Genomic DNA, 115,343 nt, shown 5'->3' on the forward strand with positions numbered 1-115,343 from the left:
CATTGGTACATCAGAGACAGTTATTTGGCCTGCTACTACCTCACCGTTGTCACCGACTTCTCCAATGTAAAGATATAATGGACTAGCTGTAGAAACAGGGCTTGTGAGGTTAAAACCAACTTTACCGCCATCACCTAAACTAACAAATCCAGAAACACTAGAGTCAGTTGTAGAATTACCATCGAAACTTTGCAGTGTAGCAACTAAATTATCAATATTGCTACCAGTAGTACCAAATAAAAGTGGATCGATAGGAGGGCGTTGATTTCCTCCCATCAACATAGTTCCCGCTGGACTAAAGTCAAACACATTTAATTCTGTAATACTGTTGACGTTGGCAGCATTATTAATCAAAGTGTTACTGAGTTTGATGGCATCTAAATCAAAGCCACTAAATTTGCCAAAGAAACCACCTGTACCGCTATTGCTATCCGTAATATTGATAGAACTAATATCAAAGCCAATATTAGATAAATCGGCACGGTAAACAGCTGTTCCTTCAGGATTACCACCAGTCAAGCCAGATAACTTAGTAAAAGAAAGATCAAATGTTCCAGCTGTAGCACTTTGAGCAGACATCAAGCTGATTGCTACAGTAGCCGAACCAAGAGTTAGAAACTTAGAACTAAGTAACACACTGAGTATTTTCATGAGTTCTAGATACCATGTTGTAATGTGCGCGGATTCTACATACCTTTGAATAGGAGCTTAAGGGCTACTTGAGGTTATTGACTAGATAGTTTCTCAATTTTTACAAAAAGTTCGTTAATATTATATAAGTTTTTTATTTAAAACTTATATTTAGTTATAATTACTGCATCTGTGCAAAAATCAGGAAACCCTCTTTACCCTCTGCTCCCGGTCACTGAGCGTCTTGTACTGAGTTTAGCCTGAGCGAAGCCGAAGTAAGCCGAAGTGCTGCCCCCTGCGGTTTTAATAATAAGTCTTTGACCAGACACGATATGAGTCGTAGTGCCAATGCCACCTTGATGCGCGATCGCACAGACGCGAAGAAAGATCTGAGAAAGTGTTAGGGGGCTAGCTGTAACAATCTGATAAAGTCTTTCTGCTCAAAGTAATTGCATCGCTTCTTGATGCTGTAACTCATTTTGATGGACATAACATAACAATCCTAACGTATCTATAAGCACAAACTGACCTTACCTCTCATACTCACTTGCATAGACTCTTGCAAGACTGTTAGATATGCTCCATGTACCGTCACCAGAAGTTCAAGCCACCTAACGTTCCCATTATGCCGCTTCAATCTTCGTTTTCATCTGCAATATCAACCTGCCTGTTATTGATGTGCCTCCATATACGCTCGTAACAATTGATTGATCTGTGTCTGATAGCCTCGCCCTTGAGACTTAAACCACTCCAACACATCGCTATCAACGCGGAGTGTAACTTGAGCCTTGGCTTTTGTAGCAGGTAAACCTCGTCGCACTACTGCCTTAGCAAACATTTCGGGTGTAATCTCTGGAGAGTCTGACAAATCAATATCCTCATCACTCATTGCATCTAATCGTTGCCAATCAGTTTGAGAGTTGCTCGAAGTAGGTTTGTTGTTCATATTTCGTTGCTTTCCTTGCAGAAATAATACGAGTGCAATCCTCACGTTCTGTAATGTTGATTGTGATTAACCTAGCAAGTAACTTCAAACTACTGTCCCAATCAAGGACTTGCGGCATAACGTTTTTGAGTACAAGAAAGTATTTTATCAGGACTTACGTAAAAATAACGTAACTCCGTCATTACGAGCGAAGCCGAAGCCGCGAGCCGAAGGCGTGGCGGGAAGTAATCTACCCTAACGCTGGGATTGCTTCCCTACACTCCGTTCCGGTCGCAATGACAATATCGGCGTTGCGTAAGTCCTATTTATGAATGATACGTTTTTGAGTACAAGAAAGTATTTTATGAACGATTAAAAAAATGTAAAATTCTTGTTTGGTAAGGTGCATTAGCAAAGTATGCACCTTACTAAAGTTGCAAGTTATGCGATCGCCTGTCCTACTACCTTACGGGGTTTTTTGCAGATCGGGTCTTTCTTCTGGGACGATCGCATCTGCTACAGGGCAAACTTGGATACATATACCACAATCAATACAGGTGGCAAAATCAATCCAGTACCAGTCGGTTCCCTTAGTATTTTTGCCTGGGCCTTCATGAATACAAGCTACTGGACAAGCATCTACGCAGTCAGCAACACCTTCGCAAATGTCAGTAACAATTGTGTGCGGCATTTATCGATTCCCTCTCTTTTGAATCAGCTGTTTCTAGCCTAGCAGGAGCAGGGGGGAGGCAGGGAGTAAGATCTGCTCTCTAGATTTGGGCATTGCTCACTTCATTAGCAACAATTCCAATTAAATTCAACTGGCTCAAAATTCCTGTTGCTTGAATTATTTCAGCTTGGCTTACCTGACCAATACGCCCCACCATGATGATTCCATTAGAAAGAGCTGCTAAAATTCTGGCATCTACCGTGCCTAAAATTGACGGAGCATCTATCAATACTAAATCATAAATTTGCTCAAAGAACTTGATTAGTTCTGTCATTCGCTGAGAACTAAGCAACTTGACGGTATCTTCTGGTGTCGGGCCAGCAGTCAAAATATCAATAGCAGGATGAATTGGCTGGATGTAATCTTGAGCGTCAGAATTTGCCTCATCGACTAATAACAAAGATAATCCCCAGTCATTAGATAGATTAAGAATTTTGTGCAGATGAGGATGCCTGAGATTGCCGTCAATTAATAGTACCCGTCGATGCATGTGGGCAGCACTAGCAGCCAGCCCTAAAGCCAAGGTTGTCTTACCTTCCCCAGTTTGGGCTGAAGTCAACATCAAAGACTTGCAGGGAAAGGGATAATTTAATATTTGAATGTTTTGGTAGACCATATCCAAGGTTTCGTGACAAGGCAACCAAGTGTTAGCTTCTACCAAAGAAGGAGCTAAGTTTCGCCGCTTGTTCATAGACAGACTGGGAAGGCGCTTTCTAGGACTACGTGATGCTAGTTTTGGTATTAATCCGAGCAATCGCAGATTTGTTAACTGTTGTAATTCTTGTACAGAACCAATGGTGCGACTAAAAATTCCCCAAGTTAAGGCTACTGCAACGCCTAACAGTGGCCCAATTACTAGACCTCCAACTAAAATCAATAATCTGTTGTCATTTGTGGAGGGTTGCAAATGCGGTTCTTCTAACACCTGCCAATCAAACCCTCCTTGAGCAATTTTCAATCCCAAAGACTGCTGTGTTTGTAGCAGTTGCTCAAGAGTTTTACGCTGAGTTTCTACTTCTGGTAATAAACGGTTATACTCTGCTATCAGGCTGGGGTATTTGCTCAGTTCTGAACGGATTCGCTGTTCGGATGCCGCTAAACTTTTTTCATTAGCAATTAGTCCTAAAGAAGTTGTCTGCAATTGAATCAACTCTTGCAGTAGTTGCGGGTCAACTCCTACTATTTGCCCAGCTGTAATTGGTGATTCTATATTACTACTAGTTTTATCACCTAGCGATCGCTCTACTTCAAGCCGTAATAACTTTAGTTGACTCTGGCGTTGCTGTTCTAGTACTTCTATTTTTGGAGATGCTTCTGTATAGCGCAACCGTTCTTTAGCCAGAGCCAGTTCAGTCTTTTGCATCTCATTTAATAACGACTGGTAGCGAACTGACTTATTTAAACGTGCAGAAATTGCTGCGTTTTTGGATGAAACTGCCATTTTTTGCTCTAGGCTAGAATAGCGGGCTTGTACATCTTGCAGCTGGGCGCGAGTACTTTGTAGCTGCTTTTGAATATCACCTAGAGATTCTAAGAGGATTTTACTTTGAACTTCTGGATCTAGTAAATTATGCTTTTTGCGAAACTTTTCTAGATTTATTTCTGCTTGATTTAAATCTTTTTTAACTTTAGGTAAACGCGCATTAAAAAAAGCAAGTCCTTTTTTTAGACGCTCTTTTTGCTGCTTAATGTTATATTCCTGATAGACTTTCTGGAGAGCTTGAAGTACCCTTTGGGCTTTAACTGGATCTGCGTCATTAAAAGAAACTTCAAATACTTGACTAGAAAATTGATTAACTTCTTTACTATCTTCTAATTTAGTCACTTTTAGAGGTGTTTTTTTCCCATCCTCTGTTTTTCCTTTTATCTTTTCTGACGTAATATTGGGATAGTCAGGACGCAGCAAATTTATAGCTTGATCTATTAACTTAGAACTCAGCATCAATTTCATCTGAGCATTATAGTCAACTTCTTGAAGATTGGAATCTGTTAATCCAATATTTGCATCTTTTTGGATATCGTTTAACTGTGGCTCTTCATATAAGTTGGATTGTACCAGTATTTGCATGTTGCTCTGGTAATTCGTTTTTTTATTAACAGCTAAGAAGCTAGCAATTGACATGACTAAACAAGAAACACCCAAAATCAGAAAGCGCTGGCGAAGTAAAGTTGCAGATATTTTTTTGATACGACTCGCCTTTGGTGAAGAGTTAGTAACTAGTCGCTCTTGACTTAGATTCGTGTTAGCCACCATTAAAACCCTCGAATGTCGAAACAATATGTATGAGAAATTATGAGAAATATTTGGAAGATGAATTTTGATAATCCTATAGACACAACAGCATACTAAATGTTTCCCTAGTTAGCTATGAAGATTTTTTACAATGATTATTTAAGAAGCAATTGATACATATTGTTTTTGTTTATATTAAAAAGCTCTAGCAAAATGGTAATGTTGTTATTTAAATTTTGAGCATTAAATCAAAGATTGCCAACTTTATTTTCTCATCTTTAACATATCATCACTAGTCAGAAAAACCCTAATTTAACAATAATTGTTTATTATTTATACAATTATGTTTAATTGCTATACCAGTATTAAATAATGCTGCGATCGCAAAATCATTCATTTGATACTTTTGACAAAATATAGTATATAAACATACTCCCATATAAATTATCAATGTTACTTAAAATTATAATATTGAAACTCAAGCTGGGGTTTTACAAGGCAAATAACAGGAAATTGAAAATATTTCTAATTGTTTATTCTTAAGTTACTTAAGTAAAAAATAACATATAAACGATTGCATATTTTCTTAAATAACAATTAAATAATTGCAAGAGTTTTGTATTATAGATGTATAAATAATCATGATTGAATATAAAACTGTGTAATAAAATCAAACGGCTGTAGTATTTTTTGATATCTATAAAAAATAAATAATAGTATGTTTTTCAGTTTATATTTGAACTTTTAAATGAAGATTTGGTAAACTTATTTAATCGTTTCCGGTTCAATAGTAGCAGCGATCGCGGTCTTAGTTAGTCGGAGTAATCTATTCCCAGTTCAAACCCTGACATCAGTTAACTCTACTTGCCGTCGTCTGGGAACCTCATAAGTCATGAAATCATAAGCCATGTCTGTATTAGGAAAAATTGCCCGAGCTTCCAAAAGCAGATCCTTCAAGTCCAGGGTATTGCCAGGAGCATAGCGAGGACTAAAATGAGTCATAAGTAATCGCTTTGCTTTAGCAACTAAAGCTGTTTGTGCTGCCATCGTAGTTGTAGAATGTAAACGCTGAAAAGCTAAATCTGCATCTTGATGAGCAAAAGTAGCCTCATGAATTAACACATCTGCATCCTGAGCTAGTTCAATAGCACCCTCACAGTAAACTGTATCTGTACAATAGGCAATCTTGCGACCGATTTCTGTAGGACCACATAGATTTTTGCCATTAATCACTCGCCCATCGGCAAGTGTCACCGTTTCACCGCGCTTGAGTTGACCATAAATGCGACCAGGAGGAATTTGTAAAGCCTTGGCTTTTTCCACATCAAAGCGTCCTGGTCGGTCTTTTTCTGCTATGCGATAACCGAAAGCTGGAATGCGGTGATGCAAAAGACCACAGCTAACGGTGAACTCATGATCTTCAAAAATGACACCGGGGCGGACAGTATGAACTTTGACGGGATAAGAAAAATGGGTATGAGAATACCGTAAAGCAGCTTGGATATATTCATTTAATCCAGGTGGGCCATACATATCAACTCGTTCCACATTACCAGCCAAACCGCAACTAGCAAGAAGTCCCATCAAGCCAAAAATATGGTCGCCGTGCATGTGGGTAACAAAAATTCGGGATAGCTGACTACTTTTAAGGTCACTCCGCAGAATTTGATGCTGAGTACCTTCGCCACAGTCGAATAACCACAGTTCTGCCCGTTGGGGTAGTCTTAAAGCAACGCTAGAAACATTGCGCGCTCTTGTGGGTACACCAGAACTTGTCCCTAAAAATGTTATCTGCACAGCGTTTTTTAGCCTTACCTCTTGCTCAATTTGACGCTTTGTCTTTTATAATCATGCAATTTTTTGGCGTGCAAAGCTGGAAGCTAACACTAGACTGAACCAGACAATTAATTCAGCTTATTGCCTATATATTCTAGATTGTCTGCCATCTATAAGCTAGTACCGCTGCGCGTAAGTCATATCGTGTTCGGGTAAAGACTGATCATTATAGCTGCGCTTAGAGCGCAAGCGGTAGCGACGTAGGAGCGTCATTACTAATTAGTAATTATTTGGTCAACCACCTCAAAACTCAAGCACTTAACACTAATTTGTATCCAGCAATATTAAAAATTAATGCGACGATAGATTTCTGTTAAGGCAATTTCTACATTTAAACTGTGCAAAAAGATCGCTCTCTCAAGGTGAGAGTGAACTTGCCATAGCCAACGATCATTACTGTTACTATCAAGGTTGTGATACTGCTCAATGTAGGGTTCAGTTTGGCTGACAAGTAAATATTCACAAAAGCCGCCAATAGAGCGATATTTTCTGAACTTGTCGCCTCGGTCATAAGCTTCGGTAGAGGGCGATAGAACTTCGATAATGAGCAAAGGATTGAGGATTTCATCATTGCGATCGTCATTAAATTCTGGTTTACCATTAAATCGGTATAAGTACCGCACTGATATTCAGGAATCCAAACTCGCAAGTCGCTGTTATACAGACGAAAATCGGTGTCTCTCAGCAAAAATCCCAAGTAAATTAATAAGTTGCTAGCGATGTCTCACGACAAGCCGCTTCGCGTCTACGCACTGTGGACTTCTGAACCTCCTGACATAGTAATAATCTCCCCGTCCCGGTATTCATGACGTTCTGGATTAGTTTTCTCCATAGCCCGATATTCGTCTAATGTCAGGCGAGTTGTTATTACATCTGAGGAACTGGTATCAGCAAAGACCACAATCAAACCTCTGGAATAATTAGCTCTAAAACTATTATCAGCAAAGGCAGGAAGAATTACCAATACGATCAATTCCTAAAAACAAACGATGCTTTTGTAAGTGCAATATCTCAGTATTGAAATAATTCTCCTGTAAAACGGGAAACCTATTGTTATGCCAGTTAACAGTTATGAGTTATCAGTCAAAAGATATTTGATAACTGATAACTGGTTTTAATGTAAGTCCCGAATAGGAAAATGCTCAAAAAATCTCTGCTGAAGTTTTTGGTTTTGCCCTTTTCTCTAGTTCCCTGGCTATGCGTGGGAATGCTGTTCGATTCTCAGGCTAATGCTTTACCAGGGCAAAGTACTGAAGAAGTAACTACTTGGATGAAAGCCCATCCCACATTACGCTCCCGTAGTGGGGAACAACTGTATGTGCAGAAAAGTGATACAGCTGCCCAGCGATTTACATTTCAAGCATCGGTGTTGCCCCCTGGTAAAGTGGTATTTACCAAAGACCGGGGTAGAATCCGCAGTGAGCGTTTGGCTATGTATGATGCCATTAATGGTATGTCATTTCAACGTCTCCAGGAATCCTTACGGGTGATTTATGGCTTAAATATCTATCAAGATTTTGATCGCGCTCAGGTGCTGTACGAATATCCTAGCCAGAGTACTGTTAACTCTGCTCGTCATGCCAAAACTCCGATTCGGGAAGCTTTACGGGGAGAATTGCGTGTAGGCGATCGCTATGCCTATTGGATGGAAATTGCCCAACCTAAAACAGGCAAAGCCTTCACGGGTCAAATGACAGTTTTACTCAAAACTGATTTAGATAAATTAGAAACTGAATTACGAACTCGTTAATTAAACAAGGAAAGGATGAAATTTTTAAATTTGTCATCCTTCTCTTCCCCATGTCTAATGCCCCATGCCCACTTGCCCTGAGCGAAGCCGTTCGACGGAGTCGTTCCCGAAGGGTAGGGATGCCCCATGCCCAATGCCCCATATTAAAATTTTCCTAACACCCCAGAAGGTGGAGTTTGCCATACACCAGAAAAAATACTTTCAGTCGCTAGAGAAATTCTTAACAAATCTTCCTTTAACAGTGGCGGCCAATCAACTCCAGCTTTGCGCCCTGCAACAAATATCTGTTGGGCTTTAACACCTAACTGATAAAGAGCAAAAGCCAATTCTCTATCAAGACTAGAATCTTCTTTAAGACCTTCAAACACCACTTTTAACGCTAATAAAATTGAGGTAATCTGACCGGGTATTGGCGCTTTTCCCTGCTTCATACGCATTAACAGGGCATCTGGGTTTTCCTCAGTTGTTAGCGTTTGAGCAATTAGGAGTTTGTGAGCTGTTTCGTAATTCATTTATTCAGCTTAAGCTTAGGGTAAATTTTAGCACAATAAGTATATTTAGTTACCCACTATTTCATGCCATAGCATAGAACACAGAATACACTAATCTAGCCCCATGCCCCATGACGGCAGTTGCTCCACTTGGGGGAAACACGCCAGTTCCTTCAAGTCGGGAAACCGCAAGGGCGGACTGGCTCCCCAAGACCGCACTACCTCCCCCATGCCCCATGCCCCTAACCCCTATCAATTTGTCTAACCACTGTTAACGCCGAATAACTTACCCCAGCAGTACCTTCCCCTGGATGCGTGGAGTCACCAACTAACCACAGATGATTGATAGGTGTACGATTGGCAAAACCAAAGGGGCCGAAGGTAGGTATTCTTTGGCCAATACCGCCAACTATACCGCGATCGCGGGCTGTAAAATGGGCAAAGGTGCGGGGTGTAGCAGCTTCTTGATGAATAATTGTTTCTGGTTTCAAATAGAAGTATTGGTTAAGACGAGCGATCGCCTCTTGAGTATACTTTTGTTTGAGTCCTTGATAATCTTGGGTTTGCCACCACGGCGTAGGATCGACAAAGGAAGAAGCGATAATTGTAGCTTTACCCTCAGGGGCGCGACCATCTCCAGGATGACTGACGGAGACAAACAAGGAATTGTTCTCGCCAATGGGGCCGTTGGCATCGTACATAAATTGTAGATGGGGCGGACAATCAAGAGGAATGGCACTCGCATCTACACCCAAATACACTACAAACGCGCCTGATGCTGGGGGCAATTTTTCTACCCGATGTTTATAGCCAGAGGTCGCTTGTGCTTTTAATAGTTGCGTTAAATTCTGCACAGTGACGTTAGCAACTATATAGTCAGCGGCTTCTGTCCACACTTCACCAGTTTTCTGATTTCTAATGACTACAGCATTAGCTTTGCCATTTTCTACTTGAATTTCCTCGACTGTATGGCGCATCAACAATTTACCATTGTCTCTTTCTAAAGCTTGCACCAGGCGATCGCTTAATACTTGCATACTACCTTGGAGGTGAAATAACCCTTGGGGTAATTGGGATACACTCAAAGCGGTTGCGGCATACAGCAATGCAGTTTCATTTGCATTTACCTGAGAATACAACTTTAGTTGCAAGTCCAAAAATGTTCTCAGTCGTTGGTCATTTCCTAAACCAAATAACCGTAAAGCATCTCCTACCGTCAAGAGAGTGAAGGGTGCGGTAATTAATGTACTAGGACGCACTGCTTGAATTAGCTGCCCCAAATCCCACAAATTACGCGGCGGTAATATAGGGTCGCGTCCTTGAAATTCCCAACTGGCATTAAATAATGTTGCCATTAACTGCCAAAAGGGTTCGCTACCAGGAAACTGTCTTTGCCGTTCCTCTTGCCATTTTTCTGGGTCGCGCCAAACGTTAATAGGGATACTTTCCCCAGGTAAATACACCGCACAAGCCGGATCACAAGGCGTTGCTGCTGGTAAATCTATTGCCAATTCTGAGAAAATCCGGTGATGAATCCCTCCTGGCTCTAATCCTGCTACCTGAGTTGCTCCCACATCAAAGGTAAATCCCTGGCGTTTAAATGTGGAAGCACAGCCGCCCGGTACAATAGCTTGGTCTAGGATTAAGACACTGTAACCTCTACGAGCTAATAATGCCCCAGCAGTCAGTCCGCCGATTCCTGCACCAATGACGATGACGTGAGGTTGATTTTTGTCAATAAAGACGTTAGACATTGATATTTATATTTACAAATTTTAATATTACTATTCATAATTTTATCGGGTAATGGCTGTAGAAAGCTAGTATGCGTCCTAGCTGCACATTTTTTAGTCAAAATTGTCATTACAGCTAATGTTCAACTATCCTTTTGCTGAAACTGGCTGAATAACCAAGTTCCAACTTCAGATTGACTCGTTTCACGGCTACGGCGTAAGGCTGCTTCTACAATTGCAATTACCAATCCTGGTAAAACCTGCGATTCTTGAATACGTTTACTACCTTGGTCTGCCATAGTGTATGCAATGATTTGGACATTTTGCACATCTACTACCCAGTACTCAGTAACGCCTAATTCTTCGTAGAGGCTTCGTTTTGTACCCAAGTCATCCAGTAGAGATGTTTTTGCAATCTCAATCACTAAATCTGGTGCAGGGTAGCGATCAAGGTTGACAATTCCTGTATTAGTTGGGATAGTTTGGGCGTATTCTCTGAGGTAATACGCTACATCAGGCTGACAGTCCTGAACTTTAGTTTTCCGAAAAGTAGTTGTGTCTAAACCTGTGGCTAAAATTCCTTTAAGTGTGGCAAATAGACTCACAGCAAATATAATTACTACGTGGTCATGACCATGATCAAAACTAACTGGTGGCATTTCCAGCCTTATATGTCCTTTGTAGTAATAACTTTTCGCCTTATCGGTCTGTAGTTGAGTAAGTACCTGCAAATATTCTTGCCAAGAAGCAGGAATCCATACATCTGTAGGTAACTGGGTTTGAGGTTCACTCATTGTCTAACCCTTTTGCCAGTAAGCTATATCTCTTGTAACTCACATTCCGAGTTTTTTGCTCGGTACTTTGACATCTGAAGTCCGATGTTCGAGTTTGGAGGGTGAAGTTTCAGGCTTTGAAGTCAAAGTTTCGAGTTCAAAAGTGCAACGTTGGTGTTCTGAAGGTGAAACTTGGAGTTTAGAAGGTGAAGTTTCGAGCTTTTTGCTCGGATGTTGGTGTTCTGTAGTGGAATTTCCAAGTTCTGAGGTTGAATGATGGTGATTGGAAGGCGATCGCTGATAATAATCAAATCTTCTAGCTAGATCTGTAGGTAGTTTTTGCCATTCTTCATCAGGGACTTCAGCAGAAATTTGCGCTACCAGTTCCCAAATAGGAAGAGCATCGGGGTCAAAAGAAAGTTTGTTTAATGTTGATATTTCGCTGAACTGGATGATAGTTGATAGGTTTTCAAAAGCATCTGACGGAGATACTGGCGTATATTCTGGTTGAAAATTTTGTTTTACCATTTTATTGATTTTACTTGCTTGTTCTATATCTGAGTTTGGATGATAAGGGTTGGGGTACGATCACTTGTTAGCACAAAAGATATCAAGCTATTGTTTCTTCTTCAATTTTGGAGTTAGATGTTCTGGAATATTTTCTAGCTCAATTGCATTACATCCAAATTTATAAGCAGTTTCAATAGACTTTCCAGCCCCTAGAGCGTCATAAAATCCCATAGCAAACTTAATTGCAGCAGTGTCTCCAACTGCATTATTCATTCCAATTACATGGTCAATATGCTGAAAAATAGCCTCTGCTTGCACTTCAGAATAGCAAGCATTAAGGAGAACACATTCGACGTGTTCATTACATAATTTAAATAAATTTGCTAGAGCCTCGTTACTCACTAGTTTTGATTGTCCATTCTCATCTTCTATCACTAGTCCTTGACTACCTGATCCATGTCCGCAGAAATGAACAATTTGTGGTTCGGTATCTAGTAAGGCTCGACGTAAATCATCAGTCTGAACAGCCCATCTTTGCTCTAATTTAAATTGATCGCGTTTTTGAGCTCGACGTAACCCCTCATCAATTTCGCGCACTTCTTTATCAAGACGTAATCTTGCCTCATCAACTGGGCTTGATGCCAGGATAAGAATTGTCTTCATAGTGGGTGATTCCTTTATATTTATAATCTGGAGAATTTGCTCTGGTCTAAATGATTGTCGTTCCCAATTTTCGCGTCGCATAATATTTTTGGCATGAAACAAAGTTCTTGTCAGCCATGTTAATTCAGGAAACTGATTATAAATACGCTCAATTTCAGTACAAGCCTGAGATGTGCCAGTGTCTCTCAGTTGTGTGAGAACACCATCTCTCAATTCAGCAACGCTTTCTCTAACACCAATATTATGAGCAAGAACTTCATTACTGTGATCGGGATCTTCAAAATGAGGATACTGCCAAACTAGCCAGATGTACAAATCAGCTAGTTGTTTTTCAGTCAGATTTAAATCAATACCACGCACATAGCGGTTAGTGACTGCTTCAAATACTTCTCTTCCAAAATCTGTATCTTGTTCAATAACTGACCAAAGAACTGCCCAACTAATAGGTTCTGCATACTCGACTAATACCTTAGCTGCAACTAAAGCTTTTTGATGTGCTTCTTCTTCTAAAGGTAAGGGAATAGAAACCAGGGATTGAGCAAACTGTCGAGCTTCAGTTGATTTTTTATTTAAAAGTTCTTCAAGTAATTGCTCTAGACATTCAGACTTAATTGCAGTATCTCTAGCCTTTTTTATAAGAACTGCTTGGAAACGCTCATCCCAGCATTTTTCAAATTTATGAAGAATAAGTATAGGATTATCTTTCTTATTTTCTTTATCAATAATTGATACTAGCGTATTCAGAGTTTCGCTAGGAGCTTTCAGATATGACCACTTTATTAGCTCTTTATAAAATTCTTCTTTTTGGCTGTTGTAAGGATAGCCAACGATAATAGATGCCCATCTTTGCCATATATGAGATGATAAAGTCTCTAAAGTTTCTGGGCGTTCCTGCAAAAGTAACAATAAAGCTTTAAATCCTGCTGATTCTGGTTCGTAAAACGTGTTTGTCTCTATCCAGTCAGAAGCTAATTGACTATATTCTTCAATGTATTTTTTAGCAGCATTAATGATTCTCTCACGAGTTTTGACATCGGCTTCTTGCCATCCAGGGAGTTTTGTTAAATCTAATTCAAATTTATGTTTATAAAATTCACTGTCTGGCTCAAGCATCATCTCCATATTTAGTTGCCACCAAGCTGATAAATTTCCTGACTCTAGCTGCTCCAGAAATATAATAATTTGCTCTTTGGGCGATGGATATAAAAGAGGTTTTTGTCTAATATTTTTCTCTTCTTGTCTTCTTTGATATTCAGACCTCAAATTCTCAGCTTTGTAAAACTCTTCACGCAATATATTATTAGTCTGTGTAGCTGTGAGGATAGCATCTCTCTGCTTTAAATCTTGATGATTGAATTTCCACTGTATTAATTCTACCCAGATTCGTTCTTCTGGAGTATCAATATTTTTGAGTTTTTCAAGCATCCAATAAATATCTTCTGTTAAAAGGATATCTCTTGTTAAGGAATCTAATAAAAAATATATATCTTCTCCTGATTGTGCAACTTTTATAACTGATTCTTCAATAAATTTGTGTCGTTTATCAATATCATTAATGACTAATGATTCAAATTCTTTTTGAAGTTCATTGCCAGAAGTTATAATTTTCTGGTATTCTCTCCACTGTATTAAAGCCACTTTAGTAAAACTTTCTGCAATATCAGGAAAATCAAAATTTTGCCATGCTTTTAGGAGTATTGCATCTGCAAGTCTTTCAAATGGGTGTCTAAAACTTCTAAGACTCTGCTTTTCAAGCCAGTTAAGAGCCACTAGTAAGTCAGTTGGCTGGAGTTTTTCTGCAAGTTTAAAGTCAAGAAAGTCTCGATACGCTCCCATAAAATTTCTCCGTTTATGCGGAGTTAGAACCTTAAACAATTCTTCTGCGGTCAGATTATCTGGCCAAACTGCTCTTAAAGTATATCCTTTCAGTTGGTCATTCTCATCTTCTGGTAATTGATTAACAGCTAGTAGTTTTAACCTCATTTTTGTACTGGTATTCCCAACTTTACATATTGCTTTTGCAGCACTAACTCTGAGATTTATTAATTGGGATGAATCAAGTGCTACATTTACTAACTCTTCTTGAAGTTCATTTACTTCACAAACTTCAGCAATATCTATTGCTGCATCTCGCGCCTGAAGTGGTTTGCTAGAATCTTGAATATATGGACTTAATTGCACAGTCAATCCAGAATGTTTAAGTTTTCCGTATCGAAAATAATTATCTCTATTTAAATCAAATAACTTTCCTTGCTCGTAATGTTTTAATAAGCTATCAACTATCGCTGCTCGAACATCTGCATCTGTTGGTATATCGCTTTGCAACAATACATCAGGATCTGTTTTCATAATTTCCTGAAGTACATCATTTCTCATACTAGCTAACCACGCTGATGTCTCATGAAGTTGAGGTATTAACTTACGTTCAGGATCTTCAGGTGAAACAAACAGTTGCATTATCCTATTCAAAGGTGTTTTATGGTGATATAAGTACCATGCAGCAAGAAATTCAGCATAAGTCTGGTGGGCGAACCCGATTCGATGCTGTCCACGCGAAGAAAATAACTCTGTAATCGATAAAATTTCTTTTTTAATGCACTTTTCGTCAAAGGAAAACTCTTGCTGATCAATATGTTCTTTACCTATACACAAATTACCAATAGCAATATCAGTCTTAGGCATATCCCCGTATTCTGGATTGATCCAGATAGCAGACTTATTGGAAAATAAAAGCAATGCAGCAATTCTACCTGCTATAATTAATCGCTTTTTGGCACTTAAACTGCCAATATTGTCTGAATCACGGCGATCTGGGTTAACTTCTTCACACATTTGTAAACAGCCTTCTTCGTACAAATCTTTCTGAGAAGAAGGAAATCGTCCGTTTTGGTAAATACCCAAAAGAAATTTTAATGTTATTGGCTTGATAGCAAGAGGAATAGCATTTTTGTTGAAAACTTCCTGTAAAAAATCGTCAGAGTTTATCCTACTCTTATTTGCTTCTTCAATTACATTTTCTCGAAGTAGAGGAGCTAGCTGGTAGACTCCTACATTAGTTTCTTCCCACTTATCTTTTAGCTTTTGCTCCAAGTTGCTTGACCAGTCAGCCGTTCTGCAAGTGATCCGAAAATATAGACGATCACAAGGTAGCTTTTCTATTTCACGCTTGAGAATAATGACAATTTTACGGATGCAAAGTAATCCTTCATCTAGGCTATCTAAAAAAAGATATAGTTTATGTTTTCCTCTAAGCCAAGCCTGAAACTTTTCGTCGCGGAAGATTGCATCACACAGATCCCTATCTGATTCATAGTTAATAAGTTTGAACCACAAACAACTATCTTCTGAACCACTAAGCCTCTGACTGATTTGAAAATATGCGTGTTCGGCTGCTGTAGTTTTGCCCATACCAGCTTCCCCTAGCAGCACCAAACATGGCTTTTCTAAGATGGTATCAAAAGCAAGTAATTCAGGATTAGATATATGTCCCCACTTTTCTTCAGGATTGCATAAATAATTGCCGCAAGCGTAATTGAGATTTACTGATAAGGGATACCAGAACCGTTTAAATTTGTAATCTTGACTTGGCATTGTTACTGGCAAAAAGCTGAGAACATTTTTACTATATTAACTTCACTAAATTTTAAGTGTTTACGTTTTAGTAATGAGCATTTTTGTATAAAATACTGCTGCGATCGCCTTGTTCACTTCACTCTTCAACCTTTGAACTCGAAACGTTGAGCAATTTACTTAAAACGTCAACTCCAGAACACGAAACGCCGAGCAATTTACTCAAAAAATCAAGCTCAGAACACGAAACGCCGAGCAATTTACTCCAACATCCGAGTTCTGAGCTTTAACGTTGCACCTTTTAAGTGCAACTGTCGAGTTATTTTCTACAACGTTGCTGCTTGAGGCTTGGATTTCCGAGATTTACGGGCGAATCTTTGCCCCATTTCCTCAACTACTGCTACCGTAATCTCTGATTTGGTGTAGGTACGTCACTCAAGAGATTAGATGGTATGTGGAAGCTAATTATTACAAAAAAGGCTTTCCTTGAATCTGTAAACGACCCTTCCATATCCATAGAAGCGACCTAACATGCTTCTTGAAGCAGATGAAGATCCGCTATTATTAAGGCAAAGAATTTAAAGGCACTCATGACACTGAGGATCGTGGCTGAATCTGCTCCTTTAAACACCAATGAAGATGGTGCAATTCTTGTTGGAAACACTCGCGTTACATTGGATACTTTGGTAGCTGTCTTTAAGCAAGGCACAACGGCAGAGGAGATTGTTTATCGGTATCCGTCGCTGAATCTAGCTGACGTTTATGCCACGATCGCCTTTTATCTCAAGCATCAATTGGAAGTAGAAGACTACTTGCAACAGCGGCGGCAGCTATCACAAGAGGTTCGCGCCATGAATCAAACAAGATTTGACCCACAAGGTTTACGCGATCGCTTGCTTGCCCGCAAAACACAACAAGAAGCATGTTGAAGCTGCTTGCTGATGAGAACTTCGATAATACGATCATTCAGGGAGAGATGGAAGGTCAAATTCAGTATCTCTCCTGGTGAAGCGTTCTAACAACCTTGGAACTCGAAACGTCGAGCAATTTACTCGAAAGTTCAACTTCAGAACTCGAAACGCCGAGCTTTTTACTCAAAAAATCAAGCTCAGAACACGAAATGCCGAGCAATTTACTCCAACATCCGAGTTCTGAGCTTTAACGTTGCACCTTTTAAGTGCAACTTTTGAGTTATTTTCTACAACGTTGCTGCTTGAGGCTTGGATTTCCGAGATTTACGGGCGAATCTTTGCCCCATTTCTTCAACTACTGCATCTAATCCTGCGGTTTGTCCACTGGCTTTTGCATAGTTATATACTTGTAACGCGGCTGCATAAGCTTCGCTACCCACCGCCAAAGAAGTATCATCGACTAATTCTTGTAATTGGGTCAAAGCCAGCAATAATGGATATAGCGCTTCAAATAATTGTACATCCTTTCGCATTTCTTCCAAGTTAAAAGAACGTGGCAAAAACTCTGGGTTCTGTGTTGCCACCTCTAATGCTTTGCTGACAAAGGCGCGGCTCTTATCTCCCATCTTGGGTAAAGCTTTACGCTCTTCGTTACTCAAATCAATTAAAAACGGTAGCTTTTCTTTAATGGTGGTGATGGCTTGCAACAACTCATCTTTATCTGTTGCAGTTAGCGTTGCACTCACAGGGCTTCTAGACATAGGAATTATCCTTGTGTATATATCTTTAATTTAGGGTTCCCAAATATACAAATAAAATGACAATACCGCCTAGTTAGAGTGTTCCAAAAAATAAATGATCCGAAACCCGTCATTGCGTTCGCTTTTAGCGTTCCCGCGGGGGTACAAAGCGTAGACGCGTTAGAGAGTAGCAATCCCAGTCATTGCGATTGCTTCGCTTTGCTCGCAATGACAATTGGGCATTTTTTTGCTTGTAGTACTCTTAATATCAATGCAAAAAAAAGCGATCGCGGTGTTTATTTGAAGTCATGGATAAGATAAAGAAGTAAATTAGCTCCCTCACTCACCACTAATGACTTCAACTCTGCTGCCGTTTTCTCGTCTCAATTCCCCAACAGTGCATAAATTGCCTAATGGTTTAACAATCATTGCCGAGCAAATGCCAGTTGAGGCTATAAATCTCAACTTATGGATTAAAGTTGGTTCCGCTGTAGAATCTGATGCCATTAACGGTATGGCTCATTTTTTAGAACACATGATTTTTAAGGGAACCGAGCAACTAGCTAGCGGCGAGTTTGAACGGCGAATTGAAGAGCGAGGTGCAGTCACGAATGCCGCAACTAGTCAAGATTATACTCACTACTATATAACTACTGCTCCTAAAGACTTTGCTGAACTTGCCCCGCTGCAAATAGATGTTGTATTTAATGCTAATATTCCTGACGATGCCTTTGAACGCGAACGCTTGGTAGTTTTAGAAGAAATCAGGCGTTCTGATGATAATCCCCACCGCCGCACATTTCGACGAGCGATGGAAACAGCATTTGAAAAGCTACCTTATCGCCGTCCAGTATTAGGGCCAGAAGCAGTGATTGCTCAACTCCAACCTCAACAAATGCGAGATTTTCATGCTAGCTGGTATCAACCCCAATCAATTACGGCTGTGGCTGTAGGCAATTTACCTGTGGAAGAATTAATTGCTACAGTTGCTGAGGGATTTCAAAACTCTCAAACATCAAATGTAGAGATGCATCATAGCGCGTCTGGACAAGAAACTGCGTTTACAGAAATTGTTCGGCGGGAATTTATCGATGAAAGTCTCCAGCAAGCACGGCTAGTCATGGTTTGGCGAGTTCCAGGTTTAAACCAGCTAGAACAAACTTATGGGTTGGATGTTTTAGCAGCAATTTTAGGACACGGACGGACATCAAGACTAGTGCGAGATTTACGAGAAGAACGAGGATTGGTGTCTGCAATTTCTGTAAGCAATATGAGTAATCAGTTACAAGGAGCGTTTTATATATCGGCTAAATGTGCAGTCGAAAATTTACCAGCTGTCGAAGATGCGATCGCCCAACACATCCGTATTTTACAAACAGAATTAGTATCAGAAAAAGAAATTGCCCGTGTAAGGCGGCGAGTAGCGAATAGATTTATATTTGGTAACGAAACACCAAGCGATCGCGCTGGTTTATATGGTTACTATCACTCTTTAATCGGAGATTTAGAACCAGCGTTTAACTATCCAAATCATATTCAAAGCCAAGAAGCACCGGATTTACTCTTGGCTGCTAATCAGTATCTTTGTCCTGATGCTTATGGTGTAGTTGTCCTTAAACCGTACTAAGTTAGTTCAAAAATGCTATGAATAACGAGTTTTATCAGAGAGGATTAGAAAAAGCGAAACAAAAAGACTACGCTGGAGCTATTGAAGAATTTAGCCATGCTTTGCAACTGATACCTTACTCTGCACAAGCTTACATACAAAGAGGTTTGGCATATTACGATTCAGGAGCAATTCATCAAGCTGTTTCCGATTACACTCAAGCTCTTAACTATTATCCTGATAGTGTAGAGGCTAGTTATTGTCGGGCATTGGCTAGGGTAGCCCTGAAAAATTTGCCAGGGGCGCTTGAAGATGTTGATCGCGCAATTCGGCTGAATCCCTATCATGCCGCAGCTTATAATTTGCGGGGAATAGTGCGGCGCAAACAAGGAGATATTCAAGATGCGATCGCCAGTTTTAAAAAAGCCGCAGAATTATATTTAGCACAACAAGATAAAGAAAATTGTCGCCTGTGTTTGTCAAAAATTAAACAGTTACAACCGCCAGAAAAACCAGAAGTTCCACAACAAACTTTCACGAGTGCGCCCATCGTTTCTACAAACGCATATTTCACGCAATTATTAGAAAAAGCAGAAAAGGGAGACACCCGCGAAGCAATTGCAGATTTAAACTGGGTATTGCAAGCCGATCCGCAAGATGCCCAAGCTTATTGCTGTCGTGGTGTGGTACGTTGCAAAATGGGGAATTATCAAGAAGCGATCGCCGATTTTAACCAAGCATTATTACTAAACTTTAAAGATGCCGTTGTTTATCGCAATCGCGGTAAAGCCCGTTGCCTTTTGGGAGATAATCAAGGAGCGATCGCCGATTTTAACCAAGCACTCCAGATTCAGCCCGAAGATGCTTTAGTCTATGTTGCCAGAGGTAATGCTTACCGGGCAGCAGGCGATTATCTCGGTGCAATTGCTGACTACACCCAAGCGCTACAAATCAATGCCGACGATGCCCAAGCTTACTACAATCGCGGCATCGCCTATACTTTTTTAGAAGAAATGCAAAATGCGATCGCAGATTATCAACGAGCAGCTAGTATTTATTGTGAGAAAGAAGACTGGGAAAACTATCACCAAGTTTTAAACAGTCTCCAAAAAATTCAGAAACATAGTCCTGAATCAAAACAACAAAAGTATAACCTGCTACATCAGCGACTTTTACGGTTAGTGGGGGGATATTGGGAAATTGCCCAGCGATTAATTGAACAGCAGCAAGATTATCATCCTGGAATGTCGCAAGAGTGGTATTTGCAAAAAGTGATTGATGATCTAGAGCGCGATCGCGGGAGATAATATTCTAAAGTATGATCTGTTTCCCAACTTAGCAGCTTATTCAATGGAGTTATGTAATGTCTAATATCCGAGAAGAAATGCCTGTGCTTGCCCGTCACGAAGGAGATTGGGCAGGTACATACACATTAGTTGATATAGCAGGAAAAATTCTCGATCAATATGAGTCTCACTTAACTTGCCAATTTCCCGAAAATAGTCCCTATCCCTATTATCAAATCAATCGTTACAAGTGGTCTGATGGGAAAAAAGAGGAATATGAATTTCCAGGAATGTATAGTGATAAAAAGCTTTTATTTGATACTGAGCGCATTCAAGGTAAAGCTTGGGAAGCAGATGATTCTGTGGTAATTTTATGGTTTTCATATAAAACAAGCCCAGAAATGAATTTATATGAAATGATTTATATCAGTCCAGATAATAACTATCGCGCTCGTACTTGGCACTGGTTTAAAAATCATCAAATCTTTCAGCGCACCCTAATTCAAGAAGAACGACTACGATAGTAATTTAAAAGTTGAGAAATTAGTTTTTCTTAGTGTCTTAGTGTCTTTTTGTTACTACAAAGACACTAAGACACGAAAATTAAACATATTGGCAACAGTAAAAGCATGGCAAAAGCAGACAAAATAAATTTCTCTACTCCTAGTGGTTTTCCAGAATTTCTTCCTAGCGAAAAACGTTTAGAATTATCTTTACTAGATACTATTCGTAGGGTTTTTGAAAGTTACGGATTTACACCCATCGAAACTCCGGCAGTCGAGAGATTAGAAGTATTACAAGCTAAAGGCAATCAAGGCGACAATATTATTTATGGTATTGACCCAATCTTACCACCAAATCGTCAAGCCGAAAAAGAGAAAGCGGGTGAAACTGGTTCAGAAGCCAGAGCTTTAAAGTTTGACCAAACAGTTCCATTAGCAGCTTATATTGCCCGTCACCTCAATGAATTAACTTTTCCCTTTGCTCGTTATCAAATGGATGTTGTGTTTCGTGGCGAACGGGCAAAAGATGGACGTTTTCGCCAGTTTCGTCAGTGTGATATTGATGTAGTCGCACGTCGTGAACTCAGCTTATTATATGATGCTCAAATGCCAGCAATTATCACTGAAATATTTGAAGCAGTAAATATTGGTGATTTTCTCATCTGCATCAATAATCGTAAAATTCTCACAGGTTTCTTTCAGTCATTAGGAATTGCAGAAACCAAAATTAAAACCTGTGTTGGGATTATTGATAATTTGGAGAAAATCGGTGAATTTAAAGTTAAACAAGAGTTAGAAAAAGAAGGTATTTCCAGAGAACAGACACAAAAAATTATTGATTTTATTAAAATTGATGGCAATATTGACGAAGTATTAGATAAGCTCAAGCACCTTGCTCAAAATCTGCCAGATGCAGAGCAATTCAGCTTGGGAGTTTCCGAATTAGAAACAGTAATTATAGGTGTACGTAATTTGGGAGTTTCCGAAAATCGCTTTTGTATTGATTTAGCGATCGCTCGTGGTCTTGATTATTATACAGGTACAGTTTACGAAACCACTTTATTAGGACATGAAGCTTTAGGTAGTATTTGTTCTGGTGGCAGATATGAAGAATTAGTCGGCACATTTTTAGGTGAAAAAATGCCCGGTGTCGGCATTTCTATCGGTTTAACTCGCTTAATTAGTCGCTTACTAAAAGCTGGTATTCTCAACACATTATCTGCCACACCTGCACAAGTGATGGTAGTAAATATGCAAGAAGATTTGATGCCCATTTATCTACAAGTTTCTCAACAACTGCGAAAAGCTGGGATTAATGTTGTAACCAGCTTTGATAAAAAAGGATTGGGTAAACAATTCCAGTTAGCTGATAAACAAGGGATTCAATTTTGTGTAATTATTGGTTCGGAAGAAGCAGCAGCGCAAAAGTCCTCGCTGAAAGATTTGAAATCAGGCGAACAAGTAGAAGTAGAATTGGCTAATTTGACCGAAGAAGTAAAACGTAGGCTGCAATAATGAAGCTAATTTGTAGTATGAGTAATGATGTTTATACCTAAGGATTGTTATGCGGCGACTCTACACTACGCCAAAATCAGAAGACTTTCCGTTTCGCTACGTTCAAACTGAATTATCGTATCCAGATTATCTCTCATAATTTGAGTAATCTTCGATGTTGGGCAATTTCCAACTCGAAGATAAATAAACTTGGGAGGATGCCCATAGAGTAAACTGCGCTGATGAAAATCAGAATCTTTGGAAACAATCACAAAACCATTCGCCTTTGCATATTCCCAGATCATTGCATCGTCTGTATTGATCATTCCTAGCGTCTTGACGTGTTCAGAGTCCGGATACAAATCGACAATCTTGTGAATTATCCGGTCGGATAAATTTTCATCCAAAAGCAGTTTCACAATGATGCTACGAATAACTTTCTCTCACGATCGGCAGCAAAAGCAAGACACGCTTTGATATCCTCCGGAGTAAGTTCAGAAAAATCTTCTAAAATCTCCGCTTCGGTCATCCCACCTGCCAAATATTCTAAGATGTCATATACAGTGATTCTCATTCCCCGAATACACGGCTTGCCACTACGCTTTCCAGGCTCAATTGTGATGATGTTTTGGTAGTCCATAAAAGTGGCATGAGAGAAAATTCTGTTTACATTATATCGGGAACTTTTGCTGCTACAGAACAATGATACAAAGTTAACACCCTAGTTTGGCAGAACTAGAGTATCCTGCTAATTATTGGGAGAACCTACCTGTAGCCATTATTGTTGAAACCCGTCGTGGTTTCGAGAATGTTAGGGAAATTACCGCGTTACTGTGTGATGCTGCGCGATCGCTTATCACTGCAATGAGGAGTTAAAAATCTTGAATACTCGTGAAGTTATAATTCCCCAAGGGATGGAAATTTTATACGAAAAGTATCACTATTGCCCTGGCATTAAAGTAGGCAATACATTATATATCTCAGGACAAGTGGGACGCGATGAAAATTTACAGGTGGTAGAGGGAGTAGAAGCCCAATTCGTCCAGGCTTTCGAGAATGTAAAAAAAGTGCTGACAGCAGCAGGAGCCACTTTTGATCATGTGGTAGAGATGATTACTTACCATGTGACAGATGCTTCACAACAACAATTTACTATTCCACATCTGCCGCTATTTATCAAAGTAAAAGATCAGTATTTTACTAATAATTTCCCGACTTGGACAGGTGTTGGTATAACTGCTTTATCTACACCAGGGCTAATTGTAGAGATTAAGTGTACAGCAATCTTAGAAAATTAATTGTTCAGAAATTCGATTACTGCCTGCGCTACTTCTTCTGGTATTTGATTCATCATACAAATTGTTCCTTGATCAAATTCAACGACTTTGCCATGAGGAATTGCTTGCGAAAGAAAATAGCGATCGCCAGCTTTGGCTAAACTCAGTTTTTCAAATTCCTTGACATCATCTATTCCCCAAATAATCAGAGTTGGACACTTAATAGCACGAAATCTTTCTGGTGCATCTAAACAGTAATTGCCAACAGCCCAAACTGCATACAAAGGATGACCAAAACATTTTAAATCGTCTAAAACCCAACGGTGATTTAATTCGGCAGAGCCTACATATCGAGAACGGGCTAACCATCTTTCCATCAGATGCCCACCATCTTCTTTAATGTTAAAACCTTCCTCAAATCTCCTAAATAACTCTGCTTGTCCTCCTTCACCAAAACCAGCTACGTTACCTAAGATTAGTTTATCAATGCGATCGCCATAACTAGCGGCAATTTCCCCAGAGACAAAAGCCCCCGTATGGTTGCCCATAATGCTGGTTTTTTCTATCCCTAATTCATCTAAAAGTGCGATCGCTGTTTTTGCGTAGTCGGCAACTGTGTACATTCTCGGTGGTTTATCCGAATCGCCAAACCCCATTAAATCCATTGCGATGACTCGTCTGTGTTCAGCCAGGATAGGCATGAGTTCCCGATATTCATCACTACTGCGGGGGTTCATGTGCAGCAATAACAAAGGTTCGCCTTCGCCGCCGATGCGATAAAGAATTTGTCCGTCTTCTGTGTCTAAAAAAGCTCGTTTAATTTTTTGTTTCATGTTTTTGTACTGAATACCCGTAACTTTTTTGGCAGCGATATTCACGGCGGCATCAAAGTCTTAGAGCGTGTTTGAAAAGTTTTTTGCTGTGACTTTAGGCACTTTAAGATCCCCCCTAACCCCCCTTAAAAAGGGTGGAACCGGAATCAAAGTCTCCCTTTTTAAGGAAGATTTAGAGGGATCTAAAACTTTTGATACCGATAGGAGGACTTTTCAAACATCCTCTTACTTGCCTGTGATTGCATTACCACTTATATACCATTCGTGACAAGTTAAGAGAAAATTCTTTTTGTCAATTTCAATTTAAGAGAAAATTCTAATAGTCGTAATCAAAGTAAATTTAAATGCACGTTATTAGCCGCAGGATTTTGCGGGAGTTTTGTAAAGCACACGCAGATGCCTGTGATGCACTCTATGATTGGTATAGGGTGACAACCAAAGCCGAATGGAAAAATCTGGTTGAAGTCCAGGCTATTTATCCAAAAGCAGAAGCTGTCGGTAACTTCACTGTATTTAATATTAAAGGAAATAAATACCGTTTAATTGTGAGCCACTGCGTTGCGGTGAGTCCAGCACTGCGGGAGGGTTTCCCTCCGCAGGTGACTGGCGAACCCGGAGGGGGGTTCCCCCCGTTGTAGCAAGTGGCGAACCCGCAAGGGTTGATATTATTTACGAAGCTCAAAGAATCTATATTAAATATGTCCTAACTCACGCCGAATATGATAAAGACAAATGGAAAAATGACCCGTACTTTTAATCCTGAATCTTACGGTAAATTGCTAGCCGAGTATCGACCAAAAATAATTACTACAGAAGAAGAAAACGAACAAGCGATCGCACTTGCCCAAAATTTAGAGCATCGCCCCAATCGTACACCAGAAGAAGAGAGGCTGTTAGAACTGTTAGTGACATTAATTGAGAAGTTTGAAGACACTCATTACCCAATTCCTCAAGGTACGCCCCATTCAATGTTGATACATCTAATGGACGCACGCGATATTACGACCGAAGCATTAGCTGAGGTAATTGGTTCATTGGAAGTTGCTTTGCAAATTGTCAATGGCGATCGCACCATTAGTAAAACTCAAGCAGAAGTGCTTGCGGACTATTTTCATGTAGATGCCAGTTTATTTACCTAGCTGATTTACAAAAGGTTTATTAATTAAGCTCCAAGACTCATTAAACAAGCTCCGAAGCTCATTAATGAAGTTGCAAGGCTTATTAAACAAGCTCCGAGGCTTATTAATTAAGTTCCAAGGCTCATTAAACAAGCTCCGAGGTTCATTAAACAAGCTCCGAGCCTCATTAAACAAGCTCCAAGCCTCATTAATCACGCTCTAAGACTCATTAAACAAGCTCCAAAGCTCATTAATGAAGTTCCCAACCTCATTAATGAAGATCAATTACTCAAGAACCAGATGCAGCTTTAGTCGGTCTACCTTTGATAGCTTTAAAACGTTCCCCTAATTGTTCAGCGACAGTTTTTAAACCCGGAGTCTTCTTCGCCGCCGTCTTCACATAGTCATAAACAGTTAAACTACTAGTCATAGCTTCACTACCAACCGCCAACAGAGTATCATCCACCTGTTCAGCAAGCTGGTACATAGAAATCAAAACTTCATTCAATGCAGTAGCTAACTGATAATCTCCCACCAGTTCCTCAACATCAAAGCTAGCTGGTAAAATCTCTGGGTTAGACTTAGCCGCCGAAACACTATTGTTGACAAAAGCCAGACTTTTATCACCCATTTTTAACATCTTGCGCCGTTCGTCAGGGCTGAGGGTTACTAAAAATGGTAACTTATCTTGAATTGTCTGGAGTGCTGTCTTAATTTCTTTGATATCTGTTGGCGAAAGGGAGGCTGTAATATTTTGATAGGGCATAGTAAAACTACCAAGGTAATTTTATAGTTTAAGTAGCAATATTTGCTGAGTATAGAATGCCCATCGATGAGAATAAATGAACAACTTTAGCTTACTGAACATGAGTTTGACAGACCTCACCCTCCCAACCCTCTCAAGGGTAGGTATTTTGGATTTGACAATTTTTTGGCGATTTCAGTCGATGCTTAAATCCTGAAACGACCAAACCACGTTAAACAATTGAGAATTTTCTCAACTATTTTCGAGATTATGAAAAACCTACCCTTGAAAGCCCTCCCAACCTCCCTCTCCTAAAAGGCGAGGGAGGAGCAAGAAAAATTGGGGTTTTACTCCCCTCTCCTCGCAGGAGAGGGGTAGGGGGTGAGGTCAAAACGACTCATCAAACTCACATCACGATTAGTCCCGCATTTCTCACCAGCACAGTAGCAACTGTCTTAAAAGTCAAGCGGAGCGCACCACTCAACAAAGTCTTAAAGCCAGAAAGCTTACAAATCATCATTCTTTCTTTTGCCTTTTTACTTTTGCCTTCTTAACCAATCCCCAACTGTTGCTTTAACTTTGCTGGTACATTAACCGCCATATCCAGTCCTCGCACACCCTCCCATTTTGTATTTTCATCCCAACGTATATCTCCCCATCTTTGATCGCTGAGGTCTGCGTAACTGAGGTCTGCATAACTGAGGTCTGTGCCACTGAGGTCTGTGCCACTGAGGTCTGCGTAACTGAGGTCTGCATAACTGAGGTCTGTGCCACTGAGGTTTGCGTCACTGAGGTTTGCGCTTATGAGGTTTGCGCCACTGAGGTTTGCGCCACTGAGGTTTGCGCCACTGAGGTTTGCGCCACTGAGGTTTGCGCCACTGAGGTCTGCGTCACTGAGGTCTGCGTCATTGAGGTTTGCGCTTATGAGGTTTGCGCCACTGAGGTTTGCGCGACTGAGGTCTGCGCCATTGAGGTCTGCGCCACTGAGGTCTGCGTCACTGAGGTCTGTGCTTATGAGGTTTGCGCCTCCGAGGTCTGCGCCATTGAGGTTTGCGCGAATGAGGTGTGCGCCACTGAGGTCTGCGCCATTGAGGTTTGCGCCACTGAGGTCTGCGTCTCTGAGGTCTGCGCCAATGAGGTTTGCGCCACTAAGGAATGCGCCACTGAGGTTTGCGCCACTGAGGAATTGCCCAACTACATTAATAAAATTCCATAACTTTAAGCCATCACTGTAATTGATGATGCGGAGTAGTCGCACTGTCAGAGTATCTGCTTGTGGTTGACCAGATGGATAAAAGATGATTTGTGTTTTCAGGTCATCTTTTGCTTGTGCATAGCGATGTAACTCCAAAAGCAGAATCATCACATTCAACCCTGCATAAACATCTACCTGACGCTGACCTAATCCTGTAATTTTCTCATTTTGCAATTGTCGTAACTTCTTCTGGGGTAAAGTCTCCGCAGCTGAATCAATAAATTTACCTTCACACCATTTGCTATAAAACTTGTCTAACCGTTTAAATAACTCCACCCAGGGGAAATTTTGATTTTCAATTAACAACCCCATCAAATAATCAACAATTTCTGGTGTTAACCCACCGTAACCAAGTAAATCATAGATTTCCCAATTCATTGAGGATTCAAGAACAATCGGCTGTCTCCCTTCCTCTGCGTCGTAATATTGTGTCCAAGTTTTGAGTCGTGCTTTTAGACGTTCAGCAAACAGAAACTCACTAAAACTTTTATGGAAAAACTCAGCACCTCCCGCTTGTTTTTCCGTAGGACGAATATAAAATGCAGCCAAAGCAGTTTTGAGAGCATCATCACCAAGTTTTTGTTTGGCTTTATCAAGAAAAGCCTTAGCTGTTTCATCTGCTTGCAAACGTGCTTCTAACATTGACATTGCCGCAAATGCACCACCAGACTGCACTACACAAACAGCCGCTTCTATGAGAATGCGTTTTAAATCTTCTGGTTTTTGTTGGGTTAACTCAAGATTTATATTAGTGCCATCACGTTCAGCACGCTGCTTAGTAAGCACCCAAATTAAGGCCTCTTGATAAACAATAATTTTAGCAGTGCGGTCATCGCTAGCTTGTTCTAATTTATCAATATCTAATTTTCCATCTCGATACATTGCCGCTAACAAGTAAAGTAATAGCGGTTCTTGAGCTAGTTGCTTAACTTCATCAGGACATTTATTGCTGTGTAAAAATTGTTGAAATGCAGCAGATTCACCTTGATTAACCTGTACCGCTTCCCATTTCTCAAACCATTGGGCTTGGAGTTGTTCATTCATTGCGACAATCTCCACGCGTTCTAAATTTGGTGGTAAATACGGGATACCTTGTAAAGCCATTGCTCTACCAGTGATAATCACACGATGCCCCATTTCCCGATAATCTTTACATTCCTTCTGAAATCCTGCTACTTGTTTAATAAATGCTTCTAAATTGAGATTATTTCTGGCTTCAATATGTAATTCATCAAACCCATCCAGGATAAATAAAAACCGTGTATTAGGATTAGTCAGCCAGTTTTTATGGTCTTGAATAAAGCCAAGTTTTAATTCTGCCTCTAGAGTGTTTTCTAAGCGAACTGCAAAATTATCAATATCCCGCAAGCGAATTAATATAGGTATCCAGACGGGATAAAAATGTTGCCGGACTAAATTCGCAAACATCCGACAAAATACACTTTTACCTCTTCCTGGTCCCCCTTGGATAAACATCACCTTATCTAAGTTATCTAGATTCAGCAGATTTGTTCTCGCCCAGACTTCTAAAGAAAAAGAATCAGCTTTTTCATCTACATTGCCATTTTTTTCTACTGGTTTAGCCTTGAGAGGTACATAAATATCTTGAAAACTAAAGCTTTCATCAAAAACTGTATCTAATGGTTTTTTAGCAATATGATTTTTTAAATAATCGTCTATATCGTGAAACCTTTTCTGTTCTCGCTGCCAATCCTCAAAAGAAGGCTGCATGATATTTCTAACAACATCCCCAGCTTCTACCCAGGCTTTAAGAATGTAGCGGTGAGTATTATTAGCAATACGTTGTACTAAAAGCTGAGATGAACTTGATGGAACTGCTGTTAATCTAGCGAGTAATACTTGATTAAATGCCTCTGCTAATGGTGATTGATGGAAACAATTAATTACTTGACTGGCACTCTCATAATCTAATTCCACATCCTTGAGTTTTTTTAATTGTTTCTCAACTGCTTGAGCATCTAACTTAGCATCCCAATCAATATCCGGGTATTGCCGTAAAATTTCTTTAGCACTTTCTAAATAAGCAGCCTGACTAACTATTAAAACACAGTCTTCTAAAGTTAGATTTTGCTTAGTTACATCACGAGTCAACTTGAGTAAAGCGATACCCATTGGCACAAACGGCAAACCTGCACCAATTACCTGCGCCATCGGCGAACACAACACATCTAAAAAAGAAGATGAATTTTGTAGCACAGGCTTTAACACCGCTAAACTAGCACCCTGTTCTTGCAGAGTTTTTGCAGCTTCTAAAATTGCCTGACTACCTTCAATAGCCGTATTTACACTCTCCTCTACAGAGAATGATTGCCGAATATTCTGCCAAATTTGCGATAGGCGTTTACGCATTCGCCGCTACTCGTGTAATTACTGCTGATTTAGAGTCTAGTATAAAAAGGCAAAAGGTGAGTCAGCGTGGTGTTGGGGAGCTAGTGGTTTGTCAAGGGACTTCCAAGGAATAAAATGACCAATTATAATAATGATAATCATTCTAAGGGGGGAAGGAGAAGCAGCCGCAGGCTGCTTCTCCTTCCCCCCTATTCGTAGTAAATTCAATTTGGAGGGAATTTTGTGGGTGGACAGGAGTGTTGCTCGAATTAACTGATTCAGTCAAAAAAGTATTCAAGGAAACAGCAAACCAACTCAAAGGTGCAGCAAGGCGGCGTTTTCAAGCACAAATTGTCATGGAATTAGGTTACGGAGGACAATTACTGGCTCAAAAAGAATTGGGCTGGGATAGAAATACTATTCGTAAAGGAATTAAAGAACTAACCAGTGGGATTAGTTGTATAGATAATTATTCAGCTAGGGGTAGATGGAAAGTAGAAGAGCATTTACCAAACCTGTTAGAAGATATCAAAAAATTAGTTGATTTCCAAAGCCAAACAGATCCAAGTTTTAAAAGCCAAAGGCTGTATACACGCCTAACTGCTAGTCAGGTCAGAAAGCTATTAATTGATAAATTTGGTTATACGGATGAACAGTTACCTACTGAAGAAACAATGAGAGTTAAATTGAATGATTTAGGTTATAGACTCAAGCGAGTAGCAAAAGTTTTACCTCAAAAAAAATTCCAGAAACAGACGCAATCTTTGAACAATTAGCAATAGTTAATCAATCCGCCCTGGATGATCCAAGTATCTTACGTCTCAGTCTGGATGCCAAAGCCCGTGTAGATATTGGCTACTTTGACAGAGGAGGTAAAAACCGAGTTGTCACAGAAACAGAAGACCATAATTTTCATCCAAAAACTACCGTAACTCCTTACGGCATCTTCCTTCCAGAATTAGACGAACTATTTTTATACTTTACAGAGTCTAATGTAACGAGTGATTTTATTGTAGACGTTCTAGAAGATTTTTGGAAGAGTGAGAGTTGGCGATTTTCCTCAATAAAAACCCTGATTATTAACCAGGATAATGGGACAGATAATAATTCTAGACGTACCCAGTTTATGAAACGTATCGTTGAGTTTGTTCATGAATATCAACTGAATATACGTTTAGCCTACTATCCACCCTATCACAGCAAATATAATCCCATCGAGCGAGTATGGGGGATATTAGAAAATTCTTGGAATGGCAGTATTTTAGATGAAGTTGCAACCGCTTTAAAATTTGCTCAAAACATGACGTGGAAAGGTAAGAATCCTGTGGTTAAGTTAGTGACTCAAACTTATGAAACTGGGGTTACTCTTACTAAGGAGGCTATGTCTGCTGTTGAAAAACAAATAGAAAGACTCACTAACTCGGAACATGAAAAATTTCCCGATTTAGGCAAATGGTTTGTTGATATTTGTTGTGGCAGCACTTAATTTTCACTCTTCAGTTTTTAAATCTAAAAACATGAATATTAATTATGATATTGCACTGAAATTATTTACAGAGTGCAGATGCAGACTTTTCCTTCTGTGTTTGAGGGGGTAAGAGGTGGTTGCCGACGGCAACCACCTCTTACCCTTTCAGAATGATTATCATTATCTCTTAAAGATTAACTTATGATTTTTGCTGATTAATTTATTTCTTGGAAGTCCCAAATCTCAATCACCGCTATGACATCAAGACTGCGGTGAATATCAGTTTTTGGTGGGATGCTCCCACCGACACAAAAGCACGTTAAACATTAGAGCAAGTAATGATTCAAAAGTGGTGCAGTCCATTTAATAAAGAGAGATGGGAAATTTGGATAAACCCATTTAATTGATACTTTAAGGAGAAAATTCTCTTGGCGATCGCCAATTATCTCAACTACAAGAAAATCCTAGAGCAGACTGATAGTCATATCAAGCAGTTTTTTGGGTTTCATCGTCCAGATGCATTTTTAACGTGTAGGGACAATCAGGACTTTTAACAGTGCTGGCATAGGGCAATCGATAGGATGCCCAAAGTTGCCACCGCAAGACATCAACCCCAATTGTTGAACTTCCAAATTGTACTCGACAGTCTTTGTTTGGGGTTCGTATAACATTCTTGATTATGGTGTTTACCGCTTCGACCTTTAAATCATTCGGTATTCCCATCAATAGTTTAGTTAGCCACTGCTTTATTTGTGGAGATTGCAGCCAAGTTGTTATTTGTTCATTTGTGGGATTTAGACGATTGGCTAATAGTGCAGTTTTTTCGTTATCTTGATTGGGCTTAAATAGTTGGTGAAAGTGAGCGTCTATGTTTAACATATTTTTAACTGATTACAAGAGAGTATTCCTATTGTAGAGAAGTCAATGAGCAAGTCAACTGATTGCAGATTGCCAATTGTAGATTGCAGATTGACTGTACCCACAAGGGATGCATCTTGAGGATTTGAGATTGTAGATTTGAGATTTATTCCGCCCACGCTCTTGCTGGGCTTGTACCAAAAAACGATGGGCTGCTTTTCTTTAATCTCCAATCTTCTCTGTCAAAAAAGCTAGTTAATAATGTTTAACTTTTCCATTTATAACGATGATTGAATAAAAGTCAAGAGACTAAAGTACGGATTATTTTAGTGCTTTTATCGATTCCTTTAAATTTGTCAGATATGAGATAGTAAGTCAGAAATTAGAAGTCAGGAGTCAGAAATCAGAATAGTTAAAGAATCAAGAGAAAGGTTTATAGAGGAATATGCTACTTATCCTGAATTAGTTCATTCTGACTTCTGGGTACTGAGTGCTGATAAATATCGCTTTCTACAAGAAAAAGATGGTAGAAGTTTGGCAGTTTTGGGAATTTGAACATTACTCGAACAATATTGTGCGAGTGATAGATGCTCCAAATGGATTGGAGTTATTTGCTGTTGATGTATTTGAAATAGTTGCTCCAGCATTTAACGATGGGAAAGTAACATTAATAGATGCTAAGTCAAGTCAGCGATTTGTGATTATTAATTATCAAGTAGTTGGAGTCAGCACAATGAACGCTCTTGCTATCCATTCATTAATAGATATAGTGGGTAATGATATAGTTAGGCAATTCATGCAATGGGTGAGAAGTAACATAATACCTGTATTTAAAAAAGAGATAGTTCTGGCAATAAAACCTAATACAGAATACCTATCTCAACAAATTAATTTTCAACAAAAAAAATCATTAGCAAATCATCTCTACTTAAAAGGACAGAAAATCTGGCAAGTAGAACTAGAAACTATAGAGCTATATTTACAACTGCTTTATAAAAGGATTACCTTGTCTACTAAATGTCCCTATCCTACAAATCATCAAGCATTTTTATTAAGAAGTTATTATTTAGAGTTAGTCAAACCAGTTTTGTATAAAGCTCAAAGTTATGAACAACTATATAATCATCTAATTGTATTATCTTCAGATTTATTAATAGCACAAGAATTAGATTTTTATATATGTAGTTCTTTAAAAAAAGTCAATAATTATGAGTGGGTGAAGATTGTCAAACAAGGTTTAATCCTTCAAGCCTTAAAATCAACTGCTAATAGTTTAGCCAATTTTGGCAAGGCGAGAGATTTAGAAATTCTTTACTTTCAAATACTTGAATGTTTTTCAAAAAAGTAGCAATCATTTTTATGATTCATCAGCTAAAGGAATTTTGGAGGAAGTACGCTTCTGGTGCGTCTGCTACGCACTAAACGTAGTTAATTCTTGTCTCTGTTCCCCGTTCCCTGTTCCCTCTTAACAATAATCAATCATGAGAAGGAGAAAAAAAGTGACAGATACCATAGATACCATTGAAAACGACGAATCTAAAAAGCAAAAAGAATTAAGCCAGCCAATAATTAAGAAATATTCGCGGAGATTAGTGATCGTAACAGGCGACAAAGGCGGTGTGGGCAAGTCTACTTTTGCAAGAGGGCTAGTACAAACATATTTAGATGCACAGCAAAGATTCATAGGGTTTGATGCTGATAGCTCCAATTCTCAGTTATCAAGATTCTATGGACAATATTGCCGTATAGAACCGATTGATATTTTCAAAAATGGCACGATAGATCAGTTCTTCGATAGGATGAAAACAATGGTCAATCCAGAGCCAGATGAAGATGGTAATACACCGCATCCAGAATCATTATTTTTACTGGAATTACCACCGCAATCTAGAAGAATATTGCAAAAATTTGTACAGCAGATGAATTTCCTGGAAACAGCCGAAAACGATTATGATATACGCGTAACGATGGTAGTAGTTATTAGCCGTGTTAGTGATTCTATCAATCAGTTAATAGATTTATATACTGGAGTTTGGACTAAAAAGCTAGAGAAAAGCAGTCAGCAGTAACACTGACTGCCGTAAAGTCAATGAAAGTAATCAATAAATCATTGACGTGATGATCCTGACACAACTAGAAAAATTCCGCCAAGGTATCTACGATAGTTTGGGGAAGGCCAAAGATGCAGTATTTGAATTGATGGATGCAGTATTGACAAGTCCGAGTATCCCATCATTTGTAAGCTTGTCACAAAGCCCAGTATTTCGACGGCAATGGTCGAGCATTTATGCAGCACTACATGATAGTCGTCCACCGAAAATGTTGCTGATGAAGCTACTGGTACAGGAGGTAGAGACGGATGAACAGCCATTTCTAGCAGGAGATCATAGCTTTTGGGCAAGACCAGAAGCGAAGACACTAAAAGAAAGAACTTTTCATGGGGATAGAGGGGGGAGCATAGGCATCGGACAAAGTTACAGTACGTTAGCGTGGATACCAGAGGCGGATGGGAGTTGGGCATTACCGTTGAAACATGAACGGATAACCACCTTTGAAACGCCAACGAGTAAAGCCGCATTCCAACTAAAACTTGTCACCCGTGAGTTAGGCACTAGACCACTTGCAGCTTATGACCGAGGCTACGGCAACGCCAAATTTGTCCAAGCCACGGAGGAGATTAACGCAGACCTATTGTTGCGTTTAGCATCTAACCGATGTGTATGGGGTACACCCGGTACTTATAAAGGACGAGGCGCACCATGTAAACATGGTCACAAGTTTAAGCTCAATGACCCCCAAACTTGGCCAGAGGCAACTGAAACTCTGGAAGTTGAAGACCCGAAAGTTGGTCGAGTGAAAGTAATGCGTTGGAGTGGATTTCATTTCCTTCAGTCCCCAAACCGGGCAATGGAAATCATTCGCGTCGAGGTACTCCAACCAGTAGGACGTAATCGGAAGTTTCAACCTTTATGGCTAGCTTGGTTGGGTCAGACAATGCCTCCATTAGAGAATCTCTGGCAAAAATACCTATGCCGCTTTGCTTTAGAGCATTGGTATCGATTTGCCAAGCAGAGGTTATATTGGACACAGCCTCAATTGAGTTCTACTCGGGCCGCAGAGCGATGGAGTGACTTGATGCCCCTGCTAACTTGGCAACTCTGGTTCGCAAGAGTTGCCTGTATTGATTCCCCCTTGCCCTGGCAATCGACTCAGGATAAACTGTCTCCAGGACGTGTAGCACAAGCCTTTCCTCTAATTTTAGCCACTATTGGCACTCCTGCTCAACCCCCGAAAACTCAAGGGTTATCACCTGGGCGTGCCCAAGGGCATCAGCCACCTCAACGTCCCCGTTATCTCACTGTCAAAAAACACGCATCTAAAAAACCTAAAACCGAAGAATCACTTAAGAACGCTAATCTAACTGCTGCTTAGTTTCTGCTTCTTTTTTAACGATTCCACTTAACTCAGCCTCTAACAAAGCTGGGTAACTTTCTTTTGCCTTCTCTTCATTCCTGCTAAATGCAGATTAGTCCAAACTCAAGTAGTATTTCTATCCCAGCCCAATTCTTTTTGAGCCAGTAATTGTCCTCCGTAACCTAATTCCATGACAATTTGTGCTTGAAAACGCCGCCTTGCTGCACCTTTGAGTTGGTTTGCTGTTTCCTTGAATACTTTTTTGACTGAATCAGTTAATTCGAGCAACACTCCTGTCCACCCACAAAATTCCCTCCAAATTGAATTTACTACGAATAGGGGGGAAGGAGAAGCAGCCTGCGGCTGCTTCTCCTTCCCCCCTTAGAATGATTATCATTATTATAATTGGTCATTTTATTCCTTGGAAGTCCCTAGTCAGTAGTGAACTTGGGCAGTTCATCCACTTGTTTTGACCACGCCGCAACAAACTCGCCCTTAGAAACCTGCCTCCAAGTAGACGATTCCAACTTATCAACTGGGACACGAGTTTCCTTGTGTGGTTGCATAAGTAAAACCCGTGGCACAACACCACCCTCAGAGTCGAAGAAACTATGAGTAGGAATTGACACGGCTGCATTACCAGATTTCTCATTCACCATGAGTTGCCCGTGGTGCTGAGTTGCAAACTCAACCGCTTCAATAGCAGTTTGAATGTTGTTCTTTTGAACACGCTCCACCTTAAGATAATTGGTTACACTACCAGTCTCAGGGTGAGTATACACTGTCTCACAACTTACAACAGTAAACCGTTCTGCGCGTAGAGTTTCTACACCCACTTCAAACACACCATTTGCGATCGCAGTTTCAATCTGTTGACTCAGCAGTAATTCAAACCTCTCGAAAATGAGATTCTGCATTCTTATCCTCAAAGCCAGCAGACGATTGAGGAACTGACGTAGCGGTGGCAGGTCAATTTTCATACCGCCTTCATGAGATGTTAAGCTGATACCATTTCACGAAAAGCCTGATACAAATAAAGCATCCAGAATAAAACCCCAACCTGTAATATTCGCAACAATTGATGTGTTTAATTCCTCAAGACGTTGCCAAATAACTGTTCTTAACTCGTCCAAATTAGCAAAGCATTCCCAACTTAAATTCCTTTTTACTTCTTCCCATAAACGTTCAATGGGATTGACTTGGGGAGTATGTGGAGGTTGAAATAATAAAATAATATTTTCTGGAATTTTAAGAGTCTGGCTTAAATGAAAAGCACCATTGTCTAATTGAAGTATGTGTATATCTTCCGGATACGTAGCTGCAAACTGTTCTAAAAAGATATTGAAGCAAGCTGTGTTGAGATGAGAGAATTCCCAAATATAATACTCACCAGTTAACGGCTCTACTAAACCATATAAATAGAAATTTTCTCGTTTCCATTGCATGATGCCAATAGGTTTAATGCCACAAAGCGTGATCAGTCTTCCTAATTCTGTTTTTAATCCTACACGGCTTTCATCACCACACCAGTATCTAATTTCTTTATGTTTATCTTTTGGCTCTATGACGTGTTTTTTTATAACTTCTAGGTATTGTGGCAGTTTTTTTTAAATTCTAATTCTGCTTCTTCATTGTGTTTTATCCCTACTGCTCTTGGTACTTTTAACTTCGCTTTCATTCGATAGCGTACTGTATCATGTACTACTTTATACGACGCTCTCACACCTTGAACCGCTTTCAACCATGTTCGGATTTCTTCATAGCTTTTAAATCCAAATGGCTGTTCAAGTTCTTTTAAAAGTTGTTCTTTGGTCGAACCATCAATAATTGGCGGTCGCCCTGGACTTTTTTTTGTTGACAATAGACCGTTTATTCCCGACTCTGTATATGTTTTTAACCATCTTTGCACTGTCACTCTTTCTCTGCCTACGACAAAAGCTGCATCCTGTACCGTTCTTACTTGCCCCATTTTCAGTAAATACAAAGCTTGAACTCGTTCACGGCTTGATGCTGTTTTCTGTTTGACGAGCAGTTCATGCAACTGTTGGACTGATTCTTTTATTTCGACTTTGGTGACTCCAACCATTTTTACCCGTTCATATTTATTCCTAATTTATCTGTATCATACTTTTAGTGAATTGGTATGACTGGATTGTTCTGGTAGTTAGCGGACGTTGATCAATTAAGGTTTTAGTTAGTTCCTGGGCAACATTTACCACTGATTGCCCGTAATCAATAATGGTTTGCAGGTCGAACAGAGAACCCTGTGTAGCTGTAGCAATTTGGTTCATCATGATTGCTATATATATTTTCAGTGAAATTCGGCGTAGCCATTGCTGCTCTGCTTAGTTGCCCAGAGCAGCAGGAGATCAAGAAATTAAACTCAATTGTTTGAAATAAATTTGATGTGAATGTTCATCCTCAATCCACAAAAAGGCACATTCGAGGTTATGAAGAAATTCTTGCCAGGATTTAGGAGGTGATATGCTACGAGATGTCTGGTAGTCTGCATACTTGTTCACCAAATCAGCCAATTCAATCATGTTTGAATATGTATCGAACGCCAGTTGATGGCACTTTGTACGAATACGTCTTTTCGTCCTTTCAGTTGAAGTATTCCAGAAAATACTCCAATATGTTTGGTGGTACTCTTTTGACAAGGCAATCGCTGTTTCTAAATACTGTCGTGCGATCGCAAAATCTGGGTCATCTGAAGCATACTTGAGTGCCACCGCCAAAGCACAATGAGCCGATTGCATCGTTTGAACTAATAAATACGAAAATCCCCCGACTGAGCAGCCGAGGGATTAAAGTTTCTTAATCGATAGTTAAGTCACCTGTTTTCGTGATCTACCTTTTTGTGGAGTTTTAGTAGATGGTGCTTTTGTAGTAGATTTGGTCTTTTCAGAAGTTTTGGAACGTTTCGACTTTTGTTTGATTTCTTTAGCTGGTGGCAGTAAGTTTAATTTAGGGAATGCCAACAAAACTGATGAAGTTTCAACACTAGGAGTTGAACTTTCTACGCTCAGACTCCAAGGGTCAGGCTCTTGCTCAAGCTGAGGTGTAACAACTGGAATTGCTGCTGGTGCTGGTTGCAAAATGTTATCTTGTGTGAATGTAGTAGTGTTAGTATCTAGAACGAAAAGTCTATTAGTGAAATCGAAAATCATTAAAGCTACAAACGCCCAAAAGATAATTTCAATAGCCAGTGTTAATGTTGATTGAATTTCCATTGAATTTTTCCTCAATACTTTGATTGTTCACATTGTTTAAGCGCAGCTTTTCTTCCTTTATCTAAATGAAAAGCGCTAATATTTTCACTAATTTCAGGCGTAGCCTTTCTTGGTGTTTGCGCGATGTGCTAATTTTGAGGTTGGTCACATTTCTATTAGTCAGGGTATGTATCCAGAGAACTGGAAGCAACTTGCCACATCTATAAAAGAATCCTCCAACTGGCGTTGCAGTAAGTGCGGTCGCCCTGGTTTGCGCCCTGGTGAAAAAAATCCTGACTTGACCAAGCCTCGCGCTTACACGCTTCAGGTACACCACTGGAACCGCGATCCTTCTGATAATCGGGTCAATAACTTAGTCTGCCTTTGTCCTCGCTGTCATCTCTCCTATCATCAATTCCGACGAGGCAATGTTTCTCCTGGGCAATTGTCATTGTTCTAATCCTGGCGATGCACAAACATTACAAAACTACAAGCAGAAACTATGATTGAAGAAGTAAGACCACAAAGCTAATCAATGCCCAGCAAGATAATTCAAGTCAAAGAGTACACAGTCAGAGCGCATAAACGTGAAATTCATACTCGCGTTTTTAACTTTGTCTGTAAACAGTGCGACGAGCCGACAAAGCGTGAAACGTTTGGCCCACGTCCTCTATATTGCGAGAAATGCCGACCGCCACAAGCACCGAAAAAGTCTTCGGTTGTTCCTTTGAGGAAAAGAAAACCCAGGGCTACAACCTACAAAAGCGATGTGGATTTAGCGAACTAGTCATAGTGGTGCGGTCGCTTCGTTGTACACCAAAAAAGCTTCTGGAACAATTAACCAGAAGCTTTTTTGGTGTGTTTTGACTTGGAACGATTTTAACAAATGAATACCAAATTAATCGAGCTATTCTAATTTCCAACCATCAAACAAATTTGGTTGATCAACTCCATAGCGCCTTTGTATCAATCGTCGCAACTCTGCGATTGTGTTTGCTGACTGCATCAGTACCAAAACCGATATGAGATGAGAAGATAATCTTTTTTTGGTTTCCTTGTCTAGCATCTGGTGAATTTTGTGCCGTCTGCGCCCATTTGGAAGAACGGGATTGACTTCATCAAGTTTGGCTCGTTCTTGGGGAGTCATCCAGTTGTATACTAGTTCCCAATAATACAGCCCGTTTCTAATGCTCTTTTTATGCAACTTAGTAATACGTGCAAGATGCTCTTCAAACTCGCTTTCAAACATGCGTGTCCAAGGTTGCGGAGTTTCCAGAATACGGCTAATACCAATTCACTAAAAGTATGATACAGATAAATTAGGAATAAATATGAACGGGTAAAAATGGTTGGAGTCACCAAAGTCGAAATAAAAGAATCAGTCCAACAGTTGCATGAACTGCTCGTCAAACAGAAAACAGCATCAAGCCGTGAACGAGTTCAAGCTTTGTATTTACTGAAAATGGGGCAAGTAAGAACGGTACAGGATGCAGCTTTTGTCGTAGGCAGAGAAAGAGTGACAGTGCAAAGATGGTTAAAAACATATACAGAGTCGGGAATAAACGGTCTATTGTCAACAAAAAAAAGTCCAGGGCGACCGCCAATTATTGATGGTTCGACCAAAGAACAACTTTTAAAAGAACTTGAACAGCCATTTGGATTTAAAAGCTATGAAGAAATCCGAACATGGTTGAAAGCGGTTCAAGGTGTGAGAGCGTCGTATAAAGTAGTACATGATACAGTACGCTATCGAATGAAAGCGAAGTTAAAAGTACCAAGAGCAGTAGGGATAAAACACAATGAAGAAGCAGAATTAGAATTTAAAAAAAACTGCCACAATACCTAGAAGTTATAAAAAAACACGTCATAGAGCCAAAAGATAAACATAAAGAAATTAGATACTGGTGTGGTGATGAAAGCCGTGTAGGATTAAAAACAGAATTAGGAAGACTGATCACGCTTTGTGGCATTAAACCTATTGGCATCATGCAATGGAAACGAGAAAATTTCTATTTATATGGTTTAGTAGAGCCGTTAACTGGTGAGTATTATATTTGGGAATTCTCTCATCTCAACACAGCTTGCTTCAATATCTTTTTAGAACAGTTTGCAGCTACGTATCCGGAAGATATACACATACTTCAATTAGACAATGGTGCTTTTCATTTAAGCCAGACTCTTAAAATTCCAGAAAATATTATTTTATTATTTCAACCTCCACATACTCCCCAAGTCAATCCCATTGAACGTTTATGGGAAGAAGTAAAAAGGAATTTAAGTTGGGAATGCTTTGCTAATTTGGACGAGTTAAGAACAGTTATTTGGCAACGTCTTGAGGAATTAAACACATCAATTGTTGCGAATATTACAGGTTGGGGTTTTATTCTGGATGCTTTATTTGTATCAGGCTTTTCGTGAAATGGTATAAGGATTGGGTTACAAACAGAAGCTACAACCCAGGCCCAACAGCAAGTACAAGAACAACTGACCTCTTTACAAAACCTGTTTCAGAAACAAAAGGAAGAGAACATCCAGTTGCAGCAACGGCTGTTTGAGTTAGAAGGGCTAAGGCAGTTAGAACTGGAGAACCAGAGACTACAAAAACGTATTCAGGAATTAGAACGTGCTGTAGAAGAACGTCCCGCGCAAGAATGGAGTAATACTCTAACCAAACAGGCAACTAAGGCACTGAATAAGCAAGTCAAGCAAGCTTTAGAGCAAACAATTGACCTGCGATCGCTGGCACAGGAACCACCAAAAGAAAATGCTCAGGAGTGCTTACGGTTGATGGGTATTGCTTTGGGGAATCTGGCTTTTGCTATGAACAATACCAAAGCATTAGAAGCTGCGGCTTTGATTCTGGGAAGTGAACCAACACCGCAAGCGATCGCATATCGGGCAGAACAATTGCAACTACTACCCCAAGCAGTCAGTGATATTAGGGCTGTGCTGTCCAAGCCTGGGTGTAGCTGGTGGGATTATCTGGAAGTGTCCCAGGAATACGAGGTTATCAAAAACGATTACTGGGCGGAATTAACCTCACAAGAAACTGAGCTAATCACCGCTTTGGAGCAAGCCGAATCCTCACTCATTGCGGAACCAATGGTTCCTGAAGAAATACCTGCCGAGTCTGGTTCTTCTGATTGTGAAGTGATTGGGCTTGGGTCGATTGTTGCCCACGCGGATATCTATTGCGCTTTGTACAACGCCAGAGGTGAAGTCATCGAAGACATGGGTGATGAAGTTTGGGTGGCTTGGCAGCATTGGAAGGACAAACCCAAAAAGACTGACCGATATTTCAAGGATGAGTTGCGGCTTTTGTAATCCGTAGATTGTGACTTTTTAGACCAGCTTTTACGAATACCAAAACCCAGCGTGAGCGTTGGGTGAGATTGTCGTGCGCCAAAACTTAGGAGATTGTAAAATGACAGCAACCATTACAAAACCCGCTAAAAAATCTACCAAGGAGAAACCACAGTCTCCATACAAGCGACTTCATGTGATCATCCCCATTGAAGATATGCTTTGGGCTTCCCAACAAAAACCGTCTGTAAACCAATTGTGGCAGGAGTGCTGGACATCTGACCCTTATGGTTCGAGGTGGATGCCCTTGTCTACGGCTTTGGGTTACAGCAGTTTTATCTGTGCAAAGAAAATTCTCTCTGAAAGTGGGCTGTTCATTTTTAAGCCGGACAAGTCAATACAGGATGGGCGTGAAACAGTTGGCTGGATGGTGCGGAATTTGCATGGCAGTCGTATGAAAGAGTTTTGGGAGAAGGTCAATACTGAAACCCAAGAAGCAAATTCTACAAAACAAGAATCAAATGCTGAGAATACAGAGGTAAATGCTGGCTCTGAAGAAATGCGTTGTAATTATACAGCGTCTATTTCAGATAAAACGCAGTCAGAGCAACGGTTTCAAAAACCCTCACGAACTGTTCAGGAACACCTCACAAACTCTTCAGTAGAGTTTGTGAGGTGTGTTTCCACGCAAGACAAAAATTTGGGTGAAGATGCGACGGCTGACGCGCCTTTTAGGGGCGCGTCGCCTCAAACCCTCAAAAGCGTGGAAGAAGAGAAAGAAGAGTTACCTGCGGTAACGGACTGCACGACGCTGACGCTTGTAGAAGCTGTGCCGAGTCAATCCGTTTCGTTGTTGGTAAAAAACGAGGATTTGGGTAAGGATGCGATCTCCCCTCATGAAGACACATTTTCCGCCGCCCCGGCCGATTCAAATTTAGAAAACCTTAATCAGCCCCAAGACCAAGCTCAACCAAGCCTGTCTGCTTCGTTGGCGACAAAGAATGAAGATTTAAGTAGTGATGCGATCGCTCCTCATGAAGACAATTTTTCCGCCGCGCCCGTTGCTGTAAATTTAGAAAACCTCAATCAGCCCCAGAACCAAGCTCAACCGAACCTGTCTGCTTCGTTGGTGGTGAAGAACCAGAATTTGGTTGATGAACCAGGAACCCATCATGAGGACACGGTTTCCGCCGCCCCTGCCGTTCCAGAAAACAGCCATTCCGCCCCGTCCAGCCAGGAACCAAAAGCCCATCCTGAAGGCGTTTGTGCTGTAGCGGCTGACTCCGCTCCTGAAAAATGGTCTTATGAGGCTGTTGTTGAGAGATCGAGAGTGCGGCCCTGGCGTATGGAGAAGCTCAAGATGGCGGAACAATGGCGCGAAAATCCTGGGGATGATTTCTTGATGGAGTGCTGGAGTGATGATCCGGCTTTGCGGATTGTGATCAAGAAATTGGTGATCAAGTGTCCGCATTGGGGACTGGTAGCGGCGGATGGGGTGCTGTTGAAGTGGGAGGGGTAGCGAGTGCTATCGATTAGTGGCATATTTCAGCAACCGTTCCCACTCCCAACGCCACGCAGTATCTACCGTGATTTCTTTGCCGTTAGTGAACTTGATAAATTCTGTGCCATTGTCATAAAAAACATCAGCAACAAGGCGATTACGTAAATCATACCCCCATGTTTTGGCGGCAGCATTCCACCACCTCTGCCCTGGTGATTCTAGTATGGGTAACTCAAGGTACTCATCTTTCCAAGCCATTGGCTTCCATTGCTCTCGTAAAGCCCGAATTAATATTTGGCTGGGGAATACTTCTTTGTTATTTTCACGTAGCCACAGTATGTAACTAATCGTACTTTTAAGCGCATTCTCTAAATCATAAGTGCAAGCTTCTAGAATCATTTGCACGTCTTCGAGTGAAAAGTTAACGCCGAGGCTAACTAACGCTCGTTCGTACTGCTTGAATATCTCGTATTCAACGGAGTCTTTTTCCCAGAACATGAAACTACCTCAAAACATGAAATAGTGGTTAGTTTCTTTTTATATACTACGAGTGTAGTATATATAGTATTAAATACAAGCTAAGAGTTTCCAAAGTCTGAAAAATTTTTATGAGTTACGATTTTTCGGTGCGAAGTTGTGATTTAAACAAGCTCAACTCCATGACCAAATACCCTAGTATTCCAACGTATCATGCGTTAGGTGATAAAGGGAGATTGCTTGATGAGTTCGTCAGGTTCAATGGAGAGATTACCTTAACTGAGAAAGTAGACGGGACTAACTCTCGCATTATTATGTTGCCAGATGGCAACTACATTTTAGGCAGTAGGGAAGAATTGCTGTTTGCCAAAGGCGATCTCATTGGGAATCCAGCACTAGGAATTGTAAATGCTCTTAGGAGTGTTGCAGATTTACTACCGCAGTCAGAGCATAATATTATTGTTGTTTATCTTGAACTGTATGGTGGCAAAGTCACGGCTGCCAGTAAGCAATATACAGCAAAGCAAAATGTCAGTTGGCGGCTATTTGATGTTGCGGTGATTACAGATATTGTCACGCTGTTTACTAAGTCTGTACAACAATTAGCAGCATGGCGAGACAATGGTGGGCAGACATTTTTAGATGAAGACCAACTAAAGAAAGCATCTATTGAATTTGGATTTGAACTAACACCGCGACTTGCAACTGTTGAAGCACTGCCCATAAGTATTGAGGAAACTTATGAGTTTCTTCAGCAGATGTTACCAACAACAAAAGTAGCTCTAGATGAAGGTGCTGGTGGTCGAGCCGAGGGTATTGTTGCCCGAACTTACGAGCGCAGTGCGATCGCCAAGATTCGTTTTGAGGATTATGAACGTCACACTAAACGTCGTCAGTGATTGAGCCAGCTTGGATTGTTTGAAAACTTAATGAGTTAATTCTTATTACAGCAACTACGGGAAATACCTTGTACTCCGCAATTTCGGCTTAATGCAGAGATTCAGCGTACAGTCAAGCGGTACTGGCAGAATGTACCAGGGGCGATCGCTTATCTCAAAGAGGCGTTACGGACTTGGAAAGGGATCAAGTCGCCGGAGGCTGTGTTTGTGGCTGCTTGCAAGGAGGGACGGAAGCCGGAGTCCGCGCAGGTTCAATCTGCTGTGAAGGATTGGTTTGATTGGGCGAGGCGGCAGAGGATTGTAATTGCGATGTCAGGGGAGGTTGTGTACACGCCGGATGGGGAGGCGGTGGCAGTTGCGGAAATGATGCGGTGGTTTCCGATGCGGGAGTGAATAGCACAAGCTATTGATTAGTCGCATATTTCAGAACTCGTTTCCACTTCCAAGAACTTGATAAATTCTGTGCCTTCATCATAAAAAACATCAGCAACAAAGCGGTTACGTAAATCGTAAGTCCACCTAGAGGCGGCTGCATTCCACCACTGTTGCCCAGTTTCGGAGAAATAGGAGTTTGGACATCAACTAATCCTCGTAAATTGGCGAAGGTACTGTCTTACAAAGTTGATAAAAGTTGATAAAAGTTGATATCTTTTCTAACTTAATGTTACTAATTAACCAATAACGTATAAATAGTAACTTAGATATTCATCATATCTCTACGTAAATTTAAAATCAATTCTCAAGCGTAAAACTTTGATGTAGCTTAGTTTTTAATGAAAAATTTAGTGCATTTTTATAAATAATTAGGATTATTGTACTGATAATTTATCTAATATTTATTTTTGATTAATTATATTCTACGTAATATTTTCAATGCTATTTCGATAATTAATAGTTTCAATAAATGAAGTAGTGTTTTAAGCAAAAAGAAATGCAACTACTCTCAGTATCAGAGAATAAAAATTTGGAAACTACAACTTTAGAACGAAAAGAAGCAAACATAGCACCATCATTTTCTGCTCAACAACGTTTACAAATGATTGGTTCAATAACTCATTTAATGATGAGTTCTCAACTTCATCAAAAATATAAAATTGTAGACATCGTAGAGCGATTTGTCCCAGCTTTAATTCACAATCAATTTCGCTATTACGAAATTAATGGTAATCCCATTGGATTTGTAAATTGGGCATGGTTAAGCGATGAAGTTGAACAAAAGTTCATCACAGGAAAATATGTTTTACATCTTGATGAGTGGCTTGGTGGAAACAACTTATGGTTTCCCGAATTTGTTGCTCCCTTTGGTCATGCACGTTTGATTGTCAAAGACTTACGCACCAATATTTTACCTAAAGGAACACCAGCAAAGTCCTTCAAAATCCGTCCAGATGGTAGCTTGCGCTCTGTATCTCATTGGACAGTATAGGTTGCTAATTTTGTTTAAACATTTTGTTTCAATTCATTAACTCAATTAATTGGGAAATTTGTCATGGGAAAAGTAGTAGAAGCCGTCAATAACACCGTTAATCCATTCTATAAAAATGGTGATAGTGGGAACGATGATTTTACAATCTACGGCGCTGGTGAAGCTTATGGAAATGGAGGGAATGACTCCCTAAAAGCCTATGCACTTTACGTTAAGCTTGATGGTGGTTCTGGTAACGACACTATTAAATCTTACTCAGGTAGATCCGATCTTTACGGTGGTTCTGGTAACGATTACATCGAAGCTTGGGGGGTGTCTAACTATATAAATGGTGGCTCAGGTAATGACACCATTAAAGCCTATGCAGCTTCCAATGAAATTTATGCAGGCGAGGGCTACGACAAAATTTATGCCTATGGTGGCTATAACAAAATAGACGCTAATGATGACGGACTGGCTGACTATATCTATGCTCAAGGTGGTTACAACAATATAGATGCGGGTTGGGGAAATGACACCATCACTGCTTATGGTGGTTATAACGATATAGATGCAGGAAATGGCAATGACACCATCACTGCTTATGGTGGCTATAACAAGATTTATGCCCGTTCCGGTTCTGACACGATAAAAGCTTACGGTGGCGGTAACGAAATTGATGCTAATGATGACGGCAATGCTGACAATATCTACGCTGAAGGCGGCGCTAATATTATTGATGCGGGTTGGGGTAATGACACCATCACTGCTAAAGGCGGTTACAACGACATAGATGCCGGAAGTGGCAATGATACCATTACTGGCGAAGGTGGTTATAACAAAATTTATGCTCGTTCGGGCAATGATACCGTCACTGCTAAAGGTGGCTATAACAAAATTTATGCAGGCTCAGGTTACGACACAATCAAAGCCTACGGTGGCGGTAATGAAATTGATGCCAATGATGACGGACTTGCTGACAATATCTACGCTGAAGGTGGTGCTAACGTTATTTATGCAGGTTCGGGTAATGACACCATCACTGCTAAAGGTGGTGTTAACGTCATTGATGCCGGAAATGGCAACGATACCATCACTGCTGAAGGTGGTTATAACAAAATTTATGCCCGTTCCGGTTCTGACACAATCAAAGCCTACGGTGCTGGCAACGAAATTGATGCCAATGATGACGGACTTGCTGACAATATCTATGTTGAAGGCGTTGCTAATATTATTGATGCAGGTTGGGGTAATGACACCATCACTGCTAAAGGCGGTTACAACGATATAGATGCAGGAAATGGCAATGATATCATTACTGCTTATGGTGGCTATAACAAAATTTACGCCCGTTCCGGTTCTGACACAATTAAAGCTTACGGTGGCGGTAACGAAATTGATGCCAATGATGACGGCAATGCTGACAATATCTACGCTGAAGGCGGCGCTAACATTATTGATGCGGGTTGGGGTAATGACACCATTACTGCTAAAGGCGGTTACAACGATATAGATGCCGGAAATGGCAATGATACCATCACTGCGGAAGGTGGTTATAACAAAATTTACGCCCGTTCGGGTAATGATACCATCACTGCTAAAGGTGGCTATAACAAAATTTATGCAGGTTCTGGTTATGACACGATAAAAGCCTACGGTGGCGGTAACGAAATCGATGCCAATGATGACGGACTTGCTGACAATATCTACGCTGAAGGCGGCGCTAACGTTATTTATGCAGGTTCGGGTAATGACACCATCACTGCTAAAGGTGGTGTTAACGTCATTGATGCCGGAAACGGTAACGACACTATTACTGCTTACGGTGGCTATAACAAAATTTACGCCCGTTCAGGTTCTGATACGATAAAAGCCTACGGTGGCGGTAACGAAATTGATGCCAATGATGACGGCAATGCTGACAATATCTACGCTGAAGGTGGCGCTAACGTCATTTATGCAGGTTCGGGTAATGATACCATCACTGCTAAAGGCGGTGTTAACGTCATTGATGCCGGAAATGGCAACGATAACATCACTGCTGAAGGTGGTTATAACAAAATTTACGCCCGTTCCGGTTCTGACACGATAAAAGCCTACGGTGCTGGCAACGAAATTGATGCCAATGATGACGGACTTGCTGACAATATTTACGTTGAAGGCGTTGCTAACGTTATTAATGCTGGTTCTGGTAATGACGACATAGAAGCTTACGGTGGTGCTAATGTCATTGATGCTGGTAATGGTAACAATGTAATCGTTGCTTACGGTGGCGCTAACGTCATTAATACTGGTTCTGGTAACGACGACATAGAAGCTTACGGTGGTGCTAATGTCATTGATGCTGGTAATGGTAACAATGAAATCATTGCTGCGGGTCTTGCCAATGTAATTACTACAGGTTCGGGTACTGACACCATCATGGCGGCTGGTGGTGCTAACGTAATTCAATCCGGTTCAGGAGATGACACAGTTGTTGCTGGTGGCGGACTAAATGTCGTTCTCTCCGGTTCGGGAGATGACACAGTTATTACTAGTGGTGCTGCTAACGTTGTTTACGATTCTGGTGGTAACAACCAGATATATGGGCTTGCTCTTGGCAATGTGTTTGTCAAAACTGGTAGCGGTACTGACACTATGGCTGCTATTGGTGGAGCAAACGTTTTTGCCAAGATTGGTAGCGGTAACACCAATATGTATGCTGGTGGCGCTTACAATATCCTCACCAAAGTTAGCGATAGCTATGACCAAGACACGATGATTGCGATTGGTGAAGGAAATTTAGTCACCAAAGTAGGTCATGGTTCATCAACAATAGTTGGTGTTGGTTTATATAATGTTCTGACTTCCTGGGGTGATAGCAAAGACCTCATCGTTGGTGTTGGTCAAATCAATGCCTTGATTGGTGGCGGTGCAGATGATATCCTCATTGCTGCTGGTATGGGGAATATTGCTTTCGGTGATTCCCTGGGAATAGATTTGAATGGTTTTGGTTCCAATGAAACCAACACTGCTGGTAGTGATGCTAGAACCGATGAAGTTGATACTGGTGTCGATTGGGAAAATGCTGGTAATGTCGATACAACTGAGCAAGTCACCGGAAATGATGTGATTGTCACCCTTGGACAATACAACGCGGCTGTAGGTGATGCAGGTGCGGATATTGTTGTTGCTGGGGGAATGTACAACTTTGTTTATGGAGACAGTTTAAATCAAGGTTGGACTTTAGATTCGATTCAAATTCCTGGTCTTGACGATTTAACGCCAGATATTGATTGGGCGTATCTGGCTAGTTACATACCAGATGTTAATTTCCAAGTTCCCAGTATTGATTTTAATCTTTCCAATCTTAATTTCAATCTTCCCAGTATTAACTTAAGTTTTGCAGATTTCAATCTTCCAGACTTGAGTCTTTTGAATGTGGATATTCCAGATATTGATTGGGCAAGTTTATTCGATATTAGCTTCGGAACTTTGGATTTATCTATTCTAAATTTTAGTTTAGAGCAACTCCTGAATATCGATCTTGACCTTGATATTCCAGATTTCAGTTTTGACCTGGATTTTGATTTTAATCTTTCTGATTTTGACTTCTCTTTAGGCGACTTTGGATTTGGTTCGCTTTCTATTCCCGATATCTCTTTACCAAGCTTTACTTTACCTAGTTGGGAATTACCAAGTTTTACTATACCAGTAGTGGATCTTGATGTTCCGAGCCTGGGTATTCCTAATTTCACCATACCAAGTATTTCTCTACCTAGTTTTTCCCTTCCCGATTTCTCGAATTTTTCTCTACCAGATATTGATATATCCATACCTGGTTTATCTTTTCCCAATTTTGATTTGTCTCGATTCAACTTTGATTTTTACAACAATAACGGCGACATTCTGGTTGCAGCAGGTAAACTGAATGTTGTTGGTGGTGCATTGGGAGATGACATCATTGTTAGTGCTGGTCAAAGTAATGTCATGTTTGGCGGTGCTGGTAATGACTTAATGTTTGGTGCTGGTCAAACTAATCTTGTCTTGGGTGACGAAGGTAATGACTTAATCTTAAATGCTGGGAAATCGAACTATATTCTTAGCGGTAGCGATGACGATACTATCCTCGTTGCTGGACAAACTAACGTTGTGCTGGCTGGTAGCGGCAATGATATTGTGTTCTCTCTTGGTAAAAGCAATAATATTCTCGCTCAAGAGGGCGATGATATTGTTATCGGTTTAGGTGAAAGTAACCGAGTTAGCGGTGGTGATGGCAATGACGTATTACTAGCTGGTGGTAAGTCGAATATCTTCCTGGGTGGGGCTGGCGATGACATTATCGTTGGTATTGGTCAAAACAATACCATATTTGGCGATCGCGGCAATGACTGGATGATTGCAGCAGGAAGTAATAACAAGTTCCTCGATTTCTTTGGCGATAATACAGTTATTAGCGTTGGTTCCAGCAATACTATCTATACCTTTGAAGGCGATGATGTTATCTTTGCTGGCGGTAAGAAAAATTCTGTGAGTACTGGTGACGGTGATGATGTGATTGTTGCCATTAGCCAAACTAACAGTCTCAGTGGTGGTTATGGTAGCGACTTAATTGTTGCTGGGGGACAAAACAACTATGTCTATGGAGAAGGCTTACTAGATAGTTGGAATATAGACTCAGTTCAGCTTCCTAATGTTGACGACTTCATCCCAGATATCCCCGATTTTAATTTGGATTTGGAAGCCTTGCTCCCGGATATTAATTGGGATAGCTTGATAAATTTCAGCCTTGGTTCTCTAACTTTACCCAGCCTTCTGGGTCTTGACTTCAGTCTTGATATTTCAGATATCAATTTTGACCTAGACTTTGACTTTAATCTTGCTGATTTTGACTTCTCTTTAGATGACTTTGGATTTGGTTCTCTCTCAATTCCCAATGTTTCTTTGCCTAACTTTGAAATTCCAGATTTCAATTTAGCAGAAACATTCAACATTACGTTACCAAATCTTACTCTTCCTAGCTTTAATCTTCCTGATTTCTCCTCATTTAACTTATCTTTACCGGATTTCTCCTTACCAACTGTTTCTCTTGCCCAATTACCAACATTAAATTTACCAAATCTAAACTTACCTAGTTTTTCTTTACCTGACTGGTCAAATATCACTCTCGATTTGTCTAGATTCGACTTTGATTTTGGTCAGGATAACGGCGATATTCTGGTTGCAGCAGGTAAACTCAACGTTGTTAGCGGTGCCTTTGGAGATGATGTACTTGTGAGCGCCGGTCAGAATAATATCATCTTGGGTGGTGAAGGTAACGACTTAATATTAGGCGCTGGTAAAAACAATGCTGTACTCAGTGATGAGGGTAATGACTTAATATTCAGTGCTGGGAAATCTAACTACATTTTAAGCGGTAGCGACGACGATACTATCTTCGCTGCTGGAGAAACTAATATCATAGCTGCTGGTAGTGGCAATGACCTCATCATTTCCGTTGGGAAAACTAACAATATCCTCGCTCAAAGCGGTAACGATATTGTCATCGGTTTAGGTGAAAGTAACAGAATTAGCGGTGGTGATGGTGACGATATTTTACTTGCTGGTGGAAAGTCGAATATTTTCCTCGGTGGCGAAGGCAATGACACGATTTTTGGTGTCGGTCAAAGTAACATTGTCTTCGGTGGTAATGGCGATGACTGGATGCTTGCAGGTGGAAAATCCAACTACTTCATTGATTTCTACGGCAAAGAAACTATCGTTAGTATTGGTGAAGGAAACTACATTTACACCTTTGATGACGACGATACGATTTTCTCGAATGGCATCAAAAATAAAATTGATAGTGGCGATGGTAATGACACAATTACTACCAACGACATTTACAGTAAAGTCAATGCTGGTAGTGGCAATGACTTAATTTCTGCTGGTGGTTATTACAATACCTTTGATGCTGGCGACGGTGACGATGTTATTATCAGTGATGGCGAATACAATACTATCGCAGGTGGAAGTGGTAATGATTTATTCTTAGCTGGCGGTAATAATAACACCTTCATTGGTGGTGCTGGCGATGATACCTACGCCTTTGATAATTGGAATTTTGAGAGTTATTTCAGCAGTGGACTTATTGCTTACGTTGACAACCAAGGTGATGATTTAACAACTGATACTTTGTTGTTTGGCACTACATTCAGTGCAGATAGTATCATTTTTAAACAGTCTGAAACTGACAGTTTAGCTTTAGAAGTTAACATTCTCAATGCTAACCAAACAATAGTTCTACAAAACTGGTTTGCAGATGAAAGTCAACGTATTGATACCTTCCAATTTAGCGACGGTGTTAGCTTACAGCAGAATGAAGTTCAAGGGCTAGTTGAAGCTTTAAATTATCAAGTTGATAATACTGAAGCTAATGATTTTACACTTTATCAAGAATCAGAATCGGCTAAGTTTTATCTGTGGGGTCAAAATAGTATTTTTGACAGCACCCAATCAACTTATGTCATCACCCACGGCTGGCAAAGTAATGGAGTAACAGATAGTGACTTTGCAGATTTAGCTGAATCTATTGCAAAATACAATCCAAACGCCAATATATTCTTCACCGATTGGACAGATTTAGCTGGTAACTACAACTACAAGGCATCAGCTGATGACACAGCTATCATTGGTCTACAGTTAGGAGAATTCCTGAAGAATTTAGGTGTTGATTTTCAGAATACTACTCTTATCGGTCACAGTTTAGGCGCTCATGTTAGTGGGATTGCCACAGACACTTATGATAGTTTAACTGGCAATGCACTCAATACAGTAATAGCTCTTGACCCAGCCGGGCCAATGTTTGAGTATGGATTGAAACAAGAATCAGAACGATTAGACGCTAGTGATGCTAGCCGTGTTGTTGCTCTACATTCTAGCAGTGTTCTCGGTTACGATGATGCGATCGCTGGCTTAGATGTGTACTTAAATTGGGATGATTCATTCCAACCTGGTCAGTCAAGTTTTATTGGCAATCATACTTACCCAATTGAGTTGTTAGCTAACCTTTACCAAGGTAGTTCTTATACTCAGAATAATAATTCTGTATTTGAACTCAATGATTTATTCGCCTTGGAAGGTAGTCAGTATATTAGCACTACGGCAGCTAATAATACTTTGCTAGCTTAATGACGAAAACAACTAATAAATCATCTACCTAACATTTATCTGTATTGGCACGCTTAAGTCTCAAGCGTGTTTTTTTGCTTAGAGGGTGACAAGGCACCTCTAAGCTATGCAGGACAAAATTTTGAAAAGATGGTGAAGACAAAAAATAGGGAGCATTTTTGTGGCTCCCTTAGTAAGGCACTTTTCATATTGGCAGATGAGAGTTGGTGATTCTTCTCTCAGCTTCTGCTAACTGGGGGGCTGTGTTCAATCACACCTCCCATTTTTTTCCTTTCAATTAGCTATCTAGTCTAAACTCCAGTACTTAGTTTGGGCTTTCAGTATTGAGGATGCTTTGTGAGTTTACGGAAACACGCGGACAACAAATAAGTTCTTTTTTATACGAAAACAGTAAGATTTTGCTATTAAATAGAAAAGTTATCAACTGGAGTTTGGACTAAAAAGCTAGAGAAAAGCAGTCAGCAGTAACACTGACTGCCGTAAAGTCAATGAAAGTAATCAATAAATCATTGACGTGATGATCCTGACACAACTAGAAAAATTCCGCCAAGGTATCTACGATAGTTTGGGGAAGGCCAAAGATGCAGTATTTGAATTGATGGATGCAGTATTGACAAGTCCGAGTATCCCATCATTTGTAAGCTTGTCACAAAGCCCAGTATTTCGACGGCAATGGTCGAGCATTTATGCAGCACTACATGATAGTCGTCCACCGAAAATGTTGCTGATGAAGCTACTGGTACAGGAGGTAGAGACGGATGAACAGCCATTTCTAGCAGGAGATCATAGCTTTTGGGCAAGACCAGAAGCGAAGACACTAAAAGAAAGAACTTTTCATGGGGATAGAGGGGGGAGCATAGGCATCGGACAAAGTTACAGTACGTTAGCGTGGATACCAGAGGCGGATGGGAGTTGGGCATTACCGTTGAAACATGAACGGATAACCACCTTTGAAACGCCAACGAGTAAAGCCGCATTCCAACTAAAACTTGTCACCCGTGAGTTAGGCACTAGACCACTTGCAGCTTATGACCGAGGCTACGGCAACGCCAAATTTGTCCAAGCCACGGAGGAGATTAACGCAGACCTATTATTGCGTTTAGCATCTAACCGATGTGTATGGGGTACACCCGGTACTTATAAAGGACGAGGCGCACCATGTAAACATGGTCACAAGTTTAAGCTCAATGACCCCCAAACTTGGCCAGAGGCAACTGAAACTCTGGAAGTTGAAGACCCGAAAGTTGGTCGAGTGAAAGTAATGCGTTGGAGTGGATTTCATTTCCTTCAGTCCCCAAACCGGGCAATGGAAATCATTCGCGTCGAGGTACTCCAACCAGTAGGACGTAATCGGAAGTTTCAACCTTTATGGCTAGCTTGGTTGGGTCAGACAATGCCTCCATTAGAGAATCTCTGGCAAAAATACCTATGCCGCTTTGCTTTAGAGCATTGGTATCGATTTGCCAAGCAGAGGTTATATTGGACACAGCCTCAATTGAGTTCTACTCGGGCCGCAGAGCGATGGAGTGACTTGATGCCCCTGCTAACTTGGCAACTCTGGTTCGCAAGAGTTGCCTGTATTGATTCCCCCTTGCCCTGGCAATCGACTCAGGATAAACTGTCTCCAGGACGTGTAGCACAAGCCTTTCCTCTAATTTTAGCCACTATTGGCACTCCTGCTCAACCCCCGAAAACTCAAGGGTTATCACCTGGGCGTGCCCAAGGGCATCAGCCACCTCAACGTCCCCGTTATCTCACTGTCAAAAAACACGCATCTAAAAAACCTAAAACCGAAGAATCACTTAAGAACGCTAATCTAACTGCTGCTTAGTTTCTGCTTCTTTTTTAACGATTCCACTTAACTCAGCCTCTAACAAAGCTGGGTAACTTTCTTTTGCCTTCTCTTCATTCCTGCTAAATGCAGATTAGTCCAAACTCAAGATCTAATGGCAGCACCACTTCACTCAAATTACTGAGAAAATGTGCCTGACAACGTTGATGTGGTGCATCTGGCCAACTTGAATTCATCGCAGTAATAATTGCTGATTCTCCATCTGACAAGGTTGCCAGCACTTTGTACGCTAAATCCTTGAATGGTTGCAGCCACTCAATTAACCCTTGTGCTTGTGCCTGTGGCAACTGAATTGCACTGACTGGTGTACCACTTAATACTTCATGTAATACGTATAACAAAGTCCCGTGACCCTCTGGCTGTAAAGCATCAATTGCCCAAATCAAACCATCATGTTCAGCGGCTGTAGCAGCTAATTTCTCCGGCGTATGTGCCATCGTCCCACCCAACAGTGCCAAAAATTGACGGTATAATTTACCCACGTTACTCTCATTAATTTCCACGCCACGCTGGTTTAATGAACGCCGAATTTCTGCCAACTGTTGATGCTCATGTTCATGTTGCCAACCAATAAATGCCAGTACATCTAAACCATAAGTACTTTGAGGTAAACTATACTTTAATACACCGCCAGCTAAGTAGTGCTGACCAAAATATTCACATTCTGAGTTGGCACATTTTTTCCCCTTGCCTGCCACAAACACTGCCCCCTCTAGAGTTTGAATTGTTTTACCCATGTGCCAAGATGGAAGACTAACTAATGTGGTGTCGCAATGTATACACGAATTTAACTCACATTTCACAATTATTCGTTTGGCATCCGGGAAATGTCTTTGTGGGCGGTGGCGAGGTAACTTTACTATCACGGAGGAATGGCTGCTGCTATATGTTTTTTCAGCTTACCTGCAAACAACACCAATTAGATAGCTAGGGCAAAGCAGCTGGTGGCGCGGCAGATTGCGGTGTTGGCGAATGTGTTGATGGTGCTGTAGGGGTGTGGGACGGTACAATGCTCAACGTTGTTGACTAGCTGTTTCTGAAGCTCTGCGCCAACAAAAACATCGCCTTTATCATGTCATGATCCAGTTGGTAAATACAAGCTTTGGTCAAGCAACGTACAAAACTTCTTTTATGCTAACCTTGTCATCCTAGAAAATGCTTAAAGAGCATATTACCAAACGCCTTTCTAAATTGAAAGCTAGAAATTTCAGGTTTCGCACCCTCAATGACATCAATATTAGTACAGTGACAAATAGAAACTCGCTGTTTTTTTATAAAAAGTATGAGTTTTTGTATGAGCTTTTATATGAGTTTTGGATATTGCAGATATCGGTTTTTTGTGTAAAAGCTATTCAACTTACGATTAAATTACAACTGAGAATGTTGACAAAAAAACTGTATCAATGATGTCTGTTTAGACAGCACACCAATGTTCAAGCCTGTTGATAACTGTGTGGAACGTACCTCTTGTAGGCTAATGCGCTCACCCTTTGTTATGGTGATGGTAGCTAAGAGTTCAGGAGTCAGAAGAATTGAACTAGACCATAAATGGAATAGCATTCTTGTTGGTAAACTTTCTTAAAAAAAATGCATATTATGTTATCTTAATAAACATTAATATGTTTTAATTAGGCAAATAACATAATATTTAGCATCTAAGAACTTTTCAAATATTTTTTTAAATATAAAGTACTTCTATTTATTAAATTTAGCTTGCGTAAAACCTAATTATAAATTAATCTACTTTTAGAGTGTTGTTTCCTAACCTAAGTCAATATTGATATTTAATAGTGCCGCTTACTGTATTATCTGAGGTATTAAATCATGAAGCTATATGCTTTTGACTTTAATATACATAATGCTTGCTATTGCCAATTACAATATATAGTCTGACTTGAACATACACATTACAAAATTTCAATGACTTTAATCATTTATTAAATACGCAACTAACTGGATTTTAGTATCATCATAACGACGTATCTTAAATGAAGATTAAATGAAGATAAATCAACCGTCCCGTCTTCTTATATAATTCTTTATATAATCAATTTTTAAATGATTTTCAAGTAGATTCTCACAGCAAATAAGTTTTTAAACTGGGACTACAATTTACTAAAAAATTCAAAATATTGCTCAAATACATTTATATTTTTTTTGTAGAAAGACACTTATGTACAAAATAACTTTAGAATGGATTGAAAATGGTCGTCAGCGTTCAGAAATAATTTCTTCAGAAGATAATTTAAAAGAAAAAGGAAAGATTTCTATTGGTAGGGATAAAAATCAATGTGATATCATCTTGCCTATAAGTGAGAAGAGTATCTCTCGCTTGCACGCAATAATGTTTTACGACTTTCATAATAATTGCTTTTTTATCAAAAACTCAACGTCTAATAGACCTCAACCAAATCCTGTAATTGTTGATGGGAGGAAAATTATTTATGAACAAATAGGTGTTTATTCAGGAAGTCTAATTCAACTAGGTAAAATTTCTTTAAAAATTAAACAAATTGAAATCATTCAATCTCAACAGTCGTATGGAGTTAGATGTTTAAATGGTCATCAAATTCCTTACAAATATATAGGAGACTTCTGTCCTCATTGTGGTTTTTCTTTACAAGCAGTTGAAACAACTTTGTTATCTGATGACAACTAACATATTTAACCTGAGTTGGGGATAACCTAGAACGTTGATTTTGTAGTTAGTTTTAAAAGCGTGAAAGCCTTATTCTCTCGTCCAAATAATCAAAGTTGAGTTCTTAACCCGAACTAACGTTAGTTGGTTTACAGTCCCAATTATGGAAATATTACTAACCTGGGAAGATCCTGGTAATCAAGAACTGCAAAAGCATTCTTCTACTATTCCTTTGGGGATAGGACGAGAACTTGCACGTATACCTGATATTTATGAAAATCAATCTTTAAAAAAAGTCGTTTTAAAAAGCAGGGAGATTTCTAGTTTTCATGCCTTGATCTATTTTGTTAACGGTCAGTTAACTATTAAAGACATAAGTACCAATGGTACAAGGGTCAATGGGAATCTATTACATAAGTCTAGTTGCCCTCTGAATACTGGAGATGCCCTGCAAATCGGGCCATTTCAGATCAGTGTAAGTTTGACAAACGAGATTGATGGTACAGAAATCCTCAATCAACCTCCAACTATATTAGATCTAGAAACCGAAGTCACTAATTTTAGTCAACAAGCAGTAGATGAATCTCCGCCTTCAACTATTGCCTTTAACCTAGAAACCGACCAACCAGATCCCAAAGCAGAGCCATTCAAACCTACGTATTTAGCTTCTTTTCCTCCACGGGAATTTATTGCGTCAGAGTTTGTAGATATGCAATCTCTTTATGCCACAGGAGAACCCGTTCAAGAGCAAGAGTATGTTGCTTTGGGAGGGGGTATAGGTAGTTTTGCATGGGTGGATCACATCAGAATTTATGGAGTAAAGCCAGATAAAATTACTGTTCTTGGTTTAGAACAAAAACCATACGGACGTTATCAGCGTCTTTGTCAAAACTCTCAAATTCCTCCCTATGAAAGATTACGTTCTGGTTCTGATTCTTGCCCAGATAATCTGTGGGGTTGGCCTGGTTATGCTTGGCGAGAAGCTTGGCAAGAAATCTTTTCTGGTGAAGTAGGTTCTGCATTAAAGCGTCTGTGGCAGGTTTTTTCAGAGCCATTGCTTGCAGATACTTATACTCCTTTATCTGGAAGAGTATTTGAATCTATTGACCGAGAAGCCGAACGTATTGGTTGGTCGAAAATGCTGAAATACGGTCGTATCCGGGCTATTCGTAAAACAACAGATGGTCGTTATGCGATCGCCTATTCTGTGCCTCAAGCCTCGGAGCGATCGCATGGATATTTAGTCGGTCGTTATGTGCATATTGCCACAGGATATCCTGCTATTAAGTTTTTGCCTGATTTGCAAAAATACCGCCAAGATACTGGCGATTCTAAATCTGTAGTTAATGCTTACGAACAACATGAGCATATCTACAAACAATTAGAAAATCGGGGTGGTACGGTAATTATTCGCGGTAGAGGGATTGTTTCATCTCGAATTATCCAAACAATTTGGGAAGCCAGACGCAAGAATCGTCAAATAAAAGTTATCCATGTAATGCGTACCCCCGTCAAAGAAGGTTATAAGTTTGGTTCGGCTCAACGTAAAGTTGAGAATAACTGGGAATTTCAACCTTATAACTGGCCGAAAGCCACATGGGGGGGTGACATGCGTTCTATGTTAGAAGCAGCTTCCCCTGCCAAACGTTATGAATTACTTAAAGATTGGGGTGGAACTACGACAGCAGACCGTACAGATTGGAAAAAAATTATTCAAGAAGGTTTAGATGCTGGGTGGTACACCATTGAGTTTGGGCAAGTAGAAAAGGTAGAACGTAACCATGAAGGAAAACCTATTTCTTTTATCAGAAATCAAGAAGGATTGTTAGAGGTAGCAGCAGATTTCATTATTGACTCTACAGGGTTGGAAGCTAAACCCGAAAATAATCCTTTATTTGCGGATTTGATTAACCGCTATAACTTGTCTTTGTCTCCTTATGGTGGTTTGCAAGCTGCTAAAGATTTTGAAATGAAAGAAATGCGAAATATGCGCGGCAGAATGTATGTTTCCGGGGTTTTAACTTTGGGCGGCCCTTATGCTGCAATTGATACATTTTTAGGCTTGCAATATGCGGCTCAAAGAGCAGCGGATGCTTTAGTTGCTGCAAAAGCTCCAGATATACATTATCTAAATGGTTTAGGTTCTTTATGGCAATGGATTAAATGGGCAACCAATCAACAACCATGAATCAATTCGCAATTCGCAATTCGCAATTCGCAATTAAATCAAGCCACTCACAAGGGGAGCATCCCAATTTTGTCAAAAGACACCGAACTGGCACAAAAACCCTGTACAAACCTCTTTCCTTTGCGTTCTTTGCGGTTCGTTATTTCATTCTCTACCTAAGTCCAAATACCGGATAAAAATAAACTTGCACATTTGGGATGCTCCCCTCACAAGGGGCGTTAGCGAACCGACAGGAAGTACGGTTTTAAACCTAATTTTTTGATAACAGGATTTACGCAAAATTATGGAAAAACGAACCACAAAGGACACTAAGGACACGAAGTTAAGAGGGTTTCAAAGAGTTCTTGCGTAAGTCCTAAATAAATTTGGCTGGAATTTCAATCAGTTCACATTCTTTCATTCATTTTAATCCGCAAAGTTATAGAAGAGGGGCATGACACCTACATTAATTGGACGCTGGCAATCTCGGATTTTTCTTTTAGCAACTATTGGGGTTTTATTTTCCTTACCTTTTGCTTTAAAAAATGGATTACAACAAGTTGAATGGATTTACTTTTGGGTTCTGTTTTACATTGGGCTTTTTGGTTTAGTTTGGGATGTTATTTATAACTATTTACAAAAGTTTTTTTGGGATCATGATTGGCCTAGTGTTTTGCAATTTTTGGCAGCAATTGTTGAAGGTGTTTTTTTGGCATTGGTAATAAATTTAATTGGATTACCTAATATTCCCCAAAAGCAATTTTCTCTACCAATTTATATTTTTCATTACAGTGTTGTTTGGTTTGCATTCTATTGTGCTTCTTGGGTAGTTATGCGCTTGTTATTTCCTAGAGCGCGGTTTCGAGGTGGTGCGTGGATAGGTAGATGGAGTCGTAGTAGTTAGTAATTAAATTTAAGAGGTTGTTTTAAAAGTGATTTGCTGTGATTTTAATCAAATTTTTATCCCCCTTAATCCCCCCTTGGAAAGGGGGGAGACAAGAAAATCCTGTTCCCTCCCCTTTATAAGGGGAGGGTTAGGGTGGGGTAATTCAATAACTTCTATGTACACCGTAGCCTTTCCAAGGCGAGGGTTAGAGAGGGGTAAAAAAATATTTGATACATCAATTATGACTTTTCAAACATCCTCTAATACAAATGGGTGAAAAGAGTTATGAAACTAATATCTAAAATCAGCTTTCTGGGGATTGTTTTGTTATTTGCGTCTTTGTTGGATTCGACTTCGCTTGCAGCAGTCAATTCATCGGAAAATGTTGATAATACTACGTTGTTAGCAGGTAAAGGTACGTCTAGTTATGACAGTTTGATGCGACAGGGTTATGCTGCTGCCAGACGTAGAAACTATACTGCCGCTAGGAATTATTTTCAGCAAGCATTAGGCCATCGCCCTGGAGATAAGTATGCCACAAGAGCCATAGCCAATATGAATCGCTACCTCGCTCGTCGTAACAGTTCTCGTATTGCCTACAGCAGGACAAGAACAGGTAGAAGAGCTGTTGGTGGAACGCGGGGAGGTTGTTTTGATGTTGAGAGCGAACAAGCTCGTCAATTGATTATTCCTTTAATACCGTCAGATGCAGATGGTGTAACTACAACTGCTGAGTATCCTAGTTTCTTGTTTTATGTTCCCCAAATCCCTAAAGTAACATCATTGGAATTAGTTGTACGAGATGATAAGACATTTGAAAAATTACAGACAGTAGCCTTAACGCCAAACAAACAATCTGGGATTGTGAGAGCTAATTTAACTTCTCAAACAGGTAAGCCTTTAGCATTGAACAAAGAGTACACTTGGGTATTTTCTGTTATTTGCGGCAATAACAGTCGGGATACAGATTGGGCTTTAGAGGGCAAAGTGAAAAGAGTTCAGCCCAATGAAAATTTAAATCTTGATTTAGAAACTGCTGCACCGCAAGAACAGGTGGAAATTTATGTCGAAAATAAGTTATGGGAAAATGCTTTGAGAACTGTAGCCGATTTACGTCGCCAAAATCCTAACGATGCAGAAATTAAGCAATATTGGCAAGAGTTGTTGAAGTCGGTAGATTTTCAAAATGAAGTTATTCAAGCGCCTTTATTGCAGTAAGTAGATAAACGTGAGTTCGACAAACCTTACCCTCCTAAAAGGCCTCTGGTGTACACACAAATCTAATTACCCCCCTTAATCCCCCCTTGGAAAGAGGGGGGAAACTGAGAAATCTAGTTCCCTCCCCTTTCCAAGGGGAGGGTTAGGGTGGGGTAATTCCAGAACTGAGAGTAACTCATCAAACTCACGTTAAATAAGTAAAAAATTTCTGCAACACAACGTCTTCAATTTAAACAAGTTTTGATTCATTCACATTTAATCAATCGGGAGAAAACAGATATGATGACTCTAGAATTGTGGCAAGGCTCTTGTAAGGTAGGTTTGTTAGGTGTTTTAGCCCTCTGTAATACACTCGTTAGTACTCTTTGTGATTCAGCTTTGGCCCAAATTGTCCCTGATAGTACTCTAGGTAATGAGTCTTCTTTGGTAACGCCTAATGGTAATGTGCGCGGACTACCAGCAACGTTGATTGAAGGTGGGGCGACTAGAGGTGTAAATTTATTACAAAGTTTTTCTCAGTTTAATGTTGGTGATGCCCAACGGGTTTATTTTGCTAATCCTACCGGGATTGAAAATATTTTGACTCGCGTGACTGGGAATAATGCCTCGAATATTTTGGGGACGTTGGGTGTTAATGGTAACGCTAATTTGTTTTTACTCAACCCTAACGGAATTGTTTTTGGGCCAAATGCAAGTTTAGATGTTGCGGGTTCGTTTTTAGCTACAACCGCAGATAGTTTTGTGTTTGAGAGTGGTTTAGAGTTTAGTGCCAAGAATCCACAAGCTGCACCTTTGTTAAGTGTTAGCGTAACTCCTGGGTTGCAGTTTGGTGCAAATCCAGGGGATATTAGGAGTGTTGCTAATCCTGATCCTAATAATGCTAATTTAACTGTCGGAAAAAATTTGACGCTAGCTGGTGGAAATCTTGATTTGCAAAGAGGGTTGCAAACAAGTGAAGGTGATATCAGTTTTACTGCAAGTGGAGAATTTTCTCTGAAAGGAAACCAAATTCTTAGCTTTACTAATTCTACAAAGGGAGGTGATATAAATATTACAGCTAAGTCAGTCTCCTTAGAAGGCGGTGCTATACTAGCAACGAGAGCATCTGAAAAAGGAGATGCTGGTAATGTTAATATTAACGCTCAAAACCTAACAATTACTAGTGGTTCTCAGGTACTGTCTCAAACTTTCGGTGCAGGAAATGCTGGAACAATAGAAGTCAAAGTAGATAATGACGTAAATGTTACAAACGGTGCTCTACTGGGCTCGGATACTTCTGGAAGTGGTAATGCAGGGAAAGTTAGCATTACTGCTAAAGGTGCTGTTACTTTTGATGGGTTATATCGTGATCAAGACGGTAATCCTATAATTCAAAATGGTTTAACTAGCTTTTTACCTACTGGGGCAGGAAGTCAAGTTGGCAATGCGCAATTCGGAATACCTGGCTTTGGACAGGGTGGAGATATTGAAATCAATGCCCGATCGCTCGATTTAAAAAATGGTGCAGTTCTATCCGGCATCACTTATGGAGGAGAATCTTTTAACCCAGACGGGACGCGTATTTATAAGAATGCAGGTAATATTACAGTCAAGGTAGATGATGATGTAAACCTGACAAACGGCGCTCAATTGCGCTCGGATGCTGTTGGAAGTAGTAATGCAGGGAAAATCAGCATTACTGCTAAAGGTACTGTTACTTTTGATGGTCTAAAGCCGGATCAAGACGGTAATCCCATAATTCAAAATGGTTCAATTACTGGAGCATCAAGTCAAGTTGGCAATCCGCAATCCGGAATACCTAGTTTTGGACAAGGAAAAGATATTGAAATCAATGCCCGATCGCTCGATTTAAAAAATGGTGCAGCTTTATCCAGCATTACTTATGGAGAAATATCCTATAACCCAGACGGGACGCTTATCTATAATAATGCAGGTAATATTACAGTCAAGGTAGATGATGATGTAAACCTGACAAACCGCGCTCAAATCAATAGCAGCACTCTTGGTTACGGTGATGCAGGAAGTATAAAAATCGATGCTAAAGGCGGCAAAGTCTTTTTAGATAATCTTAGTTTTATATCCAGTGAGGTTGGCAATCAGCAATCCAGAATATCTGGTTATGGACAAGGTGGAGAGATTAAAATCAACGCCCGATCGCTCGATTTAAAAAATGGTGCATTTTTCTCCAACATTACTTTTGGAGGAATATCCTATAACCCAGACGGGACGCTTATCTATAATAATGCAGGTGATGTTATCGTTAATGTAGATGATGATTTAAACGTGACAAACGGCTCTCAACTGCGCTCGGATACTTATGGAATTGGTAATGCAGGGAAAATCAGCATTACTGCTAAAGGTACTGTTACATTTGATGGGTCTAAAGTTAATAGTGGTACTTTTGGTTTTGGAAAAGGTGGAAATATTGACATCACAACTAGTTCACTTTATTTAGATAATGGAGTGAAACTATATACCCTAACATCTGGTCTTGCATTAACAAATCAACAAGGTGAGATAACTTTAGCTGATGCAGGCAAAATAACAGTCAACGTCACCGATAAACTAAAAATTTTAGGTGGTTCTCAACTACGCAGTGATACATTTGGGCAGGGTAATGCAGGAGATATAACTGTTAGTGCAAGAGAATTTTCCCTAACTAGTGGCGCTCAAATAAGTAACATTACTGTTGGAAATGGTAATCCAGGGAACATTACTATCGAAGCAAAAAATGGTACAGTGCTTCTTGATAACGCTAACATCTTCAGCACTATAGATAGTGGGGCAAATAGCATTAGTGGCGAGGTAAGTAAGATTAGCATTAATGCAGGCTCGCTTGAGCTAAAAAATAATGCTCAAATACAAACTGTAGTTCGTGGAGCTACTCGTAACAGTCAGGGTATATTAATTCCAGCAGGAAACGGTAATGCTGGAACAATAGATATTAATGTTAGCAATGCAGTAACTCTTGATGATGTTGGGACTGCAATTACTAGTATATTAGATCAGGAGACTACAGGTACAGGTGGAGATATTAATATTGAAGCGCGATCACTTTCCTTGAAAAAAGGAGCGCAGATTAATGCTAGTACTCGTGGTCAAGGAAGTGCTGGTTCAATTACTGTAAAAGCGATTGATGATGTATCTCTCACAGGTAATGGAACTGGTATTTTTAGTACAGCAGAAGAAACATCTCAAGGTTTGGCAGGTAATATCGATATTGACCCCAAACGAGTTTTTATTGGCAATGGTGCTGAAATAAAAGTAGACAGCAATAGTACATGGAAGCCAGAACCAAATAGCAATGTGAAAGCAGGTAGCATCACTCTAGTAGGCGATCAACTTATCCTCAACAATGGAAAAATTACTGCTGAAACAAGCACTGTTGATGGCGGTAACATTATATTGACTGTGCCGAAAGTACTGGTGATGCTGAATAGTAGTCAAATAACAACTTCCGCAGTTGGAAATGGCGGTCAAATACTTATAAATGAAAAAAACAATCGTCAAGGTATTCTTGTTACTGTCCCTTCACAAAATAATGATATTAGAGCTAATGCTTTTGGCAATGATACAGAAGGTGGTAGGATTGAAGTCAATACTTTAAGTGTAATTGGTTTTGAAAAAGAAGATACCGGGGTATTTGACAATCAAAGCCAGAGTGAGATAAGTGCTAAAGCAAACTCTGGCATAGATGGCACAGTATCAGTTAACTCTCCTGATGTAGACCCAGCAAGTGGTATCACTACCTTACCCGTAGATGTAGTTGACCCTTCCAACCAAATCGACCAAGGCTGTGCCGCTTTTGACGAAGATACTGCTGGCGAATTTAAAGTTACCGGACGCGGTGGTTTACCTCCCAGTCCCGACCAACCCCTCAGCAGCGATGCAGTATGGGAAGATACGCGCACCACAGCAACTAATCCCCAAAATTTAAGAGCCAATACTACAGCCAAAACACCAAAAGCAGAAGCTAAAAAAATTATCCCTGCGACTGGTTGGGTATTTAAAGAAAATGGCGAAGTGACGCTAATTTCCAGTACATCCAAAGCTACTGCGGAAAAGTTGGGGTCTGCTCCGCAATCATGTCCTGTTCGTTAAATGTCGCTTATCAGTAGTTGTATTTACAGTTTTTTGATCACGCAAAGGCGCAAAGACGCAAAGAAGAGCGCAGAAAGACTTTTGCAAGAGATCTAATACATGAAAACTGTTGTAACAAGTACGATACGGCTACTGATAATTAATATTTTTGTCTCTGCAAGCTTTGCTGTATCTAAGTTTTTGAATAACGAAACACATAAATAACGATTTAATTTTCAACAAATAATAAAGATGAGTATTACTCGTTACCCTTTTTGTCTTAGCCTACTCGCTTTGACTTTCGTACTGCTGAATACTAACTCAGTCAACGCACAAACTACTCCCGATGCGCCTGGCTCAGATATTCAACGAGGAGTACAACCAACTCCCCCTACTCCGGTTCCAGAAACACTTCCTCCTGTAGAAGATTTATTTCCATCTCCAGTAATTCCCTCTACTCCAGAAAATATAGAAGTTTTACCGACTCAACTGCAAGGAACAATTAAAGTTAAAAGTTTTCAGGTAGAAGATAGCACTGTCTTTAGTCAAGAACAATTAGCAAAAGTAACTGAAAAATTTACTGGTGAAGAAATTACCTTTGCCCAACTTCTCCAAGCTGCGGATGCTATCACTAAACTTTATCTTGATGCTGGTTATATTACCTCTGGTGCTTATATTCCTGCCAATCAAACTTTTAACAAAGAAGGTAGTGTAGTCACAATTAAAGTAGTTGAAGGTAGCTTAGAAAGTATCAAAGTCAGCGGCACAAAACGATTGAATCCTAGTTACGTGCGTAGTCGTCTAGCTATTGCCACAGGTAAACCTCTCAACCAGAAAAAACTTCTAGAAGCCTTACAATTACTGCAACTCGACCCTTTACTAAAAAACATCTCGGCGGAGTTAGCAACAGGAACGTCTCCCGGTACTAGTATTTTAGAAGTAAAGGTGACAGAAGCAAAAACCCGTTCTGCTCAAATAAAACTTGATAACAACCGCGCACCTAGTATCGGTAGCTTTCAACGCCAAATTCAACTCAATGAAGCTAATCTTTTGGGGTTAGGAGATGGTTTAAGTGTTGCTTATGCTAATACCGATGGTAGCAACAGTTGGAATGTTAGCTATACTTTACCAATTAATCCCCGCAACGGGACTGTACGCATCGATTACAATAATTCGTCTACAAAAGTAATAGAAGAACCCTTCGATATTTTAGAGATTGAAGGCAGTTCTGAAGAATACAGTATCACCTACCGCCAACCGCTAATCCTAACTCCGACTACAGAATTTGCATTAGGAATCACAGCATCTCGTCGAGAAAGTGATATTGGTTTTTTAGAAGCAATAGCCGGAGTACGTTTACCTTATCCTTCTCCCGGTGCAGATGAAGATGGTAAGACAAAAGTATCCGCAGTGCGAGTGTTTCAAGATTGGACGCAGCGCAGTGATAAACAAGTAATTGCAGCTCGTTCTCAGTTCAGCTTGGGTATCAATGCTTTTGATGCCACCGTTAATAACAACGCACCCGATAGTGAATTTATCTCCTGGCGCGGACAAGCGCAATGGGTACGGCTGCTGGCTCCAGAAACCTTATTACTGGTGCGCGGAGATATCCAAATTGCAGATAGAGCGCTTCTACCTTCCGAACAAATTGGTATCGGCGGACAAAGCACAGTCCGGGGTTATCGTCAAGATTTTCTCTTAGCAGATAACGGTTTTTTAGCATCTGCGGAGTTGCGCTATCCAGTTTTGCGCGTTCCTCAAATCAATGGTTTGCTATCACTAACACCATTTGTTGACTTTGGTACTGCCTGGAATAATTCGCAAGCAGGTAGAACGCCTTTGAACAATGATACCATCGCTTCCACTGGATTAGGTCTTTTATGGCAGCAGAGCGATCGCTTTACAGCCCGTTTGGACTGGGGTATTCCTTTAATTTCTGTTGATTCTAGTAAAAACTCTTGGCAAGAAAATGGACTTTATTTTTCCATACTTTATACTCAACCGTTTTAAATATTAAACCTCTTGCAAAAGTCCTAATTTTCGCGTTCTTCTTTGCGCCTTTGCGCCTTTGCGTGAGCTTTTTAAACTATACTCAACAACGCCAAAATTATCCCGCAATTATATAACGCCTAAATCAACATCTAACATCCAAAATCTACAAACCAACGAAAAGCCATGTCTGCGATTATTCTTTTAACGACACTATCTCAAATCGCCAATCCCATATCTCTCGCAGCCAAGCCAGTTAACCAAATCAGCCCCCCAGCAATTGTTCGTCCACAAAACTCTAGCAATCAACAAGAACAATTAAACCAAGGCATCAAACTATACCAAGAAGAACAGTTTAGCGAAGCGGCTCGAATTTTCCAACAGGCAGCAACAGCATTTAAAACTGCTGGAGATGGACTAAACGAAGCTCTAACATTAAATTATCTTTCCTTAGCCAATCAACATTTAGGAAGATTATCCGATGCCCAAGCAGCAACTAACAGAAGTTTGGCGCTAGTGCAAAATCAAAACGGTTCCAAAGAGTATTTATCCGTCCGCGCTCAAGCTCTTAATACTCAAGGTAAACTGCAATTAGCCCAAGGAAAAGCACAACTAGCTTTGAAAACTTGGGAAGAAGCAACCAAAGTATATCAAAAAGCGGGCGATCAAGCAGGTGTGATTGGGAGTCAAATTAACCAAACCCAAGCCCTGCAAACATTAGGGTTTTACCGTCGCGCTCAAGATACTCTAGAAAATTTAGAGAACAACTTAAACCAACAGCCAAATTCTCTATTGAAAGTCAAAGGATTACTTAGTCTCGGTAATACTTGGCGTGTAGTTGGTAATACAGAGCAATCGCAGCAAGTTTTAGAACAAGCCCAGAAATTAGCCCAAGAATTGCGATCGCCACAAATAGTAGCGGAAACTTTGCTCAGTTTAGGAAATACTTACCAAGCTTTAGCAAATAACGAAACTAGACAAAACAATCAAGCAGAGGATTTTACTCAAAAAGCATTACAAACTTATAGTCAAGTCAGTGAAACTGCTGCTTCTCCTACGATCAAAATCCAAGCACAACTAAATAAATTACGTCTGTTAATAGATAAAAAACAGTTATCAGAAGTTCAAAAATTATGGGCTCAACTACCAACTGAGTTTGAGCAACTTCCACTTAGTCGCCAAAAAGTTTACGCACGGATAAATTTAGCCCAAAGCCTAATCAAGCTCAAACAAACAGATAATACAAATAATAAAGACACGCAAAAACTATCAGCAAATCCTTCTTGGTTACAAGTTGCTCAAATAGTCAAAGTAGGTGTCGAAGAAGCTAAAACATTAGAAGATAATCGCGCTCAAGCTTACGCTTTAGGAACTTTGGGTAGTTTATACGAAAAAACAGCCCAATTTTCCGAAGCCGAAAAACTTAGTGAACAAGCAGTTCAACTTGCCGAAGGTATTTCTGCCTCAGATATAGCTTATCGCTGGCGATGGCAGTTAGGACGTATCTACAAAGCTACGGGAAATTCCGCACAAGCCAAAGGTGCTTACAAGCAAGCAATAAATCATCTCAAATCTTTGCGTAATGACATAGCATCAATCAGCCGTGATGTGCAATTTTCTTTCCGAGAAGAAGTAGAGCCAGTTTATCGAGAATATGTCAATTTGCTTTTAGAAGGAAACCCCACTCCCCAAAATCTTGAGGCAGCAACAGAAGTAATTGATTCGCTGCAAGTAGCCGAATTAGATAACTTTTTTCGCCGAGCTTGTTTAAATGCCCAGCCTGTTAATATTAACAATATTGATCAGCAACAAAATACAGCTATTATCTATCCAGTCATATTACCCAACCGTTTAGCGGTAATTGTTTCCCTGCCGAGTCAATCTGCAAATAAATCCGAGCGCAGCTACAAATTAGAATTTCCCAAAGTCGATAATGCCGGTAATTTCGTTACTAAAGAAATACTAGAAAGCACAGTCGAGCAAGTAAGTCAAGAGATTTCCAGACCTAGTGGAGGTGATTTTTTAGCTGGTTTACAAAACTTGAACTCTTGGTTAATTGAACAACCGTTTCAATCTGATTTACAAAATGTGAAAAATCTGGCATTTATATTAGATGGTTCGCTCAGAAATATCCCGATGGCAACACTTTATGATGGAGAAAAATTTCTTGTAGAAAAGGATTATAATCTTGTCATTGTACCGGGTTTACAATTACTACCAACTACCGCACCTTTAACAGCAGAAAGATTAGAAAGACAAGCATTAGTAGCTGGACTAAGTAAATTATCCGAAGCAAGAAAGCAGGAGTATCAAGAAAAATTTGGTGTCAGCTTTAGCGATTTAAGTAATGTTGAGGATGAAGTCAAGCAAATTGCCGAAAAAGTTAAAGTTTCTAATCAGCAAAAGTTGCTGAACGATGATTTTAAAAAGTCAGCTGTTAGAAGGGCAGTTAAGTCTTCTGCTTTACCTGTAATCCACTTGGCAACACATGGTTTATTTAGTTCCCAAGCAGAAAGCACATTTATCATTACTTCCGATGGTGAGGTCAATGTTAATGAACTCAGATCTTTATTAAGAAACCGAGAAACAAATCAAACAGAAGTAATTGAACTACTTGTGCTTAGTGCTTGTCAAACAGCTAAAGGAGATGACAGAGCAGCTTTAGGAATTGCCGGAGTTGCGATTCAGTCTGGAGCGCGTAGCACCTTAGCAACTCTATGGAGTGTAACAGATGATGAAGCGGCAGATGTGATGGTTGATTTTTACAATAATTTAATTAATGAAAAAATGCCCAAAGCAGAAGCTCTACGTAAGGCTCAAGCAAATCTTCTCCAGACAAACAGACATCCTTATTATTGGGCCCCTTACGTTTTATTAGGTAATTGGCAATAACTAAAACAAGGTGAACTAAATGAGGAATTTATTTGCACTTCCTGCCATCGCTTCTAGCGTTGTCGTTACAATTTTATTATCTGGCTTGCAGCAACTTGGTATTCTCCAGCCTCTTGAATTGAGGGTGTTCGACCAAATGATGCAATTACGCACCAATTTAAAAGCAGATTCTCGCTTATTAATTGTTGAGGTAACTGAAGCGGACATTAAGAATTTAAAATTTCCTTTACCAGGAACAGTTCTGAATACTCTTTTAAATAAGTTAGAAGAATATGAACCACGAGTTATTGGTTTAGATATATTTCGTGATTTGCCAGTAGAACCCGGTCATACTAAGCTACTGGAACACTTAAAATTGAGTGATATTATCGTTCCTGTCTGCAAACAATCTAATGTTAATGAACCTGCAATACCTCCACCAGACGGAATTGAACCATTAAGAGTCGGATTTAGCGATATTGTAGAAGATCCCGATGGAGCAATTCGTCGTAATTTACTGTTGCACGAACCAGCAGCAAACGATCCTTGTGCTACTCCTTATTCTTTTAGTCTACAACTAGCACTTAAATATTTAGAAGTAGGAGGTATCCAACCACAATTTACGTCAAAACAAGAACTTAAGCTTGGTAATACCTTATTTAAACCTCTTAGAAGTAACTCAGGCGGTTATCAGAATGTAGATGATGGGGGTTATCAAATTCTACTTAACTATCGTTCCGGTAAAGAAATTGCTCAACGGGTGACTGTTACAGATGTCCTCTCGGATAAAGTAAATCCAGATTTGGTGAAAGACCGCATCGTTTTAATTGGTTCTACCGCAGTCAGCTTGAAGGATATTTTTAACACACCTTATAGCAGTGGCAAGTTAGACAACTCAGGGAAAATGCCAGGAGTCGTCATTCATGCCCATAGCGTTAGTCAAATTCTTAGTGCTGTTCTCAAACCTCAGCAACCTCTTTTTTGGTTTTTACCCCAATGGGCAGAAGTAGTGTGGATATTTGTGTGGAGTTTAGCTGGAGGACTCATCGCATCGCGCATTCAGCATCCAATGCCTTTAGGAATTGCCAGCGGAGTAGTTATAGCTGTTTTAATCGGCAGTAACTTTTTTATCTTTACTCAAGCCGGATGGATTCCTGTGGTATCTCCAGCATTCGGTTTGGTGCTGGGAGCAGGAAGTATGCTTGGTTATACGGCATATCAAAGCAAGCAAGAGCAAGAAGAAATTGCACAAAGAGTTCAGGAACAACAAGAAGCCATTGCACAGTTGCAAGCTCTTTTGCGTCAAGGTGAAAGTAGTTCAATTCCCACAACAGAGATAATTTATCCTGTTAATATTGGGCAAGAAATTCCGTTAAATACATTATTAAGCAATCGCTATAAAATTGCAGAGCATTTAGGTGGGGGAGGATTTAGTCGTACTTACTTAGCTCTAGATACTCAGCGTCCTGGTAATCCTCAGTGTGTTGTCAAACAATTAAAACCCGCTAATCAAGAGACACAATATTTAAAAGTTGTAAGACGTTTATTTAACACGGAAGCAGACATTTTAGAGGTTTTAGGCAAGCATCAGCAAATTCCCCAGTTGCTTGCTTATTTTGAAGAGAACCAGCAATTTTATCTCGTACAGGAATTTATTAAAGGATATCCTTTGAATAAAGAGATTTCTCCTGGTAAACGTCTTTCGGAACTTCAAGTTATAGAACTACTCAAAGATGTTTTGCAAGTCCTAAGCTTTGTTCACAGTTATAGTGTTATTCACCGAGATATCAAACCAAATAATTTAATTCGTCGAGAAGATGGACGTATTGTGCTAATTGACTTTGGTGCTGTAAAACTAATTCAACCTCAACGAGAAGATAACTATATAAACGAGATACAAGAAAATCAAACAATTGCAATTGTGACTCCTGGTTATGCACCTTCGGAGCAAACTAGCGGACAACCAAAACTTAACAGTGATATTTATGCTTTGGGAATAGTTGCAATTCAAGCTTTAACTGGTGTAGACCCCAGAAAATTCGGTAGAAATCCAAATACTGGTGAGTTGGTTGTACTAACTCAGGCAAATGGAATTTCTCAATATTGGCACGAATTAGCTCAAGTCAGTCATAAATTAATCACTATATTAGATAGAATGGTAAAGCTTGATTTCACCAAAAGATATCAATCGGTTACAGAGGTGTTAAAGAGTTTAGAAAGTTTAAAAACCTGATTATAAGTATAACTTGTAACTCATAATTACACGGAGTGGATCATAAAATTTATTAACTATGCTTCGTCTTCCACTGCGCCTAGTGCTTTGAGTGTTGCAATTTCGGCTGAGGTTAAGCCTTTAACGCCTGTGATGTTCATGCGTTCATAAGGGCGATCGCGAAGGGTTTTAACACAATTGCCTGTTTTGATATCCCAGAACTTAATTGTGCCATCACCACTGCTACTAGCAATAGTGTTACCATCTGGACTAAAAATAACTGAAGTGATCCACTGTGTATGTCCCTGTAAAATTTTTAAGCATTTACCACTGCTGACATCCCAAAGTCTTATAGTGTTATCAAAACCACCACTGGCAAGTATCTCATCATTTGGACTCAAGGCAATAGAGGGTACACCTATACTCTCATGCTGGAAAGTTTTTAAGCATTGCTCACTATTAAGATCCCATAACCTAATTGTTGCTTCATCACCGCTGCTGGCAAGGAAATGACCATCTGCGCTAAAGGCAATTGAACGAATCCAATTTGTGTGTCCTTTTAACGTTACTTTGCAGGAGCCAGTGTGAATATGCCATAATCTTACAGTTCGATCTAAACCACCACTGGCTAAGAATTGACCGTTTGGACTAAATGCAATTGAGATAACACTTTTAAGTGCTTGAAAAGTTTTAAAACACTCACCCGTCAAAGTGTTCCAGAGTTTCACCATCCCGTCACCACTACTGCTGGCAATCAATTTACAATCTGGACTGAAGACAACTGAACGAATCCAATCACTATGTCCTTGCATAACTTTTAGACACTCACCAGTATCGGGGTTCCACAACCTTACTGTTCTATCATGACCAGCACTAGCAATCATTTTACTGTCAGAACTAAAAGCTACTGAACGTATCAAGTCAGTTTGTTCTTGAGTAACTTTTAAGCATTTACCTGTACTAACATCCCATATTTTTACGACTTGATCGTGTCCACCGCTAATAAGACTCTGACCATCAGGACTAAAACTTATTGAACGTACAGCATTGTTATATCCCTGAAAAATTCTCAAACATTCTCCTGTATTCACATCCCAAAACCTAAATGTTTGATCTCTACTGCCACTAGCAAGAGTTTTGCCGTTTAAGCTAAAAGCCACTGCCCAAACTGAACTCGTATGTCCTAGTAAAATTTTCAGGCATTTTCCAGTATGAAGATTCCATAATTTCACCGTTTGATCTCCACCACCACTGGCAAGAGTCTGACCATCAGGACTAAAGGCAACTGAATTAATCCAAATATCATGTGCGTGTAAAGCTTTTAGGCATTCTCCAGTGCTGACATTCCATAACCTGATTGTTTGATCGGCACTGCCACTGGCAAGTATCTGATTATTTGGACTAAAAGCAACAGATTCTACATTATGTTTATGCGCGTGTAAAGCTTTTAGGCATTCTCCAGTGTTGACGTTCCATAACCTGATTGTTTGATCGCTGCTACCACTGGCAAGTATCTGATTATCTGGGCTAAAGCTGACAGAGAGAACAGTTTTTGTATGTCCTATTAGAGTTCTCAAACATTCTCCTGTATTCACATCCCAGAGCCTTACTATTTTGTGAGTACCACCACTAGCAAGAATTTTGCCATCTGGACTAAAAGTAACTGAACGCAACCAACTGTCATTTTCAGTTAATGTTTTTAAGCATTTACCGTTGTGAAGCTCCCAGATTTTTATTGTGTGATCATAACTACCAGTAGCAAGAATTTTCTCTGTGGGGCTGAAAGCAACTTACCATACTGCTGTGTGATGTCCTTTAAGAGTTAAAACTTCTTTTCCCGTTGCAACATCCCATAAGTGAACTATGCCATCTGATTCATGGCCTGTAGCTAAAAGGCTGGAATCTGAGTTAAATGCAATAGACAAAATAGAACCAAAAGTTTCAGCAAATATGGAATTTTTTAGATTAGCCTGTTCAAAATTGATATCACGTAAACTGGCATAAGTAAAATCGGCACTATTAATAACTACACCATTGAAATCTCTTGCTTCTAGTGCCCTCTTATCTAATTTCACGGCTAACGTTGCTGCATTTCCGCCAATCCAACCCACTTCATCTTCACTTTGACCTCGCGTACTTTCAACTGCATTAATAAGAGTCTCCTTCTGACCTAATATCGGCAAAAGTAACTCCATGACTGCTTTTGTGAGTGGTGTTTTACCAAAAGTCTCCCTCAACTTATCCAAAGGTTCGCTTATAAACTTTTTTAGTGGTGCGATCGCCATACTACGCCCAGTATCGTCTAATTGACGCGAAAAATAACCAGACCAAGTATACTCAACAGGTGCTGCACTGGTATCCAAACATGACTGTGCTTTGGCTAACTCTGTAAAATCGCTAGCCAACACCCCCAACTCTGCTGCGAATTTATATGCTACGAAAAACTCTAACAATGATCTATGCGCTGGAGTATAGTCACCATCAGCATTACGAATAAGCATTGTCTGCGTCATCATATCATAATGCCAGTGGTCTAAATCTTTCTCTTCTTGAACAGCAGAACCGAATAAGTAGCGAATACGCTCTGGGAACAGCCGATAATTCAGGCTCATTTGGTCAGTCGATAACATTTCCCAAGACAACTCGCACAAAAAGTACAATTTCTCCGCCAAAGACGTAAAAGTACGCTCCGCTTTTATATCGCGTTCCATCTTGCGCCGCACTGCATACAAGTAATACCAATTCACTAAAAGTATGATACAGATAAATTAGGAATAAATATGAACGGGTAAAAATGGTTGGAGTCACCAAAGTCGAAATAAAAGAATCAGTCCAACAGTTGCATGAACTGCTCGTCAAACAGAAAACAGCATCAAGCCGTGAACGAGTTCAAGCTTTGTATTTACTGAAAATGGGGCAAGTAAGAACGGTACAGGATGCAGCTTTTGTCGTAGGCAGAGAAAGAGTGACAGTGCAAAGATGGTTAAAAACATATACAGAGTCGGGAATAAACGGTCTATTGTCAACAAAAAAAAGTCCAGGGCGACCGCCAATTATTGATGGTTCGACCAAAGAACAACTTTTAAAAGAACTTGAACAGCCATTTGGATTTAAAAGCTATGAAGAAATCCGAACATGGTTGAAAGCGGTTCAAGGTGTGAGAGCGTCGTATAAAGTAGTACATGATACAGTACGCTATCGAATGAAAGCGAAGTTAAAAGTACCAAGAGCAGTAGGGATAAAACACAATGAAGAAGCAGAATTAGAATTTAAAAAAAACTGCCACAATACCTAGAAGTTATAAAAAAACACGTCATAGAGCCAAAAGATAAACATAAAGAAATTAGATACTGGTGTGGTGATGAAAGCCGTGTAGGATTAAAAACAGAATTAGGAAGACTGATCACGCTTTGTGGCATTAAACCTATTGGCATCATGCAATGGAAACGAGAAAATTTCTATTTATATGGTTTAGTAGAGCCGTTAACTGGTGAGTATTATATTTGGGAATTCTCTCATCTCAACACAGCTTGCTTCAATATCTTTTTAGAACAGTTTGCAGCTACGTATCCGGAAGATATACACATACTTCAATTAGACAATGGTGCTTTTCATTTAAGCCAGACTCTTAAAATTCCAGAAAATATTATTTTATTATTTCAACCTCCACATACTCCCCAAGTCAATCCCATTGAACGTTTATGGGAAGAAGTAAAAAGGAATTTAAGTTGGGAATGCTTTGCTAATTTGGACGAGTTAAGAACAGTTATTTGGCAACGTCTTGAGGAATTAAACACATCAATTGTTGCGAATATTACAGGTTGGGGTTTTATTCTGGATGCTTTATTTGTATCAGGCTTTTCGTGAAATGGTATAAACTCGTGACATATCCACGGGTTTACCTGCCTCAATATCTGGCAGTGCTTCTAAAATTAACTCTGTCATCACTGGACGACGGGCTAAATCTAATAATTGCGGATTGCCCATGACTTGTTCAACTGTGGTCGCTTGTGCTTGATATGATAAACAGGTACGAATTTGCTCGTCGTTAAATTTCTCCAGTTCTAACACTTCAAATTGAGGTGTTTCACCTGTCAACTGCTTAGTAGAAGCTTGCAGTTGAGCATTAAGCAATGCTCGTCCTTCTTTTGCCTCTGGGAAATGCTCAGTACGACAGGTGAGGATGACCTTAGCACCAGGAACTACCACCTTCGCCAATTCCCAGAAGTTGTTAATCATCTGCTGACGGTCAACTTTTGCTGCCATTTCGTCAAATCCATCGAAAATTAGCAGCAATTTACCCATTTGGTTAAGTTGGTCGAAGACTTCGCTATTCAAACGAATATTGTGTTGGGTAAAAAAGAAACCTGCTAAAACGTTCTCGACATTTATGGCTTTGGCAAAGTCTCGCAAGGTAATTAATAAGGGCAAACGGGGACGTTCCACACCTCGTTTTTGAGCATCTTTGTATCTCTGCAATGCTACCCAAGCATAGTGAAAAGCAAACCAAGTTTTTCCCGTGCCAAATTCCCCTAGTACTGAAATATGCTCTTTGGCTGGATCGTCTAACCACACATCAATATAACCATCAATCCAGCCATCACGTTCGTCGTAGCGACTGATACCAATACGTTGCTTGGTATCAGGGTCAATTTCCTCTTTTGTACAAGCTAGGGGAACGTATTTTGTATCGATGTTGCGCCGGGTAATTTCTGCTTCTAACCAATCAAGATAATCGCCAAAATCAGCATCTTGGTCAATCAGTTCGTCAAAAGTGTAACAACCTAAGTGGTGATTCTCTTCCTTTTCTACTTCATCCCGCGCTGCCCGTGAAATCCGTCTTGCTGTTACTAACCAACCTTCATCAGTTCTCTGCTGCTCAACTGAGGAACGTAAAGCAGCTACGTCCTTGAGTCCAATTTCTCCTTCTATGCCTCTGATCAATACACGATCATATCTGTTACGTCGTGTAGGCACATTAATAACCCACTCGAAATATGAATTGCCCCAAATTTCATATTTTTCAAACCGATAACCCAAAGTTTCAAACCAACCCTGCATTTGTTGGGCTAGTGCAATCGCTTGACATTTGTTTTCAGTTACAGTTGGGGTAAGTGCTGGTTGGTTGCCTGCTGCCAAGCGTGCTATCTCTGTACGAATGCCTTCCAGTGTCGGCAATCTTTCTAGTTGTTCTTGGATATTTGCAATTCGTTGATGTAAAGAACCAATCCTCTGGTTCATTAAGACATCGGCTGGTGTGCGAGTACGTTTAGCGACTTCGATAAATACCGTTGCAAATGCAGCTACCTCTCGTCTTACATCAAGTTCTAAGTTTCTGATTTCATCGCCTAAGACATAAACATTTAAAAAAGTATCAACTTCAGAAAGGAGGATTGAAGGGTTATTATGGTCAAAAGCTTTGCGAAAAGCTTGTTTTATTTCTTCTTGACGGAACAGTTCTAATAACGGCTTCGGTTTGCCAATACCGTATTCTACTAGGGTATAGGCGTAAACACCGCTAAAATCAGCAGGTGGATGATCTGGGTCAAGGTTAAATTTCTGGAGTAGCTTAATTACCGTCTCAGAGCGCAGAATCTTTTCTTTGATCAAAGGATTGGCAACGCTAGTAATTGCGCTGATGACTAGATCCAAGTTAATTATCATTACTGCACCCCGAAAACGCAGAGCTATTGAGCTAAATAACGCTTAATCTTTATTAAAAACGATATTCTGTCGTAAAAAGTTTTCTTTTATACTTTTTCAAGTATTACAAGTATTATAAGTTGCTGTTGAAAAGTTCATTGGTAGCGATCGCAGCAGCAACTAACGCACACACCGGGCTGCATCAAGCCATTCAGAGCTACGGCATGGTGGGCGTGACTGAAGGAAGCGAAACAGCTGGTGGCGCGGCAGATTGCGGAGGACAGCGAATGTGAGGCGTGGTACTGTATGGCTAATATTGTATTAACAGTCTAATTTTAGATTTTCAAGAAGAGAGAATCCTGATGCAAAATCGAATAAATATTCATCCAGATATTTGTAATGGACGGCCTGTTATTGCTAACACTCGAATTACTGTGCAAACGGTTATGGAATTTTTAGGTGCAGGTGATTCCATAGAAGAAATCCTGGAAGAGTATCCCTCTCTAAAACGAGAAGATATTTATGCTTGTATGCAATTTGCGGCAAAGTTAATGGCAAATCACTACGAAGTTAGAAAAATTGCATGAATGGATTTTTATTTGATGAAAATCTACCTTCTAAAATCCAATTTACGCCATCTTTTTCCATCATCCATGTTTCAATATTAGGTGATAGTCCGAGTGATACTCAGATATGGCAGTATGCAAAAGAGAAAGATTTGGTGATTGTTACCAAAGATGCAGATTTTTCGGATCGATTGATGCTTTATTTGTCCCCACCAAAAGTAGTGCATCTACGCTTTGGAAATCTGCGAAAAAGTGAATTTCACTCGTTTCTAGCCCGTGTTTGGCCACAAATTGAAGATTTAGTTATTGATAATAAGCTAATTAATGTTTATCTAGACCAGATCGAAGCATTCAAATAGCCATCAATTGACTTGACTCAGTACTAAGTGCTGAAGTAGAGAAAATTACTAAGTATCCGCATTGATCGGATTGCTTTTGACAGTTTACTTGAAAAGATACCTAGTCTAAGTGCGATCGCTCTTTAAAACCAACGGTGCAACAAATGCTCACACAGGACTGCACCAAGCCATCCACGAACTACGGCATGGCTCAGTGAGTGAAGCGAAGCAGTTGGTGGCACGGCAGATTGCGGTATTGGCGAATGTGCTGATGGTGCTGTAAGGGACTTCCAAGGAATAAAATGACCAATTATAATAATGATAATCATTCTAAGGGGGGAAGGAGAAGCAGCCGCAGGCTGCTTCTCCTTCCCCCCTATTCGTAGTAAATTCAATTTGGAGGGAATTTTGTGGGTGGACAGGAGTGTTGCTCGAATTAACTGATTCAGTCAAAAAAGTATTCAAGGAAACAGCAAACCAACTCAAAGGTGCAGCAAGGCGGCGTTTTCAAGCACAAATTGTCATGGAATTAGGTTACGGAGGACAATTACTGGCTCAAAAAGAATTGGGCTGGGATAGAAATACTATTCGTAAAGGAATTAAAGAACTAACCAGTGGGATTAGTTGTATAGATAATTATTCAGCTAGGGGTAGATGGAAAGTAGAAGAGCATTTACCAAACCTGTTAGAAGATATCAAAAAATTAGTTGATTTCCAAAGCCAAACAGATCCAAGTTTTAAAAGCCAAAGGCTGTATACACGCCTAACTGCTAGTCAGGTCAGAAAGCTATTAATTGATAAATTTGGTTATACGGATGAACAGTTACCTACTGAAGAAACAATGAGAGTTAAATTGAATGATTTAGGTTATAGACTCAAGCGAGTAGCAAAAGTTTTACCTCAAAAAAAATTCCAGAAACAGACGCAATCTTTGAACAATTAGCAATAGTTAATCAATCCGCCCTGGATGATCCAAGTATCTTACGTCTCAGTCTGGATGCCAAAGCCCGTGTAGATATTGGCTACTTTGACAGAGGAGGTAAAAACCGAGTTGTCACAGAAACAGAAGACCATAATTTTCATCCAAAAACTACCGTAACTCCTTACGGCATCTTCCTTCCAGAATTAGACGAACTATTTTTATACTTTACAGAGTCTAATGTAACGAGTGATTTTATTGTAGACGTTCTAGAAGATTTTTGGAAGAGTGAGAGTTGGCGATTTTCCTCAATAAAAACCCTGATTATTAACCAGGATAATGGGACAGATAATAATTCTAGACGTACCCAGTTTATGAAACGTATCGTTGAGTTTGTTCATGAATATCAACTGAATATACGTTTAGCCTACTATCCACCCTATCACAGCAAATATAATCCCATCGAGCGAGTATGGGGGATATTAGAAAATTCTTGGAATGGCAGTATTTTAGATGAAGTTGCAACCGCTTTAAAATTTGCTCAAAACATGACGTGGAAAGGTAAGAATCCTGTGGTTAAGTTAGTGACTCAAACTTATGAAACTGGGGTTACTCTTACTAAGGAGGCTATGTCTGCTGTTGAAAAACAAATAGAAAGACTCACTAACTCGGAACATGAAAAATTTCCCGATTTAGGCAAATGGTTTGTTGATATTTGTTGTGGCAGCACTTAATTTTCACTCTTCAGTTTTTAAATCTAAAAACATGAATATTAATTATGATATTGCACTGAAATTATTTACAGAGTGCAGATGCAGACTTTTCCTTCTGTGTTTGAGGGGGTAAGAGGTGGTTGCCGACGGCAACCACCTCTTACCCTTTCAGAATGATTATCATTATCTCTTAAAGATTAACTTATGATTTTTGCTGATTAATTTATTTCTTGGAAGTCCCCAACCCAAAAATGACGGGTGGAGGCAAGCAGGGGAAGCAGAGGAAGCAGGGGGAGAAAAGAACTGGACTTTTTTCCCATTAACCCAGCAAAGTTGACTTGCCAGAGTACTAGTCCGTTAAGGACTTTTTCAGCAAGTCCTAATTACACAATGTCATTGCGAGCGAAGCGAAGCAATCGCAGGGGTTGGGATTGCTTCGCTTCGCTCGCAATGACTGTAATTAATTTTGTGTGGTTACTTAGCAGTTACCCCTAACTTTTCTGGCAGAGATACTCGCGGCGGCATCTTCAAAATCTCGCGGGTTTGCGCTGGCGTTGCAACTTCCCGACCAAGCGTATGTGCCATCTTTGCAACCTTGTCTACTAATTCGCCGTTGTGCGGTTGGCCAAAACGATTGTAAGCATAATCTCCTAGCCCAATGCCGACGTGTCCACCAAGGGTGATTGCCCAGGCTGCTAAATGCATCACGTCTCCATTCCAGCACATTACCAACCAAGGTTTGCCTACGGGAATAGAATCTACCACCGCCTGTAAATTGGGGAGTGTTGGCAGAATACCACTGGGCATAATTTCTCCTGTAAAAACGAACTCCCAAAAAGTATTTTGTGAAAGCAGTCCCATTTCTTGAAAGCATCGTGCTGTACGAATTTGTCCCACATCCCAACATACTGTACTGACAAAAATGTTATTTTCTTTGAGTATTTTCAACACTTCCTGCATGTAAGCACGAGAACTAATATGTACTTGGTCGGATGTTTGGAATTGCTTTGTCTGTGGGTTCCAGAAGTCTATATTCAGTGAGCCAAACTCTAAAGGAACCATATCAATTCCTAGTGCTGGATCATTTTTCGCTGCTAAGATGTGCTTGACGCGATCGCTTACTTGGCTTTGTTTAGTAACGTAGTTCAGTGTAGGATTGATAATCAGATCGGTCTTTTCACGAATTCCTTGAATCGCTTCAAGATAGACTTCTACATCACTAATCCAATCACCATTAACTGGATCGCGTCCATGCCAATGAAAGATCGAGGCTCCTGCTTCCCAAGCACGAACAGCTTCTTGAACGATTTCTTGTGGACTGTATGGGCAATTGGGATTATCCTTGCGGTAATCTGAATCGTTGCAGCGACACTCAATAATTAGTGGTAATTCGTTGTTCATTGTTTTTCTTCTAAAATAGGTAGGCAAATTTATTTGTATATTTACTAGCTAGGCATTTATAGCAGTTCCCAATTACATGAGGTACATAGCCACTAACCCCTAGCCCCTAGCTCCTAGTCCCTGAACTCAAAGAGACATATCTCACTACAACGATAAGCGCTACATTTCGTACAAATACTTATTACTTTTCCAAAAAATCAACCACTACTTTTAATACTTCTTCCGGCATTTGATTAACCATCCAAAGGTTTCCACCTTCTAGTTGGATTCTTTGACTATGAGGAATCACTTCTTGAAGCCAAGATTGATTTTCAGCTTTGGCTAAACCAGCTTTTTCTAATGGTTCTAATGCCTGATCTCCTGACAAAATCAGGGTCGGGCATTTAATTAAGCGAAATCTTTCTTGGGCAGAAAGACAGTAGTTTGCCACAGCTACACCAGGATATACAGGAGAGTTAAAAGCCTTTAAATCATCCAAAACGCAACGATGATTTAACTCTTCCGTGCCGACGTAACTGACACGAGCTAACCATCTTTCCATTAAATGGGAGCCATCTTCTTTAATTTGATACCCTTGAGAATAACTCTTGAAAATCTTGTCTTTTTCCTCTTCGTCAAACCCAATTACATTACAGAGAATAAGTTTGTCAACTCGTTCTGGATAGGTTGCTGCCATTTCTCCGGCAATATAACCTCCTGTAAGACTACCGAAAATGCTCGTCTTTTTGATGCCTAATTCGTCCAAAAGTGCGATCGCAGTTTTAGCATAGTCTTTAACTGAATAAACTCTGGGGGGTTTGTCAGAATCACCTAATCCCATTAAATCCATTGCAATTACTAATTTTTTGGCAGCCAAAATAGGCATCAATTCTTGAAATTCGTCGCTACTGCGAGGAGTCATGTGCAGTAAAAGTATGGGTTCGCCTTCTCCACCAATACGGTAAAGAATTTGTCCATCTTCTGTGTCTAAAAACGCTCGCTTAATCCGTTGGCTCATTTTTTATACACCCTAATATTACGGAACCACAATAATTTTCCCCATTAAATCGCGGTTTTCCATTCTGCTCAATGCCCCAGACACCCCTTCTAAATCAACTATCTCATCAATTGTGGGCTGGATCTTTCCTTGAGCAACTGCTGGAATTACCAAATCCCTGAGTGTTCCCAAACTGAATTGATAATCTTTGTTATACCAAATAGCAATGCCGTAAATTGTAATATTGCGTCCTAGCAATTTTCCCAAGGGCAGAGCAGCATCCATGCCCGTAGTAGTACCATAGCTGACAATGCGACCATTATTAGCGATCGCTCCTAAACAATCAGCAAAGGTGACTTTCCCCGCACCATCGAGTGCCACTTGTACCCCTGAATTGTCAGTAATTCTTTGCACCTGGGAAACTACGTCTTGAGTACTATAATCAATTGCCTGTAATGCACCCAACTCAATTAACCGCTGTACCTTTGCCTGATTCCCCGCAGTAGCAATCACTCGCCCGCCTAGCAGCTGAGCCAGTTGAACTGCGGCGCTGCCAACGCCACCACTACCTGGATGTACCAAAACCCACTCTCCATGCTGGACATTGGCTTTGTGAATCAGTGCCATCCCAGCAGTTAGATAGGCAATAGGCAAACTGGCGGCTACTGTAAATGACACTTCATCTGCTAGAGGTAACAATTCACTTGCTAAAGCATACGCCATTTCTGCAAAAGCACCTCTCACACGTCCAAAAACACGCATTCCGGGTACTAATTCCTTAACTCCTAACCCTACAGCATCAACCTTACCAGCTGCTTCCTGTCCCAGAATATAAGGTAGTTCTTGATGACCATATCCGCGATAAGTTCCATAGGTTGTCTGCAAGTCAGAATTGTTCATTCCCGCAGCCCCTACCCGAATCCTGACTTCACCAGGATTTGGTGGCAAAACTTCTATTTCATCTACTTGTACAGCAGTTGCACCACCGTAGTTATAAATACGTGCTGCTTTCATATTGTTCTTTTTCTAGTTGCCAATCAGACATCGGTTTTTGCCTTTATTCTAGGATGAGAGCGTTTCAAATAACGTCCAGTTGGGGAACCTAGAACTTGTCCATTGTTGTAAATCAGATTACCCCGCAAAAAGGTACTTTTCACTCTTCCAGTTAACTCCACACCTTCAAAGGGGGTGTAATCTTGTTGCGATTCCGACTCAGCAGCACGTACCACAAAACTTTCATTAGGGTTTACTAATACCAAGTCTGCATCATAGCCAACGGCGATATCACCTTTTTCTAATAAACCAAAGCGCTGCGATGGGTTCCAAGATAGCAATTTTGCCATGTGGTTGTAAGACATTCCTCGCTTGCTACCTTCACTAATTACACCAGAAAGTAAATATTCTGTACCGCCAAAACCAGACTTTGCTAACCAAATATTATGCGGGTCTTTCGCACTGCGTTTTTGTTCGGCAGAACAGCAAGCATGGTCGCTAACTATCCAATCAACTTGATGGTTGAGTACTGCTTGCCATAAGTATTCCACATCGGCACGGGGGCGAATCGGGGGGTTGACTTTTGCCCAAGTACTATTAGGAGTATCGACATCTAATAGTAAATGTCCCACAGTCACTTCGCGCCGAAAATTGATATGGGGAAAAGCAGTCTGCATCGTCAAAGCTGCTTCCATTGCTTTACGCGAACTCAGGTGCAATAAATTGATATTTGCACAGTTAGTTTCATGCGCCAAATAAGAAGCAATGCAAATTGCTAATCCTTCGGAATGAGGAGGACGCGCTGCACTGTAAGCGTGTAGTCCGCTCAGACTAGAATCATTTTCCACAATTTTGGTATAGGCGTTGAGAATTTCTGCAACTTCGCAGTGCAAACTCAAGCTAATAGTATCTCGCGCTTGTGGATGTGCTGCCATTAAACGCGACAGACCGCGCATAATAAATTCAAAATGGGCAAAATCGTAGCGTTCCTCTTTATTAATCATCAAAAAGAGGTTTTGCTGGTCTGACAAACCGTGCAACCCATAACCTCCATAAAACATGAAGATTTTAAACGAAGGTATGCCGTGTTCTGCAAACAGTAGAGGGATTTCCTCGATATGCTGACTAGCTATGGGTGCGATGTGGTAGCCATAATCAACAAAAAAATTCCCTTGTGATAGTGCCAAAACTTCAGGGAAAAAATCTTGATAAGCACCGCCTTTATTAAGATAGTACTGCCCTGTACGGATGTAATTGAGGCTGGTTGTGACTCCTCCCATTGCCGCTGCTTTGCTTTCAGTCACAGCATCTTTGTCGAGGGGTTGATAAATACCGATGTGCATGTGAGCATCCACAACCCCAGGAAAACCCAGCAGGTTTTGGGCATCAAATACCTCTTGGCTGTTGTCTGGGCTAATATTAGGGGCAATCTGGGCAAATTTCCCATCCTTAATTCCCAAATCAAGTGTTTCGACAATATCTTGATGAGGACGAACTACCTGCACATTTTTGATAATTTGATCTAATAGAGGAGTTTCTGACACAGCATACCTCACGTTAAAATGAGTAAAGATACTGGGAGACAGACTAATTACTCATACCACTGTACTACGGTGCGATCGCTCCTTAATTTTGTTAGAAGTTATTGTTAGGGAAGTTGATGAATTTCTTTTACGAGTCGTGATGCGTAAAACGTGAGATGGTGCAACAACTCCTGATGAATAAGCCGCAACCACAGAAATAGCTAATACTGTTTGACTTGAAAATTGATACAAATAGGCAGCAGGGGAAAAGAATTAAAGACCAATCATCTGTTTCAAATATTTCGTGAAATTGTATGAAATAGATTTGAATATTTCTATGCGTGAAGATACAAAATAAGGGATACAGCAATGCTGCATCCCTTATTCGCTATGGTAAGCGGTGAGGCTAACCTTACACCAACGCCATCACCTTCTCTAATAAACCCTGAAACAGCCTTAAACCATCACTACCCCCAAGCATGGCATCAGAAGCTCTTTCTGGGTGCGGCATCATTCCTAAAACATTGCCTTGACGATCGCAAATTCCGGCAATATTATTCAATGATCCGTTGAGATTTTCGCCTGCATAGCGAAAAACTACCTGTCCATTGTCTTCAATCACTGACAAAGTCGCTTTATCAGCGTAAAACCGCCCTTCACCGTGAGCAATAGGTAAAGTGATTATTTCATCTGTTACATAAGCTTGCGTCCAAGAAATATTGGTACGCTCTACTTTTAAGGGAACGCGATCGCAGATAAAATGTAGATCCTGATTTCTTGTCAATACTCCTGGTAAAAGTCCTGCTTCAGTTAATACCTGAAAACCGTTGCAAATACCCAGGACAAACTTGCCTTGTTTGGCATGTTCTATTACCTGTCGCATCACAGGAGAAAACCGCGCAATGGCTCCACAGCGCAGATAATCACCATAACTAAAGCCACCAGGTATAATCACTACATCCAAATCGGCAATGTCTGTTTCTTGATGCCAAACCATGCGAGTTGGTTGTTTTAGTAAATCTCTAGTTACATAAGCAACATCGCGATCGCAATTAGAACCGGGAAAAACAACAACACCGAATTTTGTCATTTGTCATTTGTCATTGGTCAGTGGTCATTGGTCAGTTGTCAATGGCAAATAAGAAGGAATTGAGTATTAGAAAAATATTTCTTAATCCCCAATCCTTAGTTCCTAAAAAACTCCCGTCTGTGTTTCAACCTCTATCAGCTCAAAACGGTAATTTTCAATTACCGGATTGGCTAACATTTGGTTACAGATATTATCAAGGTCTTGACGGGCTTTTTTCTCTTCAGTCGACGTGATGAGCAGTTCAATATACTTACCAATCCGCACTTGTTCAACGTTATCGTATCCCATTTGCTGAAGACCAGATTGTACAGCCACACCAGCAGGGTCTAAGACTGAAGGACGAAGGGTCACGAAAATTTTGGCTAGATACTTGCTTTGCACAGGCTTTTGCTGAATGCTGCGATCGCTATACTATAACTTTCTGCTCCAACTGAGTAAAAATAAGATTATGAAGCAGCTACAGTTAATTTATTAGTTAGCTAGTATAACAGCTTCTAATACAGTAGCAAATTTACACGATTGTCTATGAGAGCCATACGCACCCGCAGTCGCAGTCAAGAGCGTATTTTGAACTTGCTCAAAACTATTAAACAAGGCATTTCTGCCCAGGATATTTACGTAGAGTTACGTAGTCGCAACGAAAGTATGGGTTTAGCTACCGTTTACCGTTCTTTAGAAGCTTTAAAACTGGAAGGCATGGTTCAAGTGCGGACTCTAGCTAACGGCGAAGCTCTCTATAGCCTAGCGCAGCAAGATAAACACCACTTAACTTGTCTGCAATGTGGTGTTTCCATTCCTATTAATCAATGTCCTGTTCATGACTTAGAAGACCAGCTAGAATCCAATCATCAATTTAAAGTTTTCTACCACACTCTAGAATTTTTTGGTTTATGCAACAAATGTCAAGTAAATCAGGCTGCTGGTGTAGAAGATGATTAAAAAAAACTTATATGTTAGTAGTAAGGATTTCAGTCCTTCTCTTCTAAGCACTAATCCATTAACTACAAACCCTTCAAACTAGTCCCTATCAAGAATCAGACTAACCGTCATTACATTATGCTTAACAAAGCCATTATGACCACTAACTTACCTGTAGCCACAGAAATTATACCAACGGTTTTGCAATTGCAACCTGCGATCGCACTAACCGAAGATCAGTTTTACGAATTTTGTCAGCTAAACCGCGACTTTCGCATCGAACGCAATGCTGTGGGAGAATTAGTGATTATGCCCCCTACTGGTTCCGAAACCGATCAACATAACTTTGACATAATTGTTCAGTTAGGTATTTGGACAAAGCAAGATGGTACAGGTGTAGGTTTTGGTTCCAGTGGTGGGTTTACTTTGCCGAATGGTGCGGTGCGTTCTCCCGATGCAGCTTGGATAAAACGCGATCGCTGGGAAGCCATACCAGTGGAACTGCGAAAAAAATTTGCACCGATTTGTCCTGAATTTGTGATTGAGTTGCGTTCTGAGAGCGATCGCTTGTAAATTTTGCAAGACAAGATGCAAGAGTATATTAATAATGGCACGCAACTTGGTTGGTTAATTGATAGAAAACAACGCCAAGTTTTTATTTATCGTTTTAATATTGCGGTTGAAGTATTAGATAATCATAAAACACTGAACAGTGAACCGTTGCTACCTGGTTTTATTTTGGATTTAAGTCAAGTTTGGTAAAGCATAAATTTCAATACATGATAGTTTGAAATATACATTATGGGCAAACTAACCTAGTGGTCAAATAGTCTCTATATCACTAGGAAAAGATTATAATGTACGAACCCACCGATTACAAACTTATCAATCTCGATCAATTAAGAAATCAATCTGCTAACTACCACTCTAAAATACCCTTCCAGCATCAAATTGAGGCTTTTGAAGCCCTGAGTAAAACATTTAAATTTGGCAGCGAAAAACCGGGTAGTGGAATCTTAGTACTTCCTACGGGTGCTGGCAAGACATTTACCGCTGTCAGATGGTTATCCGATCATGTAATCCCTAAAAATATTAAAATCCTTTGGTTAGCTCCTTCATTTTACTTGTTGGATCAAGCATTCGATACCTTTGAAAAAGGTGCTAAGGATATTCCAGAGCCTAAGAAAACGTTAAATATTAGGTGCGTTTCTAGTAATCCTTCTCATGCCAAAGCTTCATCAATACAACTAACTGATGATATTGTCATCATGACAATACAAACAGCTATCAATAATTTACATACTGATGCTCTAGATAGATTTGGTAATAAATTTGAGACAGCTTTTAAAAAATTTATTGATTATTGTAGAGAGACAGGACTTTTTGTTGTAGTTGATGAAGCTCACCATTCCCCTGCCTATGGTTGCAGAAACTTATTGATTGGTGAAAAAGATTCTGCTTTAGGACTTCGAGGATTATTTCCACAGTTAAATCTGCTTGGTCTAACAGCTACACCAACGTATAATGATAAGGCTAGAAGAGGTTGGCTTTGGAAAATATTTGAGAATGAAATTATTTATGAAGCTAAAAAAGAAAGTTTAATATTACAAGGAATTTTAGCTAAATCTAATTATATTGAAGTCTCAACTGGTAAAGAATGGGAAATTGATGATGGATTATACGAACGGTTAGTTAAGCAACATAAAGACCTCCCAGAATCAATTATTGAGAAACTTGCAACTGATAAACCGAGAAACAATTTTATAGCAGATGCTTATGTATCAAATAAAGATAGCTATGGTAAAACAATTATCTTTGCTGATCGTTGGTTTCAATGCATCTATATAAAAGAAAAGCTTCTCGAAAAGGGCGTTAGAGTAGACGCAATTTATTCACATATAGATGCCGATCCTGGCTCTGCTGATGCAAGAAATAAACGTACTCAAAGTGATAATCAAAGGATTTTGGATGAATTTAAGAATAATAAGCTTGATGTTTTAATAAATGTACGGATGTTAACAGAGGGTGCTGACATTCCTAATGTTAAAACTGTATTTATTACTCGCCAAACAACAAGCTCTATCTTAATGACTCAAATGATTGGTAGAGCATTAAGGGGTGAAAAAGTAGGAGGTAGTGCTGAGGCGAATATTGTTCTATTCTTCGATGACTGGAAACGTTTAGTTGATTGGGCTAACCCAAAAGATAGCGATACCATAGATAAAGAAAAAGTCTCTGTAAAAGGATATTACCCACTTGAATATATTTCTATTCGTCTAGTTGAGGAATTATCAAAATCAATAGAAAGTGGTGGAGATTATCAAATAGAATACAAAAAAATATGCCCTATTGGTTGGTATAAAACTGAAATTGTGTATGCTAATGTTGATAATCAACATGAATTAATGGAATCATTTACTGAATTTGTCATGGTATATGAACATACAAAATCAAAACTTGATTCATTTATTCTCTTTATTCGTTCTACAAACTTATTAGATGAATGGTCTAAAGAATATCTTGATGATAAATGGATGCAGTCTCAAGTACAACAATGGATAAGTGACGGATTTGAACGCAAAACTGACAATATTGGTGGAAAGCTTGATTCAGATTTAATTAAGATTGTTCGCCACATTGCTCAAAATCAATCTGTACCTATATACCATCCATTTGAGGAAAGAGAACTGTATGACTTAGATAAAATTGCTTATAAAGTAATTGATTTCCCCCCTCGCTTAAAACATGAATATTTAGACGAAGAGTTTTCTAAATCTGAGACATTGTGGAAAGTTTTTTATAAAAGTTTGATTCGATTTGAAACAGCAGTTGACGCAGCGATTATAAATATTATTTATCAGCCTACACCTCAATCTACTCTAACTGTAATTAATTTATTAAAAACAGAGGATAGAGAATTAACCGAAGTAGAAAAAGAAGAAGTTAAAGCACGAGATAGGTGTACTTGTCTATGTTGTGGAGTAAATACCAAAGGTAAATTACAAATCGATCATATTAAACCGTTTTCTATGGGCGGTAAAACATCTATAGAAAACTCACAAACTCTGTGTGTTACTTGCAATAGATGTAAAGGTCAGAATGAAATTGATTTTCGGTGTAATACAACGAAATTGATTAATCCAAAAAATCTTGATTTATCATTTATATCAGAAGGTGAAAAGGCTATAAAGACTATAACAAGAGTAGTTAACTTCTTTTACCATTGCAAAGCAGTTTCCAAAATTGATTGGGAAGTATATACTTACACTTACAATATATATTTGTACCCTAGTAACAATCCTGAATGGTTGCTTAAACATAAAGCAGAACTTCTTAACTTAATTCAAAATAAGCTTGGTTGTCATGCTGAATATATTAATGTTACTACGATGAAATAAAATTACTAATTTGAAATTAGTATTGACTAGACTCATCAAAAATCGGGACTGAGAATAAATCCCAGTCCCGATAAAAAAGCGGGCTAACCGTCATTTATGTGGTTAACCCGTTCAGCTTTGGGAACGCGCAGAGAAATTGTTATTGCAATACCAACTTCACATTGGCGTTTTGCAGACCGCGCTGTTTTACTTCAGCCAATGTTTTGTTAACTGCATATTTTTGGTTGATAGAATTGATCAACTCGGTTTGGTTGTGCTTTTTAGCAACGCCCCACAAGTCAGCGATTAGGTCAAAAGAACCATCGCTATTGCGAGACCAACCTAGATCATATTCGCCTTCCAAAACAGCTACGATATCGGAACGCACGCGCTGACCGTTATAACCACGAACATCAGCTTCAGTTTTTGTGCTGATACCTAGGTCGCGCAGGGAAGCTTTGAGGATTTCAGCATCGGTGATCTTGGTACGCAGAGTGCTAAAATGAGACATTTGGGTTTCCTCCAGTGAGAAGATTCAGAACAACGACAACGGTTTATCTTCAGCGAAGCCGCATTTAATTGGAAGCGGCTTTTTCTCTTAACTGCTAGCATTTTTCAGCTAGCCTTTACCCTTGGATGAGCAAGGGAAAGCTTTTAAAACTCCATTCGCTGATATTCAGCAACAGAGGATGCCGCAGGGCGTGCGCGCTGTCTAGCCCAATCTCTAAGGGCTGTTACCTGTTCTTGCATGGTACGAGACAATGGCAAAGTCGCCTTAAGTGCAGCAATAATATCTAGTTGGGTGAACTCACGGTCTTGGGCAAATGCTTCATACATTGCCGCAACGAGCGCTTGTTCAATTTCTGCCCCAGAAAAACCATCGGACATCTTAGCTAGTTGCTCTAAATCGAAGCGAGAGATGTCTTCACGACGCTTTGTCAGGTGAATTTTGTAAATATCCTGCCGTTCTTCAGATGTGGGCAAATCTACAAAGAAAATTTCGTCAAAACGACCTTTCCTTAAAAATTCTCCAGGCAAACGTTCAACTCGGTTAGCAGTTGCCATCACAAACACTGGAGATTTTTTCTCTTGCATCCAGGTGAGGAAAGAACCAAAAATTCTACTAGATGTGCCGCCATCAGAATCAGATGAACCTGTACTACCTGCAAAGGATTTATCCAATTCGTCAATAAACAAAATCGCTGGAGAGATTGATTCTGCTGTCTTGAGGGCATTACGTAGATTTGCTTCACTCCGCCCTACCATCGAGCCATCGTAGACTCGACCCATATCTAACCTTAAGAGTGGCAAACCCCACAACCTAGAGGTAGTTTTGGCAATTAATGACTTACCACAGCCCGGAACCCCTAAAATTAGCATTCCTTTTGGTTGAGGTAAACCATATTCTCTAGCTCTTTCTGTAAAGGCGTTAGAACGCTGCTTGAGCCAGTTTTTCAGTTCTTCTAAGCCACCTACAGCATCAATGGTTTCATCTTCTTCTATGTATTCTAAGATGCCATTACGCCGAATCAGTTGCTTTTTCTCAGATAGAACTATATCTACTTCTTCTTCCGTTAGGCGGCCTGTAGTTACTTGTGCCTTACGATACACTTTCTCAGCTTCATCTTTGGTTAAACCCAAAGCTGCTTTAAGAAGCTTTTCTCGCGCCTCTGTTGTGAGTCTTCGTCCGCGATTTTGCTCAATATGGTGAGTTAAAACTTTGTTTAACTCAGACATATCAGGTAATTTAAAATCGAGAACTACAACTTCTTTTTCTAGTTCAATGGGTACTTGCTGCATAGGAGACATCAAAACGATGTTCTTTTGCATACCTCTGAAGCTAGCGATCGCATCACGTAAAGATCTATTTGTAGCAGGCGCATCAATAAATGGATGTAAATCTTTAAGAATAAATATACCAGGTTCTCTTTGCCGGATGATCCACTCAATAGCCGCCTCTGGAGAAACAGTATTGTGCTGGGTGACATTCCGGGGTTGACCATACTCCACGATGCCGTGAGTTACTGTCCAAACAAACACTCGGCGTTGGGGCTTTAAAGTTTGGGCAATTGTGGAAATTGCTTGCTCAGCCCGCTCTTCCTCGGAGGTCACAAGGTAGATTAGAGGGTATTGAGCTTGAATTAAAATATTGAGCTCTTCTTTCATACAATCGACCTACTTGAGACCTTCAATACAGTAAAGACATCGTTTTGTTGGTAGTGAAAACCGAATTTATGAATACTCATTCATAATTCTTACCTAGCAAGGAACCAACTCTTCCTCACCCTTAGGATGGGTTTCATCTTTTTCCATTTCATCAATGGGAAGATGCTCTTGAGAGACTACTCCTGGCTGACTACCCAAAGTAACCAATTCCCCATCACGTAAAACTAATGAACTTTCACAATTTGGACAAGAATAAACTCTATGAGTTCTTCCAAAGGCTGAAGTTTCCATTTCCTCTACTAATTCTGAGTTAGCTAGGTAGAAGACAAGGGCGCGTTCAGCAAGATCTGACATAGGTTCAGAATCTACGGCTGAACGAATCTTCAGCCTTTTGTGCAGTTCTGGCGACAAATACAAAGTGACCTTTTGCTTAGCTTGCATATAACTCTTTGACGGCCTTACCCGGGTATGTATATAACGTTATCCGCTACTTTCTCAGTTGTCAAGACAGCAAAACGTTTTGACGGCATTTTTGTTACATTTTTTTACAAAATAGACTTTTGTTTTATTAACATAGTTACTTATAAAACTGCTACTAAATTTGATTTGAACCCAAATCAAATCGTCATACAGTATTGCTAAGCTGCCCATAGAATTAACTGTGGCTAAAAGTAGAAAGATGTTCACTACAGTAAAAGTCTGTAGAGCAGGGCAAAAAATTTATACTAAAGCTCAAGTGATTAACGTAGCGATCGCTTTGTTGATCTTCTTGTGGGGATGTTCTGCGTCGAGTTTGAACGGTGCTGATTTGACATGGAAAACTTATCAAAATGAACGTTATGGCTTTGAGTTCCCATATCCCAGCAACTGGACAGCTTTACCACCCCCAACAAATAATGATGGCATTGTCTTAGTATCACCTCAAAGCAACACAGTGGAAATTCGGGCATGGGCGGTTAATCGGCCACCAGATGCTTTTACCAAAGACCACAAGATCAACTCCAACTTTCAAACAGATCAAGGAATCTCTGGGGAAATGCTTGTAGAAGTTAATCAACAAGTAAGTTCAATGAAATTGAGCCTCACTCAAGATCAAGTCAAATACTACTGGCAAGGGCAAAGCCAAAACCAGGAATTTCCAGATTACTATCGTTTGTTTTACTACATTGCTCAGCACTACCGTATTCCTCAATAATTTAGTTAATTTATGTTTAACTACTAACCAGTCTCTTGCTTTTAATGGTTTAGAGGGTACAGAAACCTGATAGATTTAGCTATCAGCGAGTAAAAACTGGTGAAAATGAAAGTCCTGGTTATTGGTGGAGATGGGTATTGCGGTTGGGCAACTGCACTTTACCTTTCCAATCGAGGTTATGATGTTGGGATTTTAGATAGTTTGGTGCGGCGGCACTGGGATAATGAACTGGGTATCGAAACTCTGACTCCGATCGCGCCAATTCAGCAACGTCTCCAGCGCTGGCAAGATTTGACTGGCAAATCTATCGACCTATTCATCGGCGACATTACTAATTACGAATTTCTCAAAAAAGTACTACACCAATTTGAGCCTAATGCCATAGTGCATTTTGGTGAACAGCGTTCAGCTCCTTTTTCGATGATTGACCGTGAACATGCAGTTCTTACCCAGGTCAATAACGTAGTCGGTACTTTGAACTTACTGTATGCCATGCGGGAAGATTTCCCCGATTGCCACATGGTGAAGTTGGGAACAATGGGTGAATACGGTACGCCCAACATCGATATTGAAGAAGGGTACATTACCATTGAACACAATGGGCGCAAAGATACCCTGCCTTATCCCAAACAGCCCGGTTCCATGTATCATCTAAGCAAAGTCCATGATAGCCATAATATTCACTTTGCTTGCCGAGTTTGGGGATTACGGGCTACAGATTTAAACCAAGGAATAGTTTACGGCGTTCTCACCGAAGAAACGGGAATGGACGAACTGTTAATTAATCGCCTTGATTATGATGGAGTATTCGGTACAGCACTGAATCGTTTTTGCATTCAAGCAGCGATCGCTCACCCCCTAACCGTCTACGGTAAAGGTGGGCAAACTCGTGGATTTTTAGATATCCGAGATACAGTGCGCTGTGTGGAATTAGCGATCGCTAATCCCGCCGAACCAGGAGAGTTCCGCGTCTTTAACCAATTTACCGAACTATTCAGTGTTGGTGATTTGGCGTTAATGGTGAAAAAAGCCGGGAATGCAATGGGGCTAAATGTAGACATCAATCACTTAGATAACCCCAGAGTTGAAAAAGAAGAACATTACTTCAATGCTAAAAACACCAAACTTTTGGATCTAGGTTTACAGCCTCACTATCTCTCAGATTCTCTGCTTGATTCTTTGTTGAATTTTGCGATCAAGTATCAAAAACGAGCAGATCACAAACAAATTCTGCCCAAAGTCTCTTGGCATCGTCAAAGCAAAGCATGAAATAAAGGCATAGGAGCAGGGAAAGAGGCAGCACAGAGACTCATACCATTTCACTAAATATCTAATACAAATGATTGGTCTCTAAATTCTTTCCTCCCCTGCTCCTTGCCCCCTTCCCCCTGCCTCTTGAAACGCGCTCTTAAGTTGGCATTATTTGCCTGTACTGAATAGTTTTTTATGAGAATCGCCCTCTTCACCGAAACCTTTTTGCCGAAGGTTGATGGTATTGTTACCCGCTTGCGTCATACCGTTGACCATTTACAACGTCATGGAAACGAAGTTTTGGTAATTGCCCCTGACGGTGGCATTACTGAACACAAAGGAGCTAAAGTTTACGGAGTTACCGGCTTTCCCTTGCCATTGTATCCAGAGTTGAAAATGGCATTACCCCGCCCTAGCATTGGTTATGCACTAGAAGAGTTTCAGCCAGACATTATTCATGTTGTGAACCCAGCAGTTTTAGGATTGTCTGGGATTTTTTATAGCAAAGTTCTTAAAATTCCTTTAGTAGCTTCTTACCATACACATTTACCCCAATATCTCCAACATTATGGTTTGGGAATGTTAGAAGGGTTTCTTTGGGAATTACTCAAAGGCGCTCATAATCAAGCTGCATTAAATCTTTGCACCTCTACAGCGATGATGGAGGAATTAACAGCACATGGAATCGAAAGGGTGCATGTATGGCAACGGGGGGTAGATACAGAATTATTCCATCCTGATTTAGCTAGTATAGAGATGCGATCGCGTCTGTCACAAAATCACCCGGAAAGTCCTTTACTTCTCTACGTCGGTCGCCTTTCGGCCGAAAAAGAAATTGAGCGCATCAAACCAATATTAGAAGCAATTCCCCAAGCGCGATTGGCATTAGTAGGCGATGGCCCCCACCGCCAAGCCCTAGAAAAATATTTTGCTGGCACAAATACTCATTTTGTCGGATATTTGATTGGGCAAGAATTAGGTGCTGCTTTTGCTAGCGCTGATGCGTTTGTCTTTCCTTCCCGCACAGAAACACTAGGTTTAGTATTGCTAGAAGCAATGGCTGCTGGTTGTCCAGTCGTAGCAGCTCGTTCTGGCGGCATTCCTGATATTGTCACAGAAGGCGTAAATGGATATCTCTTTGAGCCGACAGCAGATATTCAAGATGCCATTTCTGCTACTACTCGCCTTTTAGAACACAAACAAGAACGAGATATCATTCGTCAAAATGCTCGCCGGGAAGCAGAAAGTTGGGGATGGGCAGCTGCCACTAGCCAACTGCAAGATTACTATCAAAAGGTAGTATTTGCAGAACAATTGACACCAGCAGTTTATTGAGAAGGGCAAAAGGGAACAAAGCGGGATTCATACCCTCACTAAATCTTTAATTTAGTGGGGGATTTAAACTGAATTGGGTAGCGTAATGATGCTAGCAAGTCCACAACTGTCATTATGAATTACGTTAGCGACGCAGGAGCGTCACTTGTACTGAGTTCAACCTGAGCGGAGCCGAAGGGCGAAGTCAAAGTATTACGAACTACGAATTAATATGAATCTTCCCAATCCTGGTAGTGTCTTAGCTACATTAACTGAACTGACTCAAGTTAATCGCACTCACGCTTTGTTGCGTCGTGTCAAAGACCTTTCTGTTAACGAATTTGTTTGCTTACTAGACTTTATCACTGCTGAATTTCAGCAATTTCTTAGAGCAATTGAACTCATTAATAATGAAGCTCTAGAAACGATGTTGGAGAAAGTACTAGAAGCAATCACACTCAAAATTGGTCAAATTCTCCAAGCAGAACACACAGCAATTTTTTTGGTGGATTATGACAAAGGTCAACTGTGGTCAAAAGTACCCCAGGATAATACACAAAAATTTTTAGAAATTCGTATTCCCATCAAAGTTGGTATCCCAGGTCATGTTGCCAGTACTGGTCAATATTTGAATATACCTGATACTTCTAGTCATCCTTTATTCAGCCCAGAGTTAGAAAAACAAATGGGCTACACAATTAATAATCTTTTATGTGTACCCGTTATTAGTAGTAAAAACCAAACTGTAGCAGTAGTACAACTGGCAAATAAAGCAGGAAATACTCCGTTTGACCATGATGATGAAGAACGTTTTCGAGACTTTGCTGCTTCTATTGGCATTATCTTAGAAAGCTGTCAGTCTTTTTATGTAGCAGCTCGTAATCAACGAGGTGCGACAGCTCTTTTACGGGCAACCCAGACTTTAGGGCAAAGTTTAGACTTAGAAGCAACTTTGCAGATAGTCATGGAGCAAGCCCGGATTTTAATGCAAGCAGACCGCAGTACACTATTTTTGTATCGCAAAGAAATGGGCGAACTCTGGACAAAAGTTGCAGCCGCGGCAGATGATACAGATCTGATAGAAATTCAAATGCCAGCCAACCGTGGTATTGCTGGTTATGTGGCTTCTACTGGAAAAGCGCTCAATATTCCCGATGCCTATAAAGACCCTCGTTTTGACCCGACTATAGATAGAAAGACTGGGTATCTCACTCGTAACATCTTGTGTTTGCCAGTCTTTAATTCGGCAAATGAACTAATTGGTGTGACACAGTTAATTAATAAGCAACAAGGTAGCTTCACCGCTTCTGATGAAGAGTTTATGCGGGCTTTTAATATCCAGGCTGGAGTTGCCTTAGAAAATGCTCGTTTGTTTGAAAATGTACTCTTAGAAAAACAATATCAAAAAGATATTTTACAAAGTCTGTCAGATGCAGTAATTTCTACAGATATGTTAGGTCGAATTGTCACAATTAATGATGCGGCACTAACTTTACTGGGTTGTCCCTTAGAAGGAACTAACACCAAAATTAATAAACTTTTATGGGAACAAAATTTAATCGGTCGCTTAGTTTGGGAAATTGTGCCTATTGAAAATTTGCAAATGCGCTTAGAAGACAGTTTAAATTCTGGAGCAAAGCATTATGTACCAGAGCAAAATTTGACGTTGGGATTATACTCATTTTCCAGTGAATTTCAGGACTCAGAACTCAGCGAAAAACTGCAAGATGGCTTTTCTTCTGGGTCAACTGCGATGACTGAAAACTTAATTTTGACATTGCGCGATCGCACTAACCCAGATTTTTTTATTCCTTGGAATCTGCCTTTAACTCCCCAGTCGGAGTTTCTTGCTTCTAGCCAAGTAGAAATCTTAGAACGTAGTATTAATCTGACTGTTAATCCCCTAACTAACCCAGAAGGCGGGGTACGGGGTGGTTTGGTGGTTTTGGAAGACATCAGCCAAGAAAAACGGATGAAATCTACCATGTACCGCTACTTAACTCCTCATGTTGCGGAACAAGTGATGATGCTGGGTGAAGATGCCTTAATGGTGGGTGAACGCAAAGAAGTTACTATTTTATTTTCTGATATCCGAGGCTACACAACACTTACAGAACATTTCGGCGCAGCTGAAGTTGTAACTCTACTAAATCAGTATTTTGAAACAATGGTGGAGGCAGTTTTTAACTACGAAGGTACATTAGATAAATTTATGGGTGATGCCTTAATGGCAGTGTTTGGTGCGCCTTTACCCCTAACAGAAAATCACGCTTGGCAAGCGGTGCAATCAGCATTAGATATGCGCCAACGTCTCAAAGAATTTAACCAACGACGAATTATTCAAGCACAGCCCCAAATTCAAATAGGTATCGGCATTAGTTCTGGAGATGTGGTTTCAGGAAATATCGGTTCTCACAAACGCATGGATTACACGGTAATTGGCGATAGTGTAAATTTAAGTTCGCGCTTGGAAGGAGTAACTAAAGAATACGGTTGCGATATTATTTTAAGCGAGTTCACTTATCAACTATGTAGCGATTTAATCTGGGTGCGGCGGCTAGATAAAATTCGTGTTAAAGGTAAACATCAAGCTGTGAATATCTATGAGCTAATTGGCGATCGCAGCAGCCCTTTAGATGCTACTACCCAAGAGTTTTTGTTCCATTATCATGCAGGACGTGCTGCTTATTTGTCTCGTAACTTCCTCCAAGCGATCGCTTGCTTTGAGGCTGCTAAACGAATTAAACCTTTTGATCAAGGCGTTAATATTCATTTAGAACGCGCTCATAATTACCAACATACACCACCTATAGAATCTTGGGATGGTGCATGGACGGTAATTGGCAAGTAGCAAATGTCAATAGTCAAAAGTTTTGTAATGTTGACTGTTGACTAATCTTTCATTCTTGAGTGTCTTCATCCTCGTTTTGAAATGGATCTTCGCCAATTTGTAGTTGTTTTTTTGTTCTTTTCAGTTGTTTCCATAAAGCTTTGATTTGTTCGTAAGCTTCACCAGGTGGTAGTTTTCCGCCTGTCTCTAAATTACAGATATAACTTACCCGTTGGGCAAATTCTTGTAAATTGGCGTTAAAAACTAAGTTTTCTGGCTTTACTTGACCGTAGTAGCGACCACGAGGATAGAGAAATTGATCTTTGCTCATTATTTTGTTCTCCATTTATTAAATTCACCTCCTGCTTTTGATGATTTGAAGCGGAATCATTAGTAACTTTCGTCTCTATTTGTTAGATCTGAAGAAACTAAATCATTGATAACCTCTTCAGCTAATGTTGTCCAGGAATTTGTTAATTATGACTTTAAGACTAGAAGATAAATGATGGAATGCTTTGACGGCAAGGGTTACAATAATGATTTACAGATAAAATTTGTGTAAATCTCAATGACGGACGATAATTTACTTTACTTTACTTTCAATTGGCCATTATTTTGCCATCTTTATGAAATTCAGACAGTGATTAACTTCCTCTAAAAACGTCAATTACTACTTCGGCACTATTGTATATATGCCTGATTATATAACGGTTTTATCAATTTTTTTAATTATAATTTAGTATAAAAACATACTTAATTTATAAACAAACAATAACATTAAGCCAATACCCATGTCTTCTGTCATGGGTTAGACATTGAATGTAATTTTTTGCTCACGCACTAATTAATCAGGACTTACGCAAAAATAACGTAACTCCGTCATTACGTTTGCGTTAGCCTTCCCGAAGGGTACGATAGCGAAGTAATCTACCCTAACGCTGGGATTGCTTCCTCATACTCCGTTCCGGTCGCAATGACAATATCGGCGTTGCATAAGTCCTATTAATGTTTGATGGTGGCTGATTAACCATCAATAGCTAATCTCCAATAACTAAAGATAAAATGGTTAAGCCCGAAAGGACAAAAGCTGCCCCTCGCCCATAAATTTACCTCCTAACATGTCTGTTCATTCCAAGTTATACGAAGGCAAAGCAAAAATTCTCTATACAACGGACGATCCACAAGTCTTGCTAGCTGATTTTAAAGATGATGCCACTGCTTTCAACGCTCAAAAGCGTGGCAGTATTGTCGGCAAAGGAAAAATAAATTGTAGTATTTCCACTCAGTTGTTTAAACAACTAGAAGAATATGGTATAAAAACTCACTTTATTGATAGTCCGTCTCAGAATCAAATGCGGGTGAAGTCGGTGAAGATTTTGCCCTTGGAAGTGGTGGTAAGAAATATTGCTGCTGGCAGTCTGTGTCAACAAACTGGCTTAGCAGTAGGTACAGTTTTGCAACAACCTCTGGTAGAGTTTTATTACAAAAATGACCAATTAGGAGATCCCTTGTTAACACGCGATCGCCTACTACTGTTAAAACTAGCTACTGCGGAACAAGTAGATGCAATTACCAATCTAGCATTGCAAATCAATGAGTTTCTCAGTGGCTTTTGGCAGCAGTGTAGCATTACCCTAGTAGACTTCAAACTAGAATTTGGTTTGGACTCAAAACAGCAGATACTCTTGGCAGATGAAATCAGCCCTGACACCTGCCGTTTGTGGGACAGCGCAGAAGCAGACCCCAACCGCCGGGTAATGGATAAAGACCGCTTCCGCCGAGACTTAGGGAATGTAGAAGATGCTTACCAGGAGGTTTTACAAAGAGTACTACAAGTAGTAGAAATTAAAAATTAAGTGGGCAAAATATATTAAACTCGCGTGAATTGTCAGTTGTCAGTGGTCAGTTGTCATTTGTTACTAACTATGGCTATTTACCAGTTTGTGATGGTGTGTGGATGTGAAGAGGAATGTAAATCAAATGCGTTTATCTCCCGTATTGATGGCAGTTGTAGCAATTACAGCGCCTTTGAGCAGTTCATTGAGCGCAAATGCACAAAGCGCTAACAATTATAAAAAAATAACAGAGGTTCTCAAAGCTGCAACAAATCAAGAATCCCAAAAGAACTCAACTCAAGTTTTAACTAATGAGAACTTCAAATCTGACTTCAACTCGACAGAGGTTAAGGTATTAGAAGATTTCCCACCTGCAACAAATCAAAAATCCCAACAGAACTCAACTCAAGTTTTAACTAATGAGAACCTCAAATCTGACTTGAACTCGACAGAGGTTGGAAATTCCCAGTCTACCGTCATCGCAGTTTTCCCGGCTAAGTCAGCAGCAAAGACAACATCAGATGTCATACTGCACAGTCTTACAAAGCCAACAACTGCACAAATCCTGGAAACAACCCCAAATCCGCCAACTCAACAGCCTAATTCTACTCCAGAGAATTTACCTCCATCTCCGGGAACGACTCCATCTCAGGAGAATTTAAACTCCCCTGGGATGACACCTGTATTGCCTGAAAAGACTCAACAGCCTAATTCTACTCCAGAGAATTTACCTCCATCTCCGGGAACGACTCCATCTCAGGAGAATTTAAACTCCCCTGGGATAACACCTGTATTGCCTGAAAATACTCAACAGCCTAATTCCACTCCCCAAATTTCACCCCCAGCAACCGGGCAACCAACCCCTTCCCCGTCTCCTGATGCAGCCCCAGAAGCGGCTGAACCTCGTGTGTTGGTGTCAGAAGTGGTGGTTAGACCCCAGGCTGGGCAATTAGCGCCAGAACTAGAAGACCAAGTTTATCAAGTCATTCGTACCCAACCAGGACGAACAACAACCCGTTCCCAGCTGCAAGAAGATATTAATGCCATTTTTGGTACTGGCTTTTTCTCCAATGTCCAAGCAGTTCCAGAAGATACTCCTTTAGGGGTACGGGTGAGTTTTGTCGTCCAACCAAATCCTGTTTTGTCGAAGGTAGAAATACAAGCCAATCCTGGTACTGGTGTTGCTTCTGTATTACCTGCTAATACTGTGGATGAAATTTTTCGTAATCAGTATGGCAAAATCCTCAACTTACGGGAATTGCAAGAGGGTATCAAGCAATTAACCAAGAGGTATCAAGACCAAGGTTATGTGCTGGCAAATGTGATTGGAGCGCCGAAAGTTTCTGAAAATGGTGTTGTGACTTTGCAAGTGGCAGAAGGGGTAGTAGAGAATGTTAAAGTCCGGTTCCGCAACAAAGAAGGTCAAGAAACAGACGAGAAAGGGCAACCAATTCGCGGTCGGACACAGGAATATATTATTAAGCGCGAAGTGGAGTTGAAACCAGGACAAGTATTTAACCGCAACACAGTACAAAAAGACTTACAGCGGGTATATGGATTGGGATTATTTGAAGATGTAAATGTCTCTCTTGATCCTGGTACTGACCCCAGCAAGGTGGATGTAGTGGTAAATGTGGCAGAGCGTAGCAGCGGTTCTATTGCTGCCGGGGCTGGTATTAGTTCTGCTAGTGGATTGTTTGGTACTGTTAGCTACCAACAGCAAAACCTCAACGGCAGAAACCAAAAATTAGGAGCAGAGTTACAAGTAGGACAAAGAGAGTTACTGTTTGATCTGCGGTTTACAGATCCCTGGATTGCGGGAGATCCTTACCGGACATCTTATACAACCAATATTTTCCGTCGGAGTTCAATTTCGTTGATTTTTGATGGCCAAGATGAGGATATTAGAACATTTGGTAATCAAAGATCTGATGGCACATTTGAAGATCGCGATCGCCCCCGTGTTTTACGTTTAGGTGGTGGTGTTACCTTCAGTCGTCCTCTTTCTGCTAATCCCTACGAAAAGTCAGAGTGGACAGCTTCAGCGGGTTTGCAGTATCAACGAGTGTCTACCCGTGATGCTGATGGCAACCTCAGAAAAGAAGGGGCGGTATTTGATGATGATGGCAACCGAATTGGTGATACTACAGTTCCTTTGAGCTTCTCTGGCGAAGGCGAAGACGATTTGCTACTGCTGCAATTAGGAGCCCAGCGCGACTTACGTAATAATCCCTTGCAGCCCACCAGTGGGTCTTACCTGCGTTTTGGGCTTGATCAGTCAGTACCAGTGGGACTAGGTAGTATTTTACTCACCAGATTACGAGGGAGTTATAGCCAATATGTACCTGTCAATTTTACAAACTTTACCCAAGGGCCAGAAACCCTAGCATTTAACTTGCAAGGCGGAACAGTTCTTGGTGACTTACCTCCCTACGAAGCTTTTACTCTTGGTGGTAGCAACTCTGTTCGGGGTTACGAAGAAGGAGCCTTAACCAGCGGACGCAGTTATGTACAAGCATCCGTAGAATATCGTTTCCCAGTTTTCTCAGTAGTTAGCGGCGCACTGTTTGTGGATGTTGGCACTGATTTGGGAACCAGTACTAGAACCGCTGAAGTACTGAACAAAAATGGTAGCGGTTACGGTTACGGTCTTGGTGTGCGTGTACAGTCGCCATTAGGGCCAATTCGCATTGACTATGGCATCAATGATGATGGTGATAGCCGCATTAACTTTGGTATTGGTGAAAGGTTTTAAGTTGTCAGTGGTTAGTGGTCAGTTGTCAGTGGTAAATAATAACTGACAACTGATTTAATTTCGCTTGCTAATTTTTATCATTTGCTTCAATACTGTACCGTTAAAGGTATCGGTTGTGTTCTTGGAAACAAAACAGAAGCTTTGCCAAAACTTAACATAAAATGATACAAATCAAAATATAGCAGTTCCCAATTACATGAGGTAAATAGCTACTAATCCCTAGTCCCTGATCTCAATGAAATGTAACTGACTAAAACGAAAAGCTCTATATATTCACTTTTTACCTATGCAACAGCACACCTTAGCAGCGGAAATCACCCAAGCCGGAGTGGGACTGCATAGTGGTGTAGTAACCAATGTGCGGATATTACCTGCCGATGTAGGCAGTGGGCGCTACTTTGTGCGGGTAGATTTACCGGATTTACCGATAATTCCAGCCCAAGTTGCAGCAGTAAATCAGACTGTGCTTTCGACTCAGTTGGGTAAAGGTGAGGTCTGTGTCCGCACGGTAGAACATCTATTAGCAGCGCTTGTGGGTATGGGTGTAGATAACGCCCGAATTGAAATTGATGGCTCAGAAGTACCACTTTTAGATGGTTCAGCCCAGGTGTGGACAACGAGTATCACTAAAGCAGGTTTAAAATCACAACCAGTTAATAACAACCAAATACCCCTAGTTATTACAGAGCCAATATGGGTTTATCAAGGCGATGCTTTTGTTTGTGTCCTTCCAGCCCCAGAAACCCGCTTTAGTTACGGTATTGACTTCGATCCGCCAGCTATTGGTAATCAATGGCATAGTTGGTCACAAACTACCGAACTAGATAATGCTGCTGCCAGCTTTGCTAGCGAAATTGCTCCGGCTCGGACTTTTGGTTTACTGCATCAAATTGAACACTTACAACAAACAGGGTTAATTAAAGGTGGCAGTTTAGATAATGCACTTGTTTGTGGTTCTGAAGGCTGGGTAAATCCACCATTAAGATTTGCAAATGAGCCAGTCCGTCATAAGATATTGGACTTAATAGGAGATTTGAGTTTACTAGGAACTTTTCCACAAGCTCATTTTTTAGCGTATAAAGCTAGCCATAATTTACACATTCAACTAGCTCAGAAAATTTTAGATTTTGCCAAAGGTTGTAAGGAGGGTTTTACTGTATAGCAAACTTGACAAGACGGATTGGATCTAAAATCCTCAATGGGTTTCCATGCAAACCTGCTTAATTTCCGTTTACCAGATTGAAAATCAACCACACTGCTAATGTCAATCCTTACCCAAGTCAACAGCACCGATGCGATCGCACCTGCATCTACCGAAAAACAGGCTACTAATGAAATTAAAACAACTTTTTCATCTGAAGAAATTCAAAAACTCTTACCCCACCGCTATCCATTTTTACTTGTAGATAAAATAATTGACTATATCCCAGAGAAATTGGCTGTAGGCGTTAAAAACGTTACTGTAAATGAACCCCAATTTCAAGGACATTTCCCAGGAAGACCACTGATGCCGGGAGTGCTGATTGTAGAAGCAATGGCACAGGTTGGGGGAATTGTTTTGAAGCAGTTACCTGGATTTGAAGACGGACTGTTTGTTTTTGCTGGTATCGATAAAGTCCGTTTCCGCCGCCAAGTTGTACCAGGAGATCAGCTGGTAATGACGGTGGAACTGTTATGTGTAAAACAACGTCGTTTCGGTAAAATGCAGGCTCGTGCCGAAGTCGATGGTCAGCTAGCTACTGAAGGCGAATTGATGTTTTCTTTAATTAATTAGAAATTTGCTGGCGTGGTACGGGTATAACCGTGAAAAACCTTTACTTTGTCCTGAATAAGGATAGTAGTAAAAAATAATCCACAACAGCACTTAATAACTTCTTAATTTTCGATGCCCTCTGGTGTTTGCCAAGCGAACATACTTTACTTGCTTTTCCTCACACTTTCGGCAACTGAACACTTACACACTTAGCAATGCCAGTCTTCTCAAGGGGGATAACCCCTTGCACAGTGAGTCAATCCTTCAAGAAGGTTAGCCCAACTGAAGGAGTAGGCAAACCTAAAGGACACTGGCTACTCAAGACAGTTCTGGAGATTCACCCTTGAAAACGCTTATTCATCCAACTGCTGTAATTCATCCTAAATCGGAACTCCACCATACAGTGCAAGTCGGAGCCTATGCTGTGATTGGAGAGCATGTCAAAGTAGGCCCTGAAACCATAATTGGCGCTCATGTAGTGCTAGAAGGGCCTTGTGACATTGGCGCACGAAATCAGATTTTTCCAGGTGCTGCGATTGGTATGGAACCCCAGGATCTTAAATTTGTAGGAGAACCTACCTGGGTCAAAATCGGTGATAATAACTCGATTCGTGAGTACGTTACCATCAACCGTGCTACTGGTGCTGGTGAAGCAACAGTAATCGGTAATAATAACCTACTGATGGCTTATGTACATGTAGCTCATAACTGCATAATTGAAGACCATGTAATCATTCCTAACTCAGTAGCACTGGCAGGTCATGTCCATATAGAGTCACGAGCTAGGCTAGGCGGAGTGTTGGGTGTGCATCAATTTGTACACATTGGTAAACACGCAATGGTCGGAGGTATGGCACGCATTGATCGGGATGTACCACCTTATATGCTAGTGGAAGGCAATCCGGCACGGGTAAGAACGCTTAATCTTGTGGGACTCAAACGTTCTGGGATGAGTTCAGCAGAGTTACAAATCCTCAAAAAAGCTTTCCGCATTCTCTATCGTTCTGGCTTAAGTTTTAAAGATGCTTTAGAACAGTTGGAATTGTTGGGAGAAACCGAACAACTACAAAACCTACGTCGCTTCTTGCTACTTTCTCAGATGCCAGGAAGACGCGGTTTGATTCCCGCAAAGAGTAAACCAAGCGTGAACGATGAATGATAAATAATGAATTAGGAGTTGTAAGTTACGAATTAAACTTTTAACTCCTAACTTTTGACTACTTACAGCAGTATTCATCTATCAAGCCACATATTTCTTTTCTTTGCGCCTTTGCGCCTTTGCGTGTTAGCGAAGCGGGGCGTAGCCCGATAAAAAAGATGTGGTTCATTCACCTAAAAAATAGCTGTAATACATTATGCGGATATTTATCAGCACTGGCGAAGTTTCTGGCGATTTGCAAGGGTCGATGCTGATTGCAGCGATGAAGCGTCAAGCTGCTGATTTGCAATTAGAGATTGTGGCTTTAGGTGGCGAAAGAATGGCAGAGGCAGGAGCTACTATTTTGGGTGATACCAGTGGTATCGGCTCAATGGGTCTAATAGAATCTCTGCCTTATATTTTGCCTACTCTGAGGGTACAACGACGAGCGATCGCCTTTCTCAAACAAAATCCACCTGACTTAGTAGTGTTAATTGACTATATGGGGCCAAATCTCGGTATTGGTACTTATATGCAAAAGCACTTACCACAAGTACCTGTAGTGTATTACATCGCTCCTCAAGAATGGGTATGGTCAGTTGGTTTACGTAACACTACCCGAATTGTCGGCTTTACAGATAAATTGTTGGCAATCTTTCCCGAAGAAGCCCGTTACTTTAGCAGTAACGGCGCAAAAGTAAGTTGGGTAGGGCATCCTCTCGTTGATCGGATGCAAAACGCCCCCAGTCGCGAAGCAGCCCGCGCTAAATTGGATATTACGCCAGAACAAACAGCGATCGCTCTTTTGCCAGCTTCTCGCCATCAAGAACTAAAATATCTTTTACCAGTAATTTTTGCAGCTGCTCAAACTATTCAAGCGAAGTTACCGGAAGTTCATTTTTGGATTCCTTTGTCTTTAGAAATTTACAAACAGCCAATCAAAGAGGCAATTGAGCGTTACGGTTTACGGGCTACTGTTGTCTCAGGTCAACAAAAAGAAGTATTCGCCGCTGCTGATTTTGCCATTACTAAATCTGGCACTGTAAATTTGGAACTAGCTTTATTAAATGTGCCGCAAGTTGTGGTTTATCGCCTAAATCCCATTACGGTATGGATTGCCCGAAAAATTCTCAAAGGTTCTATACCCTTTGCATCACCACCCAACTTAGTTGTAATGCGGCCAATTGTGCCAGAGTTCTTACAAGAGCAAGCCACACCAGAGAATATTACTCAAGCGGTAATGGAATTATTGCTAAATCCTGAACGTCGCCAGCAAACTTTAACAGATTATCAACAAATGCGGCAGTGTTTAGGCGAAGTGGGAGTGTGCGATCGCGCTGCTCAAGAAATTCTGCAAATGCTACCAAATAAGTAGTTTAAAGGGAATATTTCTCCTTGGGATAAGCAAGAGAGTTTAAGTATAGTTGATCTTTTTTCTCTTTCTGGCAAAATCAAGTTGAAAAATTGCTGCGGGAAGTAGAAAACAACGGCAAAGTAAAGTAAAAATTGCTGCCTTTCCCCAGTATACTTTCAGCCCAGATGTGTCCGTTGTGCTGTTGCACAATACTTTTACAAATTGCTAAACCCAAACCTGTACCGTCGTGGTTGCGAGAATTAGAAGAATCAACTTGTTGGAAGCGGTCAAAGATGCTCTCAAGTTTATCAGTTGGTATGCCAAGTCCAGTATCTTTAACTGCTAACAGAATTTGCTCTTTTTGTTGTTGTGCTATTAGCCAAACTGTAGATCCTGAAGTCGAGAATTTAATAGCATTACTGAGTAAATTGGTGAAAATTTGGACAATACGTTCTCGATCTGCCTGTAGCTGGATGGATAGGCTAGAAATGGATAGCGTCACTCCCGCTTTGTCTGCGAGGGGTTGCATAATATTAACTGCTTGAGCGATTAAGTCAGCAATATTGCAGCTTTGTGGTTCCATTTCGGTCTTACCTGACTCGATCCGTTCAATATCTAAGATGTCATTGATTAAGCGTACTAGACGCTCGGTGCTATCAGTAGCGATTTGTAGCAGACGTTTTCCTTGTTCTGAGTTTGTTGGCAATAAACCACTAGCTAGCATTCCTAAAGAGCCGTGAATTGAAGTCAAAGGTGTGCGGAGTTCATGACTCACAATAGAGACAAATTCATCTTTCATTCGTTCAATTTGCTTTTGTTCTGTGATATCTCGCAGAATTACTGTGTAAACTATTTCTTTGCCCAGATCTAATTTGGAGATAGAAGCCTCTGCCGGAAATTCGCTACCGTCTTTGCGACAACCATATATTTCTCGTCGTTCTCCCATTTTGCGGGCCAGATTGGACGATTTACCAAAGTCAATTACATGCTGACAATGTGCATAGGAAAAACGCAGTGGTAAAAGTATATTGAGGTCTTGTCCCATTACTTCTTGAGTAGAGTAACCAAAAATTTTCTCTGCGCCTTGATTAAACAAGGTGATGCGTTGAGCTGCATTAATAGAAATAATCGCATCATCAGCAATATCTAAAATTCGTGCCAACCGAGTTTGAGAAATCTGTAATGCTTCTTGTATGTGTTGACGTTCATCAAGTTCTAACTTTAGCTGTTGATTGACAGTAATTAACTCGGCAGTTCGCTCTACTACTCTCAATTCCAGTTCGTTTTTGACTCGTTGTAGGGCGGTTTCTGCCAATAGGCGATGGCTACGCCAACGTCGTGGACGAACGCGCTGGTTGCGTAATGCTAATTGTTTATACTGAGTAATATCTCGCGTAATTGCTAATTGCATCATTTTGTTATCGGCTTCTTGACACAAAGGCACTGCATGAGTTTTTACCCAGCGGCGATTACCCAAACAACTGACAATTTCGTACTCTAAAGTACCCTTTTGCCCCTGACAGACTCGTTCATTCAATGCCCGAAATGCTTCTCGATATTCTAGGGCAATTAGTGGATAAACTGACTTACCAATTAATTCTGCGCTGTTGTTTGCTTCCAGCATTACTAAACCTGCTGGGTTAATTTCCAACAAAGTACCATCCGCAGCAATAATTTTGATGCATTCTGGTTCAGCATCAAAGATGACTTTCCAGCGATTTTCACTAGAAGTTTGGGACACGCGCTGCCGTAGTTTTACCCGTTCTAAGCGATTGACAATCCGAGTTACCAACTCTGGCCCCACAATGGGTTTGCTGACAAAGTCATCAGCACCAACACTGAACACCTGATTAACAATTTCAGCATCACTATGAACTGTGAGAAATAAAATGGGTAAATCGCTCCAACGGGAATCGTTCCGCACTATTTGACAAAGCTCAATTCCATTGGAATGAGGCATTTCCACATCCAAAATCAATAAATCTGGGGTGACATCTGCCAAGGTTTCCCAGAATTGTTGCGGATCATTGAGGGTAATTACTTGCATTCCCCAGGGGCTAAGTAAAGTTTGTAATAAAGCCAGAATTTGCGGATCGTCGTCTACAGCTAATATTTTGGCTTCTGTATGGGAAACTTGTTGCAGTGGTTGGGTGGTTAAAGAAAGTTCATCGGCAGTTGATGATAAAGGTTCTGTTTCTATTTTTTTTGCTGCAATTTCCTGACGCAATTGCTGAACTAAACTTTGTAAGTTAGTTGTCTGAGATGACGTTAAGTTTTGCTCAGATTTCAGCAACTTCTCAATTTTGCGTGCCAGCTTTGATCCTTGTGTTAAGCCAAAAGTGCCTAATGATCCTGCCAATGTATGAGCTTCTTGTGCTGCTTGCAAGTGTAATTCTGGATTTAAAGTCTTTTGGGTTAAAGCTGTTGCTGCTTTCTCCAATACTTGCACTTGCTCATCTATCCGCCCGCTAAATCGCTGCCAAATCTCAGCTACTGCTGCTAATGTTTGTTCTGGCTTGGGTAATTCTGTTTCTAAAAGTTTAGACTTAGTTTTAGATTTGGGATGCATTGCCTGTATCCCTTCTGCTTGTTGGAGTTTTAGACGATAGCCAATACCATATACTGTTTCAATTAAATCGGTTGGTACTCCTACAGATTTGAGTTTCTGCCGTAACCCTTTAATGTGAGTGCGAACCGCTTCTTCACCAGGAGTATCTTCATAAGACCAAAGATGTTCTAGAATCATGCCACAGCTAAACACCCGGCGGCTGTTACGCAAAAATAATTCTAAAAGGGCATATTCCTTGGGGGTTAGTGACAAAAATTTTTGGTCATAAGTGACTTCACAGCTACTTGGATCAAGCCGTAAGTTGCCCCACTCTAGTACTGGTTGTGATGTTTTGACTCCTCGACGTAATAAAGCTCTAACACGAGCAACTAATTCTTCTTCTTCAAAGGGTTTAACTACATAATCATCTGCACCTGCATCTAGCCCAATTGCCTTTTCATGACTGCTATCACGTCCTGTTAACAACATTATTGGCATTTGCAGACCAGTGGCTCGGATCTGACGACAAAGGCTAATGCCATCTAGCTTAGGCAGCATTACATCTAGGAGAATTAAATCATAATTATAAGCTTCAATTAAATCCCAAGCAGCATTACCATCCTTAGCAACTTCTACCGCATAGTTTTGGTTAGTAAGAACGGCTGTCAACGCATAGGCATTTAATTCATCATCCTCTACAATTAAAATTTTCATAATAAAAATTTCCAGAGGGTAATTATCTCAAAATAGTTAACAAATGTAAAAAATAAATTGATCTTTGTGATGAATTTCAGTACATATCTCAAAATAATTATACTTTAGTTAACAAAAAGATCATACTTATCAAGCTTTAGGGATTAATATAATAGCAGTAATCAATAATTGTTTAATTTTCTATTTATTCTTTACTTCCTCTGCTGGTCTTCTCCTCAAGGAGACTCTAAGCGAACACAGATAAATTTCTTAACCAAACCGTATTGGGTTGCAGTCTAGCGATCGCTATCTGAATGAAATCAGCAAAAAGTAACTGTTCTCTTCACAAGTTCCTCAAATTCTCGGTTTATAAATATAGATGTCAGACTAGTTTGCTTAATAACTATTAGGGTTAACTAATAGAAGAATTTTGTTGATAGTTGCCAAAAAATGATGCAAACTTAGTAATTTATGTCCATCTCATCCCGAAAAACTAAAAAACTCAATTATTAAGAAAAACCAGAGGTCTATATGCTGAAAAAAATTTTAGTTGCATTGGATCGCTCTGAAATGGGACAGCAGGTTTTTGGGCAAGCATTGGCTTTGGCAAAATTAACCCAAGCTAATTTACTGCTGCTGCATGTCCTATCTCCAGAAGAAGAAGGCAGCCCCTATTTACCCATGTTATCCAATGTGGACTACTATCCAGGATTTAGTGGTCGCAGCTTTGAGCTATACCAAAAGCAATGGGATAAGTTTGAGGATGAAAGTTTGAAGATGCTGCAATCTTTTAGCGCCCAAGCAAACACAGCCCAAATTCCCACAGAATTTACTCAAATGCTGGGTAATCCTGGGCGAACAATTTGCAAATTAGCTGCTAACTGGGGTGCTGACTTAATTGTGATAGGTCGCCGGGGTCGGTCTGGTTTAGCAGAATTATTTCTGGGTAGTGTGAGCAACTATGTCATGCACCATGTTTCTTGTTCAGTTTATATTGTGCATTACCCAACTAGTTTACAAAATCCTGAAAAAGTTGTAGAAACTACAAGCGTTGCTAACTAATTAAGTAAACACTAAATTTCAGCCAGCCCTAGGAGGTAAACCTGATGTTACGCCATATCCGCAAAACATCGCAGGACAACAAAAGGGTAAAGATTAAAAACAAAAGAAAAATTTCCTTATTCTCCCTAACTTCTGCCAAGAGGCTATTTTGGCGGCTGCTATGGCTGGCAATATTAACAATATCAATATATATATTTCTGGGTTTAGGAAACCCTCAATCTCAGATGGTGCTAGCTACTGTTAAGCAATTAGAAGTACCAGGAGAAATTCTACATCGTTCCCAGACAAAATTAGACGATCAATCAGGAAATGTGTGGCAGGTCGTCTTATTCAAGCAAGTTTATCCTGGTCAAGTAGTAAGTGTAAATCTCAGGCTAGTGGGGTTTCCTGGTGCTGCGGAACTTTTCCATCCTCAACCTTTAACAATCACTACTGCTACAGGTAAAATCTTTAATGCTGCCGATGTTTTTTTAGAGGAAGCACCAGCACCGACAATTGCTCAGTACGATTTGAAAGATATCTTGCCCAAGTTGCCAACTGAACCGTTACTATTAGGTATACCTTTACCTGGCGATCGCTTTATCAATATCTCAGTACCTAAATCAGTGGTACAGGAATGGCAAAAAGTGCTAAATGCTGGGACTAATACATGATTTTATCGTGTCTGCCTAATTAGTGATAGTTTCCGTATCTTCTTTACCTTTGTTCCCTGCTTAATCCTGTTAAAAATCAAAGGTAGTTCTATCAACTGCGTGTGTAACGATGCTTCACTCCAACGGGGAAGTATTCTGCATCGCCTGTTGCAGTTAATGTAACCTGCGGCATTTGATATTTTGAAGGAACGTAATTAGCAAATTCACTATTGAGGCGCAGTAGTTGGGTAAGAATTGAAGATGCAATAGTTTGTCGTTTTTCTTCGCTACTTTCTACTTTTGGTGCTAGTTCCACAACTATAGATAAGAATCGGTTTTTATCGATATCTTCCTTAACTTGCAAGACAAACTTACCTGTCACCCATGCTTGAATTATCGGTTGTTCTAGTCCCACTATCACATTTTCAGGATAGATATTAGCCCCAAAATAAGAAACAGTAAAGTTAGAACGTCCGAAAACATAGACGAAAGGTAAAGAATGAATCCCTCTAGGTGATTGCTGAGTGTGAGAACGCAGTTTTTCTAGGGGATCAAATCCCCACTTTACCAAAAACTGGAGCATAGCATCATAACTTATTAATCCGCCAGTATCTAAGATGTTATAGCGCACCAAAGGAATACCATTATTTCCCGAAAATAACAATGTGCCATCTTGAACTTCAAAAAAGCGGCTTATGGGGTCATATTGTACCAACGTGGGTAAGCGAGATTCCCCAAATAAAGCTTTAGCAGCATCGGGATTTTCTGCTAAAAAGCGCCGGATACAAATACTCAATGGT

General features: G+C 40.2%; 94 protein-coding genes and 8 pseudogenes (2 of these 102 only partly in view). 55 read left to right on the forward strand and 47 right to left on the reverse strand.

Going from position 1 to position 115,343, the window contains the following annotated elements; genetic code table 11:
* The 7 genes from QI031_RS20510 to QI031_RS31765 all read right to left on the reverse strand — a co-directional run.
* Window positions 1-651: the 5' portion of a PEP-CTERM sorting domain-containing protein gene (locus tag QI031_RS20510; RefSeq protein WP_281481501.1), read on the reverse strand. Its footprint begins 87 nt before the window's first position; the window shows 651 of its 738 coding nt (coding positions 1-651); its start codon is at window positions 649-651; its stop codon lies beyond the left edge, outside the window.
* Between the two features lie 649 nt (window positions 652-1,300).
* On the reverse strand, window positions 1,301-1,576 hold the full coding sequence (locus QI031_RS20515) for a BrnA antitoxin family protein (RefSeq protein WP_281481502.1): 276 nt from the start codon (window positions 1,574-1,576) through the stop codon (window positions 1,301-1,303).
* A gap of 445 nt (window positions 1,577-2,021) precedes the next feature.
* A complete protein-coding gene (locus QI031_RS20520) occupies window positions 2,022-2,246 on the reverse strand; it encodes a ferredoxin family protein (RefSeq protein WP_281481503.1) in 225 nt (74 codons plus the stop codon).
* A 79-nt stretch (window positions 2,247-2,325) separates the two neighbouring features.
* The gene (locus QI031_RS20525; RefSeq protein ID WP_281481504.1) at window positions 2,326-4,539 is read right to left on the reverse strand and encodes a GumC family protein; all 2,214 of its coding nucleotides are present in this window, start codon (window positions 4,537-4,539) and stop codon (window positions 2,326-2,328) included.
* Window positions 4,540-5,355: 816 nt separating this feature from the next.
* Entirely contained in the window at window positions 5,356-6,315 is a 960-nt protein-coding gene (locus QI031_RS20530; RefSeq protein ID WP_281481505.1) for a ribonuclease Z, read from the reverse strand.
* Window positions 6,316-6,638: 323 nt separating this feature from the next.
* On the reverse strand, window positions 6,639-6,977 hold the full coding sequence (locus QI031_RS31760; RefSeq protein ID WP_425525977.1) for a Uma2 family endonuclease: 339 nt from the start codon (window positions 6,975-6,977) through the stop codon (window positions 6,639-6,641).
* Between the two features lie 122 nt (window positions 6,978-7,099).
* Window positions 7,100-7,318: a hypothetical protein gene (locus QI031_RS31765; protein WP_425525978.1), complete on the reverse strand. Its 219-nt coding sequence runs from the start codon at window positions 7,316-7,318 to the stop codon at window positions 7,100-7,102.
* A 174-nt stretch (window positions 7,319-7,492) separates the two neighbouring features.
* Between QI031_RS31765 and QI031_RS20540 the strand changes: the two genes are divergently transcribed.
* Complete coding sequence (locus tag QI031_RS20540) at window positions 7,493-8,104, forward strand: hypothetical protein (protein WP_281481506.1); 612 nt, start codon at window positions 7,493-7,495, stop codon at window positions 8,102-8,104.
* A 143-nt stretch (window positions 8,105-8,247) separates the two neighbouring features.
* Here the strand turns inward: QI031_RS20540 and QI031_RS20545 are convergent, their stop codons facing one another.
* The 5 genes from QI031_RS20545 to QI031_RS20565 form a co-directional block, all read right to left on the reverse strand.
* The gene (locus tag QI031_RS20545) at window positions 8,248-8,616 is read right to left on the reverse strand and encodes a Dethiobiotin synthetase (RefSeq protein ID WP_281481507.1); all 369 of its coding nucleotides are present in this window, start codon (window positions 8,614-8,616) and stop codon (window positions 8,248-8,250) included.
* A 221-nt stretch (window positions 8,617-8,837) separates the two neighbouring features.
* Window positions 8,838-10,349 (reverse strand): C-3',4' desaturase CrtD, encoded by a 1,512-nt coding sequence (gene crtD / locus QI031_RS20550; protein WP_281481508.1) that lies wholly within the window; start codon window positions 10,347-10,349, stop codon window positions 8,838-8,840.
* Window positions 10,350-10,471: 122 nt separating this feature from the next.
* Window positions 10,472-11,122: a Uma2 family endonuclease gene (locus QI031_RS20555; RefSeq protein WP_281481509.1), complete on the reverse strand. Its 651-nt coding sequence runs from the start codon at window positions 11,120-11,122 to the stop codon at window positions 10,472-10,474.
* 39 nt (window positions 11,123-11,161) lie between these two features.
* On the reverse strand, window positions 11,162-11,629 hold the full coding sequence (locus QI031_RS20560) for a hypothetical protein (protein ID WP_281481510.1): 468 nt from the start codon (window positions 11,627-11,629) through the stop codon (window positions 11,162-11,164).
* A gap of 87 nt (window positions 11,630-11,716) precedes the next feature.
* Window positions 11,717-15,682, reverse strand: coding sequence for a CHAT domain-containing protein (locus QI031_RS20565; protein WP_281481511.1), 3,966 nt, complete (start codon window positions 15,680-15,682; stop codon window positions 11,717-11,719).
* Between the two features lie 752 nt (window positions 15,683-16,434).
* On the opposite strand from QI031_RS20565, the gene QI031_RS20570 reads away from it, so the two are divergent.
* Complete coding sequence (locus tag QI031_RS20570; RefSeq protein WP_281481512.1) at window positions 16,435-16,773, forward strand: DUF433 domain-containing protein; 339 nt, start codon at window positions 16,435-16,437, stop codon at window positions 16,771-16,773.
* 269 nt (window positions 16,774-17,042) lie between these two features.
* Here the strand turns inward: QI031_RS20570 and QI031_RS20575 are convergent, their stop codons facing one another.
* Window positions 17,043-17,516 (reverse strand): hypothetical protein, encoded by a 474-nt coding sequence (locus tag QI031_RS20575; RefSeq protein WP_281481513.1) that lies wholly within the window; start codon window positions 17,514-17,516, stop codon window positions 17,043-17,045.
* Window positions 17,517-17,847: 331 nt separating this feature from the next.
* Between QI031_RS20575 and QI031_RS20580 the strand changes: the two genes are divergently transcribed.
* The 4 genes from QI031_RS20580 to hisS all read left to right on the forward strand — a co-directional run bounded on the left by QI031_RS20580 (window position 17,848) and on the right by hisS (window position 22,405).
* A complete protein-coding gene (locus QI031_RS20580; RefSeq protein WP_281481514.1) occupies window positions 17,848-19,122 on the forward strand; it encodes a M16 family metallopeptidase in 1,275 nt (424 codons plus the stop codon).
* Window positions 19,123-19,139: 17 nt separating this feature from the next.
* Window positions 19,140-20,408, forward strand: coding sequence for a tetratricopeptide repeat protein (locus QI031_RS20585; protein WP_281481515.1), 1,269 nt, complete (start codon window positions 19,140-19,142; stop codon window positions 20,406-20,408).
* A gap of 56 nt (window positions 20,409-20,464) precedes the next feature.
* Entirely contained in the window at window positions 20,465-20,911 is a 447-nt protein-coding gene (locus QI031_RS20590; protein WP_281481516.1) for a DUF3598 family protein, read from the forward strand.
* A gap of 105 nt (window positions 20,912-21,016) precedes the next feature.
* Window positions 21,017-22,405: a histidine--tRNA ligase gene (hisS, locus tag QI031_RS20595; RefSeq protein ID WP_281481517.1), complete on the forward strand. Its 1,389-nt coding sequence runs from the start codon at window positions 21,017-21,019 to the stop codon at window positions 22,403-22,405.
* Between the two features lie 65 nt (window positions 22,406-22,470).
* On the opposite strand, the gene QI031_RS20600 is transcribed toward hisS, so the two are convergent.
* Both QI031_RS20600 and QI031_RS20605 read right to left on the reverse strand, forming a co-directional pair.
* On the reverse strand, window positions 22,471-22,803 hold the full coding sequence (locus QI031_RS20600; RefSeq protein ID WP_281481518.1) for a DUF5615 family PIN-like protein: 333 nt from the start codon (window positions 22,801-22,803) through the stop codon (window positions 22,471-22,473).
* Window positions 22,800-23,024 (reverse strand): DUF433 domain-containing protein, encoded by a 225-nt coding sequence (locus QI031_RS20605; RefSeq protein WP_281481519.1) that lies wholly within the window; start codon window positions 23,022-23,024, stop codon window positions 22,800-22,802. Before QI031_RS20605 ends, QI031_RS20600 begins: the two co-directional genes overlap by 4 nt.
* An 86-nt stretch (window positions 23,025-23,110) precedes the next feature.
* On the opposite strand from QI031_RS20605, the gene QI031_RS20610 reads away from it, so the two are divergent.
* Complete coding sequence (locus QI031_RS20610; protein ID WP_281481520.1) at window positions 23,111-23,260, forward strand: hypothetical protein; 150 nt, start codon at window positions 23,111-23,113, stop codon at window positions 23,258-23,260.
* A gap of 5 nt (window positions 23,261-23,265) precedes the next feature.
* Window positions 23,266-23,682 carry a RidA family protein gene (locus QI031_RS20615; protein WP_281481521.1) on the forward strand — a complete coding sequence of 139 codons (417 nt, stop codon included), beginning with the start codon at window positions 23,266-23,268 and terminating at the stop codon, window positions 23,680-23,682.
* On the opposite strand, the gene QI031_RS20620 is transcribed toward QI031_RS20615, so the two are convergent.
* Window positions 23,679-24,494 (reverse strand): alpha/beta fold hydrolase, encoded by an 816-nt coding sequence (locus tag QI031_RS20620; protein ID WP_281481522.1) that lies wholly within the window; start codon window positions 24,492-24,494, stop codon window positions 23,679-23,681. The two genes, QI031_RS20615 and QI031_RS20620, sit on opposite strands and share 4 nt — an antisense overlap.
* A gap of 344 nt (window positions 24,495-24,838) precedes the next feature.
* Between QI031_RS20620 and QI031_RS20625 the strand changes: the two genes are divergently transcribed.
* The 3 genes and pseudogenes from QI031_RS20625 (at window position 24,839) to QI031_RS20635 (ending at window position 25,633) form a co-directional block, all read left to right on the forward strand.
* On the forward strand, window positions 24,839-25,132 hold the full coding sequence (locus tag QI031_RS20625) for a type II toxin-antitoxin system HigB family toxin (RefSeq protein WP_281481523.1): 294 nt from the start codon (window positions 24,839-24,841) through the stop codon (window positions 25,130-25,132).
* Between the two features lie 26 nt (window positions 25,133-25,158).
* Window positions 25,159-25,251, forward strand: a pseudogene (locus QI031_RS20630) (type II toxin-antitoxin system HigB family toxin); the annotation flags it as partial.
* A complete protein-coding gene (locus QI031_RS20635; protein WP_281481524.1) occupies window positions 25,235-25,633 on the forward strand; it encodes a helix-turn-helix domain-containing protein in 399 nt (132 codons plus the stop codon). The pseudogene QI031_RS20630 and the gene QI031_RS20635, both read left to right, overlap by 17 nt.
* A gap of 268 nt (window positions 25,634-25,901) precedes the next feature.
* Here QI031_RS20635 and QI031_RS20640 read toward each other — a convergent pair whose 3' ends face one another.
* Entirely contained in the window at window positions 25,902-26,378 is a 477-nt protein-coding gene (locus tag QI031_RS20640) for a hypothetical protein (protein ID WP_281481525.1), read from the reverse strand.
* Between the two features lie 529 nt (window positions 26,379-26,907).
* Complete coding sequence (locus tag QI031_RS20645; protein WP_281481526.1) at window positions 26,908-29,982, reverse strand: pentapeptide repeat-containing protein; 3,075 nt, start codon at window positions 29,980-29,982, stop codon at window positions 26,908-26,910.
* Between the two features lie 335 nt (window positions 29,983-30,317).
* Here QI031_RS20645 and QI031_RS20650 point away from each other — a divergent pair.
* Window positions 30,318-31,447: pseudogene (locus tag QI031_RS20650) on the forward strand (ISAzo13 family transposase).
* 468 nt (window positions 31,448-31,915) lie between these two features.
* On the opposite strand, the gene QI031_RS20655 reads toward QI031_RS20650, so the two are convergent.
* The gene (locus tag QI031_RS20655) at window positions 31,916-32,308 is read right to left on the reverse strand and encodes a hypothetical protein (RefSeq protein ID WP_281481527.1); all 393 of its coding nucleotides are present in this window, start codon (window positions 32,306-32,308) and stop codon (window positions 31,916-31,918) included.
* A gap of 502 nt (window positions 32,309-32,810) precedes the next feature.
* On the opposite strand from QI031_RS20655, the gene QI031_RS20660 reads away from it, so the two are divergent.
* The 3 genes from QI031_RS20660 to QI031_RS20670 all read left to right on the forward strand — a co-directional run bounded on the left by QI031_RS20660 (window position 32,811) and on the right by QI031_RS20670 (window position 35,719).
* Window positions 32,811-33,635: a hypothetical protein gene (locus QI031_RS20660; protein ID WP_281481528.1), complete on the forward strand. Its 825-nt coding sequence runs from the start codon at window positions 32,811-32,813 to the stop codon at window positions 33,633-33,635.
* Window positions 33,636-33,786: 151 nt separating this feature from the next.
* Window positions 33,787-34,356: a nucleotide-binding protein gene (locus tag QI031_RS20665; RefSeq protein ID WP_281481529.1), complete on the forward strand. Its 570-nt coding sequence runs from the start codon at window positions 33,787-33,789 to the stop codon at window positions 34,354-34,356.
* 49 nt (window positions 34,357-34,405) lie between these two features.
* The gene (locus tag QI031_RS20670; RefSeq protein WP_281481499.1) at window positions 34,406-35,719 is read left to right on the forward strand and encodes an NF041680 family putative transposase; all 1,314 of its coding nucleotides are present in this window, start codon (window positions 34,406-34,408) and stop codon (window positions 35,717-35,719) included.
* Between the two features lie 111 nt (window positions 35,720-35,830).
* Here the strand turns inward: QI031_RS20670 and QI031_RS20675 are convergent.
* The 7 genes and pseudogenes from QI031_RS20675 to QI031_RS20705 form a co-directional block, all read right to left on the reverse strand.
* Window positions 35,831-35,989 (reverse strand): annotated as a pseudogene (locus QI031_RS20675) (ISAzo13-like element ISMae28 family transposase); the annotation flags it as partial.
* A 143-nt stretch (window positions 35,990-36,132) separates the two neighbouring features.
* Window positions 36,133-36,681 (reverse strand): strawberry notch C-terminal domain-containing protein, encoded by a 549-nt coding sequence (locus QI031_RS20680; RefSeq protein WP_281481530.1) that lies wholly within the window; start codon window positions 36,679-36,681, stop codon window positions 36,133-36,135.
* Window positions 36,682-36,714: 33 nt separating this feature from the next.
* The gene (locus tag QI031_RS20685) at window positions 36,715-37,302 is read right to left on the reverse strand and encodes an IS630 family transposase (protein WP_343217867.1); all 588 of its coding nucleotides are present in this window, start codon (window positions 37,300-37,302) and stop codon (window positions 36,715-36,717) included.
* Window positions 37,287-37,787 carry a helix-turn-helix domain-containing protein gene (locus QI031_RS20690; RefSeq protein ID WP_281480997.1) on the reverse strand — a complete coding sequence of 167 codons (501 nt, stop codon included), beginning with the start codon at window positions 37,785-37,787 and terminating at the stop codon, window positions 37,287-37,289. The genes QI031_RS20685 and QI031_RS20690 overlap by 16 nt, the downstream gene beginning before the upstream one ends.
* Window positions 37,788-37,809: 22 nt before the next feature.
* Window positions 37,810-37,995, reverse strand: a complete 186-nt coding sequence (locus tag QI031_RS20695; protein WP_281481531.1) for a hypothetical protein — start codon at window positions 37,993-37,995, stop codon at window positions 37,810-37,812.
* A gap of 75 nt (window positions 37,996-38,070) precedes the next feature.
* Window positions 38,071-38,460, reverse strand: a complete 390-nt coding sequence (locus tag QI031_RS20700; RefSeq protein ID WP_281481532.1) for a hypothetical protein — start codon at window positions 38,458-38,460, stop codon at window positions 38,071-38,073.
* Window positions 38,461-38,529: 69 nt separating this feature from the next.
* Window positions 38,530-38,934 carry a hypothetical protein gene (locus QI031_RS20705; protein ID WP_281481533.1) on the reverse strand — a complete coding sequence of 135 codons (405 nt, stop codon included), beginning with the start codon at window positions 38,932-38,934 and terminating at the stop codon, window positions 38,530-38,532.
* Between the two features lie 166 nt (window positions 38,935-39,100).
* Between QI031_RS20705 and QI031_RS20710 the strand changes: the two genes are divergently transcribed.
* Complete coding sequence (locus tag QI031_RS20710; RefSeq protein ID WP_425526036.1) at window positions 39,101-39,373, forward strand: HNH endonuclease; 273 nt, start codon at window positions 39,101-39,103, stop codon at window positions 39,371-39,373.
* Between the two features lie 75 nt (window positions 39,374-39,448).
* Window positions 39,449-39,700 (forward strand): hypothetical protein, encoded by a 252-nt coding sequence (locus QI031_RS20715; RefSeq protein WP_281481534.1) that lies wholly within the window; start codon window positions 39,449-39,451, stop codon window positions 39,698-39,700.
* A gap of 120 nt (window positions 39,701-39,820) precedes the next feature.
* Here the strand turns inward: QI031_RS20715 and QI031_RS20720 are convergent, their stop codons facing one another.
* Complete coding sequence (locus QI031_RS20720; RefSeq protein ID WP_343217877.1) at window positions 39,821-40,207, reverse strand: P63C domain-containing protein; 387 nt, start codon at window positions 40,205-40,207, stop codon at window positions 39,821-39,823.
* 51 nt (window positions 40,208-40,258) lie between these two features.
* On the opposite strand from QI031_RS20720, the gene QI031_RS20725 reads away from it, so the two are divergent.
* The 4 genes and pseudogenes from QI031_RS20725 to QI031_RS20740 all read left to right on the forward strand — a co-directional run bounded on the left by QI031_RS20725 (window position 40,259) and on the right by QI031_RS20740 (window position 43,735).
* Complete coding sequence (locus QI031_RS20725; protein WP_281480997.1) at window positions 40,259-40,759, forward strand: helix-turn-helix domain-containing protein; 501 nt, start codon at window positions 40,259-40,261, stop codon at window positions 40,757-40,759.
* Between the two features lie 47 nt (window positions 40,760-40,806).
* A complete protein-coding gene (locus QI031_RS20730) occupies window positions 40,807-41,331 on the forward strand; it encodes an IS630 family transposase (protein ID WP_281485908.1) in 525 nt (174 codons plus the stop codon).
* 6 nt (window positions 41,332-41,337) lie between these two features.
* Window positions 41,338-42,237, forward strand: a pseudogene (locus tag QI031_RS20735) (hypothetical protein); the annotation flags it as partial.
* Between the two features lie 100 nt (window positions 42,238-42,337).
* On the forward strand, window positions 42,338-43,735 hold the full coding sequence (locus tag QI031_RS20740; RefSeq protein ID WP_281481535.1) for a hypothetical protein: 1,398 nt from the start codon (window positions 42,338-42,340) through the stop codon (window positions 43,733-43,735).
* Window positions 43,736-43,741: 6 nt separating this feature from the next.
* Here the strand turns inward: QI031_RS20740 and QI031_RS20745 are convergent, their stop codons facing one another.
* The gene (locus QI031_RS20745) at window positions 43,742-44,215 is read right to left on the reverse strand and encodes a hypothetical protein (RefSeq protein ID WP_281481536.1); all 474 of its coding nucleotides are present in this window, start codon (window positions 44,213-44,215) and stop codon (window positions 43,742-43,744) included.
* Window positions 44,216-44,325: 110 nt separating this feature from the next.
* Here QI031_RS20745 and QI031_RS20750 point away from each other — a divergent pair, with 110 nt between their 5' ends.
* A complete protein-coding gene (locus tag QI031_RS20750) occupies window positions 44,326-45,093 on the forward strand; it encodes an RNA ligase family protein (RefSeq protein ID WP_281481537.1) in 768 nt (255 codons plus the stop codon).
* Between the two features lie 184 nt (window positions 45,094-45,277).
* Here QI031_RS20750 and QI031_RS20755 read toward each other — a convergent pair whose 3' ends face one another.
* Window positions 45,278-45,493, reverse strand: a complete 216-nt coding sequence (locus QI031_RS20755) for a hypothetical protein (protein WP_281481538.1) — start codon at window positions 45,491-45,493, stop codon at window positions 45,278-45,280.
* A 531-nt stretch (window positions 45,494-46,024) separates the two neighbouring features.
* Between QI031_RS20755 and QI031_RS20760 the strand changes: the two genes are divergently transcribed.
* The 3 genes from QI031_RS20760 to QI031_RS20770 all read left to right on the forward strand — a co-directional run bounded on the left by QI031_RS20760 (window position 46,025) and on the right by QI031_RS20770 (window position 55,478).
* On the forward strand, window positions 46,025-46,519 hold the full coding sequence (locus QI031_RS20760) for a toxin-activating lysine-acyltransferase (RefSeq protein ID WP_281481539.1): 495 nt from the start codon (window positions 46,025-46,027) through the stop codon (window positions 46,517-46,519).
* Window positions 46,520-46,582: 63 nt separating this feature from the next.
* Complete coding sequence (locus tag QI031_RS20765; protein ID WP_281481540.1) at window positions 46,583-53,647, forward strand: calcium-binding protein; 7,065 nt, start codon at window positions 46,583-46,585, stop codon at window positions 53,645-53,647.
* 517 nt (window positions 53,648-54,164) lie between these two features.
* On the forward strand, window positions 54,165-55,478 hold the full coding sequence (locus tag QI031_RS20770; RefSeq protein WP_281481499.1) for an NF041680 family putative transposase: 1,314 nt from the start codon (window positions 54,165-54,167) through the stop codon (window positions 55,476-55,478).
* An 83-nt stretch (window positions 55,479-55,561) separates the two neighbouring features.
* Here the strand turns inward: QI031_RS20770 and QI031_RS20775 are convergent, their stop codons facing one another.
* A complete protein-coding gene (locus QI031_RS20775; RefSeq protein WP_281481541.1) occupies window positions 55,562-56,236 on the reverse strand; it encodes a hypothetical protein in 675 nt (224 codons plus the stop codon).
* A gap of 1,436 nt (window positions 56,237-57,672) precedes the next feature.
* On the opposite strand from QI031_RS20775, the gene QI031_RS20780 reads away from it, so the two are divergent.
* The 8 genes from QI031_RS20780 to QI031_RS20815 all read left to right on the forward strand — a co-directional run bounded on the left by QI031_RS20780 (window position 57,673) and on the right by QI031_RS20815 (window position 73,581).
* Window positions 57,673-58,158, forward strand: a complete 486-nt coding sequence (locus QI031_RS20780; protein ID WP_281481542.1) for an FHA domain-containing protein — start codon at window positions 57,673-57,675, stop codon at window positions 58,156-58,158.
* A 142-nt stretch (window positions 58,159-58,300) separates the two neighbouring features.
* Window positions 58,301-60,325 (forward strand): FHA domain-containing protein, encoded by a 2,025-nt coding sequence (locus QI031_RS20785; protein WP_281481543.1) that lies wholly within the window; start codon window positions 58,301-58,303, stop codon window positions 60,323-60,325.
* Between the two features lie 433 nt (window positions 60,326-60,758).
* Complete coding sequence (locus QI031_RS20790; RefSeq protein ID WP_281481544.1) at window positions 60,759-61,208, forward strand: hypothetical protein; 450 nt, start codon at window positions 60,759-60,761, stop codon at window positions 61,206-61,208.
* 267 nt (window positions 61,209-61,475) lie between these two features.
* Entirely contained in the window at window positions 61,476-62,408 is a 933-nt protein-coding gene (locus tag QI031_RS20795) for a DUF928 domain-containing protein (RefSeq protein WP_281481545.1), read from the forward strand.
* 279 nt (window positions 62,409-62,687) lie between these two features.
* Window positions 62,688-66,509, forward strand: a complete 3,822-nt coding sequence (locus tag QI031_RS20800) for a two-partner secretion domain-containing protein (RefSeq protein WP_281481546.1) — start codon at window positions 62,688-62,690, stop codon at window positions 66,507-66,509.
* A 231-nt stretch (window positions 66,510-66,740) separates the two neighbouring features.
* Window positions 66,741-68,498 carry a ShlB/FhaC/HecB family hemolysin secretion/activation protein gene (locus QI031_RS20805; protein WP_281481547.1) on the forward strand — a complete coding sequence of 586 codons (1,758 nt, stop codon included), beginning with the start codon at window positions 66,741-66,743 and terminating at the stop codon, window positions 68,496-68,498.
* A 165-nt stretch (window positions 68,499-68,663) separates the two neighbouring features.
* On the forward strand, window positions 68,664-71,369 hold the full coding sequence (locus tag QI031_RS20810; protein WP_281481548.1) for a CHAT domain-containing protein: 2,706 nt from the start codon (window positions 68,664-68,666) through the stop codon (window positions 71,367-71,369).
* A 19-nt stretch (window positions 71,370-71,388) separates the two neighbouring features.
* Window positions 71,389-73,581, forward strand: a complete 2,193-nt coding sequence (locus QI031_RS20815; protein ID WP_281481549.1) for a CHASE2 domain-containing protein — start codon at window positions 71,389-71,391, stop codon at window positions 73,579-73,581.
* Between the two features lie 56 nt (window positions 73,582-73,637).
* Here QI031_RS20815 and QI031_RS20820 read toward each other — a convergent pair whose 3' ends face one another.
* The 3 genes and pseudogenes from QI031_RS20820 to QI031_RS20830 form a co-directional block, all read right to left on the reverse strand.
* On the reverse strand, window positions 73,638-74,291 hold the full coding sequence (locus QI031_RS20820) for a WD40 repeat domain-containing protein (RefSeq protein ID WP_281486088.1): 654 nt from the start codon (window positions 74,289-74,291) through the stop codon (window positions 73,638-73,640).
* Window positions 74,286-75,344, reverse strand: a pseudogene (locus tag QI031_RS20825) (WD40 repeat domain-containing protein); the annotation flags it as partial. The pseudogene QI031_RS20825 and the gene QI031_RS20820, both read right to left, overlap by 6 nt.
* 6 nt (window positions 75,345-75,350) lie before the next feature.
* On the reverse strand, window positions 75,351-76,172 hold the full coding sequence (locus QI031_RS20830) for a pentapeptide repeat-containing protein (protein WP_281481550.1): 822 nt from the start codon (window positions 76,170-76,172) through the stop codon (window positions 75,351-75,353).
* A gap of 182 nt (window positions 76,173-76,354) precedes the next feature.
* On the opposite strand from QI031_RS20830, the gene QI031_RS20835 reads away from it, so the two are divergent.
* Both QI031_RS20835 and QI031_RS20840 read left to right on the forward strand, forming a co-directional pair.
* A complete protein-coding gene (locus QI031_RS20835) occupies window positions 76,355-76,855 on the forward strand; it encodes a helix-turn-helix domain-containing protein (RefSeq protein ID WP_281480997.1) in 501 nt (166 codons plus the stop codon).
* A 47-nt stretch (window positions 76,856-76,902) separates the two neighbouring features.
* Window positions 76,903-77,427 (forward strand): IS630 family transposase, encoded by a 525-nt coding sequence (locus QI031_RS20840; protein ID WP_281485908.1) that lies wholly within the window; start codon window positions 76,903-76,905, stop codon window positions 77,425-77,427.
* Between the two features lie 6 nt (window positions 77,428-77,433).
* Here the strand turns inward: QI031_RS20840 and QI031_RS20845 are convergent.
* Window positions 77,434-79,224 (reverse strand): annotated as a pseudogene (locus QI031_RS20845) (NACHT domain-containing protein); the annotation flags it as partial.
* A 125-nt stretch (window positions 79,225-79,349) separates the two neighbouring features.
* On the opposite strand from QI031_RS20845, the gene QI031_RS20850 reads away from it, so the two are divergent.
* The 5 genes and pseudogenes from QI031_RS20850 (at window position 79,350) to QI031_RS20870 (ending at window position 81,760) form a co-directional block, all read left to right on the forward strand.
* On the forward strand, window positions 79,350-79,496 hold the full coding sequence (locus tag QI031_RS20850) for a hypothetical protein (RefSeq protein WP_281481551.1): 147 nt from the start codon (window positions 79,350-79,352) through the stop codon (window positions 79,494-79,496).
* Window positions 79,497-79,565: 69 nt separating this feature from the next.
* Window positions 79,566-79,790, forward strand: a complete 225-nt coding sequence (locus tag QI031_RS20855) for a DUF433 domain-containing protein (protein WP_281481552.1) — start codon at window positions 79,566-79,568, stop codon at window positions 79,788-79,790.
* The gene (locus QI031_RS20860; protein WP_281481553.1) at window positions 79,787-80,128 is read left to right on the forward strand and encodes a DUF5615 family PIN-like protein; all 342 of its coding nucleotides are present in this window, start codon (window positions 79,787-79,789) and stop codon (window positions 80,126-80,128) included. Before QI031_RS20855 ends, QI031_RS20860 begins: the two co-directional genes overlap by 4 nt.
* A 109-nt stretch (window positions 80,129-80,237) precedes the next feature.
* The gene (locus QI031_RS20865; RefSeq protein ID WP_281481554.1) at window positions 80,238-80,390 is read left to right on the forward strand and encodes a hypothetical protein; all 153 of its coding nucleotides are present in this window, start codon (window positions 80,238-80,240) and stop codon (window positions 80,388-80,390) included.
* A gap of 240 nt (window positions 80,391-80,630) precedes the next feature.
* A pseudogene (locus QI031_RS20870) lies at window positions 80,631-81,760 on the forward strand (ISAzo13 family transposase).
* A 453-nt stretch (window positions 81,761-82,213) separates the two neighbouring features.
* Here QI031_RS20870 and QI031_RS20875 read toward each other — a convergent pair.
* The 7 genes from QI031_RS20875 to purS form a co-directional block, all read right to left on the reverse strand.
* Complete coding sequence (locus QI031_RS20875) at window positions 82,214-83,140, reverse strand: beta-keto acid cleavage family enzyme (RefSeq protein ID WP_281481555.1); 927 nt, start codon at window positions 83,138-83,140, stop codon at window positions 82,214-82,216.
* Window positions 83,141-83,321: 181 nt separating this feature from the next.
* Window positions 83,322-84,137 (reverse strand): alpha/beta fold hydrolase, encoded by an 816-nt coding sequence (locus tag QI031_RS20880; protein ID WP_281481556.1) that lies wholly within the window; start codon window positions 84,135-84,137, stop codon window positions 83,322-83,324.
* Window positions 84,138-84,155: 18 nt separating this feature from the next.
* On the reverse strand, window positions 84,156-85,130 hold the full coding sequence (locus tag QI031_RS20885) for a quinone oxidoreductase family protein (protein ID WP_281481557.1): 975 nt from the start codon (window positions 85,128-85,130) through the stop codon (window positions 84,156-84,158).
* 23 nt (window positions 85,131-85,153) lie between these two features.
* Window positions 85,154-86,653: an amidohydrolase family protein gene (locus QI031_RS20890; RefSeq protein ID WP_281481558.1), complete on the reverse strand. Its 1,500-nt coding sequence runs from the start codon at window positions 86,651-86,653 to the stop codon at window positions 85,154-85,156.
* Window positions 86,654-86,704: 51 nt separating this feature from the next.
* Window positions 86,705-86,884 (reverse strand): hypothetical protein, encoded by a 180-nt coding sequence (locus QI031_RS20895; protein ID WP_281481559.1) that lies wholly within the window; start codon window positions 86,882-86,884, stop codon window positions 86,705-86,707.
* A gap of 160 nt (window positions 86,885-87,044) precedes the next feature.
* Complete coding sequence (purQ, locus tag QI031_RS20900; RefSeq protein WP_281481560.1) at window positions 87,045-87,722, reverse strand: phosphoribosylformylglycinamidine synthase subunit PurQ; 678 nt, start codon at window positions 87,720-87,722, stop codon at window positions 87,045-87,047.
* A gap of 102 nt (window positions 87,723-87,824) precedes the next feature.
* Window positions 87,825-88,103, reverse strand: coding sequence for a phosphoribosylformylglycinamidine synthase subunit PurS (purS, locus tag QI031_RS20905; RefSeq protein ID WP_281481561.1), 279 nt, complete (start codon window positions 88,101-88,103; stop codon window positions 87,825-87,827).
* Window positions 88,104-88,247: 144 nt separating this feature from the next.
* Here purS and QI031_RS20910 point away from each other — a divergent pair, with 144 nt between their 5' ends.
* From QI031_RS20910 to QI031_RS20920, 3 genes and pseudogenes are all read left to right on the forward strand, one after another.
* Complete coding sequence (locus QI031_RS20910) at window positions 88,248-88,661, forward strand: Fur family transcriptional regulator (protein WP_281481562.1); 414 nt, start codon at window positions 88,248-88,250, stop codon at window positions 88,659-88,661.
* 135 nt (window positions 88,662-88,796) lie between these two features.
* Window positions 88,797-89,402 (forward strand): annotated as a pseudogene (locus tag QI031_RS20915) (Uma2 family endonuclease).
* Window positions 89,403-89,497: 95 nt separating this feature from the next.
* Window positions 89,498-92,038 carry a DEAD/DEAH box helicase family protein gene (locus tag QI031_RS20920; protein WP_281481563.1) on the forward strand — a complete coding sequence of 847 codons (2,541 nt, stop codon included), beginning with the start codon at window positions 89,498-89,500 and terminating at the stop codon, window positions 92,036-92,038.
* A gap of 139 nt (window positions 92,039-92,177) precedes the next feature.
* Here the strand turns inward: QI031_RS20920 and QI031_RS20925 are convergent, their stop codons facing one another.
* The 3 genes from QI031_RS20925 to QI031_RS20935 form a co-directional block, all read right to left on the reverse strand.
* Window positions 92,178-92,528: a DUF1257 domain-containing protein gene (locus QI031_RS20925; RefSeq protein ID WP_029636060.1), complete on the reverse strand. Its 351-nt coding sequence runs from the start codon at window positions 92,526-92,528 to the stop codon at window positions 92,178-92,180.
* Window positions 92,529-92,671: 143 nt separating this feature from the next.
* Window positions 92,672-94,183 carry a stress-responsive protein Ycf46 gene (gene ycf46, locus QI031_RS20930; protein WP_281481564.1) on the reverse strand — a complete coding sequence of 504 codons (1,512 nt, stop codon included), beginning with the start codon at window positions 94,181-94,183 and terminating at the stop codon, window positions 92,672-92,674.
* Between the two features lie 93 nt (window positions 94,184-94,276).
* Window positions 94,277-94,624, reverse strand: a complete 348-nt coding sequence (locus tag QI031_RS20935) for a slr0373 family blue light stress response protein (RefSeq protein WP_281481565.1) — start codon at window positions 94,622-94,624, stop codon at window positions 94,277-94,279.
* A 238-nt stretch (window positions 94,625-94,862) separates the two neighbouring features.
* Here QI031_RS20935 and QI031_RS20940 point away from each other — a divergent pair, with 238 nt between their 5' ends.
* The 4 genes from QI031_RS20940 (at window position 94,863) to QI031_RS20955 (ending at window position 100,794) form a co-directional block, all read left to right on the forward strand.
* Window positions 94,863-95,378 carry a hypothetical protein gene (locus QI031_RS20940; protein ID WP_281481566.1) on the forward strand — a complete coding sequence of 172 codons (516 nt, stop codon included), beginning with the start codon at window positions 94,863-94,865 and terminating at the stop codon, window positions 95,376-95,378.
* A 105-nt stretch (window positions 95,379-95,483) separates the two neighbouring features.
* Window positions 95,484-96,647 carry an NAD-dependent epimerase/dehydratase family protein gene (locus QI031_RS20945; RefSeq protein ID WP_281481567.1) on the forward strand — a complete coding sequence of 388 codons (1,164 nt, stop codon included), beginning with the start codon at window positions 95,484-95,486 and terminating at the stop codon, window positions 96,645-96,647.
* Window positions 96,648-96,824: 177 nt separating this feature from the next.
* Complete coding sequence (locus QI031_RS20950; RefSeq protein WP_281481568.1) at window positions 96,825-97,964, forward strand: glycosyltransferase family 4 protein; 1,140 nt, start codon at window positions 96,825-96,827, stop codon at window positions 97,962-97,964.
* 211 nt (window positions 97,965-98,175) lie between these two features.
* Window positions 98,176-100,794, forward strand: a complete 2,619-nt coding sequence (locus QI031_RS20955) for an adenylate/guanylate cyclase domain-containing protein (protein ID WP_281481569.1) — start codon at window positions 98,176-98,178, stop codon at window positions 100,792-100,794.
* A gap of 49 nt (window positions 100,795-100,843) precedes the next feature.
* On the opposite strand, the gene QI031_RS20960 is transcribed toward QI031_RS20955, so the two are convergent.
* The gene (locus QI031_RS20960; RefSeq protein WP_281481570.1) at window positions 100,844-101,119 is read right to left on the reverse strand and encodes a DUF7219 family protein; all 276 of its coding nucleotides are present in this window, start codon (window positions 101,117-101,119) and stop codon (window positions 100,844-100,846) included.
* A 772-nt stretch (window positions 101,120-101,891) separates the two neighbouring features.
* Between QI031_RS20960 and purC the strand changes: the two genes are divergently transcribed.
* The 6 genes from purC to lpxB all read left to right on the forward strand — a co-directional run bounded on the left by purC (window position 101,892) and on the right by lpxB (window position 109,629).
* Window positions 101,892-102,629, forward strand: a complete 738-nt coding sequence (gene purC, locus QI031_RS20965) for a phosphoribosylaminoimidazolesuccinocarboxamide synthase (RefSeq protein WP_281481571.1) — start codon at window positions 101,892-101,894, stop codon at window positions 102,627-102,629.
* A 124-nt stretch (window positions 102,630-102,753) separates the two neighbouring features.
* Window positions 102,754-105,363 carry a BamA/TamA family outer membrane protein gene (locus tag QI031_RS20970; RefSeq protein WP_281481572.1) on the forward strand — a complete coding sequence of 870 codons (2,610 nt, stop codon included), beginning with the start codon at window positions 102,754-102,756 and terminating at the stop codon, window positions 105,361-105,363.
* Between the two features lie 286 nt (window positions 105,364-105,649).
* Window positions 105,650-106,525 carry a UDP-3-O-acyl-N-acetylglucosamine deacetylase gene (lpxC, locus tag QI031_RS20975; RefSeq protein WP_281481573.1) on the forward strand — a complete coding sequence of 292 codons (876 nt, stop codon included), beginning with the start codon at window positions 105,650-105,652 and terminating at the stop codon, window positions 106,523-106,525.
* Between the two features lie 99 nt (window positions 106,526-106,624).
* Window positions 106,625-107,137: a 3-hydroxyacyl-ACP dehydratase FabZ gene (gene fabZ, locus QI031_RS20980; RefSeq protein WP_281481574.1), complete on the forward strand. Its 513-nt coding sequence runs from the start codon at window positions 106,625-106,627 to the stop codon at window positions 107,135-107,137.
* A 322-nt stretch (window positions 107,138-107,459) separates the two neighbouring features.
* Entirely contained in the window at window positions 107,460-108,275 is an 816-nt protein-coding gene (lpxA, locus tag QI031_RS20985; protein ID WP_281481575.1) for an acyl-ACP--UDP-N-acetylglucosamine O-acyltransferase, read from the forward strand.
* A 196-nt stretch (window positions 108,276-108,471) separates the two neighbouring features.
* Window positions 108,472-109,629, forward strand: coding sequence for a lipid-A-disaccharide synthase (lpxB, locus tag QI031_RS20990; protein WP_281481576.1), 1,158 nt, complete (start codon window positions 108,472-108,474; stop codon window positions 109,627-109,629).
* Between the two features lie 76 nt (window positions 109,630-109,705).
* Here lpxB and QI031_RS20995 read toward each other — a convergent pair whose 3' ends face one another.
* Window positions 109,706-112,870 carry a response regulator gene (locus QI031_RS20995; RefSeq protein WP_281481577.1) on the reverse strand — a complete coding sequence of 1,055 codons (3,165 nt, stop codon included), beginning with the start codon at window positions 112,868-112,870 and terminating at the stop codon, window positions 109,706-109,708.
* A 510-nt stretch (window positions 112,871-113,380) separates the two neighbouring features.
* On the opposite strand from QI031_RS20995, the gene QI031_RS21000 reads away from it, so the two are divergent.
* Together QI031_RS21000 and QI031_RS21005 are read left to right on the forward strand one after the other, a co-directional pair.
* Complete coding sequence (locus QI031_RS21000) at window positions 113,381-113,911, forward strand: universal stress protein (RefSeq protein WP_281481578.1); 531 nt, start codon at window positions 113,381-113,383, stop codon at window positions 113,909-113,911.
* 224 nt (window positions 113,912-114,135) lie between these two features.
* A complete protein-coding gene (locus QI031_RS21005) occupies window positions 114,136-114,564 on the forward strand; it encodes a DUF3122 domain-containing protein (RefSeq protein WP_343217809.1) in 429 nt (142 codons plus the stop codon).
* A gap of 91 nt (window positions 114,565-114,655) precedes the next feature.
* Here QI031_RS21005 and QI031_RS21010 read toward each other — a convergent pair whose 3' ends face one another.
* On the reverse strand, window positions 114,656-115,343 hold the 3' portion of the coding sequence (locus QI031_RS21010; protein ID WP_281481580.1) for a phenylacetate--CoA ligase family protein. It continues 830 nt past the right edge of the window; 688 of the gene's 1,518 nt are visible here — the last part of the coding sequence; its start codon lies beyond the right edge, outside the window — the gene reads right to left on this strand; it ends in the stop codon at window positions 114,656-114,658.

It is taken from the genome of Halotia branconii CENA392, from assembly GCF_029953635.1.
Classification (GTDB): Bacteria; Cyanobacteriota; Cyanobacteriia; order Cyanobacteriales; family Nostocaceae; genus Halotia; species Halotia branconii.

Bases quoted from the DNA above. Each gene is read 5' to 3' on its own strand.
- QI031_RS20515 (WP_281481502.1), bottom strand. From the start codon at position 1,576: ATGAACAACAAACCTACTTCGAGCAACTCTCAAACTGATTGGCAACGA.
- QI031_RS20520 (WP_281481503.1), bottom strand. From the start codon at position 2,246: ATGCCGCACACAATTGTTACTGACATTTGCGAAGGTGTTGCTGACTGC.
- QI031_RS20525 (WP_281481504.1), bottom strand. From the start codon at position 4,539: ATGGTGGCTAACACGAATCTAAGTCAAGAGCGACTAGTTACTAACTCT.
- QI031_RS20540 (WP_281481506.1), top strand. From the start codon at position 7,493: ATGCTCAAAAAATCTCTGCTGAAGTTTTTGGTTTTGCCCTTTTCTCTA.
- QI031_RS20545 (WP_281481507.1), bottom strand. From the start codon at position 8,616: ATGAATTACGAAACAGCTCACAAACTCCTAATTGCTCAAACGCTAACA.
- crtD (WP_281481508.1), bottom strand. From the start codon at position 10,349: ATGTCTAACGTCTTTATTGACAAAAATCAACCTCACGTCATCGTCATT.
- QI031_RS20555 (WP_281481509.1), bottom strand. From the start codon at position 11,122: ATGAGTGAACCTCAAACCCAGTTACCTACAGATGTATGGATTCCTGCT.
- QI031_RS20560 (WP_281481510.1), bottom strand. From the start codon at position 11,629: ATGGTAAAACAAAATTTTCAACCAGAATATACGCCAGTATCTCCGTCA.
- QI031_RS20565 (WP_281481511.1), bottom strand. From the start codon at position 15,682: ATGGGCAAAACTACAGCAGCCGAACACGCATATTTTCAAATCAGTCAG.
- QI031_RS20570 (WP_281481512.1), top strand. From the start codon at position 16,435: ATGACACTGAGGATCGTGGCTGAATCTGCTCCTTTAAACACCAATGAA.
- QI031_RS20575 (WP_281481513.1), bottom strand. From the start codon at position 17,516: ATGTCTAGAAGCCCTGTGAGTGCAACGCTAACTGCAACAGATAAAGAT.
- QI031_RS20580 (WP_281481514.1), top strand. From the start codon at position 17,848: ATGACTTCAACTCTGCTGCCGTTTTCTCGTCTCAATTCCCCAACAGTG.
- QI031_RS20585 (WP_281481515.1), top strand. From the start codon at position 19,140: ATGAATAACGAGTTTTATCAGAGAGGATTAGAAAAAGCGAAACAAAAA.
- QI031_RS20590 (WP_281481516.1), top strand. From the start codon at position 20,465: ATGTCTAATATCCGAGAAGAAATGCCTGTGCTTGCCCGTCACGAAGGA.
- hisS (WP_281481517.1), top strand. From the start codon at position 21,017: ATGGCAAAAGCAGACAAAATAAATTTCTCTACTCCTAGTGGTTTTCCA.
- QI031_RS20605 (WP_281481519.1), bottom strand. From the start codon at position 23,024: ATGGACTACCAAAACATCATCACAATTGAGCCTGGAAAGCGTAGTGGC.
- QI031_RS20620 (WP_281481522.1), bottom strand. From the start codon at position 24,494: ATGAAACAAAAAATTAAACGAGCTTTTTTAGACACAGAAGACGGACAA.
- QI031_RS20625 (WP_281481523.1), top strand. From the start codon at position 24,839: ATGCACGTTATTAGCCGCAGGATTTTGCGGGAGTTTTGTAAAGCACAC.
- QI031_RS20635 (WP_281481524.1), top strand. From the start codon at position 25,235: ATGACCCGTACTTTTAATCCTGAATCTTACGGTAAATTGCTAGCCGAG.
- QI031_RS20640 (WP_281481525.1), bottom strand. From the start codon at position 26,378: ATGCCCTATCAAAATATTACAGCCTCCCTTTCGCCAACAGATATCAAA.
- QI031_RS20645 (WP_281481526.1), bottom strand. From the start codon at position 29,982: ATGCGTAAACGCCTATCGCAAATTTGGCAGAATATTCGGCAATCATTC.
- QI031_RS20655 (WP_281481527.1), bottom strand. From the start codon at position 32,308: ATGTTAAACATAGACGCTCACTTTCACCAACTATTTAAGCCCAATCAA.
- QI031_RS20660 (WP_281481528.1), top strand. From the start codon at position 32,811: ATGGTAGAAGTTTGGCAGTTTTGGGAATTTGAACATTACTCGAACAAT.
- QI031_RS20670 (WP_281481499.1), top strand. From the start codon at position 34,406: ATGATCCTGACACAACTAGAAAAATTCCGCCAAGGTATCTACGATAGT.
- QI031_RS20680 (WP_281481530.1), bottom strand. From the start codon at position 36,681: ATGAAAATTGACCTGCCACCGCTACGTCAGTTCCTCAATCGTCTGCTG.
- QI031_RS20690 (WP_281480997.1), bottom strand. From the start codon at position 37,787: ATGGTTGGAGTCACCAAAGTCGAAATAAAAGAATCAGTCCAACAGTTG.
- QI031_RS20695 (WP_281481531.1), bottom strand. From the start codon at position 37,995: ATGATGAACCAAATTGCTACAGCTACACAGGGTTCTCTGTTCGACCTG.
- QI031_RS20700 (WP_281481532.1), bottom strand. From the start codon at position 38,460: ATGCAATCGGCTCATTGTGCTTTGGCGGTGGCACTCAAGTATGCTTCA.
- QI031_RS20705 (WP_281481533.1), bottom strand. From the start codon at position 38,934: ATGGAAATTCAATCAACATTAACACTGGCTATTGAAATTATCTTTTGG.
- QI031_RS20710 (WP_425526036.1), top strand. From the start codon at position 39,101: ATGTATCCAGAGAACTGGAAGCAACTTGCCACATCTATAAAAGAATCC.
- QI031_RS20715 (WP_281481534.1), top strand. From the start codon at position 39,449: ATGCCCAGCAAGATAATTCAAGTCAAAGAGTACACAGTCAGAGCGCAT.
- QI031_RS20725 (WP_281480997.1), top strand. From the start codon at position 40,259: ATGGTTGGAGTCACCAAAGTCGAAATAAAAGAATCAGTCCAACAGTTG.
- QI031_RS20740 (WP_281481535.1), top strand. From the start codon at position 42,338: ATGACAGCAACCATTACAAAACCCGCTAAAAAATCTACCAAGGAGAAA.
- QI031_RS20745 (WP_281481536.1), bottom strand. From the start codon at position 44,215: ATGTTCTGGGAAAAAGACTCCGTTGAATACGAGATATTCAAGCAGTAC.
- QI031_RS20750 (WP_281481537.1), top strand. From the start codon at position 44,326: ATGAGTTACGATTTTTCGGTGCGAAGTTGTGATTTAAACAAGCTCAAC.
- QI031_RS20760 (WP_281481539.1), top strand. From the start codon at position 46,025: ATGCAACTACTCTCAGTATCAGAGAATAAAAATTTGGAAACTACAACT.
- QI031_RS20765 (WP_281481540.1), top strand. From the start codon at position 46,583: ATGGGAAAAGTAGTAGAAGCCGTCAATAACACCGTTAATCCATTCTAT.
- QI031_RS20770 (WP_281481499.1), top strand. From the start codon at position 54,165: ATGATCCTGACACAACTAGAAAAATTCCGCCAAGGTATCTACGATAGT.
- QI031_RS20775 (WP_281481541.1), bottom strand. From the start codon at position 56,236: ATGGGTAAAACAATTCAAACTCTAGAGGGGGCAGTGTTTGTGGCAGGC.
- QI031_RS20780 (WP_281481542.1), top strand. From the start codon at position 57,673: ATGTACAAAATAACTTTAGAATGGATTGAAAATGGTCGTCAGCGTTCA.
- QI031_RS20785 (WP_281481543.1), top strand. From the start codon at position 58,301: ATGGAAATATTACTAACCTGGGAAGATCCTGGTAATCAAGAACTGCAA.
- QI031_RS20790 (WP_281481544.1), top strand. From the start codon at position 60,759: ATGACACCTACATTAATTGGACGCTGGCAATCTCGGATTTTTCTTTTA.
- QI031_RS20795 (WP_281481545.1), top strand. From the start codon at position 61,476: ATGAAACTAATATCTAAAATCAGCTTTCTGGGGATTGTTTTGTTATTT.
- QI031_RS20800 (WP_281481546.1), top strand. From the start codon at position 62,688: ATGATGACTCTAGAATTGTGGCAAGGCTCTTGTAAGGTAGGTTTGTTA.
- QI031_RS20805 (WP_281481547.1), top strand. From the start codon at position 66,741: ATGAGTATTACTCGTTACCCTTTTTGTCTTAGCCTACTCGCTTTGACT.
- QI031_RS20810 (WP_281481548.1), top strand. From the start codon at position 68,664: ATGTCTGCGATTATTCTTTTAACGACACTATCTCAAATCGCCAATCCC.
- QI031_RS20815 (WP_281481549.1), top strand. From the start codon at position 71,389: ATGAGGAATTTATTTGCACTTCCTGCCATCGCTTCTAGCGTTGTCGTT.
- QI031_RS20820 (WP_281486088.1), bottom strand. From the start codon at position 74,291: ATGGTGAAACTCTGGAACACTTTGACGGGTGAGTGTTTTAAAACTTTT.
- QI031_RS20830 (WP_281481550.1), bottom strand. From the start codon at position 76,172: ATGAGCCTGAATTATCGGCTGTTCCCAGAGCGTATTCGCTACTTATTC.
- QI031_RS20835 (WP_281480997.1), top strand. From the start codon at position 76,355: ATGGTTGGAGTCACCAAAGTCGAAATAAAAGAATCAGTCCAACAGTTG.
- QI031_RS20855 (WP_281481552.1), top strand. From the start codon at position 79,566: ATGCAAAATCGAATAAATATTCATCCAGATATTTGTAATGGACGGCCT.
- QI031_RS20860 (WP_281481553.1), top strand. From the start codon at position 79,787: ATGAATGGATTTTTATTTGATGAAAATCTACCTTCTAAAATCCAATTT.
- QI031_RS20875 (WP_281481555.1), bottom strand. From the start codon at position 83,140: ATGAACAACGAATTACCACTAATTATTGAGTGTCGCTGCAACGATTCA.
- QI031_RS20880 (WP_281481556.1), bottom strand. From the start codon at position 84,137: ATGAGCCAACGGATTAAGCGAGCGTTTTTAGACACAGAAGATGGACAA.
- QI031_RS20885 (WP_281481557.1), bottom strand. From the start codon at position 85,130: ATGAAAGCAGCACGTATTTATAACTACGGTGGTGCAACTGCTGTACAA.
- purQ (WP_281481560.1), bottom strand. From the start codon at position 87,722: ATGACAAAATTCGGTGTTGTTGTTTTTCCCGGTTCTAATTGCGATCGC.
- QI031_RS20910 (WP_281481562.1), top strand. From the start codon at position 88,248: ATGAGAGCCATACGCACCCGCAGTCGCAGTCAAGAGCGTATTTTGAAC.
- QI031_RS20920 (WP_281481563.1), top strand. From the start codon at position 89,498: ATGTACGAACCCACCGATTACAAACTTATCAATCTCGATCAATTAAGA.
- QI031_RS20925 (WP_029636060.1), bottom strand. From the start codon at position 92,528: ATGTCTCATTTTAGCACTCTGCGTACCAAGATCACCGATGCTGAAATC.
- ycf46 (WP_281481564.1), bottom strand. From the start codon at position 94,183: ATGAAAGAAGAGCTCAATATTTTAATTCAAGCTCAATACCCTCTAATC.
- QI031_RS20935 (WP_281481565.1), bottom strand. From the start codon at position 94,624: ATGCAAGCTAAGCAAAAGGTCACTTTGTATTTGTCGCCAGAACTGCAC.
- QI031_RS20940 (WP_281481566.1), top strand. From the start codon at position 94,863: ATGTTCACTACAGTAAAAGTCTGTAGAGCAGGGCAAAAAATTTATACT.
- QI031_RS20945 (WP_281481567.1), top strand. From the start codon at position 95,484: ATGAAAGTCCTGGTTATTGGTGGAGATGGGTATTGCGGTTGGGCAACT.
- QI031_RS20950 (WP_281481568.1), top strand. From the start codon at position 96,825: ATGAGAATCGCCCTCTTCACCGAAACCTTTTTGCCGAAGGTTGATGGT.
- QI031_RS20955 (WP_281481569.1), top strand. From the start codon at position 98,176: ATGAATCTTCCCAATCCTGGTAGTGTCTTAGCTACATTAACTGAACTG.
- QI031_RS20960 (WP_281481570.1), bottom strand. From the start codon at position 101,119: ATGGAGAACAAAATAATGAGCAAAGATCAATTTCTCTATCCTCGTGGT.
- purC (WP_281481571.1), top strand. From the start codon at position 101,892: ATGTCTGTTCATTCCAAGTTATACGAAGGCAAAGCAAAAATTCTCTAT.
- QI031_RS20970 (WP_281481572.1), top strand. From the start codon at position 102,754: ATGCGTTTATCTCCCGTATTGATGGCAGTTGTAGCAATTACAGCGCCT.
- lpxC (WP_281481573.1), top strand. From the start codon at position 105,650: ATGCAACAGCACACCTTAGCAGCGGAAATCACCCAAGCCGGAGTGGGA.
- fabZ (WP_281481574.1), top strand. From the start codon at position 106,625: ATGTCAATCCTTACCCAAGTCAACAGCACCGATGCGATCGCACCTGCA.
- lpxB (WP_281481576.1), top strand. From the start codon at position 108,472: ATGCGGATATTTATCAGCACTGGCGAAGTTTCTGGCGATTTGCAAGGG.
- QI031_RS20995 (WP_281481577.1), bottom strand. From the start codon at position 112,870: ATGAAAATTTTAATTGTAGAGGATGATGAATTAAATGCCTATGCGTTG.
- QI031_RS21000 (WP_281481578.1), top strand. From the start codon at position 113,381: ATGCTGAAAAAAATTTTAGTTGCATTGGATCGCTCTGAAATGGGACAG.
- QI031_RS21005 (WP_343217809.1), top strand. From the start codon at position 114,136: ATGGTGCTAGCTACTGTTAAGCAATTAGAAGTACCAGGAGAAATTCTA.